Annotated in this window: 88 protein-coding genes and 1 tRNA gene (1 of these 89 only partly in view); 51 read left to right on the top strand and 38 right to left on the bottom strand. The window is 69.1% G+C overall.

Annotated features, from left to right (window positions below; translation table 11 throughout):
- Positions 1-457 precede the first annotated feature (457 nt).
- From M3667_RS03585 to M3667_RS03570, 4 genes are read right to left on the bottom strand one after another with little or no spacing between them, the layout of a single operon-like run.
- A complete protein-coding gene (locus M3667_RS03585; RefSeq protein WP_251505004.1) occupies positions 458-1,246 on the bottom strand; it encodes an ABC transporter ATP-binding protein in 789 nt (262 codons plus the stop codon).
- The gene (locus M3667_RS03580; protein WP_144829463.1) at positions 1,246-2,178 is read right to left on the bottom strand and encodes an ABC transporter ATP-binding protein; all 933 of its coding nucleotides are present in this window, start codon (positions 2,176-2,178) and stop codon (positions 1,246-1,248) included. Before M3667_RS03580 ends, M3667_RS03585 begins: the two co-directional genes overlap by 1 nt.
- Positions 2,171-3,151, bottom strand: a complete 981-nt coding sequence (locus M3667_RS03575) for a branched-chain amino acid ABC transporter permease (protein WP_251505002.1) — start codon at positions 3,149-3,151, stop codon at positions 2,171-2,173. Before M3667_RS03575 ends, M3667_RS03580 begins: the two co-directional genes overlap by 8 nt.
- Positions 3,152-3,162: 11 nt before the next feature.
- Entirely contained in the window at positions 3,163-4,461 is a 1,299-nt protein-coding gene (locus M3667_RS03570; RefSeq protein ID WP_251504999.1) for a branched-chain amino acid ABC transporter permease, read from the bottom strand.
- Between the two features lie 302 nt (positions 4,462-4,763).
- Here M3667_RS03570 and guaB point away from each other — a divergent pair, with 302 nt between their 5' ends.
- The 7 genes from guaB to M3667_RS03535 all read left to right on the top strand — a co-directional run bounded on the left by guaB (position 4,764) and on the right by M3667_RS03535 (position 13,557).
- Positions 4,764-6,266 (top strand): IMP dehydrogenase, encoded by a 1,503-nt coding sequence (gene guaB / locus M3667_RS03565; protein ID WP_144829455.1) that lies wholly within the window; start codon positions 4,764-4,766, stop codon positions 6,264-6,266.
- Positions 6,267-6,343: 77 nt separating this feature from the next.
- Entirely contained in the window at positions 6,344-7,030 is a 687-nt protein-coding gene (locus M3667_RS03560) for a TMEM175 family protein (protein ID WP_251504997.1), read from the top strand.
- A gap of 15 nt (positions 7,031-7,045) precedes the next feature.
- On the top strand, positions 7,046-8,161 hold the full coding sequence (locus M3667_RS03555) for a GuaB3 family IMP dehydrogenase-related protein (protein ID WP_154096307.1): 1,116 nt from the start codon (positions 7,046-7,048) through the stop codon (positions 8,159-8,161).
- Positions 8,162-8,175: 14 nt separating this feature from the next.
- The gene (locus tag M3667_RS03550; RefSeq protein WP_251504994.1) at positions 8,176-9,069 is read left to right on the top strand and encodes an SURF1 family protein; all 894 of its coding nucleotides are present in this window, start codon (positions 8,176-8,178) and stop codon (positions 9,067-9,069) included.
- Positions 9,070-9,079: 10 nt separating this feature from the next.
- The gene (locus M3667_RS03545; protein ID WP_251504992.1) at positions 9,080-9,601 is read left to right on the top strand and encodes a DUF3817 domain-containing protein; all 522 of its coding nucleotides are present in this window, start codon (positions 9,080-9,082) and stop codon (positions 9,599-9,601) included.
- Positions 9,598-11,178, top strand: a complete 1,581-nt coding sequence (gene guaA, locus M3667_RS03540) for a glutamine-hydrolyzing GMP synthase (protein WP_144829443.1) — start codon at positions 9,598-9,600, stop codon at positions 11,176-11,178. The genes M3667_RS03545 and guaA overlap by 4 nt, the downstream gene beginning before the upstream one ends.
- A gap of 1,011 nt (positions 11,179-12,189) precedes the next feature.
- The gene (locus M3667_RS03535) at positions 12,190-13,557 is read left to right on the top strand and encodes a glycosyltransferase (RefSeq protein ID WP_251504989.1); all 1,368 of its coding nucleotides are present in this window, start codon (positions 12,190-12,192) and stop codon (positions 13,555-13,557) included.
- A 214-nt stretch (positions 13,558-13,771) separates the two neighbouring features.
- Here M3667_RS03535 and M3667_RS03530 read toward each other — a convergent pair whose 3' ends face one another.
- Positions 13,772-14,485, bottom strand: a complete 714-nt coding sequence (locus M3667_RS03530) for an MBL fold metallo-hydrolase (RefSeq protein WP_251504985.1) — start codon at positions 14,483-14,485, stop codon at positions 13,772-13,774.
- Between the two features lie 69 nt (positions 14,486-14,554).
- Here M3667_RS03530 and M3667_RS16955 point away from each other — a divergent pair, with 69 nt between their 5' ends.
- Entirely contained in the window at positions 14,555-15,112 is a 558-nt protein-coding gene (locus tag M3667_RS16955; RefSeq protein WP_251504982.1) for a TetR/AcrR family transcriptional regulator, read from the top strand.
- Here M3667_RS16955 and ligD (M3667_RS03520) read toward each other — a convergent pair.
- The gene (ligD, locus tag M3667_RS03520) at positions 15,079-16,308 is read right to left on the bottom strand and encodes a non-homologous end-joining DNA ligase (RefSeq protein ID WP_251504979.1); all 1,230 of its coding nucleotides are present in this window, start codon (positions 16,306-16,308) and stop codon (positions 15,079-15,081) included. The two genes, M3667_RS16955 and ligD (M3667_RS03520), sit on opposite strands and share 34 nt — an antisense overlap.
- Before the next feature lie 250 nt (positions 16,309-16,558).
- Positions 16,559-17,428, bottom strand: coding sequence for a Bax inhibitor-1/YccA family protein (locus M3667_RS03515; RefSeq protein WP_251504976.1), 870 nt, complete (start codon positions 17,426-17,428; stop codon positions 16,559-16,561).
- A gap of 142 nt (positions 17,429-17,570) precedes the next feature.
- On the opposite strand from M3667_RS03515, the gene M3667_RS03510 reads away from it, so the two are divergent.
- From M3667_RS03510 to M3667_RS03495, 4 genes are all read left to right on the top strand, one after another.
- Positions 17,571-18,566 (top strand): glycerophosphodiester phosphodiesterase family protein, encoded by a 996-nt coding sequence (locus tag M3667_RS03510; protein WP_251504971.1) that lies wholly within the window; start codon positions 17,571-17,573, stop codon positions 18,564-18,566.
- 53 nt (positions 18,567-18,619) lie between these two features.
- Positions 18,620-19,546, top strand: coding sequence for an NAD(P)/FAD-dependent oxidoreductase (locus M3667_RS03505; protein ID WP_251504968.1), 927 nt, complete (start codon positions 18,620-18,622; stop codon positions 19,544-19,546).
- A 157-nt stretch (positions 19,547-19,703) separates the two neighbouring features.
- On the top strand, positions 19,704-20,765 hold the full coding sequence (locus M3667_RS03500; RefSeq protein ID WP_251504965.1) for an ABC transporter ATP-binding protein: 1,062 nt from the start codon (positions 19,704-19,706) through the stop codon (positions 20,763-20,765).
- Positions 20,762-21,853 (top strand): ABC transporter permease, encoded by a 1,092-nt coding sequence (locus M3667_RS03495; protein ID WP_251504962.1) that lies wholly within the window; start codon positions 20,762-20,764, stop codon positions 21,851-21,853. The genes M3667_RS03500 and M3667_RS03495 overlap by 4 nt, the downstream gene beginning before the upstream one ends.
- 86 nt (positions 21,854-21,939) lie before the next feature.
- On the opposite strand, the gene M3667_RS03490 is transcribed toward M3667_RS03495, so the two are convergent.
- Positions 21,940-22,149 carry a hypothetical protein gene (locus M3667_RS03490; RefSeq protein WP_251504960.1) on the bottom strand — a complete coding sequence of 70 codons (210 nt, stop codon included), beginning with the start codon at positions 22,147-22,149 and terminating at the stop codon, positions 21,940-21,942.
- A gap of 291 nt (positions 22,150-22,440) precedes the next feature.
- Here M3667_RS03490 and M3667_RS03485 point away from each other — a divergent pair, with 291 nt between their 5' ends.
- The 8 genes from M3667_RS03485 to M3667_RS03450 all read left to right on the top strand — a co-directional run bounded on the left by M3667_RS03485 (position 22,441) and on the right by M3667_RS03450 (position 29,314).
- Complete coding sequence (locus tag M3667_RS03485) at positions 22,441-23,340, top strand: ABC transporter permease (protein WP_251504954.1); 900 nt, start codon at positions 22,441-22,443, stop codon at positions 23,338-23,340.
- Complete coding sequence (locus M3667_RS03480) at positions 23,340-24,131, top strand: ABC transporter permease (protein ID WP_251504952.1); 792 nt, start codon at positions 23,340-23,342, stop codon at positions 24,129-24,131. Before M3667_RS03485 ends, M3667_RS03480 begins: the two co-directional genes overlap by 1 nt.
- 73 nt (positions 24,132-24,204) lie before the next feature.
- The gene (locus tag M3667_RS03475) at positions 24,205-25,278 is read left to right on the top strand and encodes a PotD/PotF family extracellular solute-binding protein (RefSeq protein ID WP_251504951.1); all 1,074 of its coding nucleotides are present in this window, start codon (positions 24,205-24,207) and stop codon (positions 25,276-25,278) included.
- A gap of 21 nt (positions 25,279-25,299) precedes the next feature.
- On the top strand, positions 25,300-26,439 hold the full coding sequence (locus tag M3667_RS03470) for an ABC transporter ATP-binding protein (protein WP_251504948.1): 1,140 nt from the start codon (positions 25,300-25,302) through the stop codon (positions 26,437-26,439).
- Entirely contained in the window at positions 26,436-27,251 is an 816-nt protein-coding gene (locus tag M3667_RS03465) for a carbon-nitrogen hydrolase family protein (RefSeq protein ID WP_251504942.1), read from the top strand. The genes M3667_RS03470 and M3667_RS03465 overlap by 4 nt, the downstream gene beginning before the upstream one ends.
- Before the next feature lie 3 nt (positions 27,252-27,254).
- Entirely contained in the window at positions 27,255-27,926 is a 672-nt protein-coding gene (locus M3667_RS03460; RefSeq protein WP_251504939.1) for an RraA family protein, read from the top strand.
- Positions 27,927-27,953: 27 nt separating this feature from the next.
- The gene (locus M3667_RS03455; RefSeq protein WP_251504936.1) at positions 27,954-28,682 is read left to right on the top strand and encodes a 3-keto-5-aminohexanoate cleavage protein; all 729 of its coding nucleotides are present in this window, start codon (positions 27,954-27,956) and stop codon (positions 28,680-28,682) included.
- A 35-nt stretch (positions 28,683-28,717) separates the two neighbouring features.
- On the top strand, positions 28,718-29,314 hold the full coding sequence (locus M3667_RS03450; protein WP_251504933.1) for an Lrp/AsnC family transcriptional regulator: 597 nt from the start codon (positions 28,718-28,720) through the stop codon (positions 29,312-29,314).
- On the opposite strand, the gene M3667_RS03445 is transcribed toward M3667_RS03450, so the two are convergent.
- Positions 29,220-29,738, bottom strand: coding sequence for an Lrp/AsnC family transcriptional regulator (locus M3667_RS03445; protein ID WP_230704209.1), 519 nt, complete (start codon positions 29,736-29,738; stop codon positions 29,220-29,222). The genes M3667_RS03450 and M3667_RS03445 overlap by 95 nt on opposite strands.
- 37 nt (positions 29,739-29,775) lie before the next feature.
- Positions 29,776-30,771, bottom strand: coding sequence for a GTP-binding protein (locus M3667_RS03440; RefSeq protein ID WP_251504930.1), 996 nt, complete (start codon positions 30,769-30,771; stop codon positions 29,776-29,778).
- An 80-nt stretch (positions 30,772-30,851) separates the two neighbouring features.
- Here M3667_RS03440 and ykgO point away from each other — a divergent pair, with 80 nt between their 5' ends.
- From ykgO to M3667_RS03425, 3 genes are all read left to right on the top strand, one after another.
- The gene (gene ykgO, locus M3667_RS03435; protein ID WP_251504927.1) at positions 30,852-30,974 is read left to right on the top strand and encodes a type B 50S ribosomal protein L36; all 123 of its coding nucleotides are present in this window, start codon (positions 30,852-30,854) and stop codon (positions 30,972-30,974) included.
- A gap of 81 nt (positions 30,975-31,055) precedes the next feature.
- On the top strand, positions 31,056-31,364 hold the full coding sequence (locus tag M3667_RS03430; RefSeq protein WP_251505075.1) for a metalloregulator ArsR/SmtB family transcription factor: 309 nt from the start codon (positions 31,056-31,058) through the stop codon (positions 31,362-31,364).
- Positions 31,361-31,657, top strand: a complete 297-nt coding sequence (locus M3667_RS03425; RefSeq protein ID WP_251504925.1) for a hypothetical protein — start codon at positions 31,361-31,363, stop codon at positions 31,655-31,657. The genes M3667_RS03430 and M3667_RS03425 overlap by 4 nt, the downstream gene beginning before the upstream one ends.
- Positions 31,658-31,740: 83 nt before the next feature.
- Here M3667_RS03425 and M3667_RS03420 read toward each other — a convergent pair whose 3' ends face one another.
- From M3667_RS03420 to M3667_RS03395, 6 genes are all read right to left on the bottom strand, one after another.
- Positions 31,741-31,965, bottom strand: a complete 225-nt coding sequence (locus M3667_RS03420) for an RNA-binding S4 domain-containing protein (RefSeq protein WP_144829382.1) — start codon at positions 31,963-31,965, stop codon at positions 31,741-31,743.
- Between the two features lie 75 nt (positions 31,966-32,040).
- The gene (locus M3667_RS03415) at positions 32,041-32,940 is read right to left on the bottom strand and encodes an HNH endonuclease (RefSeq protein ID WP_251504923.1); all 900 of its coding nucleotides are present in this window, start codon (positions 32,938-32,940) and stop codon (positions 32,041-32,043) included.
- 69 nt (positions 32,941-33,009) lie between these two features.
- Positions 33,010-33,085: transfer RNA gene (locus tag M3667_RS03410), tRNA-Met, on the bottom strand.
- A gap of 70 nt (positions 33,086-33,155) precedes the next feature.
- Positions 33,156-33,896, bottom strand: coding sequence for a GntR family transcriptional regulator (locus M3667_RS03405; protein ID WP_251504921.1), 741 nt, complete (start codon positions 33,894-33,896; stop codon positions 33,156-33,158).
- Complete coding sequence (locus tag M3667_RS03400; protein ID WP_251504919.1) at positions 33,877-34,797, bottom strand: DMT family transporter; 921 nt, start codon at positions 34,795-34,797, stop codon at positions 33,877-33,879. The genes M3667_RS03405 and M3667_RS03400 overlap by 20 nt, the downstream gene beginning before the upstream one ends.
- A gap of 141 nt (positions 34,798-34,938) precedes the next feature.
- Positions 34,939-35,376 (bottom strand): MarR family winged helix-turn-helix transcriptional regulator, encoded by a 438-nt coding sequence (locus M3667_RS03395; protein ID WP_251504917.1) that lies wholly within the window; start codon positions 35,374-35,376, stop codon positions 34,939-34,941.
- 55 nt (positions 35,377-35,431) lie between these two features.
- Between M3667_RS03395 and M3667_RS03390 the strand changes: the two genes are divergently transcribed.
- Together M3667_RS03390 and M3667_RS03385 are read left to right on the top strand one after the other, a co-directional pair.
- Positions 35,432-35,800, top strand: a complete 369-nt coding sequence (locus tag M3667_RS03390) for a VOC family protein (protein WP_251504915.1) — start codon at positions 35,432-35,434, stop codon at positions 35,798-35,800.
- Between the two features lie 222 nt (positions 35,801-36,022).
- Entirely contained in the window at positions 36,023-36,964 is a 942-nt protein-coding gene (locus M3667_RS03385; protein WP_251504913.1) for a hypothetical protein, read from the top strand.
- Between the two features lie 3 nt (positions 36,965-36,967).
- Here M3667_RS03385 and M3667_RS03380 read toward each other — a convergent pair whose 3' ends face one another.
- Entirely contained in the window at positions 36,968-37,378 is a 411-nt protein-coding gene (locus M3667_RS03380; protein ID WP_251504912.1) for a YccF domain-containing protein, read from the bottom strand.
- 139 nt (positions 37,379-37,517) lie between these two features.
- On the opposite strand from M3667_RS03380, the gene M3667_RS03375 reads away from it, so the two are divergent.
- The 3 genes from M3667_RS03375 to M3667_RS03365 all read left to right on the top strand — a co-directional run bounded on the left by M3667_RS03375 (position 37,518) and on the right by M3667_RS03365 (position 42,444).
- A complete protein-coding gene (locus tag M3667_RS03375) occupies positions 37,518-37,994 on the top strand; it encodes a general stress protein (RefSeq protein ID WP_144829359.1) in 477 nt (158 codons plus the stop codon).
- 529 nt (positions 37,995-38,523) lie between these two features.
- Positions 38,524-40,959, top strand: a complete 2,436-nt coding sequence (locus M3667_RS03370) for an ATP-dependent helicase (protein WP_251504909.1) — start codon at positions 38,524-38,526, stop codon at positions 40,957-40,959.
- A 375-nt stretch (positions 40,960-41,334) separates the two neighbouring features.
- Positions 41,335-42,444, top strand: coding sequence for an SseB family protein (locus M3667_RS03365; protein WP_251504893.1), 1,110 nt, complete (start codon positions 41,335-41,337; stop codon positions 42,442-42,444).
- Between the two features lie 217 nt (positions 42,445-42,661).
- Here the strand turns inward: M3667_RS03365 and M3667_RS03360 are convergent, their stop codons facing one another.
- A complete protein-coding gene (locus M3667_RS03360; RefSeq protein WP_144829350.1) occupies positions 42,662-43,288 on the bottom strand; it encodes a DUF1684 domain-containing protein in 627 nt (208 codons plus the stop codon).
- 896 nt (positions 43,289-44,184) lie between these two features.
- Between M3667_RS03360 and ligD (M3667_RS03355) the strand changes: the two genes are divergently transcribed.
- Positions 44,185-45,210, top strand: a complete 1,026-nt coding sequence (gene ligD, locus M3667_RS03355) for a non-homologous end-joining DNA ligase (RefSeq protein WP_251504890.1) — start codon at positions 44,185-44,187, stop codon at positions 45,208-45,210.
- On the opposite strand, the gene M3667_RS03350 is transcribed toward ligD (M3667_RS03355), so the two are convergent.
- The gene (locus M3667_RS03350) at positions 45,207-46,157 is read right to left on the bottom strand and encodes a DUF5937 family protein (protein WP_251504887.1); all 951 of its coding nucleotides are present in this window, start codon (positions 46,155-46,157) and stop codon (positions 45,207-45,209) included. The genes ligD (M3667_RS03355) and M3667_RS03350 overlap by 4 nt on opposite strands.
- A gap of 55 nt (positions 46,158-46,212) precedes the next feature.
- On the opposite strand from M3667_RS03350, the gene M3667_RS03345 reads away from it, so the two are divergent.
- Positions 46,213-47,490 (top strand): MFS transporter, encoded by a 1,278-nt coding sequence (locus M3667_RS03345; protein ID WP_251504885.1) that lies wholly within the window; start codon positions 46,213-46,215, stop codon positions 47,488-47,490.
- Positions 47,491-47,722: 232 nt separating this feature from the next.
- On the opposite strand, the gene M3667_RS03340 is transcribed toward M3667_RS03345, so the two are convergent.
- From M3667_RS03340 to M3667_RS03325, 4 genes are all read right to left on the bottom strand, one after another.
- Positions 47,723-48,766: an ATP-dependent DNA ligase gene (locus M3667_RS03340; RefSeq protein ID WP_251504882.1), complete on the bottom strand. Its 1,044-nt coding sequence runs from the start codon at positions 48,764-48,766 to the stop codon at positions 47,723-47,725.
- Positions 48,767-48,771: 5 nt separating this feature from the next.
- On the bottom strand, positions 48,772-49,944 hold the full coding sequence (locus M3667_RS03335) for an AI-2E family transporter (RefSeq protein ID WP_251504879.1): 1,173 nt from the start codon (positions 49,942-49,944) through the stop codon (positions 48,772-48,774).
- A gap of 311 nt (positions 49,945-50,255) precedes the next feature.
- Positions 50,256-51,497: an acyl-CoA dehydrogenase family protein gene (locus tag M3667_RS03330; RefSeq protein WP_251504875.1), complete on the bottom strand. Its 1,242-nt coding sequence runs from the start codon at positions 51,495-51,497 to the stop codon at positions 50,256-50,258.
- Positions 51,498-51,750: 253 nt separating this feature from the next.
- Entirely contained in the window at positions 51,751-52,419 is a 669-nt protein-coding gene (locus M3667_RS03325; RefSeq protein ID WP_251504873.1) for a TetR/AcrR family transcriptional regulator, read from the bottom strand.
- A 201-nt stretch (positions 52,420-52,620) separates the two neighbouring features.
- Here M3667_RS03325 and M3667_RS03320 point away from each other — a divergent pair, with 201 nt between their 5' ends.
- Positions 52,621-54,102 carry an FAD-dependent oxidoreductase gene (locus tag M3667_RS03320; RefSeq protein WP_251504870.1) on the top strand — a complete coding sequence of 494 codons (1,482 nt, stop codon included), beginning with the start codon at positions 52,621-52,623 and terminating at the stop codon, positions 54,100-54,102.
- 252 nt (positions 54,103-54,354) lie between these two features.
- Here the strand turns inward: M3667_RS03320 and M3667_RS03315 are convergent, their stop codons facing one another.
- Positions 54,355-54,987, bottom strand: a complete 633-nt coding sequence (locus tag M3667_RS03315) for a LysE family translocator (RefSeq protein WP_251504867.1) — start codon at positions 54,985-54,987, stop codon at positions 54,355-54,357.
- A gap of 73 nt (positions 54,988-55,060) precedes the next feature.
- Here M3667_RS03315 and M3667_RS03310 point away from each other — a divergent pair, with 73 nt between their 5' ends.
- The gene (locus tag M3667_RS03310; RefSeq protein WP_251504864.1) at positions 55,061-56,476 is read left to right on the top strand and encodes a carboxylesterase/lipase family protein; all 1,416 of its coding nucleotides are present in this window, start codon (positions 55,061-55,063) and stop codon (positions 56,474-56,476) included.
- 569 nt (positions 56,477-57,045) lie between these two features.
- On the opposite strand, the gene M3667_RS03305 is transcribed toward M3667_RS03310, so the two are convergent.
- Genes M3667_RS03305 through M3667_RS03290 form a run of 4 tightly spaced genes read right to left on the bottom strand, consistent with a single transcriptional unit; the run spans position 57,046 to position 61,771 of the window.
- Positions 57,046-57,960 (bottom strand): hypothetical protein, encoded by a 915-nt coding sequence (locus M3667_RS03305; protein ID WP_251504861.1) that lies wholly within the window; start codon positions 57,958-57,960, stop codon positions 57,046-57,048.
- Positions 57,953-59,788: a hypothetical protein gene (locus tag M3667_RS03300; protein ID WP_251504858.1), complete on the bottom strand. Its 1,836-nt coding sequence runs from the start codon at positions 59,786-59,788 to the stop codon at positions 57,953-57,955. The genes M3667_RS03305 and M3667_RS03300 overlap by 8 nt, the downstream gene beginning before the upstream one ends.
- Positions 59,785-60,948 (bottom strand): metallophosphoesterase, encoded by a 1,164-nt coding sequence (locus M3667_RS03295; protein WP_251504855.1) that lies wholly within the window; start codon positions 60,946-60,948, stop codon positions 59,785-59,787. The genes M3667_RS03300 and M3667_RS03295 overlap by 4 nt, the downstream gene beginning before the upstream one ends.
- Positions 60,949-60,958: 10 nt before the next feature.
- Entirely contained in the window at positions 60,959-61,771 is an 813-nt protein-coding gene (locus M3667_RS03290; protein WP_251504852.1) for a Dam family site-specific DNA-(adenine-N6)-methyltransferase, read from the bottom strand.
- A 520-nt stretch (positions 61,772-62,291) separates the two neighbouring features.
- Here M3667_RS03290 and M3667_RS03285 point away from each other — a divergent pair.
- Entirely contained in the window at positions 62,292-62,549 is a 258-nt protein-coding gene (locus tag M3667_RS03285) for a nuclease (RefSeq protein WP_251504849.1), read from the top strand.
- Between the two features lie 47 nt (positions 62,550-62,596).
- Here the strand turns inward: M3667_RS03285 and M3667_RS03280 are convergent, their stop codons facing one another.
- Positions 62,597-62,998, bottom strand: coding sequence for an aldehyde dehydrogenase (locus M3667_RS03280; RefSeq protein ID WP_251504846.1), 402 nt, complete (start codon positions 62,996-62,998; stop codon positions 62,597-62,599).
- Between the two features lie 203 nt (positions 62,999-63,201).
- On the opposite strand from M3667_RS03280, the gene M3667_RS03275 reads away from it, so the two are divergent.
- The gene (locus M3667_RS03275) at positions 63,202-63,813 is read left to right on the top strand and encodes a LysE family translocator (protein ID WP_251504843.1); all 612 of its coding nucleotides are present in this window, start codon (positions 63,202-63,204) and stop codon (positions 63,811-63,813) included.
- 61 nt (positions 63,814-63,874) lie between these two features.
- Here M3667_RS03275 and M3667_RS03270 read toward each other — a convergent pair whose 3' ends face one another.
- The 5 genes from M3667_RS03270 to M3667_RS03250 form a co-directional block, all read right to left on the bottom strand.
- A complete protein-coding gene (locus M3667_RS03270) occupies positions 63,875-64,477 on the bottom strand; it encodes a hypothetical protein (RefSeq protein ID WP_251504838.1) in 603 nt (200 codons plus the stop codon).
- Between the two features lie 59 nt (positions 64,478-64,536).
- A complete protein-coding gene (locus M3667_RS03265) occupies positions 64,537-64,800 on the bottom strand; it encodes a DUF1653 domain-containing protein (RefSeq protein ID WP_251504835.1) in 264 nt (87 codons plus the stop codon).
- Complete coding sequence (locus M3667_RS03260; RefSeq protein WP_251504832.1) at positions 64,797-65,156, bottom strand: hypothetical protein; 360 nt, start codon at positions 65,154-65,156, stop codon at positions 64,797-64,799. Before M3667_RS03260 ends, M3667_RS03265 begins: the two co-directional genes overlap by 4 nt.
- A gap of 55 nt (positions 65,157-65,211) precedes the next feature.
- Complete coding sequence (locus M3667_RS03255) at positions 65,212-65,715, bottom strand: hypothetical protein (RefSeq protein ID WP_251504830.1); 504 nt, start codon at positions 65,713-65,715, stop codon at positions 65,212-65,214.
- Positions 65,716-65,785: 70 nt separating this feature from the next.
- On the bottom strand, positions 65,786-66,880 hold the full coding sequence (locus tag M3667_RS03250) for a type I restriction enzyme HsdR N-terminal domain-containing protein (protein ID WP_251505071.1): 1,095 nt from the start codon (positions 66,878-66,880) through the stop codon (positions 65,786-65,788).
- A gap of 259 nt (positions 66,881-67,139) precedes the next feature.
- Here M3667_RS03250 and M3667_RS03245 point away from each other — a divergent pair, with 259 nt between their 5' ends.
- The 5 genes from M3667_RS03245 (at position 67,140) to M3667_RS03225 (ending at position 69,299) form a co-directional block, all read left to right on the top strand.
- Complete coding sequence (locus M3667_RS03245; RefSeq protein WP_251504827.1) at positions 67,140-67,412, top strand: hypothetical protein; 273 nt, start codon at positions 67,140-67,142, stop codon at positions 67,410-67,412.
- A gap of 130 nt (positions 67,413-67,542) precedes the next feature.
- Complete coding sequence (locus M3667_RS03240; RefSeq protein WP_251504823.1) at positions 67,543-67,851, top strand: putative quinol monooxygenase; 309 nt, start codon at positions 67,543-67,545, stop codon at positions 67,849-67,851.
- A 138-nt stretch (positions 67,852-67,989) separates the two neighbouring features.
- On the top strand, positions 67,990-68,409 hold the full coding sequence (locus M3667_RS03235) for a hypothetical protein (protein WP_251504820.1): 420 nt from the start codon (positions 67,990-67,992) through the stop codon (positions 68,407-68,409).
- A 180-nt stretch (positions 68,410-68,589) separates the two neighbouring features.
- Positions 68,590-68,820 (top strand): hypothetical protein, encoded by a 231-nt coding sequence (locus M3667_RS03230; protein ID WP_251504817.1) that lies wholly within the window; start codon positions 68,590-68,592, stop codon positions 68,818-68,820.
- Positions 68,817-69,299: a nucleoside deaminase gene (locus tag M3667_RS03225; protein ID WP_251504813.1), complete on the top strand. Its 483-nt coding sequence runs from the start codon at positions 68,817-68,819 to the stop codon at positions 69,297-69,299. The genes M3667_RS03230 and M3667_RS03225 overlap by 4 nt, the downstream gene beginning before the upstream one ends.
- Positions 69,300-69,323: 24 nt before the next feature.
- On the opposite strand, the gene M3667_RS03220 is transcribed toward M3667_RS03225, so the two are convergent.
- On the bottom strand, positions 69,324-69,689 hold the full coding sequence (locus M3667_RS03220; protein WP_251504811.1) for a hypothetical protein: 366 nt from the start codon (positions 69,687-69,689) through the stop codon (positions 69,324-69,326).
- A 100-nt stretch (positions 69,690-69,789) separates the two neighbouring features.
- On the opposite strand from M3667_RS03220, the gene M3667_RS03215 reads away from it, so the two are divergent.
- Positions 69,790-70,365 (top strand): hypothetical protein, encoded by a 576-nt coding sequence (locus M3667_RS03215; protein ID WP_251504808.1) that lies wholly within the window; start codon positions 69,790-69,792, stop codon positions 70,363-70,365.
- 9 nt (positions 70,366-70,374) lie between these two features.
- On the top strand, positions 70,375-70,935 hold the full coding sequence (locus M3667_RS03210) for a hypothetical protein (RefSeq protein WP_251504806.1): 561 nt from the start codon (positions 70,375-70,377) through the stop codon (positions 70,933-70,935).
- Positions 70,936-70,978: 43 nt separating this feature from the next.
- On the opposite strand, the gene M3667_RS03205 is transcribed toward M3667_RS03210, so the two are convergent.
- Positions 70,979-71,479: a small multidrug efflux protein gene (locus tag M3667_RS03205; protein ID WP_251504804.1), complete on the bottom strand. Its 501-nt coding sequence runs from the start codon at positions 71,477-71,479 to the stop codon at positions 70,979-70,981.
- Between the two features lie 152 nt (positions 71,480-71,631).
- Between M3667_RS03205 and M3667_RS16950 the strand changes: the two genes are divergently transcribed.
- From M3667_RS16950 to M3667_RS03190, 3 genes are read left to right on the top strand one after another with little or no spacing between them, the layout of a single operon-like run.
- A complete protein-coding gene (locus M3667_RS16950) occupies positions 71,632-72,795 on the top strand; it encodes a histidine kinase (RefSeq protein ID WP_251504801.1) in 1,164 nt (387 codons plus the stop codon).
- A complete protein-coding gene (locus tag M3667_RS03195; RefSeq protein ID WP_154096107.1) occupies positions 72,792-73,394 on the top strand; it encodes a DNA-binding response regulator in 603 nt (200 codons plus the stop codon). The genes M3667_RS16950 and M3667_RS03195 overlap by 4 nt, the downstream gene beginning before the upstream one ends.
- Positions 73,394-73,801 (top strand): ASCH domain-containing protein, encoded by a 408-nt coding sequence (locus tag M3667_RS03190; protein WP_251504799.1) that lies wholly within the window; start codon positions 73,394-73,396, stop codon positions 73,799-73,801. Before M3667_RS03195 ends, M3667_RS03190 begins: the two co-directional genes overlap by 1 nt.
- 9 nt (positions 73,802-73,810) lie before the next feature.
- On the opposite strand, the gene M3667_RS03185 is transcribed toward M3667_RS03190, so the two are convergent.
- A complete protein-coding gene (locus M3667_RS03185) occupies positions 73,811-74,218 on the bottom strand; it encodes a RidA family protein (RefSeq protein ID WP_251504797.1) in 408 nt (135 codons plus the stop codon).
- Positions 74,219-74,271: 53 nt separating this feature from the next.
- On the opposite strand from M3667_RS03185, the gene M3667_RS03180 reads away from it, so the two are divergent.
- The 4 genes from M3667_RS03180 to sucD all read left to right on the top strand — a co-directional run bounded on the left by M3667_RS03180 (position 74,272) and on the right by sucD (position 77,216).
- On the top strand, positions 74,272-74,664 hold the full coding sequence (locus tag M3667_RS03180; protein WP_251504795.1) for a VOC family protein: 393 nt from the start codon (positions 74,272-74,274) through the stop codon (positions 74,662-74,664).
- A gap of 54 nt (positions 74,665-74,718) precedes the next feature.
- Positions 74,719-74,913 carry a hypothetical protein gene (locus M3667_RS03175; protein WP_251504793.1) on the top strand — a complete coding sequence of 65 codons (195 nt, stop codon included), beginning with the start codon at positions 74,719-74,721 and terminating at the stop codon, positions 74,911-74,913.
- Positions 74,914-75,114: 201 nt separating this feature from the next.
- A complete protein-coding gene (gene sucC / locus M3667_RS03170) occupies positions 75,115-76,278 on the top strand; it encodes an ADP-forming succinate--CoA ligase subunit beta (RefSeq protein WP_251504791.1) in 1,164 nt (387 codons plus the stop codon).
- 35 nt (positions 76,279-76,313) lie between these two features.
- Positions 76,314-77,216, top strand: a complete 903-nt coding sequence (gene sucD / locus M3667_RS03165) for a succinate--CoA ligase subunit alpha (RefSeq protein WP_251504789.1) — start codon at positions 76,314-76,316, stop codon at positions 77,214-77,216.
- A gap of 278 nt (positions 77,217-77,494) precedes the next feature.
- On the opposite strand, the gene M3667_RS03160 is transcribed toward sucD, so the two are convergent.
- On the bottom strand, positions 77,495-78,946 hold the full coding sequence (locus M3667_RS03160; RefSeq protein ID WP_251504787.1) for an NCS2 family permease: 1,452 nt from the start codon (positions 78,944-78,946) through the stop codon (positions 77,495-77,497).
- 67 nt (positions 78,947-79,013) lie between these two features.
- Here M3667_RS03160 and M3667_RS03155 point away from each other — a divergent pair, with 67 nt between their 5' ends.
- The 3 genes from M3667_RS03155 to purN all read left to right on the top strand — a co-directional run.
- Entirely contained in the window at positions 79,014-79,451 is a 438-nt protein-coding gene (locus M3667_RS03155) for a nitroreductase family deazaflavin-dependent oxidoreductase (RefSeq protein ID WP_251504785.1), read from the top strand.
- Positions 79,452-79,577: 126 nt separating this feature from the next.
- Positions 79,578-81,086: a DUF6350 family protein gene (locus M3667_RS03150; RefSeq protein WP_251504783.1), complete on the top strand. Its 1,509-nt coding sequence runs from the start codon at positions 79,578-79,580 to the stop codon at positions 81,084-81,086.
- 42 nt (positions 81,087-81,128) lie between these two features.
- A protein-coding gene (purN, locus tag M3667_RS03145) for a phosphoribosylglycinamide formyltransferase (RefSeq protein WP_251504781.1) crosses the window boundary here: on the top strand, positions 81,129-81,603 show its 5' portion. The gene runs 125 nt beyond the window's last position; 475 of the gene's 600 nt are visible here — the first part of the coding sequence; it begins with the start codon at positions 81,129-81,131; the stop codon falls past the right edge of the window.

Below are 81,603 nucleotides of genomic sequence, written 5' to 3'. Positions count from 1 at the left end.
ACACTGCCTCCATCGACTGACCCCCAGCCACCGCCCGCAGAACCGCAGCCCGCTCCTCCCACGCCAACTTCTTCGGCATCCGCAACCTCCCCACGCGAGGGTGTTGCGCTAAGAACTGGAGACCACCCCCTGTGCGTCCGGGTGTTTCGGACACTCAACCGCGTCGAGGGTTGGGCGGGGGCTCGGGGGCGCGCAGCGCGCAGGTCGGGAACGCGTGCGGCGGACCTACCGGGATGCCCGTCGCGGCTCTGTGCGCCTCACAGGCGGAACGGTCTGGTCCTCGGGTGACTGGGAGCGCTCATGCCATCCCCACAGCCACAGAGCGCGTGCCGGCGCACAGCCCACCGGGGTCGTATGTGGACCGATCCGGCCCTCGTCACGATCCACGCGCGCGCCGGAGCCCGCGTAAACCACGAGTGCCCCGCGGCCGGAGCCGCGGGGCACTGCTGAGCCGGAGTTACTCGGCGTGGGGGTTCTTGCCGCCGTCGCGCTTCGCGTCCTCGTCGGCCGCCAGGGTGCCGAGGTACAGCTCGATGACGCGGGGGTCGTTGAGCAGCTCGCGGCCACCGCCCGTGTACGCGTCCTTGCCCTGGTCGAGCACGTACGCCCGGTGGCAGATCTGCAGGCAGCGGCGGGCGTTCTGCTCGACCATGATGATCGTCACACCGGCGCGGTTGATCTCGGCGACGCGCAGGAACGTCTCGTCCTGACGCACGGGGGAGAGGCCGGCGGACGGCTCGTCGAGCAGCAGCACCGAGGGGTCCATCATGAGCGCGCGGCCCATGGCGACCATCTGCCGCTCACCGCCCGAGAGCGAGCCCGCGCGCTGACGGCGGCGCTTGGCCAGCTCGGGGAACAGGCCGGTGACGAACTCGAAGCGCTCCGTGAACACCTTGGGACGCTGGAAGAGCCCCATCTGCAGGTTCTCCTCGATCGAGAGGCTCGGGAACACGTTGTTGTTCTGCGGCACCATGCCGACGCCCTTGCCGACGAGCTTGTCGGCCTTGAGCGCGGTGATGTCGTCACCGTTGAGCAGGACGGAGCCCGAACGGATCTTGACCTGGCCGAAGATGGCCTTCAGCAGCGTCGACTTGCCGGCGCCGTTGGGGCCGATGATGCCGATCAGATCGCCCTGGTAGGCGTCGACGGTGCACCCGTTGAGGATGTTGACGCCCGGGAGGTATCCGGCGACCAGGTCGTCGGTGCGCAGCACGGGCGTGCGCGTGTCGGTGGCGGTCTGAGACATCAGAGCTTCCCGTCCTTCTCGTCGGCAGTGAGCTCCGCCTCCGCCTCGGCGGCGGCTTCGGCCTGAATGGTCTCGAGCTGCGAGGTGGTCATGTCACCGAGGTCGGTGTCGTGGTGGGCGCCCAGGTAGGCGTCGATCACGGCCTGATCGCTCATCACGGTCTCGGGCGGTCCCTCGGCGACGACGCGGCCCTCGGCCATGACGATGACCCAGTCGGAGATGTGGCGCACCATGTGCATGTCGTGCTCGACGAAGAGCACGCTCATGCCCTCCTTCTTCAGGTCGAGGATGTGACCCAGCAGGCTCTGAGTGAGAGCCGGGTTGACGCCGGCCATCGGCTCGTCGAGCATGACGAGCTTCGGGTCGCTCATGAGCGCCCGCGCCATCTCGAGGAGCTTGCGCTGGCCACCCGAGAGCGACGCGGCGAAGTCCTCACGCTTGGCGTCGAGCTTGAAGCGGCGCAGCAGATCGTCGGCGCGCTCGGTGTTCTCGGTCTCCTGCGACTTCCAGATGCCGGGGATCAGGGCGCGGAAGATGTTCTCGCCCTTCTGCCCGCGGGCTCCGAGAAGCATGTTCTGCAGCACCGACAGGCGACCCAGCGACTTGGTGAGCTGGAAGGTGCGCACCATTCCCTTGCGCGACACCTTGAATGCAGCGACGCCGGCGAGGTTCGACCCCTCGAAGCTCCAGCGTCCGGTGTTGGGCTTGTCGAAACCGGTCAGCAGGTTGAACAGCGTGGTCTTGCCGGCACCGTTGGGACCGATGAGGGCCGTGATCTGACCGCGCGGGATTTCGAGGTGATCGACGTCGACGGCCTTGAGGCCGCCGAACTGGCGGGTGACGCTGTCGGCGACGACGATCGGGTCGACCTTCGCGCAGCCGGGGCCGACCTCGCCCTTGACGAGCGGGTGGGTGACGGTCGTGTCAGACATTGAACGACAGCTCCTTCTTGTTGCCGAAGATGCCCTGCGGCCGGAAGATCACGAGCAGCATCAAACCGATGCCGACGAGGATGAAGCGCACCTGACCCGTCTGGGTGGAGGACATGAAGCCCAGGATGCCGACGTCGCGCAGGCCCACGATGATTCCGTTCGACAGCGAGAGCAGCACCCAGAAGAGCATCGCTCCGACGATGGGTCCGAGCAAGGTCGCGGCCCCACCCAGCAGGAGGGCGGTCCAGATGAAGAACGTCAGCGCCGTTCCGTAGTTACCGGGCTGCACGGCGCGGGGGAGGATGAACACCACTCCCGCCAGGCCGCCCATCACGCCGCCGAGCACGAGCGCCTGCATCTTGTAGGAGTAGACGTTCTTGCCGAGGCTGCGCACGGCGTCTTCGTCTTCGCGGATGCCCTTGACCACGCGGCCCCAGGGGCTGCGCATGAGCACGTACACGAGGATCGTCGCGAGGATGACGAGCAGCCAGCCGAACAGGCGCACCCACCAGTCGTTCGCCGAGTAGGTCCACGGCCCGATGCCGTAGGTGCCCGCCGGGAGCGGGTTCATCGCCTGGAATTCGCGGTTGTAGCCGTTCAGGCCCTGCGAGCCGCCGGTGACGTTCGTCAGGCCGACGGTCGAGACCACGTACCGCACGATCTCCGCCGCGGCGATGGTCACGATGGCGAGGTAGTCGGCTCGCAGACGCAGCGTCGGGATGCCGAGGATGAAGGCGAACACCACCGAGGCGACGATGGCGAGGAGGATCGCGAGCCACACGGGGGCCGAGAACGACAGGGTCGCGATGGCGAAGGCGTACGCGCCGACCGCCATGAAGCCGGCCTGTCCGAAGTTGAGCAGGCCCGCGTAGCCGAAGTGGACGCTCAGGCCGATGGCGGCGAGGGCGTAGGCCGCGGTGGTCGGGCTGATGAGCTCGCCCGCGGCGTTGTTGATGATCGAAAGCCAGTCCATGTCGTCGTTCCTCAGCCGATCCGCTCTTTACGACCGAGCACACCTTGCGGCCGGAACAGCAGCACGCCGATGAGCACGATCAGGGCCACCGCATACCGAAGGTCGGGAGGGATGACGATGGTGGAAAGTTCCGTGATGATGCCGATGATGAGCGAGCCCACGAGAGCGCCGAACGCGCTGCCGAGGCCACCCAGGGTGACGGCGGCGAACAGCAGGAGCAGGATCGCGAAACCCATGTCCCAGGTGACGCCGCGGTAGAGGCCGTACAGCACGCCGGAGAGACCGGTCAGCGCTCCCGCGAGCACCCACACGATGCGGATCACACGGTCGACATTGATGCCGGATGCCGCGGCGAGCGATGCGTTGTCGCTCACGGCGCGCGTGGCCTTGCCGATGCGGGTGCGGGTGAGGAAGTAGGCGACGAAGGCGAGCATCACGATGCTGACGCCCATGCTGATGATCGAGGTCAGCGTCACCGTGACGGGACCGATGGTCACGTTGTCGGTGATGCCGGTGTCGATGTTGCGCGTGCCGCCGTCGAAGAAGTAGAGGTACAGGTAGCGCAGCACGATCGACAGACCGATCGTGACGATGAGCACCTGCACCAACCCCACCCCGCGCTTTCGCAGGGGTTTGAAGAGCACGGCATCCTGTGTCCACCCGAGAGCCGCCGAGAGGGCGACGGTGAGCAGGATCGCCAGGATGATGTTCCAGCCCATGGCCGTGAACACGTAGAAGATGATCGCGCCGAAGGTGAGCATCTCGCCGTGGGCGAAGTTGTTGACGCCGGTGGTGCCGAAGATGAGCGAGATGCCGATCGCGGCGAGTGCCAGCAGCAGGCCGAAGTTCAGGCCGTAGAAGAACCGCGAGAAGAGCGTGTCCCAGATCGTGGCCGTCGCGGCCGTGCCCTCACCCGTGGGGAACAGCACGTTGACCGTGTTGGTCGTGCCGATCGTGACGTCGCGGGTGATGTTGTCGGGGTCGCGCGGGGCGACGCCGTCGGGAAGGGTGTCGACCTGCAGCTGCGCGGTGTATGCGCCCGGCCCGGGGACCGAGACCGCCCAGCGCCCGTCGGCGCCCGTGGTGCCGACCTCGCTGAAGCCGGAGCCCTCGACGGTGACCTGAACCCCCTCGAGTGGCTCGTCGCCGGAGCGGATGATGCCGCCCACCGAGTACTGAGTGGACACATCGCCGGCGCCGGCCGACGCGGCCGGAGTCGGGGCGGGCGTCGTCTGCGCGCTCGCCGGTGAGGCGAGGAGCAGGCTCAGAACGGCGATCGCACTCGCGAGGAGCGAGACGATCACAGCCATGCGGGATAGGGATCGCGATCGTATCGCGGTGGGGGAGGAATGACCCACGGAGTCTCCAGTTCGGCAGCGCTGACGAAGTCGTCCCGTCAGCTTCGACGGTCGACGCTACGAGCGTAATGTGTCGCGCGTGTTTCCAGTGACGAGTCGTTAGCGAACCGTGTCGTCACGGCTGCGCACGGCGGACAGACGTCCGGGAATGTCGCGGCCCCCTTCGACGCTTACACTTTGAGGCGGAGCGCTTCGCACGCGTTCCGGCCGACGTCGTCCCGAACAGAGCAGGCGCCGCGCGCGCAGGAGGATCCATGGAGCAGCACGACCCCTTCGGTTTCATCGGACTGACCTATGACGATGTGTTGCTCCTGCCGGGGCACACCGATGTCATCCCGAGCGAGGCCGATACGTCGTCGCGGCTGTCGCGCCGCATCACGGTGGCGACGCCCCTGCTCTCGAGCGCGATGGACACCGTCACCGAAGCGCGCATGGCGATCGCGATCGCACGCCAGGGCGGCATCGGCATCGTGCACCGCAACCTCTCGATCGAGGATCAGGCCGGCATCGTCGACCAGGTCAAGCGCAGCGAGTCGGGCATGGTATCGAACCCCATCACCACGAACCCGGATGCCACGGTCGCCGAGGTCGACGCGATGTGCGCGCAGTACCGCATCTCGGGCCTGCCGGTGGTCGACCCCGACGGCGTGCTGGTCGGCATCATCACCAATCGCGACATGCGCTTCGTCTCGGGCTTCGAGCGCCAGACCACCAAGGTCAAGGACGTGATGACCAAGGACGGTCTGATCACCGGGCACGTCGGCATCCACGCCAATGACGTCATCGCGACCTTCGCCAAGCACCGCGTCGAGAAGCTCCCGCTCGTCGACGACGAGGGCAAGCTGGCCGGTCTCATCACCATCAAGGACTTCGACAAGAGCGAGAAGTACCCCCTCGCCACCAAGGACGAGCAGGGACGCCTGCGGGTCGGCGCGGCGATCGGCTTCTTCGGCGATGCCTGGCAGCGTGCCGAGGCGCTCCGCGACGCGGGCGTCGACGTGCTGGTGGTCGACACCGCCAACGGCCAGTCGGCGGGCGTTATCGACATCGTGCGGCGCGTCAAGGCCGATCCCACGTTCGACCACATCGACGTCATCGGCGGCAACGTCGCCACGCGCGAGGGCGCCCAGGCGCTCATCGACGCGGGCGTCGACGCCGTGAAGGTGGGCGTCGGTCCGGGATCCATCTGCACCACCCGCGTCGTCGCGGGCGTCGGCGTCCCCCAGGTCACCGCGATCTACGAAGCGGCGAAGGCGGCGATTCCCGCGGGCGTGCCCGTGATCGCCGATGGTGGGCTGCAGTATTCGGGTGACATCGCGAAGGCCCTCGTGGCCGGCGCCGACACCGTGATGCTCGGCTCGCTCCTCGCCGGAACCGACGAGTCCCCGGGCGAGATCGTCTTCCAGGGCGGCAAGCAGTTCAAGCAGTACCGCGGCATGGGCTCGCTCGGTGCCCTGCAGACGCGCGGCAAGAAGACCTCGTACTCGAAGGACCGCTACTTCCAGGCGGACGTGCCGAGCGACGACAAGCTGATCCCCGAGGGCATCGAGGGTCAGGTGCCCTACCGCGGACCCGTCGCGGCCGTGGCCTACCAGCTGATCGGCGGACTGCGTCAGTCGATGTTCTACGTCGGCGCGCGCACCGTCGAAGAGCTCAAGACCAAGGGCAAGTTCGTCCGCATCACCTCGGCGGGACTCAAGGAGTCGCACCCGCACGACGTGCAGATCGTCGTCGAGGCGCCGAACTACAAGAAGTAATCGCGTCGCACGAAGGGCCGGGCCGGGTGCCTGGCCCTTCGTGGTCCCGGGGGGACGTGTGCGGCTACGCTGTGCGCATGATCCGACGGCGCAGCCACCCGGCGGCGTCGATGTCGGCGCGACGGACCGAGGCGTTCACCGACGGCGTCTTCGCGATCGCGGCCACGCTGCTCGTGCTGGGGCTGACCGATCAGTCGCTGGGATCGCCCACGACGGACGATGAACTTGCCCGCGGGCTCCTCGACCTCGCGCACCCGGTCTTCTCGTTCGTCATCAGCTTCCTCATCCTCTGCGTGATGTGGATGACCCACGTGCGGCAGTTCGAGTGGATCGTGCGCATCGACGACACGGGGATGTGGATCAACAACATCCGGCTGCTGCTGGTCGTGCTCGTGCCCTTCACCTCGTCGCTGGACACCACACACTCCGACCTGCTGCTGGGGCGCGTGCTGCTCCCCGTCAACTTCTTCCTTGCCATCGTCATGGGGTGGCTGCAGTGGGCCTGGGCCGTGCGCTCGGGGGCGATCGCCGATCTGACGCCCGCCGACGCGCGTCGACTGGGGCGCGCCGGCCTCAGTGCGGTCATCCTGAGCGCCGCGGCGATGCTTCTTAGCCCGCTGCTCGGTTCAATTGGGTTCGTGCTGTTCGCCTTCGACGGCCTCCTGACGCGTCTGCTGCGGGGATCCGATGATCCGCTGTCCCCGCCCTCTGCGTCTGCTGCGCACTCCGACGCGGCCGACGGCGATGTCGGAGGGCGCGGGTAGGCTGGACGGGTGACCATGGAGATCGATCTCGGCCGCGCCAAGCGCGCCCGCCGCGCGTACACCTTCGACGACATCGCCGTCGTGCCGTCGCGGCGCACGCGCAACCCCGAAGACGTCTCGACCGCGTGGACCATCGACGCGTTCCCGTTCGAGATCCCGGTGTTGGGTGCGCCGATGGACTCCGTGGTCAGCCCGCGCACCGCGATCGAGCTCGGGCGCCTCGGTGGCCTGGGCGTCCTCGACCTCGAGGGCCTCTGGACGCGGTACGACGACCCCGAGCCGCTCCTGGCCGAGATCGCGACGCTGCCCGAGGCCGACGCCACGCGTCGCATGCAGCAGCTGTACTCCGAGCCCATCAAGCCCGAGCTCGTGCGCGACCGCCTCGCGGAGGTGCGCGCCGCGGGCGTGACCGTCGCGGGTGCCCTCACTCCGCAGCGGACGAACGACCTCTACGAGACCGTCGTCGCCGCGGGCGTCGACCTGTTCGTCATCCGGGGTACGACGGTGTCGGCCGAGCACGTCTCGAGTGTGGACGAGCCGCTCAACCTGAAGAAGTTCATCTACGACCTCGACGTGCCCGTGATCGTCGGCGGGGCCGCGACCTACACCGCCGCGCTGCACCTCATGCGCACGGGGGCCGCGGGCGTGCTGGTCGGCTTCGGCGGCGGTGCGGCCTCGACGACGCGCGCCACGCTGGGCCTGCACGCCCCTATGGCCACCGCGGTCGCCGACGTCGCCGGCGCGCGTCGCGACTACCTCGACGAGTCGGGCGGACGCTACGTGCACGTCATCGCCGACGGCGGGGTCGGCACCTCCGGTGACATCGTGAAGGCCCTCGCCATGGGCGCGGATGCCGTCATGCTCGGTGTCGCGCTCGCGCGAGCGACCGATGCTCCCGGCCGCGGTTTCCACTGGGGTCCCGAGGCGCACCACGCCAAGCTGCCGCGCGGACGCCGCGTCGCCGTGGATCGCGTTGGTCCGCTCGAGCAGGTCCTCTACGGCCCCGCACCCGTCGCCGACGGCACCGCCAACCTCATCGGCGCCCTCAAGAAGTCGATGGCCACCACCGGGTACTCCGACCTCAAGGAGTTCCAGCGCGTCGAGGTCGTCGTCGCGCCCTACGGGCACTGACCCCCGAAAGCCCCATGACCTCCACCCCCGTGACCGAGCCGGCGCCGCCGCAGATCTTTCCGCCGACGCTGCGCGAGGTCATGCTGCGCCCGCGCTGGATCGCACTGTTGGCGTTCTCGCTCGTGGTGGCCGGGGTGCTCGCGTGGCTCGGCCAGTGGCAGCTGGGTCGTGCCGTCGACACGTCTCCGCCCGAGCCGGGACTGACCGAGGTCGTGCAGCCGCTCGCCGACGTGGTGAAGCCGGGCGACTACCTGCCCGAACCCCTCGTGGGGCAGCGGGTCGAGGTGAGCGGCACGTGGGTGGCATCCGACTTCATCGTCGTCTCGTCGCGCTACAACAACGACGTCGAGGGGTACTGGGTGACCGGCCAGCTCCGCGTCGCGGGCGCGGCCACGCCGACCTCGATCGCCGTCGCGACCGGGTGGACGAGCAGCCTCGACCAGGCGAACGCCGCGGCCGCCCAGCTCGAGGCCGACGCCGAGGCGAATCCCGCCGCCGTCGTCGACGCGACCGGGCGTTTGATCTCCGACGAAGGCCCCTCGGTTCCGCCCGCCGGTGCCGATCCGCAGACGCTGGTCAAGATGTCTCCGGCCATGCTGCTCGGCCGCTGGCACGACACCGCCGACCTCGACGTCTACCGGCAGTACGTCGCCTCGCAGACGGCGATCGGCCCCCTCGACGACATCGCCTCGCCCGCGCCCGACGAGCGTTCGCGGGTCAACTGGCTCAACATCTTCTATGCGGCGGAATGGGCGATCTTCGCCGGCTTCGCGTTGTACCTCTGGTATCGCCTGGCGCGCGACGCGTGGGAGAAAGAAGTCGAAGACCTCGAAGACGAACAGGCCGAGGCTCTCGCGGAAAGCTCCGCGTCGAGCAGTCCGGCAGGAGCCGCGGAAAGCCGCGACTAGACTGGCATCCATGCCCCGCGCCCCCAAGCTCGCCTCGTTCCCGGCGATCCGCGGAGCCCTGAAGTTCTACCAGATCTGCTCCGTCATCACCGGTATCGGCCTGCTGCTGCTGGTCACCGAGATGATCCTGAAGTACACGCCCATTCACGTGGAGCTGTTCCTCGGCGGATCCGGCGGCTTCCTGTGGTTCGCGGATGCCGTGCCCGGTCCCGACTGCCAGTGGTTCTCGCTCTTCATGCCCGGCGGTAACGGCTGCAGCATCCTCTCGACCGGCGACGGAGTGAACGTCTCGCTGGCGATCCTCGTGGCCCACGGCTGGTTCTACGTCGTCTACCTCTTCTCGTGCTTCCGTGTGTGGAGCCTCATGCGGTGGCCCTTCAGCCGGTTCGTGTTCCTCGCCCTCGGTGGCGTCGTGCCGTTCCTCTCCTTCATCCTCGAAGTGCGCACCGCCCGCCGCGTGCGCGCCTACCTCGCCGAGCGCGAAGCCGCCCTGGCCGCCGCTCCCGTACCCGCCCCGGAAGGCAACCGGTGACCGAACAGACCGAAACGTCCCAGCGCCCCGTCCTCGTCGTCGACTTCGGCGCCCAGTACGCGCAGCTGATCGCCCGCCGCGTCCGCGAAGCGGGCGTGTACAGCGAGATCGTGCCGCACACCGCCACGGCGGACGAGATCGCGGCCAAGAACCCCGTCGGCCTCATCCTCTCGGGCGGCCCCTCGTCGGTGTACGAAGAAGGAGCCCCGAGCCTCGACTCCGGCGTCTTCGACCTCGACGTGCCCACGCTCGGCATCTGCTACGGCTTCCAGGTCATGGCCAAGGCGCTCGGCGGAGAGGTCGCCAACACCGGCCTGCGCGAATACGGGGCGACGGATGCCACTGTCGTCACCGAGGGCACTCTGCTCGAGGGTCAGCCCGCCGAGCAGAACGTGTGGATGAGCCACGGCGACCAGGTCTCGCGCGCCCCCGAGGGCTTCGAGGTGCTCGCCCGCACCGCGCACACCCCCGTCGCGGCGTTCGCGAACGACGCCCGCCGCATGTACGGCGTGCAGTGGCACCCCGAGGTCAAGCACTCCGACCACGGCCAGCAGGTGCTCGAGAACTTCCTCCACAAGGCCGCCGGGCTCCCCGCCGACTGGAACAGCGGAAACGTCATCGCCGAGCAGGTCGAGCGCATCCGTCAGCAGGTCGGCACCAGCCGCGTGATCTCGGCCCTCTCGGGTGGCGTCGACTCCGCCGTCTCGACGGCCCTCGTGCACGAGGCCGTCGGCGACCAGCTCATCGCCGTGTTCGTCGACCACGGACTGCTCCGCAAGGGCGAGCGCGAGCAGGTCGAGAACGACTACGTCGCCTCGACCGGCGTGAAGCTCATCACGGTCGACGCGCGCGAGACCTTCCTCGACGCGCTCGCCGGAGTCAGCGACCCCGAGCAGAAGCGCAAGATCATCGGCCGCGAGTTCATCCGCGCGTTCGAGAAGGTGCAGGCCGACCTCGTCGCCGAAGCCAAGGCCGAGGGTGAGCAGGTGCGCTTCCTCGTGCAGGGCACCCTGTACCCCGACGTCGTCGAGTCCGGTGGCGGCGCCGGCACCGCGAACATCAAGAGCCACCACAACGTCGGCGGCCTGCCCGAAGACCTGCAGTTCGAGCTCGTCGAGCCGCTGCGCACCCTCTTCAAAGACGAGGTGCGCGCGATCGGCCGCGAACTCGGCCTTCCCGAGGCCATCGTCGGACGCCAGCCCTTTCCGGGGCCCGGTCTTGGCATCCGCATCGTGGGCGAGGTCACCGCTGACCGTCTCGAGATCCTGCGTGAGGCCGACGCCATCGCCCGCGCCGAGCTGACCAAGGCGGGCCTCGACAACGAGATCTGGCAATGCCCCGTCGTGCTGCTCGCAGACGTGCGCTCGGTCGGCGTGCAGGGCGACGGCCGCACCTACGGCCACCCCATCGTGCTGCGCCCCGTCTCGAGCGAAGACGCGATGACCGCCGACTGGACACGCCTGCCCTACGACGTGCTGTCGAAGATCTCGAACCGCATCACCAACGAAGTGCGCGACGTCAACCGCGTGGTTCTCGACGTGACGTCGAAGCCGCCGGGGACGATCGAGTGGGAGTGAGCGTCTAGCCTGCTCCCGCGCCGACGTCGTCGGCCGGCTCCGGGGCACCGCCTCCGGGTCGAGAGCGGGGCCCCTACCCCGATCGACCCGAAGACGGTGCCCCTTCGCCGTCCGGCGCCGGCGTCGCTCTGTCTCGACGGGGAGTATGGGGAGCGGGGCCCCTGCCTCGATCGACTCAGGAGGGCGTGTCACTTCGCCTTGCGTGCGCGGCGGCGCTCGCGCTCCGCCCGCCCGGGTTGGGGTATGTATGAGGCCCCTGCCCCGATCGACCCGGAGGCGGTGCCCCTTCGCCGTCCGGCGCCGGCGTCGCTCTGTCTCGACGGGGAGTATGGGGAGCGGGGCCCTTGCCCTGACCGACTCAGGAGGGCTTGTCACTTCGCCTTGCGTGCGCGGCGGCGCTCGCGCTCCGCCCGCCCGGGTTGGGGTATGTATGAGGCCCCTGCCCCGATCGACCCGGAGGCGGTGCCCCTTCGCCGTCCGGCGCCGGCGTCGCTCTGTCTCGACGGGGAGTATGGGGAGCGGGGCCCCCTGCCCCGATCGACTCAGGAGGGCGTGTCACTTCGCCTTGCGTGCGCGGCGGCGCTTGCGCTCCGCCCGCCCGGGGAGTCGGTTTTGGGGCGGCATTTTTTGTTTGGGGCGGGAAAAATACGCCCTGAGTGACGGAATTCGCCCCACACCGTGTCACGACGTGGCCCCGGGGCCACGTCTGGCGCCCCGGGGCCATGTTCGGCGCCCCGGCGACGTCGGGGGCTGCGCGGGCGGTGCCCCGGGGCCACCGCCCGCGACCCGATGGGCATGCCGGGGTGAGCGCCGCTCCGGCGCGCCGCGGACCGCGCCCGCCGGACCCGATGGGCAGGCCGGGGCTACCGAGGACCCCGCGCGCGCAGACTGCGCTCGCCACCGCCCGCCGGACCCGACGGGCCGGCCGGGGCACCACGGCCCCGGCCCGCGCCGCGGACCGCGCGGCGGACCGCGCGGCGGACCGCGCGGCGGGTGGGGGAGGATGGGGGCGTGACTTCCGGCGACTTCCCCGACGCGTGGTACCTCATCCTGTCGAGCCGGTTGATCCCCGACCTCGACGGCGGATACACGATCGCCACCCTCTCCCGAGCGCGACAGATGGCGGATGCCGGCGCGGACACCCTTCTGCTGACCGTCGACCCCGGTGACGCCGACGCCCACTCCGCGCAGCGGGCGACCTTCGTCGAGCGGGGGGCGGCTGCGGCATCCGGGATCTTCCGGAACCTCTTCGACGAGGCCGTCGACGCGCAGGGCGGGGCGGCAGAGTGGGTGCGCGAAGCGGCGCACCCCGGTGACGCCGATCCGACCTTGGCGTACCGCGTCGTGGCCGGGGGCGCGGTCGAGCTGCCCGTGGTGATCGACCCCGACTGGCACCTCACGACGGCGCCGATCGTGATCCGGGATGCCGCGGGCGGGACCGACGGCGTGATCGACGGTTTCGGGGCGCTGTACCGCGCGTGGCTGACCCACCTGGTCGACCGGCTCCGCGCCGAGAACGATCGGCCCATCGTCGTGATCTGCGAGTCGCGGCAGCTCGGCGAGCTCATCGCTGGCTGGGGTGACGACGATGTGCGGATCGTGCACACGGTGCACACGATCCACCTCGAGCCGCCGTTCCAGGCCGACTCCGACCTCAACGCGCTCTGGACGCGGTGGTTCGAGATCGCTCCGCGCTTCGACGCCGTACTGTGGCCGACCGCGTACCAGCGCGACGACGTGCGCGCCCGGTTCGGCACCGCCGCGAACGACGTGGTCGCGCCGCACGGGGTGGAGGCTCCGGATGCCGTCGTGCCGGCGTCGCAGCGGGAGCGCGGCCTCGTCGTGGTGCTGGGGCGGCTCGCCCCGGGCAAGCGCCTGGATCGCGCGATCGAGGCCTTCGCGCGCGTGCTCGATGATGTGAAGGGCGCCCGGCTCGAGCTCTGGGGCGAGGGTGCTCAGCGGGGTGCGCTCGAAGCGCTCGTCGCCGAACGCGGACTGGAGCACGCCGTCTCGCTACCGGGACTCACGACCGAGCCGGGGGCGGTGCTCGATCGCGCCGCGGTGTACCTGACGACCTCCGGCTTCGAGGGGCAGGGGCTCGCCCTCGCCGAAGCCCTCGCGCACGGTACTCCCGTGGTGGCGTGGGACATCCGCTACGGCCCGCGCGACATGCTCGCGTCGGGCGGCGGCGTCCTGGTTCCAGATGGCGACGACGATGCCCTGGTCGACGCGCTACGGCGGGTGCTCACCGACGACGGGCTGCGCGAGCGCTTGACGGCCGAGGCGCGGCAGGCGGCGGATGCCGTGAGCCCGGCGCGCGCGATGCACACGCTCGCGGCCGTCGCAAGCGAGGTGCTGGGCCGGCCGCGCAGGCGCTGACGCCGGGCACCCGCGACAGCCGCGCGCGACCCTGTGAACTGCGTTCCCCGCATCGGCCGGAGAACCGCGGAACGCCGGGCCGCGGCCGGGCGGAACGCCGTCGACATTCACGCCTCTGATTCGAACGAGTGCGGCGAGCGCCTCGGCCGGGTCGTTGGTGAAGGGCGGAGCGTCCGCTCAGGCCGACACGGTCCGAGCCGCGTCGGCGTCCGCGTCAGCCCCGCGTGACCTTTCGCACCGCGTCGGCCGCCTTGGCCGGAGAGCCGCGGAACGCCGGGCCGTGGCCGGGCAGCACCCAGTCGGCATCCAGTCCCGCGATGCGATCGAGCGAGGCGAGCGCCTCGGCCGGGTCGTCGGTGAACGGCGCGGGTCCGGGGCCGGTGCGACCGGTCAGGACGTGTCGCGTCGTGAGGGCGTCGCCGACGAACACGGCACGAACCGTGGGGGAGAAGACCGCGACGCTGCCCGGGGAGTGACCGGGCATGCCGACGATGCGGGGGCTTCCGGGGAGGTCGAGGGTCTCGCCGTCGGCGACCTCGCGGACCTCGGTCAGCCACTGCGGGCGCATGCCCTTGCGGAGGCCGAAGGCGGCGAAGCCCAGCAGCGGGCCGAGGCGGAAGGGACCCATCGCGCTCTTGGGCTTGTCGCCGCCGCGCGCCCGGTCGGCGTCGGCTGCGTGGACGAAGACGGGCACGCCGTGCTCGCGGCGGAGGCGTTCCGCGAATCCGACGTGGTCGCTGTCGCCGTGGGTGAGGATGACGCCGCGGATGTCGTCGGGCGTCCGGCCGATGCTCTGCAGCTCACGGAGCAGGTCGGCGTACATTCCAGGGAGCCCAGCGTCCACGAGGGTGATGCCCTCGGGGGCGACGACGAGGTACGAGGCGACGATGTCGTTGCCGATGCGGTGGAGCGATGGCGCGAGTCTCATGGGGTGCCTTTCTGAATGGCTACGAGTGTTAGCCATGATAGCTTATAAGCGTAGCCATGAGGAGGGGTCGTGCCCACACCGGAACGAACGTCGCTCGACGAGATCATCGACGCGGCCGCGGGTTTGCTCGAGAAGGGCGGGCCCAGCGCCGTCACCATGCAGGCCGTGGCCCAGGCGGTCGGGGTCAAGGCTCCCTCGCTGTACAAGAGGGTGCGCGACCGCGAAGCCCTGCTCGGACTCGTCGGGGCGGCCGCGGCCGATGACCTGACGGCGCGGCTCGAGACGGCATCCGGAGGCCTCGACGACCTGTTGGTCGCCTTCCGCGCGTTCGGGCACGACCGGCCCGAAGCATTCCGTCTGCTGTTCACGACGGTGGTGGATGCCGACCGACTCGCTGCCACGAGCGCTCCGGTGCTGCGCGCGACCACCGTCGCCGTGGGTGAGGCTCATGCGCTCGAAGCGGCGAGGCTGCTCACCGCGTGGGCGACCGGGTTCGTGACGATGGAGCTCGCCGGGGCCTTCCGTCTCGGCGGCGACCTCGACGACGCGTACCGCTACGGGCGGCGCCACCTGGTCGCCTCGCTCACGCAGGATCAGGTGGCCGCGCGGCCGGCCCAGGGGTCGTAGTCGGCGATCAGATCCTCTTGCGCCGGGCGCTCGGCATCCGGAACGTGCTGGAGGTTCACGCGGACGCGGTACCAGAGCGAGCTCGACCCGCGCATGCCGTCGACCAGGACGTCGGCGGGGTGGAGTTGCGACGTCGCTTCCGGATGCCGCTGCTTCCACGTCTCGAGGGCGTCGAGTGCCTCGGGCTTGGTCTTGGTGCGCGCGACCTCGATGAGCGGCATGGTCGAGGCGCGGCGGCCTGAACCGTCGGACCCCCGCGGGGGCTTCTCGGCGGGACCGAGCTCTGTCGCCAGGGCGAGGAGGGCGTCGAGCGAGCCCGCGGCGTCGTCGATGCCCGCGTGCGGATCGCCGACGCTGCGGAAGCGCTCGGGCACCGTGAGCACGGTGAATTCCTCGGGGCGGCGATCGCGCACCTCGTCCCATGTCAGGGGAGTCGAGACCCGAGCGTCAGGGAGCGCGCGGATCGAGTAGGCCGACGCGACGGTGCGGTCCTTGGCGTTCTGGTTGAAGTCGACGAAGACGCTCTCGCCGCGCTCCTCCTTCCACCAGCGGGCGGTCGCAAGTCCCGGGGCACGGTTCTCGACCTCGCGGGCGAGGGTCTCGGCGGCCAGACGCACGTCGGCGTAGTCCCACTCGGGGCGGATGCGCACGAGGATGTGGAGCCCGCGCGAGCCCGAAGTCTTGGGCCAGCCGACGAGACCGTGGTCTTCGAGCACGTCCCGCGCGATGAACGCGACGTCGACGATCTGCGACCAGTCCACGCCGGGCATCGGGTCGAGGTCGACGCGCAGCTCGTCGGGGTGATCGAGGTCCTCGGCGCGGACGGGGTGCGGGTTCAGGTCGAGGCAGCCGAGGTTGACGACCCAGGCCAGCCCCGCGGCATCCCGAACCACCGTCTCTTCGGCGGAGGTGCCCGAGGCGTAGCGCAGGGTCGCGGTGTCGATGAAGTCGGGGTGGTTCTCGGGGACGCGCTTCTGGAAGAAGGGCTCCTGATCGAGACCCTTCGAGAAGCGCTTGAGCACCATCGGTCGCCCGCCCGCTCCGCGAAGGGCTCCTTCGGCGACGGAGAGGTAGTACCGCACGAGATCGAGCTTGGTCAGACCCGGCTCGGCGAACACGACGCGGTCGGGGCTCGTGATGCGCACCTCGTGGCCGTCGACGTCGAGGATCTCGGGCGGCGTCTTCGCGGGACTCATGGCGCGAGGCTAGCGTCGCGGCATCCGGGCTCCGAGCCCCTTGCGGGCGGGGCGCGGGGCCGTCGCGCGGTGTCGAGTGTCCAAGAAACCCGGACGGGATCGCGCTGGTGTCCGGGTGTTCTAGACGCTCAGCAGAGGGGGGCGACGCGCGTGGGGCTTACCCGCAGGACTGGCACGCGAGGTGACGCGCGCGGGCCGCACGATGAAGGGCCGCCCCGAAACGGGACGGCCCTTCATACGAGACGTTGCGTCAGTTGTTGCCGCGCAGGATCGCGATCATGCGGAGGATCTCGACGTACAGCCACACGACGGTGACCATGATGCCGAAGGCGCCGACCCAGCCGTAGACCCGGGCAGCGCCGTTGCGGACGCCGCGCTGGATCTGGTCGAAGTCGAGCACCAGCGAGTACGCGGCCATGATGACCACGAGAACGCCGATGATGAGGCCGAGCGGGATGCCCGCGACCTTCATGCTGTAGAGGCCGAAGGCGCCACCGGCGATCGGGGCGTTGAAGAGCATCAGGCCGAGGTTCACCAGGGCGAACACGAGGTAGCCGACCATCGCGATCATGAAGATCTTGGTGGCGCGGGCCGAGGCGCGGATCTTGCCGCTCGCGAAGAGGGCGAGGGTCACGCCGACCACGGAGAGGGTCGCCAGCGTCGCCTGCAGGACGATGCCGGGGAACATGAACTCGAAGAACGCCGAGATGCCACCGACGAACAGGCCCTCGAAGGCCGCGTACGCGATGATGACGGGAACCGACGGCTTCTTCTTGAACGTCGCGACCATCGCCAACACGAAGCCGACGAGGCCACCGACGATCATCGGGGCGGCGGACGGGTTGGGGTTGGCGACGCTGACGCCGGCCATCGACCAGATCCAGCCGACGACGGCGGTCACGACGAGGATGCCGAACAGGGCCAGCGTCTTCATGACGGTGTCTTCGACCGTCATGCGGCCGGTCTCGACGGCGCTCGCGGACGGGGCGGCGTAGGCGCCTTCGATCGTTGCGGCGGCGGCGGGATCGACGGCCGGGGGCGGGCTGTAGCGCGTGTTAGCGCCACCGGCTCGAGGGTCCTGGAACGCCGGGGTATTGAATGCCGGGTTATTGAGGGCCACGGGAACTCACACTCCAAAGATGGTGATCACAGCACCGTGCTGTAGATCAACACTAGCCGAGCCCGCCAGCAGAATCCTTGTGCTGACTGGGATTTCGCTTTGAGCGATGCTGCCGTTCACCCCGGCTGACTAGCGTGTGCACGTGCCTCTCGTGATCGGTCATCGCGGTGCCCCCGGCTATCTGCCCGAGCATTCGCGCAGCTCCTATCTGCGTGCGATCGAGGCGGGGGTGGATGCCGTCGAGCCCGATGTCGTGCCCTCGAAGGACGGCGTGCTCGTCGTACGCCACGAGAACGAGATTTCGGGCACGACCGACGTCTCGACGCGCGCGGAGTTCGCCGACCGCCGAACGAGCAAGACCGTCGACGGCGAGCTGCTGACCGGATGGTTCGTGGAGGACTTCACCTGGGAGGAGCTGCGCACGCTGCGATGCCGCGAACGCATCCCCGCTCTCCGGCCCGAGAGCGCCGCGCACGACGACGAGGACGGCGTGCTCTGCCTGCGCGACCTCCTCGACCTCGCTCGCGCGGGCGGAGTGGGGGTCGTGCTCGAGATCAAGCACGCTGCCACGTTCGCGCGGCTGGGCTTCGACATGGCCGCGCTTGTGGACGAGGAGATCCGCGCTGCGGGGTGGGCGGAAGCCGTGGACGAGATGGTCATCGAGTCGTTCGAGCCGCTCGTGCTCGCGCGGCTGCGGCAACGCGGCATTCGGATCCCCCTCGTGCAGCTGATGGAGGCCGACGGGGTGCCCTGGGATCTGCGCGAACGAGACGGAGCGGATGCGGTGCCTTATCGATCCATGCTGACGGCGGCCGGCCTCGACGCCCTCGCCGCCGAGGTGCAGGGGATCAGCCCCGATAAGAGGGTCATCCTGGCTCCCGACCGGTTGGGGAGGGCTCGCGGACCGGCGCGCGTGGTCGGCGAGGCACAGGACCGAGGGCTGCGCGTCTTCACGTGGACATGCCGACCGGAGAATACGTTCCTTCTCGCGGCATACCGACGGCCCGGCGGAAAGGCCGCGTTCGGCGACTATCGGCGCGAATGGGTGGTTCTTCGAGACGCGGGCCTCGACGGCGTCTTCGTCGACCACGCCGATCTGGGCGTGGAGTTCTTCGGCGCGGCATCCGGAACCGTCTGACACCCGCGCGCAAGCCCGACCCGGCCCGACGGGTCTCCGGCCAGGATGGCGGCATGACGGTGGACGTGACGGTGGTCGGCGGCGGGATTTCGGGCCTCGCCTGCGCGCGAGCGGTGCAGGACGCGGGGGGCACGGCACGTGTGATCGATCGGGGTCGCCGCGTCGGCGGCCGCCTGTCGAGCCGCAGGATCGACGATCGCCCGGTGGACCTGGGCGCGTCGTACTTCGTGGTCGGCGAGGCGGAGGGCTTCTCGCACGTCGTCGCCGACTGGGAGGAGCGCGGGATCGCTCGGCCCTGGACGGATACCTTCCAGGTGATCGACCCCTCCGGTGAGCGACGGCCCAAGCCCGGGCCCATGCGCTGGGCCGCACCGTTAGGACTGCGGTCTCTCGCGCTCGATCTCGCCGACGGTGTGGACATCGAGTCGGGCCGGGTGGTCGAGCGGGTCGAGCCCTATCGCGTCGATGGCGTCGAGGCGGGCGAGGTCGTGCTCGCGATGCCCGCGCCCCAGGCTGCGCGTCTGACCGGCGAGGTGCCCGGGGGTCCGCAGGACTGGGAGCCGGTGATCGCCGTGGTGCTGCGCTGGGACAAACGGCAGTGGGATGCCGATCTGCACGGGGCGTTCGCCGAAGCGGATGCCGATGTGTCGTTCATCGCCGACGACGGCGACCGTCGCGGAGACGCGGCACCCGTGCTCGTCGTGCACACGACGGCGGAACGCGCGCGCCGGCACCTCGACGACCCCGACGCGGCGATCGGTCCCGTGCTGGCGGCCACCCGTCGTCTGCTGCGGATCGACGCCGAGCCCGCCTCCACCCACGCGCACCGGTGGACGTTCGCGCGCCCGGCCGAGACGACGGGCGAGCCGTTCTTCCACTCGCCCGGGTTGTCCGCCTGCGGCGACGCCTGGGGGGAGTCGGCGGCCGTCCGCACGGCGTGGACGTCGGGCGATGCATTGGGTCGGGCGCTCCTCTCCTGACCGGGGACACGCCGGGCGGGCGCGACCTTTGATCGCGTAATCCGGCCTGCGGGTCCCGCGGGCGCGCGTGACGGCGACTGCGTCGGGTGCGTGTTTCGTCCCTACGCGACAGGAAATCGCCCGGGCGTCCCGCGAGGCCGCCCCTAGGGTGGGGGCCATGGATGTGGGGATCGACGTCGCGGGGGTCAGACGGTCGTTCGGTGCGGTGCACGCGGTGCAAGAGGTCACCTTCCGTGCGGCGACAGGGCGGGTGACCGGTTTGGTCGGGCCGAACGGCTCGGGCAAGACGACGCTCATGCTCATGCTCGCGTCGTTGCTGCGACCCGACGCGGGGCGGATGAGCATCGGCGGTGTCGATCCGGTCGCCGACCCCGCCGGCGCGCGCCGTCTTCTCGGGTGGATGCCGGACTCGCTCGGCGCTTGGCCGAGCCTGACGGCCCGCGAGGTGCTCGTGGCCACCGGCCAGCTCTACGACCTCGCGCGCGACGACGCCCGCGCGCGTGCCGACCAACTGCTCGGGCTCGTCGACCTCGCCGCTCTCGCGGGTGCTCCGGCGCGGGTGCTCTCTCGCGGGCAGAAGCAGCGCCTCGCGCTCGCCCGTGCGCTCGTGCACGATCCGCAGGTGCTGCTGCTCGACGAACCCGCATCGGGTCTCGACCCCCAGTCGCGCATCGCGCTGCGCGAGCTGCTGCGGCGGTTGGCGGCCGAGGGGCGCACGGTGCTCATCTCGAGCCACGTGCTGTCGGAGCTCGAAGAGGTCGTCGACGACGCCGTCTTCCTCGTCGACGGTCGCACGGTGGCCGGCGAGCGCATCGCGGCCGCCGCCACCCGGACGCGCGTGTGGCGACTGCGGGCCGTTGCCGACGCCTCTCGCTCGCTCGAGGCGGATCGTGCGCAGGTGGCGGCCGCCCTCGGCCGCGCGTTCGACGACGTCGCCGCCGACCGACGCGACCTCCTCGTGCCCTTCACCGACGAGGCCGCGGCCGTCGCGGGCCTTCGGGCGCTGATCGCGGCCGGACTGCCGATCGTGGAGTTCGCTCCGGCCGTCGGAGACCTCGAGCACGCGTTCCTCGATCTGCGGGCGTCGGGGCACGCCGGCCCCACGGGCGCCCCGAGCGGGCCCGTCGACCCGCCACCGGCCGACCCGCACGCCGGGTGGGCTCCGCCGACGACACCGGCCGCCCCCGATACCCGCCCCGACGACGGGAGCCCGGCATGAGCCTCCACCGCCTCGGAACCATCATCGGCATCGAGCTGCGTCAACGCGTGCGCTCGGTCGCCTGGTACGTCCTGCTGGCCGTGTTCGCGGTCATCCTGATCGGCATGCTCGCGCTGTCGTTCGCGGCGTTCTCGCTGTTGAGCGGCGGCAACGACTGGTTCTTCTCGCTCATCATCATGCTCGTGCTGTTGCTGACGCTGCTGGTGTCGCCCACGCTCAGCGGCAGTGCGGTCAACGGCGACCGTGACGCGGCGACCCTCGCCCCCGTGCAGGTGACACTGGCGACGACAGGCGAGATCGTGGTCGGCAAGTTCCTCGCGGCGTGGATCTCGGGGCTCGCGTTCCTGGTCGTGGCACTGCCGTTCCTCGCCGTGGCCACTCTCGCCGGCCGTCTGAATCCGGCGGTCATCGTCACCTCGCTCGGCATCCTGATCATCGAGGTCGGGATCGTCGCGGCGATCGGCGTGGGGCTCAGCGCCATCGTCGCGCGGCCCCTGTTCTCGGTCGCGAGCACTTATCTGATCATCGCGGCGCTGACCGTCGGCACCCTCCTCGCCTTCGGGCTCGGCGGATCCGCTCTGCGGACGACGCAGACGACGGTCACGCGCGACATCGACTACAGCTCGCTTCCGCCGACCTGCGATCCGTGGGCTGACGTGCGGGCCGAGGGGTGTCCGTCGTACGACGAGCTCGAGTGCACCGAGACGACGACCGACTCCTATGAGGTGCCGCGGTTCGACCGCGTCTGGTGGCTGCTCGCGGCGAATCCCTTCGTGATCCTCGCGGATGCCACGCCCGCGACCTACAACCAGGGCTACCCCAGCGACTTGTTCTCGCAGATCTCCACGGGCGTGCGCCTCGCGCAGATCGCCCCGGAACCGCGGACCTCGTACGACGGGTGCGACCCGCGCGGGTGGGACGCCTCGACCCCCTACCCGACCACGGAGGAGCAGGTACAAGGCACCGCGCCCAGCTGGTTCGTGGGTCTGCTGGTACAACTGCTCATCGCGGTCGGGCTCATGGCGTGGGGCGTCGCGCGCACGCGCACACCGGCGAAGCGCCTGCCGCCCGGCACGCGCATCGCGTAGCCGGCCGACAGGCGCCAAAGGGCGAACCGGGCCCCAGGTGAGGGTCGCGCGCGCCGTGAGGGTCGCGCTCGCCGAGAGCGGTGCCGTCAGGCGTGGCCTTCAGCGGCGGGGAAGCCGGGGTCGTCGGCCGGAGCCGCGTCGCCCTCGAGAGTCTCGCCGGTGTGGTCGTCGAGGTTCACGTTCTCCTCGGCCTGGGCGGCGTCTTCGCGTACCTCGTCGGTGACCGCGTCGGTGGGGGCGGCCGCGTCGGCGCGGGCGTCGTCGGAGTGGCGGGTGGGGATGTCAGGAGTGCTCATCGCTCCACGGTGCTCCTGGAGAGCCGTCGGTCGGACCGGGTTGACAGCGCCGCGTCGACCGCCGGAGCCCTCTCCGAGCCATAGATCGTCTCTGCGAATCGCGATGCCGCCTCGACGCCCGTCGGCCCGCGGTGGGCCCGCCCCGAGAGCCCTGCGCGGTCATCGCCGCGGGCGGGGTGCTGCGAAACGCGTCAACGAGTAACCTCCGGGCCGCGCGATTCGAGGAAGGTGGCCGGTCGGATGGACGGCCGCCCGTTCCAGGATGGACGACACCTGAACACGAGGAACGCCATGACCACCTTCACGCAGACACGCCGTCCGCAGACCGACCCGACCCGGGCGCGACGCCCCCGCTCGGTCGCGGGTTACCTCCTGCTGCTGCCCGCGACCATCGTGATCGTCCTGCTGGTGATCGTGCCGACCCTTGTCATCCTGCGCGACAGCTTCGCCATCAGCGACCCGCTCGGCGGCACGCTCGGCGGCTTCACGCTCGACAACTACGCGAAACTGCTCGACCCCGTGTACGCGAAGACGTTGGGGTACAGCCTCGGCATGGCCGCACTCAATGCGGTCGTATGCGTGGTCGTGGGCTACATCGTCGCCTACTTCATTGCCACGCGATCGGCCCGCACGCAGCCCGTACTGCTCGTTCTCGTGATCATCCCCTTCCTCACCGACTTCCTCGTCCGCACCTTCGCCTGGATCACGTTGCTCGGATCGGGGGGCCCCCTCATTCCGCTGCTTCGCGCGGTGGGTATCGACGCGACCTCGCTCGTCCCCTCGCAGCTGGCCGTGACGCTGTCGCTGCTGTACGCATTCCTCCCCGTGGCGGTCTTCCCGATCTACGCCTCGCTGCGGGCGGTCGATCCGGCCCTGCGTGAGGCGGCATCCGATCTCGGCGCCACGGCGGCCCAGACGCACCTGCGGGTGTTCATCCCCCTGGCCACTCCGGGAATCGTCTCGGCCGTGGTGCTGACCTTCGTGCCCACCCTGGGGGTCTTCGTCATCCCCGTCCTCCTCGGCGGCGGCAAGGACCCGCTCGTGGGGAACCTGATCGTGACGCTGTTCACCGAGTTCCGAAACGAACCCCTCGGAGCGGCTCTGTCGATGGTGGTGCTCGCCCTCATGCTGCTGACGATCGTCGTCGCTGCTCTTCTCGCCCGCCTGCGCACCTCTCGGAAGGCCTCGTGATGGACCGCATCATCTCCTGGATCGCCGGCGCGGTCTTCGTCTTCCTCTACATCCCGATCGCCGCCGTCATCGTCTACTCGTTCAACGCCTCGGAGGTCGGGTACCGCTTCGACGGCCTCACTCTGCGGTGGTACGCCGAGCTCTTCGGCGATCGGATGCTGGGCGATGCTCTGCGTACGAGCCTCGTCGTCGGTCTCTCCGCCGCCGTGCTCTCGACCATCATCGGTCTGCTCTCCGCATACGGACTGGTGCGGTTCCGCGTCCGTGGTCGCGCCGTGTTCCTGGGCGCGATCCTCATCCCGCTGATCGTCCCCGAGATCGTGCTGGGCGTCTCGCTGTTGACCATCTTCTCGAGCGCCGGCATTCCGACCGGCTACGCGACGCTCATCCTCGGCCACGTCGTGATCACGCTGCCGCTGTCGACCCTCGTCCTGGTCGGCGCCATGAGCACTCTCGATCCGAGCCTGGGCGAAGCGGCGGCCGACCTCGGCGCGAGCCCCTGGCAGACCTTCGCCCGCGTCATCCTGCCGCTGCTGCGTCCCTCGCTCATGGCGGCCTTCCTGCTGAGCTTCGCGACGTCGTTCTCGAATATCGTCGTGTCGACCTTCACCTCGGGTGTCGGCACGACGACGCTCCCGCTGCGCATCTACAGCACGCTCCGCACGGGGCTCACCCCCGAGTTGAACGCGCTCGGGACGCTCCTCGTGCTCGCCACTCTCGGCCTCATCCTCGTGGTCGGCGTCTCGCAGATGCGCCGCATCCTCGCCGGCCCTCCCACTCCCGCCGCCTGAGCGGGCCGACGACGACGTCGGACTCAGGCATCACCCGAAACATGCGCTCCACCCACCACGAAAGCAGGCACCCATGAACACGCGTCACCGGGCCGTCGGTGCGGTCCTCGCCGTCGGCGTCCTCTCCGCACTCACCGCTTGCGCCTCCGGCGCCGGCACGGACTCCGCGGGCGGCGGTTCGTCGTCGCTCAGCATCTACGCCTGGGCGGGCGAGATCCCCGACTCCGTCATCTCGGGCTTCGAGGAGGAGACCGGCATCACGGTCACCGTCGACACCTTCGACAGCAACGAGACGATGATCTCCAAGCTCGCCGCCGGGAACTCGGGCTACGACATCGTCGAGCCCAGCCAGTACGCCGTCCAGCTGCTCGTCGACCGCAACCTCGTCGCGCAGATCGACAAGAGCAAGCTCGAGGGCTTCGACAACCTGGCCGAGAAGTTCGTCGACCCCTCGTTCGACCCCGACAACGCGCACGCCATTCCGTGGGCCTGGGGAACCACCGGCATCCTGTACAACCAGGCCTGCACCGGCAAGGAGATCACCGGCTGGGCCGACATGTGGGACCCCGCTTACAGCGGCAAGATCTACATGCTCGACAACATGCTCTCGGCCTACATCGCCGGACTCCAGGTCGAGGGACTCAGCGCCACCACCACGAGCCAGGACGACATCGAGAAGGCCACGCAGAAGCTCACCGAGCAGAAGCCGCTCCTTGCCGGGTACAACAGCCAGAACTACGCCGACCTCGTCGGTTCGGGCGACGCGTGCATCGCCGAGGCGTACAGCGGCACGACCGCGGCCAAGGCCGTCATGGCCAACCCCGATGTGCACTACATCATCCCCGAAGAGGGCGGCACGCTCTGGACCGACAGCTTCTCGGTCGTCGAGGGCACGAGCAACACGGATGCCGCGTACAAGTGGCTCAACTACACCCTTCGCCCCGAGGTGGCAGCCCTCCTCACCGATGACGCGTCGTTGGCCTCCACCAACGCCGGGGCGCTCGAGCTCGTCAAGGACCAGAGCCTCGTGAGCAACCCGGCGATCTACGCCCCGGCCGACTCCCTCGGGAAGTCGGAATTCATCGTCGACCCGGGTGCGGCGCTGTCGTACTTCCAGGACGGCTGGACCCGCCTCCGCGCCTCGTGATCTGAGACCGAAATGAGCCCCATGACGATCGACAGCCCCGTGGCCGGCACTGCGCCGGCCACGGGCCCCGCCCCGGCCGTGCGCCTGCGGGGCCTCACCAAGTCGTTCGGCGCCAACCGCGTCGTCGACCCTCTCGACCTCGACATCGCACAGAACGAGTTCTTCAGCATCCTGGGCCCGTCCGGCTGCGGCAAGACGACGCTCATGCGCATGATCACCGGGTTCGAGACGCCGACCGCCGGCTCGATCGAGCTCGACGGTCGCAACGTCGACGGTGTCGCCACCCGTCAGCGCGACCTCAACATGCTGTTCCAGAGCTACGCGCTATTCCCGCACCTCAGCGTCTACGAGAACGTCGCCTTCGAGCTGCGCGTGCGCCGCACCCCGAAGCGCGAGATCGACGACCGGGTCCGCGCGGCGCTCGAGCTCGTCCGGCTGAGCGCGTTCGCCGACCGCAAGCCTGCGGCGCTGAGCGGCGGTCAGCGTCAGCGCGTCGCCCTCGCCCGCGCCGTGGTGGGGCGCCCCGCCGTCGTGCTCCTCGACGAGCCGCTCGGTGCGCTCGATCAGAAGCTGCGCAAAGAGATGCAGTTCGAACTCAAGCGCATGCAGCGAGAGGTCGGCATCACGTTCATCTACGTGACCCACGACCAGGAGGAGGCGCTGACGATGTCGGACCGTATCGCGGTCATGTCGGAGGGGCGCATCCAGCAGATCGGAACGCCGACCGAGATCTACGACACCCCTGCGTCGCGGTTCGTGGCGGGGTTCATCGGCAGCTGCAATCTCATCGACGGTGTCGCGGATGCCACGACTCGACGCTTCACGATCCCCGGCGTGGGAGAGGTGCCGGTGGACGAGATCCCGGATGCCGCGGCGGGGACGCCGCTGACCCTCGCGGTGCGTCCCGAGCGGGTGCGCGTGCTCCCCGACGGTGCTCGTACCGAGGGCGGCGTTCACCTGCCGGCGACCCTCACACAACGCGTCTTCCTCGGCGACGAGTGGATCTCGCACCTCGCGCTCGATTCGGGCATCGTCCTGTCGGCCTCGGTGCCGAGCGGTGACGCCGCCCGGGCCCTCGCGGCGACGGCCGATGGTGCGCGCGTGACCGTGTCATGGCATCCGTCCGACAGTCGTGTCATCCCGGCGGGAGAGCTCGCATGAACCCGGTCCTGCTGGCCGCGGTGGGGCAGATGGCTCCCACCACCGACGCCGCGCACAACCGCGGCGAGGTCACGGCGCTCGCCGCCGACGCGTCGGCCGAGGGAGTGCGTCTCCTCGTGCTGCCCGAGGAGGCGATGCTCGTCGCCGGCGACATCGACGCGTCGGAGCGTGCAGACGTCGTCGCTCGGGAGTGGCCCGCATTCCTCGCGCATCTGTCGGAGCTCGCCATGCGGCACGACCTGTGGATCATCGCCGGGGGCTACGAGCCCAGTGGCTCCGAGCGACCCTTCAACACCCTCGTCGTCGTCAATCCGCGCGGCGAGTTGGTCGACGTCTACCGCAAGCTGCATCTCTACGACGCCTTCACGTATCGCGAGTCCGACTATGTCACCGCGGGGCAGGAGCTGCCGCCGCTCGTGCTGATCGACGGCGTGGCCGTCGGACTGGTCAACTGCTACGACCTGCGTTTCCCCGAGCTGGCGCGCGACCTCGTCTCGCGCGGCGCCGACGTGCTCAGCGTGTCGGCGGCCTGGGTCGCCGGTCACCGCAAGGTCGAGCACTGGACCACTCTGCTCACCGCGCGCGCGATCGAGAACACGTGCTGGGTGCTGGCATCCGGGTCGTCCTCGCCCGACTGCATCGGCACGAGCCTCGTCATCGATCCCCTCGGGGTCGAGCAGGCGCACCTGCCCGCCACCGGTCGCGCGATCGGCATCGTGCCCGTCTCACTCGATCGCATCGCCGAAGTGCGCGACGCGCTGCCCGCGCTGTCGAATCGCCGCCTCTCCGCCCACCTCTCCCTCTTGGACTGATCCATGCCCTACACCTCCGGCCCGACGCCACCTGCCCTCGATCCCGAACTCGTCGCGAAGCTCGAACGCGTGTCGTTCCCGACCCTCGGTCACTACCTCGAGGAAGGCTTCGTCGACCCCGCGATCCGTCGACAGACCGGCGATCGTCGGGTCGTCGGGCGTGCCGTCACGGTGCGCCTCACCGCGCAGGACTCCACGGCGCTCCATCACGCCGCGGGCTGGTGCGAGCCGGGTGACGTGTTCGTCATCGACACCGGGGGAGACGTGCGGCACGCGCCCGTGGGCGAGGTTCTCGCGGCGGCTCTCAGCATCCGCGGGGCGGCCGGCATCGTCGTCGACGGTGTCGTCACCGACCTCGACGAAGTGGAGGCGTTCGGCATCCCCGTCTACGCGCGGGGCACGAGCGTGCTGACCACGAAGCTGCTGGGGGTGGATGCCGGCGGCCACAACATCGCGGTCACGTGCGGCGGTGTGCCGGTGCAGCCCGGCGACGTCGTGCTGGCCGATCGCAACGGGGTGTTCATCGCCCCGGTGGCGACGGTCGCCGCCTTGATCGACACCGCGCTCGATGACGACGCCGAAGAGCCCGAGCTCGTCGCACAGCTGCGCGCGGGCGGTCGCCTGGGTGAGCTGACGGGCGCGACGGCCATGCTCGACGCCCTCACCGGCCACTGACGACGACAGCGAAAGCGCAGGAGAACCATGCTCATCAAGGCCGCCATCAACGGAGGTCGCTCGCGCGACGAACACTCCGCCATCCCCCTCACCGTCGAGCAGATCGCGGATGCCGCGGTCGAGGCCGTGCGTGCCGGAGCCGACGTCGTGCACGCCCATGCCCGCACCGACGACGGCGCCCAGACGATCGCGCCGCAGGAGATCGCCCGCATGGTGCGCGGCATCCGGGAACGCGATTCCGGCATCGTCGTCGGAACCACCACGGGCCTGTGGACGTGTTCGGGACACGAGGAGCGGATGCGCCTGGTCGCGGAGTGGCCCGAGGAGTGGCTCCCCGATTTCGCCTCCGTCGCATTCTCGGAAGAGGGGGCGGCCGAGGCGGCCGTGCTCGTGCGCGAGCGCGGGATGGTGCTCGAGAGCGCGGTGTGGCACATCGACGAGGTGCCCGCGCTGCTGGCGTCGCCCACTCTGCACGACAACGTGCGCATCCTCATCGAGCCCGAAGACGAGCAGATCCAGGATGCCGTGGACCACTCACGGCGCATCGCCGCTGCTCTGCGTGAGGCGGGGGTGACGGTACCGCTGCTCTACCACGGGTACGACCAGACCGCCTGGCCCGTCGTGCGCGCGGCGATCGAGGACGGGTGCGAGGTGCGCGTCGGTTTCGAGGACATGCTGACCCTGCCCGACGGGTCGATCGCCCCCGACAACACCGAGATGGTGCGGACCGCGCGACGGTGGTCCGCCGGCGACTGAGCCGCGGGTGAGCGCCGACGCGCGACAATGAGAGCATGAGCGCCGACGATCTGGACCGTCGCCTCGTCGAACTCCTCGTCGAGGACGGCCGCCGTGCCTACACGGAGATGGCGGCGATCGTCGGAGTGTCCGAGGCGACGGTGCGCACGCGCGTCAGCCGATTGACCTCATCCGGGATCCTGCGGATCGTCGCGCTGTGCAACCCGCTGACGCTCGGGCATCAGTCGGTGCGCCTCATGCTGTCGGTGCAGGGGCTGCGCCCCCGGCAGGTGGCCCGTTCGCTCGCGTCGAACCCGATGATCGGGCACGTCTCGCTCACCTCCGGTGCGCACGACATCTACCTCGAAGCGACGGCTCGCGACCTGACCCAGCTCGTCGAGCTGCTCGATGAGCTACGCCGCACGCCGGGCGTGACGACCATCGACCAGTACGTGCTGACGCGGTTGTACAAGGACTACTCGTGGAATGGGCTGCGAGACCAGTCGGGTCAGCGCGCCGTCGGCGGATCCGCCGGCGCCGCGGGGACCACCGGGGCGGTCACGACCCAGACGGGCGCGATCCGGCAGACGGATGCGGCCGGGTCAAGCGGCCGACCGGGTCACGGAAGCCCGACCACAGATACTCGTCTTTGATCACCTCGAGGATGTTCGTCGTGTCGACGACGGCGATGCCGGGGATCGTGTGCAGGGTGTCGGTGAGGAACGCGGTGAGCTCGGTCTGCGTCTCGCAGCGCACGTCGACGATCAGGTCGTAGGCTCCGATGCACGCGCCGACGTACTTGACGGGCGCGAGAGCCGAGAGCGCGTGCGCCACGGCGTCGACCGTGGTTCCGCGCACGCGGATCGACAGGCGCACTTCGAGCAACCCGAGCTTGGGGCTGTTCGGCATGCCGATGACCTGCACCACGCCCAGGTCGAGAAGGCGCTTGTATCGCTGGCGCACGCTCGCCTCGGACAACCCGACGTAGCGGGCGATCTGGCCGAAGGAACGACGGCCGTCGAGGCGCAGCTGATCGATGATCTTGCGATCGATCACGTCGATGGCTTCGAGCTGCACGCCTTGATCCAACCACACGGGCAGTGCGCGCGGCGCGTCAGTCGTCGGCATCCGGAATCGACGAGTTCACCACGGGCCACGCGGGCAGCGGGTCGTCGTACTGCGCCCACGCGGACGGGCCGGCGGCCAGCTCGTCGTCGGTGAGAGCGGCAGCGTCGAGCAGATGGGCGAGACGCGGGGCCGACAGGTCGAGACCGGTGAACACGATCTCCTGCCCGAGCCCCATGCGGCCGTCGTCGGCGCCCAGGGGCTCGAGCCACATCGCGGAGCCGACGTGCTCCCACCGCGCGAGGATGCCGGGCCGCGATGCCAGCCGGCAGAAACCCGCGGAGCGTACGAGGCGTCCGGCCGCACCCTCGTCGAGCCGGTCGAGCGCGGTCGACAGACGGGCGGGGTGGAACGGCCGCACCTGCTCGTAGCGCAGCGTGAAGACGCGGTTGTCGTGCATGTAGGGGTCGTGCTCGTCGTTCAAGGCGCGCACCCACCCGGCGCGTTCCAGCATCTCGCCCTCGTGCGAGGCCTCGGACTGCAGATCGCTCAGCGGGTCGCGCGAGAGCCGCACGATGGCGGCCGGGTTCAGGTGCGAGGCGAGGGCCATCTGTACCGCGAGAGCGTGGGTGGGCACGCGCTCCCAGTTGACCCAGACGATGCGCGTCGCCAGCTCCAGTGCCAGCGCCGCCTGTCGAGCGCGAGCTCCGACGTCGCCGCGGGTGTCACCGGGCTTTGCGGATGCCGTGAGGGCGGCGTCGTCGAGGAGGTCGCCGATCATGTGGCGGGCGTCGACGACGCACACTGCCTCAACCTCCGCTCCTCCGCGCGCCGTGAGGGCGTGGATGAGGTCGACGTCGGCGCCCAGATCGACGACCGCGGACGGGTCGTCGGCGCGCGGGCGGGGAAGCGGAAGGGCATGCGAGACGCGCAGGTCGGCGTAGCGCAGCAGGTGCAGGGGGCGCGCGAGCGCGACGGCGGTGCGCTCGGCGTAGGCACGGCGTTCGGGCGCGCACACGCCCATGATGGCGATCGTGCGGGGCATGGCATCCGCCTCTCGTTCGTCGGTGGGGCTCGGATCACTCTATCGTGTACATGAGAATCGTTATCAACAAGGAGGATCCCATGAAGGTTCGCGCCTCACTGAAGTCGCTCAAGAAGCAGCCCGGGGCCCAGGTCGTTCGGCGCCGCGGCAAGGTGTTCGTCATCAACAAGCTCAACCCCCGCTTCAAGGGTCGACAGGGCTAGGCGCCGATAACGCGAACGAGAACCGTTCCCGACAACACAAACACATTGCAATTCGTTTATGCGTGTGGTGTTGTGGACCGTGTGGACAAGATCGCGGGGCTCGAAGACGCTGCCGAGCTGTTCAAGGCCCTCGGCAGCGAGTCGCGTCTGGCGCTCGTCTGGCTGCTGAGCAGAGAACCGCTCACGGTCGGAGTGCTCGCTGAGCAGTCCGCCCTGTCGCAGCCGCTGGTGTCGCAACACCTGCGAACGCTGCGGCAGGCGGGACTGGTGAGCTCGGAGCGCGAGGGCAAAGAGATCCGCTACGCCCTTGCCGACCAGCACGTCGCTCACGTCGTGCTCGACGCGATCGCCCACGTCCAAGAACCGAGTGACCAGGGAGAAGAATCATGAGCACTGCCGAAACCCACGCCGAGCACAGCGTCGACCAGCACGCCCACGGCGACGACTGCGGCCACCAGAAGATCGAGCACGGCGACCACGTCGACTACGTGCACGGCACGCACCACCACGCCCTGCACGGCGACCACTACGACGAGCACGAGTCGAAGGCCGAGCACGGCGTCGACGAGCACCGTCACGGGGACGACTGCGGCCACGAGAAGGTGGAGCACGACGACCACGCCGACTACGTACACGACGGCCACCGCCACGCGCTGCACAGCGACCACTACGACGAGCACTGAGCTCGAGCGGCATCCCGTCGCGCGCGGGGTGCTTTTCAGGCCCGCTTCCCCGTCGGGGTGGCGGGCCTTTCGCGTGCCCCGGATCAGGCCTGCACGCGGAAGGAGCGCCCCTCGAAAGTCACGACGTCGCCCACCTGCAGCTGGCGCCCGCGCCGGCGGTCGACCTCGCCGTTGACCTCGACGTAGCCGTCGATGATGGCCTCTTTGACGTCTCCGCCGGAGTCGAGGATGCTGGCGAACTTCATGAACTGGCCGAGGCGGATGCCCTCGCTGCCGACGGGGACGTCTTCGGGGGCGGGGGAGGTCATGCGTCCAGTCTGGCAGGCTCCGGCCCGCGCAGGCTTCTTGTGATTACCGAGTGCTCTGAAGATATATAGGTGAACTCAACCGACGAAGCGATTGCTCTTCCCGAGATTGCAGTCCTGGCACAGGGTCTGCAGATTCTCGGGGATCGAGCGGCCGTTTCGACTGATAGGGATGATGTGGTCGACATGCAACGTGATGCCATGGTCGGCGGCTCTTCCGCACATTCGGCAGCGATATCCGTCGCGGCGGAGAATGTCCGCGCGCAGACGAGAGGTGAGCAGGCTGCGTTCTTTGCTGCGGAGATATGAAACGGTGCCTCGCTCGGCCCGGATCGCCTGCGCGGTCGAAAGGTTTCGAGCGAGTTCGTCGAAGTCCCACACCGTGGAGCGTGCATAGCTATTGCGGCCCTGAGGGCTCGTGTACGTCGCAGAGATTTCGACCTTCGCGAGCGGTGTCGGACGGGCCAAAATCCGCTTGTTGAAGAGACTCTTTTCGATCTTCAGGTAGGTGTCGCTCCGCAAGCGGTCGTCGGAACTGTGACCGATGTGCTGCCCGCCAAGAGTGACGACGTCATCCGAATACATCGAGTATGTGCGGAGAACAGTCCTGCGTACCGCGATCGCCTTTTCGAGTGCAGTCTCCTGCTCGAGAACGTTCGACCGCCCGAAGCCGTCGAGATCGAACTGATCGAACTTGGCTTTTGTGGGAGCACGGAATCCGAAGTCGAGACGAATGACGGACAACGGGGTCACTGCCTCCGCGTAGCGAATGTTGAGCGTCGTGAGCTCTGAAAGAGCCGTGCTGGTATCCGCGACAATCCGACGGCGCCGTGCGCGGATGACCAAGACGGCCGCGACCACGGCGGCGGCCAGCGCCAGGACGACGAAGACGACAATGACGACGGTCGTCGAAGCGGCGGACGCCGTCGGCGTGACCTGCGATAGACGCGAGAAAGATGCGGGTGAGAGCGTGTACATCGAAATCTCACCGTAGCCGAATGAATGGCTGCATTTTCGCCCGCGAATGCAGGCAATCTCGACCAGAAGTGGACGCGACGGCGGGAGTCGAACCCGCCACGCCTTCGGTTATGAGCCGAGGCCCGGGACCGCCCGGATCGCCGCGATGTGACCCCACGCTAACGCGGGCCATGAACCGCGCGAGTGGGCGTTGCGAAGCGTGACGCGATGTGTCGTCACATGCGGGGCGAACGCGCGCTGCGGCCGTCGAGGATCGCCCGCGTCGAGTGGTCGAGGTGCGCGCGCACCGCACGTGCGGGGTCGCGCAGGGCGTCGGCCACGTAGGCCCGGTGCTCGGTGGTCAGCGCGCCCGGGGCGTAGGCCGGTCGCACGTGGGTCAGCAGCAGGTGCATCTCGGAGTCGAGGCGGCGGTACTCCTCCGCGATGCGGGGACTGTTCGCGGCGTCGACCAGCGCGAGATGCACACGCGCGTGGGCGGCGAGCGTGGCGGGCCAATCGTCCGCTGCCTCCGCCGTCGCGAGCTCGTCGAGAGCCGCGTCGACGTCGGGTGGGCGGATGCCGCGGTCACGGACGATCCGCAACGCCTCGGTCTCGAGGGCGCAGCGCAGCTGCTGCAGAGCGATGAGGGCGTCGTCGTCGAGCAGCGAGACGCGCACGCCGCGGTAGGGCTCGGCCACCGCGAGGCGCTCGCTCGTGAGCGTCGCGAGCGCGGTGCGGGCGGTGTGGCGCGAGACGCCGTGCGTCGCGCTCAGCTCTTCTTCGCGCAGGGGAGTGCCGGGGGCGAGCTCTCCCGCGAGGATGGCGGCGCGCACCGTGTCGGCGAGCAGGTCCGCCGCGCGCGGGCCCGGGGTGCCGGGTCGATGCGGGGGCCTTGTTCCCCCGTCAGCGGGGGAGTGTTCGGCCGCGCTCGACCCTGCGTCGGCGGCGTGGTGGGCGTCAGGCTGGGGACGCGGCATCCGGAACCCCCTCACGCCGACGCGAGGGGGCCGACACCACGGCGAGGCCCACGGCGATGAGGGTCAGGCCGACCGCGCTCACGGGGGTCAGCTGCTCGTGCAGCACGAAGAGTCCGAGCAGCGTCGCGGCCAACGGTTCGGCCAGAGTGAGCGTCGACACGGTCACCGCGCTCAGGCGGGCGAGGCCCCATCCGAACAGCACGTACGCGACCGTCGTCGTCACGACGCCCAGCCACAGCGCGAGCGCGAGGCCGTTCGGGGTCAGCAGCCACGCGCTGCCGGCGAGCAGCAGCACGGGTGCGCTCGCGAGGGCGGCCACGCCGAAGACGGTGCCCATGACGCGCGTGGAATCCCACCCCCTCTCGATCAGCGCCTTGCCGCACACCGTATAGAGGGCGTACGACATTCCCGCGCCGGCCGACGCGAGCAGGCCGCCGGGGGTCAGCGCGACCGCTCCGCCGGTGACGCCCGACACGAGGATCACTCCGGCCAGGGCGATGGCGGTGGCGAGCATCCAGCGGCTCGAGGGAGCGCGGCGGAGGCGCACGGCATCCGCGATCCCCGTCGCGATGGGCGCCGAACCGAGCGCGACGACGGTGCCGATCGCGACACCGTTGTCGCGCGTGCCGAGGAAGAAGAGCGGTTGGTACGCGAGCACCCCGACCGCGCCGAGGGCGATGAGGCCTGCCACCGAGCCGCGAGATGTCACGTCGCGCGATGCTGCGTGCGCGGACGCCGGGCGCCGGCGGAGCAGGGCGAGCAGTCCCAGGATGCCGCCGCCCACGACGATGCGCGCGGCTCCGACCGCGAGGGGAGAGGCGTCGACCCCCGCGAGAGCCTGGGCGGTGCCGGTGGTCGAGAAGCACAGCGCCGCGGCGAGGATCGCGAGAGCGGGAAGCATGGATGGATTGTTACACAATCTGCGCTGGCGTGCAGTCACCGGCTGTGCGCAACGGCGGACCTTTCGCACGACGAGCCGTACGGGGGCGTTGGCGGCGGCGTGTCGACGGGGATCCCCGCCGTTGTGCTCGCGGCGACGAATTCACCCCCGCAGCGAGGTCACCATCGAGCGCAGGGCCACCAGGGCCGCCTTCTGCTCGGCATCCGTCATGCCGCTCAGCATCTTCTTCTCCACGCCGCGGACGGCGGCGCTCGCCTCCTCGAGGGCGGCGCGACCCTTCGCCGTGAGGCGCGTGGGGAGTGCCTTGCCGACCGGCGCGGCATCCGCGCGCTCGACGATGCCCTCGCGCTCGAGGGTCTGCAGCAGCACGTTCATCGACTGGCGGGTGACGAAGGCGCCACGGGCGAGGTCGGAGTTCGACAGGCCGGGTCGCTGCTTGAGCAACTCGAGGCACGAGTAGTGCGTGACCGTCATTCCGAGGGGGCGCAGCACGTCTTCCATCGCCGCGCGCAGTGCGCTCGCCGCGTCTTTGAGGAGGTAGCCCAGGGAGGTGTTCAGGTTGATCGCCTCTTGCGTCATGTCAGTATTCTGACATACAGTTGATGTCAGATAACTGACACGCGAGGAGAACCTCATGCCCGTCACCGGACCCGACTTCCTTTCCCTCCAGGTGCGCGACCTCGCCGCCGCACATGCCTTCTACGAGAAGTACCTCGGCCTGCGGCGCTCGCCCGCCGGCCCGCCCCACGCCGTCGTCTTCGACACGGCGCCGATCGCCTTCGCCTTGCGCGACCTCGCCCCCGGCACCGATCTGACCGGCGTCGCCCAGCCGGGAATCGGCGTCGCCGTGTGGCTCCACGCCACCGGCGTGCGGGAGATCCACGATGAACTCGCCGCGGACGGCCACCGCATCGTGATGGACCCGATCGACGGCCCCTTCGGCCGGACGTTCACCTTCGCCGACCCCGACGGCTACCACGTCACCCTTCACGACCGCGGCTGAGGTCTCGATCGGGTCGGGCGGGTTCGCGGCATCCGGGGCCTTTCATCTCTGATCCGCCGCGGGTCGCCGGGCCGCGACCGTCGCGCGGATCAGAGGGTCGACACGCCGTTTCCGGATGCCGTGGAGTCGGTGTGTCGGCGATGGCGTCCGCACGACGGGAGGGGTGGGGCCTGGCGCGGCCCCGCGTCCGGGAGCGGTGCCACCGGCGGGTAACGTAGGTGCATGGCGACGACGGCGGGGCGAGGCATGATGGCCCTGACCTACGCCGGAGTCCTGCTCGTGCTCGGCGTGATCCTCGCCGCGATCGTCGATCCGTTCGCCCGGCAGCCCGCCGAAGTCGACGCCACGACCGAGTGGCTCGCTCGCTTCCTCTTCGCACTCGGTGCGGCGTGGCTGGTGATCGGCATGGTCGCGGCCCGCACGAGTCTGGTGCGCCGCCCCGGTGCTGCCGCGGCCCGCGCATCGTGGATCGCCTCGACCCGCCCCTGGCGGGCGCGCGAATCGACCCTCGGCGTGCTGCCGCTCGATCGCTGGCTCATGATCATCGTGCCCGGCGGTCTGCTCGTGGCCACCCGCGTCGTGCAGGCGCCGCGCGACGGCCTGTGGAGCGTGCTCGTCGCGATCGGCGGCTGGCTGCTCTTCGCCGCCGTGGTGCGACTGCTGCTCGGCCGCCGTTCGCCCTGGCCGATCATCGCGGCCGTCGGTGGCGCCCTCGTGCTGCGCTGCGTCTTCGCCTTGATCGCGATTGCCCTGTCGGGGCCCGAGGGGATCTGGCCGGCGCTGTGGTCGTCGCCGATCGTGCGCATCGCGTACCTCGCGATCGCGTTCGCCCTGATCGCCTGGGTGTTCGTCGCCGCGGGCTGGTCGCTGTCTGCCCAGCTCGGCCGTCGCCGCGCCGTGGGCGTCGCGCTCGCCGGCGTGGGCGTGGGCTACGCGCTGCCGGCGACCACCATCGCCCTGCTCGGTGTCGGCGACGCGCTGCGTTCCTGGAACGAGCAGATCGGCGTGCTGCCCTGGGACCTGGCGCGCATGACGGCCGTACGAGAGGGCGCTCTGCCGGTCGAGGTCGTCACGGTCGCCGCCGTCGTCGGCGCCGTCATCACCGTGGTGGGCGTCGTGCTCGCCCTGCCGCAGCGCGTCTACGACCGCAGCCGTCGAGGCTGAGCGTCAGCGACGACCGAGGGTCGCATCGAACGGTCCGCCGCGACGGATCTCGCGCACCTCTTTGCCCAGGGGCATGAGCGAGACCGGCACGAGCTTGAAGTTCGCGATGCCGAGCGGGATGCCGATGATCGTCACGCACAGCAGCAGGCCGGTGAAGATGTGGCCGAGGGCGAGCCACCAGCCGGCCAGGATCACCCACACGACGTTGCCGAGGAATGACGCGACGCCCGCGCGGGGCTTGGCGACGATCTCGCGCCCGAAAGGCCACAGCGAGTACAGGCCGATGCGGAACGACGCGATGCCCCACGGAATCGTGACGATCAGCACGCACAGCACGATCCCGGCAGCGAGATAGCCGAGGAAGAGCCAGAAGCCCGAGAGCACGAGCCAGAGGACGTTGAGGATCACGTGCATGCCTCCATTGTCGCGGGCGCAGCGGCGCGGCATCCGGGGTTTGACTCTCGGCGACTAATCGCTGCTCGCGCGCCGCGCAAGCGCCCCATCGTGCTCGGTCGGCGGGGTTAGCGTGAGGCCACCGAGGGAAGGAACCGTCATGTCCGATATCACCCGCGCCACCCCCGAGCGCCGCGTCCTGTCGAGCTTCAGCGACTACACCGGCGCGCAGGCCGCCGTGGACCGGCTGTCGGATGCCGGATTCCCGGTCGAGCACACCGCGATCGTCGGTCACGACGTGCGCATCGTCGAGCAGATCACCGGCCGGCTCACCCGCGGGCGCGCGGCGTTGCTGGGCGCGGCGTCGGGCGCGTGGTTCGGCCTCATGATTGGCGTGCTCGTGGGTCTGCTGACCCCGACCGGATTCCTCGGGCTGCTGCTGTTGGGCCTCGTGCTCGGAGCGGTGTGGGGCGCGGTCTTCGGCTTCGTCGGCCACGCGATGACCGGCGGTCGCCGCGATTTCTCGTCGGTGCAGGGCTTCGAGGCCGAGCGATGGGACGTGACGGTGGATGCCGAGCACCTGGCCCGCGCGCAGTCGCTGCTGTCGGCCGGCGCGGCGGGCGAAGAGCGGGTCTGAGCCGGCCGGGCCGGTGACGCGGCGGCGCGTGCCGCGCGGTTTCGGGGCGCCGGGCGTGGCCCCGGGGTGCTGCGGGTGATCTGCCGCGCGGTTGTGGGGCGTCGGGCGTGGCCCCGGGGCGTTGTGCGTGGTCTGCTGCGCGGTTGTGGGGCGCCGGGCGTGGCCCCGGGGCGTTGCGCGTGGTCTGCTGCGCGGTTGTGGGGCGTCGGGCGTGGCCCCGGGGTGTTGCGCGTGGCGTGCTGCGCGGTTGTGGGGCGTCGGGCGTGGCCCCGGGGTGTTGCGCGTGGCGTGCTGCGCGGTTGTGGGGCGTCGGGCGTGGCCCCGGGGCGTTGCGCGTGGCGTGCTGCGCGGTTGTGGGGCGTCGGGCGTGGCCCCTGGGCGTTGCGCGTGGCCTGCCGCGCGGTTGTGGGGCGTCGGGCGTGGCCCCGGGGCACTGAACGTGGCCCCGGGGCCACCCCGCGCGCACCGAACCGCGAGAGGGAGCCCGCCGGGGGCCGATGTCGGAGGCCCCGCCTAGACTTGATCCGCCATGACCGATGCTTCCACGCCACTCATCTTCGACGGCCCCGCGCCGTCGTCGGCCCGCCCCGACGCCGACCTGCTCGAGGGCCTGAACGGCCCCCAGCGCGAGGCCGTCACCTACCGCGGGCAGGCGCTGCTGATCGTCGCGGGCGCAGGTTCGGGCAAGACCAGCGTGCTCACGCGCCGCATCGCGTCGCTGCTGCGCACGCGCGAGGCGTACCCGAGCCAGATCCTCGCGATCACCTTCACCAACAAGGCCGCCGGCGAGATGCGCGAGCGCGTGCACCAGCTCATCGGGCAGAAGGCCGACGGCATGTGGATCTCGACGTTCCACTCGGCATGCGTGCGCATCCTGCGGCGAGAGGCCGAGCAGTTCGGCTTCACGAAGTCGTTCACGATCTACGACTCCGGTGACTCGCGTGCGCTCATCAAGCGCCTCGTCAAAGAGCACGAGGGCGACTCGTTCGGCCTCACCCCGGCGGGCACGCAGAGCCGCATCTCGAAGCTGAAAAACGAGTTGGCGGATGCCGAGTCATACGCGCGATCCGCGAACATGAGCGACCCCGCCGAGCGCGTGTTCGTCGAGATCTTCGGCTCGTACCAGCGCGAGTTGCAGCGGGCCAACGCGTTCGACTTCGACGACCTCATCGCGCAGACGGTCTACCTCTTCCGCGCGTTTCCGCAGGTCGCCGACCGCTATCGGAAGCGGTTCCGGCACATCCTGGTCGACGAATACCAGGACACCAATCACGCGCAGTACGCGCTCATCCACGAGCTCACCCGGGCACCGGGGGCGGATGCCGAGCCGTTCTCGTCGGGCGGCATGATGATCTTCGACGCGGAGCCCGCGGGTGAAGACGCCGCTTCGTTGACCGTCGTCGGTGACTCCGACCAGTCGATCTACGCGTTCCGCGGCGCCGACATCCGCAACATCAGCGAGTTCGAGCGCGACTATCCGGGCGCCAAGGTCGTGCTGCTCGAGCAGAACTATCGGTCGACGCAGAACATCCTCTCGGCTGCCAACGCGGTCATCGCGAACAACTTCGACCGCAAAGACAAGAAGCTGTGGACCGATGTCGGCGCGGGCGACCCCATCATCGGCTTCACCGGCTACTCGCAGCACGACGAGGCGCAGTTCGTCGCCGACGAGATCGAGGCCCTGCACAAGAAGGGGCTTCCCTACTCCGGCGTCGCGGTGTTCTACCGCACCAACTCGCAGTCCCGTGCGCTGGAAGAGATCTTCATCCGCTCCGCGGTTCCCTACAAGATCATGGGCGGCACCAAGTTCTACGAGCGCGCCGAGATCAAAGACGCGCTCGCGTACCTCATCGCCGTCGCGAACCCCGCTGACTCGATGGCGTTGCGCCGCATCCTCAACCGTCCGCGCCGTGGCATCGGCGACGTCACCGAGACGGCGATCGCCCGCTACGCCGCCGAGCACGGCATCACCTTCCGCGACGCCCTCGCCAACTCGGCCCAGATCGGCGTCGGGCCGAAGCTGCAGAAGGCCATCGACCAGCTCGACGCGGTGCTGACCGAGGCCACGGCGGTCATGCTCCCGGCATCCGGAGAGCTCGCCCCCTCCACCTCGGTCACCGAGGGCCTCACGCTGCTGCTGAACAAGAGCGGCTACTTCGATGCCCTCCGTGCCAGCAAAGACCCGCAAGACGAGGCGCGCCTCGAGAACCTCGACGAACTCGTCGCCGTGACCCGCGAGTTCGCGCGCAACAACCCCGAGGGCACGATCATCGACTTCTTGACCGAGGTCACCCTCGTGGCAGACGCCGACGACCTCGACGACGCGTCCGGATCCGTGTCGCTCATGACGCTGCACACCGCGAAGGGCCTCGAGTACGACGCGGTCTTCCTCACCGGTGTCGAAGAAGACCTGTTGCCGCACCGCATCTCGGCGAACGAGCCGGGCGGTCCGCAGGAGGAGCGACGGTTGTTCTACGTCGGCATCACCCGCGCCCGCAAGCGCCTGCACGTCTCGCTCGCGATGACCCGCGCGCAGTTCGGCGAGGTGACGGTCGCGATGCCCAGCCGATTCCTGCAGGAGATCCCGGCCGACCTCATCGACTGGAGGCAGTCGCCCGGCGACGTGAATGGTCGCGGAGGCTCGCAGTCGCGCGCGCTCAACGCCCGCGGTCGGCGTCCCGGCCAGCCGGGGGCCGGGGGCAACCGTTACGGCGACGACCTCGTGCCGCTGCCCAAGCGCGCGCCGGCGGACCCGAGCAAGTTCCCCAACCGCATCCCGGCGAAGGTGCGCGACAACGGCGACATGGAGCTCGCCTCCGGCGACCGCATCCGCCACGACGACTTCGGCGAGGGTCGTGTCGACGCCGTGACCGGCGAAGGGGCGAAGCGCGTGGCCCACGTGCGGTTCGACTCGGTCGGGCCGAAGAAGCTGCTCATCAAGATCGCGCCGATCACCAAACTCTGACGGCCCGGCTTCCCCGTTTGGGGCGGATTCCTGCGTTTGGGGCGTGAAATATCCGCCCCGAACTGCGGAATCCGCCCCGAACAGCGCTGGCGCGCCCCGCGGGGGGATCGCGGTGGCGGTCGGAGCGCGCCGGGCCTCAGGCCTCCGGGTTTGGGGCGCGTTCTTGCGTTCGGGGCGGAGAATTCTCGCCCCGAACTGCGGATCCCGCCCCAAACCCGCACCCCAACCCCACACCCCAACCCCGCCGACCCCGCCACGACGCCGCACGCCAATCCGCACCCGAACCCCGCCGACCCCGCACAGGGGCCGCGGCGCCGACCACACGGCGCGCGCCCCGCGGACCGCCCAAGGGAACGCCCCGGCTAGGCTGAAACAATGGCTCTCTTCTCGCGCCGCAAGAAGTCCGACTCCGACGACGCATCGGCCGCCCGTCCCGACTCCGCGATCGAGCCGGGCGAACAGCCCGTCGATCCTGCCGGTCCCAGCGACGCCGCTCCCGCAGCGGATTCCGCGGACGCGGCCCCTGCTCCGGCGACTCCGACCGTCGGCATCTCGATGTCGTCGTTCCGCGGCGTCGGCGCCGCCCCCGAGGCAGCACCCCAGCTGACCAACGCCCCGCCGGTGGCCGACCGCCCCTCGGCGCGTCAGCCCGGAGCGATGGAGGCGCCGGAGGCTCCCGAGACGGTTCCGGGTCTGCGCGACAACGTGCTGTTGGGCAACGCCCTCGCCGAGATCAACGGTCAGCCCGAGCCCAACCAGTTGCTCAACGTCGCTCGTCAGCTGCTGCAGGGGCACGTCTTCCTGCGGGTGAAGGGCGACGCGCGCGCCCTCGTGGCTGAGGGCAAGGACCTGCCGCTGGCCGTCGCGAACCGCGGTGACGAGCAGCTCGTGCTCGCGTACACGGGCGGACTCGCGCTGCGTGCGAGCGTCGACGCCGACGGAGATCGCGACACTTCGGCGATGGGCCAGCCCATCATGGCGCTCCTGCGGCACGTGCTCGCCGGACCCTACGCGGGCATCATCCTCGACCCCGCGTCAGAGGAGCACCGCGCCGTGCTCCCCTCGGCCCTGCTCGAGCGCATGGTCACCGAGGCCGACCCCGAACTGCGCATCAAGACTCTGCTCTGCGAGACCCGCGGCGACGAGACGCCCGGCGCCATCGTCGACGCGATCATCGCCGACGCGCCGCTGTGGATCGCCGTCAACCGCGCGGGCGAAGACGGCCCCATCGGTGTCGCCGAGTCGCGGTCGGCTGCGGGCGAGCGCTTCCTCGAGGTCTTCACGCACCCGCTCGAGCTGCTGGCCCTCGGTCGCGGCGACCAGCCGCTGCCGATCAAGCGTGCCCAGCTGTCGAAGGCGCTGGCCACCGACGGCGGGCTCACCGGCATCCTGATCGACGCCGCCGGCCCGTGGATCCGCATGACGCGCGACGAGCTCGCGCCGCTCATCGCCCTGGCCGAGGTCGACGAAACGCCCGCTTCGTAGTTTCCGGATGCCGTGGGGCCGGCGCAGCCGTCGGCCTCACGGCACTCTCCAGGCCGAAGCCGTCGGCCTGCGACCGTGCGGCCGCTACGGTGCCCGCGGGTGCGCGCGGCGTGACTGCGCTTGCGCCCGTGCGCAACTCCGGAGATTCGCCGGGCGGTGCCGTCCCCGCCGCGGTGCTCCGGCCCGAGTGGGGCCGTTTCTCCGGAGTTGTGACCGCTCAGACGCCGTACAGCTCGCCCACGGGCACGGTGACCGGAAGCACGTTGCCCGCGGGCGCGAGCGGGCAGGCCCACATCGGGTCGTACGCGCACGACGGGTTGTAGGCGAAGTTGAAGTCGATCACGAGGGTGTCCGGCGCGGAACCCGTGCCCAGGTCGGCGCCCTTGATCGTGTCGAGCAGGTAGCGTCCGCCGCCGTAGGTTCCGCCCGGGCGTCCGGCCGACGCGTCGCGCACCGGCACGAACAGGCCACCGCCGTACGAGGTGAGGCGCCATACGTCGAGGGAGCCGGTGTCGGGGAGCTCGACACGGCCGATCCGCTCGAAGCCGACCTCGCCGTCGGTGCCCGTCGTCGCGACGAACGACGCCTCGTCGGCGTCGAGCAGTGGCACCTCGAACCGCCACGCGGCATCGTAGGGAGCCAGGGGCAGGCCGACGAATCCGTCCCGCTGCTCCGGAAGCAGGGGAGTGGCGGGATGGTCGGCGAACAGCGCATCGCGCTCGATCCGCCAGAGCTCGTGCGCGTCTTCGGGGTCGTCGGCCTCGCGCACCGCGTCGTACAGCGCGAAAACGCGGCGGCGCCAGTCGACGATGTCTAGGGCGGTGCGGCCAGCAGCGGTGGTCATGCCCTCGAGCGTAGGACGGTGCCGGATGCCAGGGCTCGGGCTGGACATGGGTGCCGCCGGGCGTCCGGGTGTTGCGTGGAGGTGGCCCCGGGGCCATTTCTGTCGCCCCGGGGCCACGGACGGCGCCCCGATCCGCGCCGGATGCAGTGTGCTCGAGGGGTCGGATGCGGTGCCCGGGCCGCGCGAGGGCGCCAGGGAGTGTCCGGATGCCGTGCGCAGGTGGCCCCGGGGCCATTTCTGTCGCCCCGGGGCCACGGACGGCGCCCCGATCCGCGCCGGATGCGGTGGGCCCGGGCCGGGCACGCGCGCCGCTTGGCGCCCGGGTGTTGCGTGGAGGTGGCCCCGGGGCCACTTTTGCCGCCCCGGGGCCACGGATGGCGACCCGATCCGCGCCGGATGCGGTGTGGCCCAGGCCGGATGCGGTGCCCGGGCCGCGCGAGGGCGCCAGGGAGTGCCGGATGCCGTGCGCAGGTGGCCCCGGGGCCACTTTCGCCGCCCCGGGGCCACGGATGGCGCCCCGATCCGCGGCGGATGCGGTGGGCCCGGGCCGGACACGCGCCGCTTGGCGCCCGGGTGTTGCGTGGAGGTGGCCCCGGGGCCACTTCTGTCGCCCCGGGGCCACGGATGGCGCCCCGATCCGCGCCGGATGCAGTGTGCCCGAGGGGGCGGATGCGGTGCCCGGGCCGCGCGAGGGCGCCAGGGAGTGTCCGGATGCCGTGCGCAGGTGGCCCCGGGGCCACTTTTGACGCCCCGGGGCCACGGAGCGCGCCCCGGAACGGCAGCGACGCCTCGCAGGAGCGGCGCCCAACTGCAGCGGCGTCCCGCAGAAGCGCCACCCCGCCCGAACCCCCGCAACGGGGCAGACACGGCCCCGGCCCGCGCACTAGCGTCGGGGCATGGCATCCCCCCGCATCACGCTGACCGTTCCGGGACCCGAGGGTGAGCGCGAGGTCGGCATCTCCAACCCCGATCGCGTGCTGTGGCCCGAGGTGGGAATCACCAAGCGCGAGCTCGCCGAGTACCTGATCGCCGTCGCCGACCCTTTCATCGCGGCGAACGGGCACCGGCCGGTGTCGCTCGAGCGCTTCCCCGAGGGCGTCGGGGGTGAAGCCTTCTTCTCGAAGAACCCGCCGAAGGGCGCGCCCGACTTCGTCGAGGCCGTGACCGTGACGTACAACAGCGGGCGCCGGCATCCGCAGCTCTTCCTCGGCGAGATCGCGTCGGCGGTGTGGGCGGCGCAGATGAACACGATCGTGTTCCACCCCTGGGCCTCGCTCGCGACCGACCCCGACCACCCGATCGAGTTGCGCATCGACCTCGACCCGCAGCCGGGCACGGGCATCGCCGAGGCCGTCACCGCCGCCCACGAGCTGCGCGCGGTGCTGCGCGAGGCCGGGCTCGAGCCCTGGATCAAGACGAGCGGCAACCGCGGCCTGCACGTGTTCTGCCCGATCGAGCCGACCCACGAGTTCCTCGACGTGCGGCACGCGGTCATCGCGGCGGCGCGCGAGTTGGAGCGACGGATGCCGGATGCCGTGACCACCAACTGGTGGAAGGAGGAGCGCGGCGAGCGGATCTTCGTCGACTTCAACCAGGCGAACCGCGACCGCACCATGGCCGGGGCGTATTCACCGCGGGCGCTGCCGACCGCGACGGTGTCGACGCCGGTGGCCTGGGACGAGCTCGACGACCTCGACCCGCTCGCGTTCACCGTGCGCTCGATCCCCGAGCGATTGGCATCCGTCGGGGATCCCTGGAAGGGCTTCGCCGACCAGCCCGGACGCATCGACACCCTGCTGGAGTGGTGGCAGCGCGACCTCGACAACGGTCTGGGGGAGCTGCCGTTCCCGCCCGAGTTCCCGAAGATGCCGGGGGAGCCGCCGCGCGTGCAGCCGTCTCGGGCGAAGAACCCGGAGGCCTAGGGCGTCAACGCATCGCCCGCGGCGCTGCGGTAGTACAGCACCGCGCGGCCGTAGCGCGCTCGGTTCAGCAGCCCCGCGCGTTCCATCACGCGCAGATGCTGGTTGATCGCCGACGTGGACACCCCGAGCTGGAGGGCGAGATCGGTGGACGAGGCCGGTTCACCGAGCGCCGCGAGGAGGGTCGCGCGGGTGCGGCCGAGCAGATCGGACACGGCGTCGGGTGCGGGCTGCCCGCTCGTCGACCACATCGCCCCCTGGCCGCGCGCCGGGTACATCACCGTCGGCGGCAGGTCGTCGTCGATGGGGGTCGATACGCGGACCGTGAAGATGGAGGGGACGAGAGTGAGCCCGTCGCCGCGCACCGGGCGACGGCGGATCTCGGGGTTCCACAGCCGCACGTCGAGGTGGCGGCCGTCGTAGCGGGCGGCATCCGAGAGGCCGTTGAGGACGGCGCCCATCCCGGCCTGGGCGGCGATGCGGCCGCGGTACGCGATGTCGGCGCGCAGCACCGTGCTCATGCGCGCCCAGTGCGGGGCGAAGCACAGGTCCCACGCGGTGGCGAGGGCGCGTTGCAGGCGGGCGATGACCACGTCGTGCCGGCCACGGAACACCGCGGGCACCTCTCCGTGCACGCGCTCGAGGTCGGTGGTGAAGTGGGCGCGCGTGATGCGTCCGAGCGCGGACAGTTCGTCGTCGAGGGAGGTGAGCGGAGAAGCCGGCCGAGGGTTCACGAAGTCGGCGGTCCACTTGCGATCGTTAACGAGCGCGAGCAGCACCTCGAGATCGAGCAGCGGACGCACCGATGCGATCCGCTCGAGCCACGGACGCTGCAGGGGGTAGCCCTCGGGCTGCGAGAAAGCGCGCAGACCGAGCCCGAGCTCCGACAACGGCGAGATGCCGAAGCGGATCGCCGAGATGTCGGCCGCGTCCAACTCGTATCGGATCATGAAGCCCCACGCTACATCGATTGAACGACCCCGTCGTACCTGGATCAATGGAGATGTGACCAGCACGATCCCCACCGTCCCCCTGAGAACCCTCGTGCAGACGGACCGGACGCTCCGCCGTCTGCTCACGATCACCCTGGTCGACACCCTCGGCCGCGGCGCGTTCTTCACCCTCACCACGCTCTACCTCACGCTCATCGTGGGTCTCGAGCCGGTCACCGTCGGCATCGGGCTCACGATCGCCGGCGCGGTCGGTGTCGCGAGCTCGCTCGTGTTCGGGCACCTGTCCGACCGCTTCAGCGCGCGGACGATGCTCGTCGTGCTGCACGTCGTGCAGGGGACCGCCCTCATCGGCTACCTGTTCGTGCGCGATCTGCCCACGCTCGTGGTCGTCGCCTCGCTGGTGCTGCTCGCCCAGCAGGGCGGCGGGAGCGTGCGCTCCTCCGTCGTCGGACGGGCGTTCCGCGGCGAGGACCGCGTGCGCATCCGTGCGACGATGCGAACCGTCACGAACATCGGCATTGGCGTCGGCACGGCCGTCGCGGCCATCCCCCTCGCGCTCGGCACGCCGTTCGCCTTCCACGTGACGATGACTCTCGCCGGGTCGCTGTTTCTGGCCTCCGCAGTGCTCGTCGCCGGTCTGGACCCGGCTCGCGTCGACGTCGTGGTCACGGCACCCGACTCGTCGGCCCCCGCCTTGGGAGGCCGGAGTCCCTACCGCGACCCGCGTTTCCTGTGGCTGACCGCGTTGATGGGGGTCTTCGGCATCCAGTTCGGGGTCTTCGAAATCGGGGTGCCGCTGTGGGTCGTCTCGCACACGATCGCCGCCGACGTGGTCGTGAGCCCGCTCCTGTTGGTCAACACGGTCGTCGTGGTGCTGCTGCAGGTGCGGATGAGCCGCGGGACCGGCACCTTCGCCGGCGCGGGCCGCGCGATGACGCGCGCCGGGTGGCTCATGGTCGCGGCGTGCGCGCTGTGGGCCGGTGCCGGATGGGTCGGGGGAGAGGGCTGGGGGCCCGCGGCACTGGTGATCGTCGTGCTCCTCGCGGCCGCGGTCGTGCACTCCCTCGCCGAGATCATGTCGAGCGCCGCGGGCTGGAGCCTGAGCTTCGACCTCGCCCCGCAGGAGCGCATGGGCAGCTACCAGGGCGTCTACGGCACCGGCTACGCGGTCGGCGCGATGATCGCGCCCGCGGTCGTCACGCTGACGGCGATCGATCTGGGGACCGGCGGGTGGGCGATCCTCGCCGCGATGTTCGCCGGGGCGTCGGCGGGCGTGGTCGTGATCGCCCGGCGGGCGGCACGGGAGGCGGATACCGCGTCAGTCCGGTGAGCCGGGCGGCTGGCCCGGGGCGCCGCTCGGCCTCACCAGGCTGACGCGGGGTGCTGCTCGGCGTCACCAGAACAGGCAACTGCGTCGAGAGCAGGACGATTGCGCCGGTTTCGGCCTGTTCTCGTGGCATCGCCTGTTCTCGTGACATCCCCGGCGCGAGGCCGCACGGCACCGGAGAGCGGCGGCGGATGCCACGCCCCGGGCGCACCGCCAGCTCGACGAGTCGCCGGCCTCAGTCGAGTACGTCGCCCAGGTCGTACGAGGTGACGGTCTCGAGCTGCGAGAAGGTGCAGGAGTGGGCGTCGCGGTCGGGGCGCCAGCGGTCGAACTGCACCGTGTGGCGGAAGCGCATGCCCTCGAGCTGGTCGTAGCGCACCTCGAGCACGAGCTCGGGGCGCAGCCGCACGAACGACACGTCTTTCGACGCCGAGAAGCGCGACCGGTCGGTCTCGCCGACCACGGCCCCGCCGTCGGCGTCGCGCTCCACGAGGGGAGCGAGCTCGTCGATCAGCTCTTTGCGGCGCTTGTCGGTCCATGCCGAGACGCCGCCGACGCCGTGCAGACGGCCGTCGTCGTCGTAGAGGCCGACGAGCAGCGAACCCACGCCCTCGCCCGACTTGTGGATGCGGTACCCGAGGGCGACCACGTCGGCGGTGCGGGCGTGCTTGATTTTGAACATCGTGCGCTTGTTCGGCGCGTAGGGCTGGGCGAGGGGCTTGGCGATCACGCCGTCGAGGCCCGCGCCCTCGAACTCCGCGAGCCAGCGACGGGCGAGGTCGGGGTCATCGGTGGTTCGCGTCACGTGCACGGGGTGCGGCACGGCGCCGAGCAGGTCTTCGAGCTGGGCGCGCCGCTCGGAGAACGGCTCGTTCTGCAGGTCGCGGTCGCCGCGGGCGAGCAGGTCGAACGCGATGAACATGGCCGGGGTTTCTTCAGCGAGCATGTTCACGCGTGAGGCCGCGGGGTGGATGCGCTGCGACAGGGCCTCCCAGTCGAGACGCTGGCCCCCCTCGGCGTCACGAGCGACGACCACCTCGCCGTCGATCAGGCACGGCTCGGGCAGCAGCTCGGCGAACGCCGCCACGAGCTCGGGGAAGTACCGGGTCAGCGGCTTGGCGCCGCGGCTGCCGATCTCGACGTCGGTGCCGTCCCACGAGATGAGGGCGCGGAAGCCGTCCCACTTGGGCTCGTAGCTGAAGCCGCCGTCGACCTTCGCGTGCTCGGGCACCTCGGGAACGGACTTCGCCAGCATCGGCGCCGGGATGTCGTACGGCATCGCCGTCAGCTCTCGTCGCCCGCCAGCGGCACGGGGTTCTTGCGCTTCTTGCGGCGCGCCCACTCGGCCGGCTTGTCGGGGCCGTTCCAGACGGTGATGATGCCCCACACCACGGCGGTCAGCGGCACGGCCAGCAGGGTGCCGAGGATGCCGCCGATCGCGGTACCGCCGGCCAGCACGACGAGCACGACGAACGAGTGCAGCTTCATCGAGCGACCCATCAGCACCGGCTGGAGGAAGTTGCCCTCGAGCTGGTTCACGAGCACGACGATTCCGACGACGATCAGGGCCACGATCGGGCCGTTGGTGACGAGCGCGACCAGTGCGGCCAGGATGCCGGCGGTGACCGCACCCACGATCGGGATGAACGCGAGCAGGAAGACGAGCACGGCCAGCGGCAGGGCGAGAGGCACCTGCAGGATCGCGAGTCCGATGCCGATGCCGATCGCGTCGACGGCGGCGACCGACGCCGTGCCGCGCACGTACGAGCCGAGGACCGTCACGGTCTTGTCACCGATGCGGCGCGCCCGCTCGTAGTCGCTGCCGTGGAACGGACGCAGCACGAACTCCCACATGCGGGGGCCGTCTTTGAGGAAGAAGAAGAGGATGACGACCATCAGCACGAAGCCCGTCACGAACGAGGCGATCGCGCTCACGCCGGCCAGCGCACCGGTGCCGAAGGACGAGCTCGTGACGAAGCCCTGAATGCCCTGGATCGCCTGGTTGACCTGGTCTTGAGAGATCGCGAAGGGCAGCGTGTGGTACCAGTCCTGCGCCTGCTGGAAGCCCTGCACCGCCTGCGAGCTGAGGTAGTCCCACTGATTGATGACGGCGTTCGCCACGAGCCAGCCGAGGCCGGCGAGCACGACGACGACGGCAAGGAGGGTCAGCAGCGTCGCGATGACCGAGGGCACGCCCTTGCGGCGCATCCACATCGTGACCGGGCCGAAGGCCGAGGCGAAGATGAGCGCGAGCACCAGCGGGATGATGACGAGCGTCACCTGCTGGATGCCCCAGATGATCCCCGCGACGAGCACCACGACGACGATGATCTGCACGGCCCGCACCGCGAGCCGGCCGAACCCGTCGGCCCAGAGGCTCTTCGGCGGAGTCTGGACGGCCTGCGCGACGGAGGTGACGGCGTCGCGAGGCGCGGGATGACGAGAGAACAGGCCCATGCTCACACGGTAGCGGGGGCCTCCGACATGGGTGCGGAGGTTGCGCGCCATCCCGGGGGCGGATAGGGCGACGGATGCCGGGATCCCCGGCGTTCCGCGGGCTGCAGGCCCGCGCGGGCCCGCTCCGCCCGTCCGCGCCCCGGGCGCCGAGCCCGCGCCCGGACCGGACAGGATCGGGCGCCGGGTCCCGGCATCCGGGATCGGAGGAGCACGGCTCCGTGGCTCACGTCGGGCGCCAAGGCCACGGCATCCGGGCCCGAACGCGCGCGCTCCGTGGGCTGAGGCCGGGCGCCGGGTCCCGGCATCCGGGATCAGACGAACGCGCTCATGTCGGTGATGTCGCGGCCGAGCAAGAGCGCCTGAACGCTCTCGGTGCCCTCGTAGGTGTGGATCGCTTCGATGTCGGCCATGTGCTGCATGACGCCGTTCTCGAGCAGGATGCCGTTGCCGCCCAGCAGGTCGCGCGCGATCGCGGCGACCCGGCGCGCGGCGCGGGTGTTGTGGTACTTCGCCAGCGATGCCTGTGTGGGGCGCAGGCCGCCGGAGGACTCGAGGTCGGCGAGACGGCGGCAGTACAGCTGCATCGCGGTGAGTTCGTCGAGCATCTGCGCGAGGCGTTCCTGCACCATCTGGAACTTGGCGAGGGGCTTTCCGAACTGCATGCGCTCGGTGGCATATGTCCGCGCGATCTCATAGCAGGCGGTCGCGTGGCCGAGCGCCGACCAGGCGACGCCCGAGCGCGTGGCGAAGAGGACGACCGATGCGTCCTTGAAGGTGTGGGTGCCGGGCAGCACGGCATCCGCGGGAAGACGCACATCGTCCATCGCGATGTGAGCCTGGTGGATGCCGCGGAGCGACACCTTTCCGGTGATGACGGTGCCCGTGTAGCCGGGGGTGTCCTGCTCGACGAGGAAGCAGCGCACGTTGCCGTGGTCGTCGCCGCCCTCATTCTCGACACGAGCCCACACGAAGGTGATGCCGCCGGAGGCGCCGTTGCCGATCCACTTCTTCGTGCCGCTGAGCGACCAGCCGTCGGCGGTTCGGGTCGCGGTCGTCTCGAGCGAGACGGAGTCGGAGCCGTGGTCGGGCTCGGTCAGCGCGAAGGCGCCGAGCACGGTTCCATCGGCGAGGGGCTTCAGCCAGCGCTGCTGCTGCTCGGGCGAGCCGTAGAACGCGAGCGTCCGCAGCGCGAGCCCGCCCTGCACGGCGAGGGCGGTGGCGAGGGAGCCGTCGTGACGCGAGATCTCCATGTTGACCAGCCCCGCGGCCAGGGGCGAGGTGTAGGGCAGCTCGTCGTGCTCGATGCCGTCGGTGAACAGCTCGAGCTCGCCCATGCGTTTCACCAGGTCGATCGGATAGCTCGCGGCATCCCATTCACCCTGCATGCGCGTGCCGACCTCGTCGGCGAAGGCCTTCGCGGTGTCCCACACGGCGCGGTCGGCGTCGGGGATGTCGGCGAACACCGCGTAGTAGTCGGTGTCGCGGCGACCGAGCAGGTCGTAGTGGGCGACGCGCTCTCCGGGGAGCGTGCGGGCATCGGCGTCGATGGTCATGGTTCCCAGTATCGCGCATGTTGGGACTCAGTGCCACGCTGTGCGGGACTCGGGGCGAACGCTCGGGCGGAGCATTCCGGGTGGCCGGGACGCCGTGTGTGCCCAGGGTGCGCGAGACTGCATTCGGCTGACAAATCGGTGTCAGGCTGCAACGCAGTTGTCAGCGAGATGCAGTCTCGCGAGCCCAAAGCGCCGGGCGCCGGGCGCTGGGCACCGGTACCGGGCGCTGGGCACCGAGCACCGGCCCCGCGCCTCAGTCGCCGAGCGTCGCGCGCAGGCGCCGCGTGACCTCGGCGGCGGGCATGCGGCGGGGGAACGCAGCGACGATGAGGTCGTCGCCGGCGGAGTCGTCGCCGTCGGGGTGCACGCCATAGCGGCGGAGCACGTCGTCGAGGGCGCGACGCAGAACGGATGCCGGCACCCGAGCCCCACGCATGAGACGGCGCAGCACGTGGTTGTGCACGGCGGTCACGAGGGCCGAGAAACCGACCGCGTCGAGCGGATCGAGACCGGGCAGCGCTTCGCGCAGATACTCGTCGAACAGGCGCTCGTAGCGGAAGACCGTGATGATCTCGCGGTCGCGCAGCCCCGGAACCTGCCGCACGATCGCGTACCGCCGCCGCGCGACCTCGGGGTCGGCCGCGAAGTGACGGAACACCCGCACCGAGGCCTCGCACACCGCGGCCCACGGGTCGTCGTGCGGCTGCGCGAGGTAGGCGCGAGTCTCGGCGATGAGCACTTCGTGGTCGGCGAACACGACGTCTTCTTTGCCGCCGAACTGCCGGAAGAAGGTCGAGCGCGACACCCCCGCAGCCTGCGCGATCTGCTCGACCGAGGTCTGGTCGTAGCCGTGCTCCGCGAAGAGGTCGATGGCCGCGGCCACCACGGCCGTTCGACTCGTGGGAGCGGCGTTGTCGGTCACGCGTCGAGCCTATCCGCGGGCCCGCGTCGCGGCCCGCGCCGCCGTGCGCGAGGGGTCGAGATGTGTCGCCGATAACGCTCGGAGGCGACACGGATCGACCCCTCACGCGGGGAGTCCGCCGGGTGTGTAGGACGGGTAGACGATCGCGGTCGTCGAGGCAAGCGGATGCCGTGGCGCCGGCATCCGGAGTGGGATGGAACGATGACGTCCTCCCTGTGGCACACCGATTCCGCGTCCGTCGAGACGACACCCCTGAAGGACGGTGGGCGGCACGACGTCGTCATCGTCGGGGCCGGGATCACGGGCTTGTCGACCGCCGTCATGCTCGGCGAGGCGGGAGTCGACGTCGCGTTGGTCGACGCGGGCGAGGTGGGCCGGGGCGCGACCGGGGCGTCGGTGGGCATGGTATCCGTGCTGCAGGGTTCGACCCTCGCGGCCCTGCGCGCGCATCACCCCGCCACCCTCGTGCGGGCCTACGTCGAGGCGAACCGGGCGGGGCAGGAGTGGCTCGCCGAGAAGGCGGGGGCGGATGCCGATCGCCGCACCTCGTTCACCTTCGGTCGGGGCCTCGCGACCGACGTCGCCCTCGACGCGGTGCGCGACGCCGCGCGAGAGGCCGGTCTCGCGATTCGAGAGGACGCCCCGAGCGACTTCGGCGGACGCACTGCGGTGCGGGCCATCGCGCTCGACGATCAGCTGGCGCTCGACCCGGTGCGACTCGCCCGTACGCTCGCCCGCGCGGCCGTCGACGCCGGAGTGACCCTGCACACCGGCGTCCGCGTCAGCGACGTGAGCGTGCTCCCCGAGGGGCGCGTCGACACCGACCACGGCACGCTCTTCGGCGAGACCGTCGTGCTGGCGACCGGCACGCCCATTACCCGACGTGGGCTCTACGACCTGAAGACGCGGGCGCTGCGGTCGTGGGCGATCGCGTTCGAGATGGACGCGGATGCCGCGGCCCCCGGCGGAATGTGGAGCGAGGTCGGCGCCGAGGGACGCAGCGTCGTGGCCGTGCCGTCGTCGTTCGGACGTGCCGCTCTCGTCGTGACCGGGGCACGGCATCCGGTGGGGTCCGCCTCGTCGGAGGTCGCCCTCGCCGAAGCGCTCGCCGCGTGGGCGCGACGCACGCTCCCGGTCGGGGCGGAGCTCGCGCGCTGGTCGGGGCAGGACTACCAGTCGCACAACCTGATTCCCTTCGTCGGCGGGATGCCGCGGGGCCTCGGCCGCTTGCGTTTCGCCACCGGATACGCGGGGTGGGGCCTGACGAATGCCCCGGCGGCGGCGATGCGGTTGAGCGACGAGATCCGCGGGGTGTCGTGGCGCGACCGCCCGCGCTGGATGCGCACGATGGGCACGCGCATGACCGTGCCCGCCGACCTGGGCCGGGGGATCGGCGAGGCCGGGCGCCGCGCCTCGGTCGTGGCGGGAGCCTTCACCGCGGCCACCCCCGCGCCGGTCAAGCGACCGGCGGAAGGCGCGGGAGTCGTGTCGCGCCAGGGTCTGCGCACGGCCGCAGTCTCGACGGTCGACGGGCAGACGCGCGCGATCGTCGCCCCGGCCCCGCTGACCTGGAACGACGCGGAACGCTCGTGGGACAGCCCCGTCGACGGCTCGCGCTACGCCCCCGACGGCACGCGGCTCGAGGGCGCGGCATCCGCCGATCTGGGCGTGCGGGGGCGCTGAGGTTGCGTCGGGCCGGGCGCGCGTGCTGCGGGGCCCCGGCGGCGCGGCGCCGCGCCGGCTGGCCGCCGTGCCGGCGGGGCGCCGAGACTGCATCTCGGTGACAAGTCCGTTGCAGGCTGACGTGCAGTTGTCAGCGAGTTGCAGTCTCGCGAGACTCGCGCTCGGCGGGAGGCCCCGCGCCCGGTGAGCGACCCGCGGCCGGTGAGCGACCCGCGGCCGGTGAGCGACCCGCGCCCGGTGGGGCGCCCCGCGTCAGCTCTTCGCGCCGCTGAGTGCGAGCGCGCCGCCGAGGCCGATCATCATGACCCCGCCGGTGCCCGAGAGGGTCGAGATGCGCTTCGGCGAGCGGGCGAACCAATTGCGGGCGGTTCCCGCGGCGAGGGCCCAGGCGCTGTCGCAGGCGAGGGCCATGATCTGGAACGTCAGTCCGAGCAACAGCAGTTGCAGCCACGCGGAGCCCGCGCGCGGGTCGACGAACTGCGGCAGCACGGCGACGAAGAACGCGATGGTCTTGGGGTTGGTGAGACCGACGATGAAGCCCTGGCGCAGGAGTGTCCACGACGAGGTCGGGCCGCTGACGGCCCCGGCGACGTGGGCGTGGCGGTGGCGGATCGCCTGGATCCCGAGCCACACCAAATAGATCGCCCCGACGATCTTGATCACCGTGAACGCGACGATCGACGAGGCGACGATCGCCCCGACCCCGAACGCCACGGCGATCACCGCGGGAACAGTTCCGAGGGCGTTGCCGACGACGCTCAGCACGCCCGCGCGACGGCCGAGCGCGATGGATCGCCCGATCACGAACAGCACGCTCGGACCGGGAATGACGATGATGACGACCGACGCGGCGATGAAGGCCACGAGGTTCTCGATCGGAGGCATGCGTGAACTGTACTGCCGTCGCGTTTCGGGGATCGCACGGGGGCGCGCCCGTAGACTCCGGCGAGGAGGTCGCATGTCTCGTCCTGTCATCGCCACCGAAGCGGGTTCGGTCGCCGGGTCGCGCGAGGGAAGCGTCGAGCGCTTCCTCGGCATCCCGTATGCCGCGCCGCCCGTCGGAGCTCGACGCTTCGCCCATCCCGCTCCGGTCGAGCCGTGGAGCGAGGTCCGTGAGGCTACGCGGTTCGGGCCGACCTCGCCGCAGTCGCCGTATCCCGGCGCGACCGGCGAGCTGTTGGCATCCGTCATCCTCCCCGGTGACGACATCCTCACCGTCAACGTCTGGAGACCGGCGGAGGCCAAGGGCGCCGCGGTCATGCTGTGGTTCCACGGCGGGGCGTTCGAGCGTGGCACCGCGGCGCTCAGCACCTACGACGGCACGCCTTTCGCCCGCGACGGCGTGGTCTTCGTGTCGGCCAACTACCGTCTCGGGGCAGAGGGCTTCTCGGCGTTGCCGGACGCCCCGGCCAACCTCGGTCTCGCCGACGCCGCGGAAGCATTGCGGTGGACCCATCGCAACATCGCCCGCTTCGGCGGCGACCCCACTCGCATCACGATCTTCGGCGAATCGGCCGGGGGAGCCGTCGTGGCGGCGCTGCTGAGCCGCCCGGACCTACGGCCCCTCGTCGCTGGAGCGATCATCCAGTCGGGTCCGCTCGATGCCGAGACCCCGCGCCGTTCGGCCCGCACGATCCGCAATATCGCGCGGGAGGCGAAGGTGGATGCCACGGCGAAAGCCCTGCGCGACGTCGCCCCCGAGCGGCTCGTCGCGGCCCGCGATCGGCTCGCGGCACGCTCCACGCCTTTGCGCGGCACCCCCGGCTTCACCGCCCGCCTCGACGCGGTCACCCTTCCCGAGTCTCCGCGCCGAGCCCTGGTCGGCGTCGGAATGCCCATCTTGATCGGGACGAACACCGACGAGTACCGCCTCTGGTACCCGCCGCAGGCTCTCGCGAAGCTGACGCGGCGAACGTACGCATTGGTCGCGCTCGCCAAGCGACTCCCACGAGGAGTGTGGGCGGCCTACCGGCGTGCTCTTCCCGACGCCTCGGCCGGCGAGATCATCGGCCAGGTGATCACCGACCTCATCCTTCGCGCTCCTGCCATCGAGGTCGCGCGGGCGCGCACGGCGCCCACCTTCGTCTACGAGTTCGCCTGGCAGAGTCCCGTGCGCGAACTCGGCGCGGCCCACGCCCTCGAGATCGGCTTCGCGTTCGACGCGCTGGACGACCCGGCGGGGCAGCGGATGACCGGCCTCGAGGCGCCCGCGGAACTCGCTCGACAGATGCACGGCGACTGGGTGCGTTTCGCGCAGACCGGCGACCCGGGGTGGGAGCCGTTCGGCGAGAGCGGGCGCGTGCGGCGCTACGACACGGTCTCGCGCGAGGTCGACCTTCCGCGGGCGCAGGTACTGGAGGCGCTGTCGCGCTGAGAGCGGAGGGGCGTGGGCGGTGGTGGCGCAGTCGCAGGCGTCGAGCGGGCTGCGCACGCTGTTCGCGAGCCGGGTGTTTGCGACTGCGGGGCCGAGTTTGATGCTCGGGATGAGTGGGAGGCCGGTCGAGACGATCGTCCGGTTGCGGCCGCCGAAGCCGAGGAACCCGGCGAAGAGCGACCACCGCAGGTTGTGGGCGGCGATGGCCTTGCGCTCGGGGTTCTCCTGTGTGGTGTGTTCGGGGTTCTCGTTGTCAATCCAGCGGCCGGGGCGGTGCTTTAGAGTGCTGTCCGCTGCGGGCGCGTGGGCGGTTTCGGGACGCGGATCGGTGTCGGTCGCGGAGTCCTCCGGCGATGCGGGGAGGTGCAGCGCCCTGCATGGGCGGGGCGTGCCGCCAGCGTAGGGAGGAGGGGTTACCCGGGACGGCGCGGTTGGGGGCGGGGAGGTAACGTTTGGCTCACGCTGGCCGGGGTTTGGAGAGATTGCCTGGTTGAGAAGTCGCGATCACCGCAAAACATGATTGCGGCACATCTCATCTGCGTCGCACGCGGACGTCGCAGCTTCGTTGTCTAGGCGATCTTAACCCTGAGGCTGACTATCCGACCGCTGGGTCGCCGCTGAACGGGAGTGGAATTAGCCGACGCTGAGAATCGCCACACGGTGGCGCGATTCTCAGCGATCAGGCTGACAAGCAGAGAGCACAAGGCGAAAATTTTCGGGCCGAGTGGCACGAGCGCTATGCGCACTCGGGGCGAGAGGCCATACACAAGACCCTCCAACCGCGTGAAGAGGTCGAACGGCTCCTGAATGGAGTACGAGATCTTCTTGCTCATGTATTCAGCGAGGAAGAAGTCATGGTTAGCCTTCTCGTTCATAGCATCGAAGCCTACGTCGCCATTCGTAGGAACGAAAGCGTACGCATTGGATACGTCCAGGAACTCAGCCGCCCCCAGGGCCATGCTTTCCTCGACACCCACCCCGATAATTGCGCTTAGTGGAAGTCCCGCGTCATCCGCCCAGGCGGAGAACGACGGGTGAACAGGTTCCGCTACCCGAATGGGGCCATCGTCGACTTCCCAAGCATCGCTCCTCGCGGGTGCGTACAGAAAATCCACACTCACTTCCTTTGAGCAGCTGTAGACTAGGGCATCTATGATCTCAGCGAGATGAACCCGCGTCAGGCTCGATATGTCAATACCGATGCGTGGCCTTGAGGAATCGAGTCCTTCGATCGCATCGACGAGGGCCGCCCCGAAATCGTCGCTCAGCGGCAAGATCTCGTACGATAGGCGTTCCAAGGCCAAACGATTTTCTTCGTAGCTGAGAGTGCTGACAGTGGGAAATGCAAATGCCAACCGAGTGTCGGAGTCTGGGCCATTCTCCGCAACGAAGCGTCCGCGTTCTTCGAACCCAAGAGCAACCACAAGGAGATCAACGTGCTTCTCGGCGATCGCGCTGGAGACAGTTATACTCCGGTTACTCATGTGAAAACAGCTCCAATTGCTCCGGGCGTGACGGCGAGAGCACAGCGCTAAGAGCGGCCGCACGCTCGAGCCTGAGCGGAAGTTGGTATCCCGTCGCAAGCAGATAGCTTAGGCGGAACCGCTTGCCTCGCATTGAGGTAAGGACTCCCGCGCTGTTTGAATCGGGTACGTAGACGATGGCACCCGTGTTCACTGCCATGCCTAATGCTTCAATGAGAGGTTCAGAAGCTGTCGAATCGACAATGAAAGTGCCGACTGGATCGGAAGTAAAGTCGTTAGCAATTATCTCTCGGCTGAAGGCGCGCCCGACTGTGTCCAGCAGTGGCAAGAGCCCCCTCTTCGCCTCCGTTGCAACCGGTGCCGGGATTGTGGAAAGTAGCGCCCTGAACCTATTTCGCGCGCGAGCGAGTTCGGCGGTCTGAAGCGAGGCTGGTATACGGCCCGGGCCGTTGTCCAGCAAAGCGTTCATCAGTCCGATAATCCAGCGCGGATTACCCTCTAGGACAGTCGCCACCGCGGTACCGCCGGCGTAAATATGTGGGTTCTTCCTAGTTCTGTACCGCTGCTGTCTTCCGCTCCCGGTTCTATCCGGCGCACGGAAGGTAAGTCGCGCGATAACCAGCGGAATGATTTTACGAAGATACTGTGCTCTGGCTTGACCCGTAGTGGCGAGTAGCTCATCGATACCGCCAGTCGCACGATCTACGAAACGCTTGAAGCTGAGATCTGACTCGTACAACTCGCGAACGAAAAAAGCTTGAACCTCTGTTATATCGTCCTTTGAGCGGGTTTCGTAGGAAACCTCGTCGTCATCATCAGGCAGGACTGCGTCGCCGAGCAAGGAGGTCAAGCTAGCTTCTTGATCGAAGCGCTCCCTCACAACTTCTTCCATGAGCGCATAGCTGAATCGGAGCGCCTCGGACTTGTGGCCATAACTGAGCCAGATCGGATCGTGGTCGTGTCCGGGCATGGCGGCTACCGCGGACATCATGTCGTCCAAGTCTGCGCTGTATGGAGCGAGAGCGAGCTTAAAAATGAGGCGGTCGTCAACCGATCGCATCGATGACACCAGGGACCGGCGTAGCTCCTCCGGGGCAAGTTCAAGTTCGTCGAACAATAGGCACCACCGCTGCCCGATAAACGCTGGGGCGATTGCTTCGATAGTGTCAAGCGTGGTCGTCAGCAGGGCTACCAGATCTGAGGAATCAGTAAGGGCCGGATCGTCCTCTCCGCCCTTTCCTCTGCGAAGCTCGTTTGCGAGACGTCCGAGGTCGACGATTCTCTGAGCGGCAGCGGCCCGAACACCCAGAAGGCTGGTCACCCTCAACTTCAGGTGCCAGATTTCAGCGATCGCCACTGCGATATCTGCTTCTTGATGTGCGTCGATGGAAATATCCGGCGCGTTCAGCCATGTCGCCGGGATACTGCGCGACAACCGATCGTGTAGAGCTACACAGAAGGCGCGCAAGACGGAAACTGCGAACGTTGACTCAAACAACCTAGCAACGACGTCCGAATCGAGTCCCCACTTCTCATACGCTTCGATTTGGCGACTCCAAGCGCTGCTGGAGGGGATGAAGACGCCAGTGAACTGAAGGCCGCCACCCAGTCGGAAACGTTTCACGCGAGACGACTCGTCGAGAGCCTCGGGCGTGAGCATTTTCAGCAGTGTGGTCTTGCCGCTGCCACGGGGACCAACCATCACTGTATGAGAGGGCTTGATAAGGAGTTTGAACGCATCAGGCGGTACGAAGGTTCGCGCGACAACGGTAGGGGTGCGGAATCGGGCATTCTCGGCAGCGGGAACTAGAGCCTGTGGGTCTATCATGCGCTGGTTCTTCCTACCTGGGCCGGTTGCCCTTGGATGCTCAGAACGTCAAGGTCATGGACTTGCTTGAGGTTCTTGATGAACGCTTTGAAGTCGGACGGCAAGGTGTAGGCGAGGTCGTCTATCTCCGACTCGAGTACTGTCCAAGAAAGGAACGGCTGAGCTTCCCGATCGAAAATTTCCCGAACCTTTTGAGCGAGTTGCGCACCTGTCGAATAGCCCCCAAACCCGCCTCTATGGGAAAGACCAGATCCTTCTTGGGCGGGCTCGAACCCGCGGGCGGGCACCCAGTCCCACGCGGTATATTTGCCGCGGATGGGATTCCCGGGCGCGGTGTCCTCGATTTCGAGAATGTAAAACTGATTGCGAGCGCTGTTTTGAATTTCATCCCACAGAACCGCTGAGAAGCTACCTGCCGAGAACACCACTGGTGAGCCGCGGCCCCCGCTCGCATAACTGATGTTTGGCCAGTGACGGTGGCCGTGAACGAGAAGCCAGTGACCATAGTCGCCGCATCCCAACAAATCGAGAAGAGCGGGTGCCTCAGCCATGTGGCTCTTGTCGCCCAGGTCGTAATTTCCGATCTGATAGAGCTGGTGATGCGTAACGAGAAGATTGATTCCGGGGTCGGAGGTGGCATCTAGTCTGCGCTTCAGGTACTCGCGAGTTCGCGCTGAAGCTCGACCGTGGCGCCACTCCTCGTCGTTACCATGATAGGCGCTACTGTTGAGGAGAACTGACCTAACGCCAGCCGATTCTTGAACCACCACATTGTTGGCCCAGTACTCATTGTTCAACGCCGCATCGTCGAAGGGGTAGTTGGGCAGGTTCTGAAGCATGCCCCGCGGGTCGTGTCCATTCCTGTGTCGGGAGTCCATATCGTGGTTTCCTGTTGCGGCCAGGAGATTTGGAGCTTTCAGCGATTGCTGGACCTGTTTTATGCGTCCCCAGGTGTACTGAATAGCCGCAGGAGTGGCCTTGTCGCCCATATCGCCGCCCGATATAAGCAGGTCGACCGATAGGCTCTCGCGTGCGATCAATTCACTGAGGGCGGTGAAGGGATTCTCCGCGGCGTTTTCGGCACTGGATATCTCCATATATGACGGTCGGTTCTCGGTCTCCTTCAGTCGCGCCGTTTCGTATGCGTGGACATCACTCAAAACCGCTATTCTAAGCATACTGGCTGCTAAAATTGTCCGCCAATATTTCCCCCAGCAGAACTGTTCTGCCCGCCACGGACCCAGAAACAGATCGGCGTCGGCTCACGTTAGTCACTTGCCACCTCGTCAACTCGGCCTCGAGTTCGGGCTCCTCGTTGAACGACAGCAATACTTGCGCTCCGATGCCGCTCAATCTCCGCAATTCCCTGGCCAATCTTGCGACGTCATCCGAACTACCAAATGACCCGTAACCGTATTCCCCATGAGTGGCGCGACCGTCGTTCCGATACGGTGGGTCTAGATAAACCAAGTCGCCCTCGGCCACGCTTCGTAGGCATTCGAGGTAGTCGCAGTTGAATATTTGCGTTCCCTGGAGGGCCAAACTGCAATCGTATAGCTGTTGCGGGGTTGGGAAGGCGCCAACGCGCGACCCTCTTGGGACGTTGAACTCTCCCTGGCGGTTTGTTCTGTACAAGCCGTTGAATGAGAAGCGGTTCAGATAGAGGAAGCGCGCAGCCCTGGAGGGTGCATCCAGCGACTCTTTTTTTAAGGATCGCACATCAAGGTAATCGCCGCCTTCGACATCGAATTTCTTGAGTTCCGATATCATCTGCGCCGGCGAATCGCGCAACTCGACGTAAAACTGGATCAGTTCAGGGTTGAAGTCTGAGAGGATCGCGGAAGAAGGCTCGACCTCGAAGAAGACGCAACCTGATCCAACGAATGGTTCGATGTATCGATTAAAGGAAGTCGGGAACCGACTCACTATGTCGGGGAGCAAGCTTCGTTTGCTCCCCACCCAACGTAACGGCGACTTTGCCATCGACTCCCACCCTGTTCGGCTACGCCTGAAGCGCTTCTGACGAGTCTGTCCGTAGCTAGCGGGTAGTGCAAATCTGGGACGCCTCATGATCGTGGGTTGTGCGATTTTACCGTTGTGGGGACGCTCTGTCTCCCGCCATGAGGAATGTTCTCCATCTGTGACAGCCCGGGGGCGATCGTGGCGTTCGTTGGCGTGAGACTTCGGATTCCGGCCATGTTGCCGTTGCGCGAAACATCGGTCTTCGTCTGTCCCCGGTTGACGCCTATCGGGTTCAATCGGAGAGAGCCATGTGCGGCTCAGCTCGGGCGGCCATCGAACGCAATCGCGTTGCCCAGAGGGAGTACGTATGGGCCGCGAATGGCTGAGTGAGCGAATGTCCGCTTTGGGGGAGCAGGGACTCTTGCGTGGCCTTCCTGCTGGGAGCGCTTTGCGTTATTACGCCCCACTACGCCCCAGATCGCCCACCTCCGCGGCATCCCGTAGCTTCATCACACCAACCACTCCGAAGGCAGGTGAAGCCATGTCCCGCACGATCTCGTCGACAGTCCACCCGATCCAGCGCTGCATGGCAGCCTCGAACCCGTCTGCGTGGTGGGACGGCCTCGTCATCGACGCCAACGGCTCGACCGCGACGGTCGCCCTGCTGAACGGCACGACGGTGCAGCTGCGGATCGTCGGCCCGGCCGTCGACATCGCGGTGGGGGAGCCGGTGGCGTACCACCCGGTCGCCGAACTGCTCAGCGCATCCGCGATCATCACGACCGCGCGCGCCGCATAGCCGAGCGGCCGCCGACGAAACGTCAGCGGCCGCGCGAAGAAGAGAACTCAGGCGGTCATCGAGGCCATCATGGCCTCGCACTTCATGACCATGTCGTCGCAAGCCATGGCGCAGTAGCGGCACATCTCGTCCATATCGCCGTGCGCGCGGCACTCGGCGGCGCACGCCTTGCCCATGGTCATGCAGGCGGTCATCATTGCGCTCATCACGTCCATGTTCATGCCGACCGGACGCATCATCATGTGCATCGTCGCCTGCGCCATCTCGACCATGTTCGAGCACATGGCGCAGCACGTGGCCATCTCGGCGCCGTGCATCATGTCGCTGCCGGCGCACATGGCCGCGGCCATCGCGCACGCGTTGAGGGACTGCATGCATTCCTGCATGGCATCCATGTCCATGGTCATCTCGCCCATGTCCATCGACTTCATCATCGCCATCGTGTCCATCTGGATCTCCCGTGTTCTCGTCGGTTCGGAGGGACCGGATGCCGCGGAGGGACTCCGGCGTATCGGCGATGCTACGCCGCGGGTGCCCATACCCGACAGGTCTCCGGCTGACTCTTAACCCCGTCTCGACTCGAGCAGCTCGTCCTCACCGCACCCCGCAGAAGCCGTACTGTGCGGGAGCAACGACTCTCGGAGGAGCAACGATGAGCATTGCCTTTCTGCTGACAACGCTGGTGGTGGTGGCTACGCCTGGCACCGGCGCCGTGTATTCGATCGCTGCGGGACTCTCGCGCGGAACGAAGGCCGGGATCATCGCCGCGTTCGGCTGCACGCTCGGTGTCGTCCCCCACATGATTGCGGCCATCACCGGTCTGGCGGCAATCCTGAACGCCTCCGCCATCGCCTTTCAGACGATCAAGTGGTTGGGCGTCGCCTACCTGCTCTATCTCGCCTGCCAGACCTTCCGCGACAAGTCATTGATCGATGTCGACGCGAGCGCGGAGCCCGTTTCGTTCTGGCGCGTGATTCGAACCGCCATCTTGATCAACCTGCTCAACCCGAAACTCACGATCTTCTTCTTCGCTTTCCTCCCGCAGTTCGTTCCCGCGGGCGAAGCCAACGGCACCTGGCACATGGTGTGGCTCAGCCTCATCTTCATGGCGCTGACGTTCGTCGTGTTCGCGCTCTACGGCGTCTTCGCCGCGACCATGCGCAATCAGGTCATTACGCGCCCGAAGGTCATGGCGTGGCTGCGCCGCACCTTCGCCGCCACATACGTCTTGCTCGCCGGTCGCCTCGCGCTCGAGAGTCGCTGAGGCCAAGGGAACGTCAATGACCCTCGACCGATCAGTCACCGGCCCTGGCTGCGGACCCCGCTTATCGGGGCCGGACGCCGACCGACCTCAGCTCGAGTCCCGCAAGGCGATTCATCACCTCGGCGTCTCCCCGTCGCCACGCTGTGACCGCGTCGGGGGCGACCTTCGTGATGGCTCCGACCTTTTGATTGGTGAGGGCGCGCAGTGCCAGCAGATCGGTGGTGACGCCGGCGCGGATGAGGTCGCGGGTGCGCGTGGCGCGCATGGCGAAGCGGAGTCGCGGGAGGAGCCAGATCAGAAGGATGAGCAGGATCGGGAGGGCCGCGACGCCGACACCGAGCGCGATCGCCGCCTGGCGAACGAGGTCTTGCTGGGTTTGACCGACGGCCGCGAGCGTGTCGCCCGCCGAGCTCGCCGTGGCGAACGGGGCGCTGATCCCCTCGCCGATGAGGGGTACACCGCCCAGGCGGGTGCCGACGTCGGTCATCGATGCCCGGAAATCGAGGCCGGTGCTCTGGATCTGGCGGCCCAGCTGCGAGAACTGGTCGACGGTGGCAAAGACGGCGACTCCCGCCGAGACGCTGAGCGCGATGAGCGCGAGGGCGACCACGTCGGCGGTCATCTGACGGGCACGCTGCGCGGCGAAGTCGGAATACAGTTTCACGTCGTCACTCTGGCACGCGAGGTGCGGGGGAGCAGGGAACCCGCGACCGGAGTCCGTGCTCAGTCGCCCGGCTCAGCGGCATCCGGGCTCTCTGCGATGCGGCGGAAACGCGGACCGGAATATCCGTCGCGTTCGACGTGCTCGGTGAACATCGCGATCGGGCGCACCCAGAACGAGTGGTCGCCGTAGAGCGTGCGGTACGACACGAAAACCTCTTCGGTCTCGGAGTGCCTCGCCGTGCCGAACACCTCGTAGCGCATGCCCTTGAAGTGCTCGTAGACGCCGGGTTCGATCTCGACCGGCGCCGCGTCGTCGGGCGTCACCGCAGCGCGGCCTCGGTCGCGGAGTCGGGGGCTCCGTCGGTGCGTGCCTGCAGGTATTCGCAGAGTTTGCCCGTCGTGTACAGCTCCTCGCCGAGGGCGATGAGGTTGCCGCCCGAGAGGGGGAACTCGCCGGAGCGCTCCGAGAGCGCCGCCGTCCATGTGCGCTCGCAGTCGACGTTCAACGAGATCGACGCGGGACCGTGATTGAGGTGGATCGCGACCATGCCCGAGTTGAGGTGCTCGGGGTCTTCCTGACGGAGCACGTGCACGGTTGCGTGGGCGACGCTGTCGTGCTTCTCGTAGTCGGTGACCCACTCGAAGATCTCGTCGTACGTGGGGCGAGCGGCGCAGGTCATATGTCGAGCCTAGACGGCGGGCCTTCCGCGCGGTTGCCGGGCGTCGATCCGCCGCTCAGACGCCGCGCGTCTCGCCGTTGACCGCGTCGGCGATGGCCGGGGCGATCTCCGCGGAGTTCCCGACCCCCTCGCTCGAGTTGAGGGAAAGCGCCGCGGTTCCTGAAGATACGAAGATGCCGCCGTAGGCGTCGCTCAACTTTCCCCAAGCCGCGAGTGTGTCGGCGTCGGGGAAGACGTTGATACCGGCTTCGTAGCCGTTGATGGTGATGTCGAACCGCGCCTTTGCGCCTGAGGCGCCCACCTCGGCGCGCACTGGCTCGGAGTGCTCGATGCCCAGCCGATCGAGTGCACCGACGAAGGTGTCCACGGCGACTTGGATGTCCGACACGGGCGCTTCGCTAGGCGCTTCCGGGGTCGGGGTGGGCGTGACCGTCGGAGTGACCGTGACGGTCACCGCCGGGGCGGCCTCCGCTTGCTCCGGCTGGGAGGACGAGCACCCTGCAGCGGCGAGAGCCGCACCAATGGTTGCTGCGGCGAGGAAAAGGCGGGCGCGTGACATCGAGGCTCTTTCGGTGCAAGCGGAGCTGGTCATGAACGGACGATCTTCACGCCGCGCGAAGCGTGTGACGTCACCGGTAGCGGACGACGGCCTCGCGGATGGCGTCGGCGTGCTCGTAGATCTCGTCGAGCTCGTCGATGGCGTGCCGGGTTTCGACCTTCTGCTCATCCAGGAGACCGAGATACTTCTGCCGTCCGTTGAAATGCAGACGCGCGATCGGCTTGCGGTTGTTGTCGTCGAGGAGCACGGCGAAGTAGCTCTTCGCGTCGCGGTGGGTCACACGGTGCGGCTTGGTCTCTCCGCATGCGATGGCCTTGACGATCTGGTAGCCCTCGAGCTCCTCGAGCGTCGTCTCGATCTCGGTGTCGCGTTCCAGGTCCGCCTGCGTGGCGGGCTCGCTCGAAACCGTCGCGGTGGTTTCCGCTGCCACCGGGATTGCGACGCCGGCACCGGCTCCGAGTGCCGTCTTCAGACGGTCGTTGACGCTCTCGGTGAGGAACTGACGCGATGCCTTGGTCACGAGTGAGGTGAACTGCTCGCGAACCTTTGCGGTGTACGAGCCGTCGTAGACCCGCTGCGTGAAGAACTTGATCCATTCATCGCTCGGCTCGCGGAACTGCCCTGCAATCTCGCGCTTGAGAGCGCCGACGTACTTGAGTTCCTCAGCTGCGCTGATGATCGAATCCAGATCGAAGCTATCTTTACTGAGCTTCTGGACCTCGGGGATCAGCGTGTCGTCGATGTCGAGCAGGTCCAGAACAAGGAACGGCTTGGCATCCATCTTGTTCGGGGCGTCGAGGTCGGTGAAGAATTGCCAGATCACTCCGTTTGTCAGAGCGGCGATACGGGCATTCGTCGTAGCGAAATACCGGAAGAGCTGCGAGGCGTGTTCGATCTTGGGAGCGCCGGTCGAAGCCTTGCACTCGATGAGGATCTGAACCTCGGCGTCACGCATGATCGCGTAATCGACCTTCTCGCCCTTTTTGATTCCCACGTCGGCGGTGAACTCGGGGACGACCTCGAGCGGATCGAACACGTCGTATCCCAGAATGCTCGAGATGAAGGGCATGACGAAAGCGTTCTTCGTCGCCTCCTCAGTGCCGATTGCGGACGCCTGATTGCTCACCTTGGTTGCGAGCGCGGCGAGGCGGTCTTGAAACTCCATCGGTCCCCCATGCTGAAGAAATGCTTGACCGATCGTCACACGCGGGCACTTCTCATTGCGTGGAGGAGTGGGCGTAGTTTTCGCAATCCGGCCCGACAGTTCCATTCCGGTAGAGAACGTTGGCATCCGGTTATCGACCGCGCCGGGGCGAGCGTCTCGGAGCTTGGGACGAGCAGCGCCCCTGCCGTCTCTTTCTCGCAGGAACGGGAGCGGGTATCGTCGGCGGTCCCACGCACCGCGGCGACACGGGAGGCCACGCATGGGCGCATTCGGATGGATCGAGTACGTGTTCTGGGCCGCCATCGCGGTCGGCATCGTCGTGCGACTCACGATCGCGCTGGTTCGCCGGCGGCGAGGGCGCGAGGCAATGCGTTCCGCGCTGCGTCCGCTGATGGACGCTGGAGCGGCGGAGTCCGCGGCCTACGGATGGACGCCGTCCACCTCGACGGACCTTCCCGCCGTCTACGGATCCGTTCTGACGGGGGAGGGCGACGACGGCCGCCCGCGCGACCTGCCGGATCGCCGGGCATGACCCTGCCGCGCGAGGGTCACCGCGTGAGCTGATCGCGGGAGGCCACGGCATCCGCCCCCTGTCGTTCATGCGGCGGAATGTGGCATGCATCGTGCGGCGGCGGCGTCGCGGGGTTTGTAGCGTCGGGTGGATGATCGTGCGCGTTTCCGAAGCCCACTTGCGGGACGGCGTCGAGGACGAGTTCGTCGAGCGGCTGGTCGAGCTCGTGTCGTCATTTCCGTCGCGGTATCCGGGAATGTTGCGGCACGAGGTGCTGGTCGACGACGGGGACGCGCGACGCGTTCAATACGTCAGCGTCTGGGCCGACGAGGTCGCGCTCGAAGGCTACGCGGGGCCGGAATGGCGCAGGAGCCCGGTGACGTTCCCCGACGAGGAGCGGTTCTTGTCGCGCCCGCTCGAGTTGCGGCACTTCGTGTCCGTCGGCATCGAACGCGTATGAGGCCATGCGCTTTCCGCCGGGCTCTGTTCTGAATGCGGGCGCGGTCGCGAGGAGTGCTGCTTGCTCATTATGTGAGGGGTCGGAATTCACCCGCGCCCCTGGGTGGCGGTAGGAAGTCGGGGCCCTACTCTGCACCCCATGTCGCTCCGATCAGACCGTCCGCGCCGCCCCCGAAACGACATCGTCTCGGCGCAGGTGTGGACGGCCGTCTATCGGTACTCAGCACTTCATTCGATGATCGGCGTCTGCGCAGGAGGGTGGCTGCTTCTGCGTTTCATCTCGATCTCCGCGGTTGACGGCTGGGGCTTCGGGCCCGATATACCGCTCGCGGCCGTTCTCGTGTGCCTGTGGGCCGCCGGCGTTTTCGTGCTCTTGAACCCGCCCACGTCTGTCGTTGCCGACGTGGGCGTTGGGCGGCGACCGGTGGGCGTTCTTTCGACCCTCGGACGTCGCTTTCGCTTCTGGAATGTCATCTCAGCGCCGATCAGCGGTCTTCTCCTCGTGTTCCTCGCGTGGCCGCTGATAGAGGTGCTTACCGAACCGGAACCGGCACCCTGAATGCCATCGCTCATCGCTCCGTACTCCGTTGGGTTCGTCGTTGTCGCGACCCTCGCCGCCCGCATCGGGCGGTGGGGAGCGGAGCTCACACCCGACGTCCTGATCACTCACGGGTTCTTTCTTGATCGCCGTTACGCGAGAGATGACGTCAGGGCCGTAACGAGCGCTCGAGTCACGGGGGTGCATGAATGGCTGCTCGGAATGCTGATGAACCGTCCCGCGGCGGAATTCTTCGCGCTTCGAGTGCACCTGCAATCAGGAAAGACGAAAGTCCTCTTCGCCTCGCACTCAACGGAGTACGACATTCAGAAGGCGGCGCGCATCGTCAACGCCTGGTTAGCGCCAGTGGTCGAGATCTCGCCGGATCCGTCCACCGCCCGAAACATCGATCCACCATCATCGACTGCATGACCGACTCAATCGACGCGACCGACCTCGCCCACCTCCGCCGCGCCATCGACCTGTCGGTCGCGGCGCGCGAGCACGGCAATCACCCGTTCGGTGCGCTGCTCGTCACGGGCGAGGGTCGCGTGATCGAGGCCGAGAACACCGTGCTCACCGACCGCGACGTCACGGGTCACGCGGAGACGAACCTCGTTCGACGGGTGTGGAAGGAGGTGGATGCCGCTGAGCTGTCGGCATCCACTCTGTTCACGTCGTGCGAACCCTGCGCGATGTGCTGCGGGGCGATCTTCTGGGCGGGCATCGGCCGCGTCGTGTACGCCCTGTCGGGTACCGGACTCATCGACATCGCCGGGGGAGAAGACGACGGCGCCGCCCTGGACCTCCCCTCGCGAGACGTCTTCGCGCACGGCGGGCGGGCGATCGCGGTATCGGGGCCGCACCTCGAGGACGAGGCGGCGGAAACGCACCGCGGGTTCTGGGGCTGAGCAGGGCGGGAACCTTCGCGGGCGTCAGTCGGGGTCTGGTTGGGCCGAGTAGCGAGACATCAGTTCTCGCTCCATCTCGATGATCATGCGCCGGTAGAGGACCACGTACCAGGCGACAGACGCGAGCATGCTGATCGACATAGCCACCACTCCCCAGAGAAATGGGTAACGCGTGGCCAGCAGTACGAAGGGGAGTCCGGAGATCACTGCGTAACAGGTGAGGACCACGGTCCAGGCGACGATCTCACCGCGCGGCGAGAACAGGACGCGCTCGCGGAGCAGCGTGGGAGTGGCGAGCTTCCGGCGCGTCACGATCGGATACGCGACGGCGATGCTCGAACTGAGGACGAGCAGCAGCACCTCTGTGGCGCCCCACTGGTCTTCATTCACCCGCGACAACCTAGTGCCTGCGGCGACCCCGACGAAGGTCCGCCCCTCACTTCTGTGCGGGCTGAGACCATCGCTTATGCGCAGACTGCGGACGTTGCCCTTGTGGGTTCTCGCCCCGATTTACTTCGTCGTCCTCGGCGGTGTCTATTTCGCGAGCGGGCAGGTGGCCACCCCGGATCGGCCTTATGCGGTGGGCCTTATCGGAGCGGTCATCTTCGGCGCAGGGATGACGGTGGCGTTCATCTTCTTCACCAGACGTGCGCGACGCGACGCCGGCGGGGCCGGTGAATTGGAGCGCATCAGGCAGGCGCTGAAAGCGGAACGGCTTCCTGACCACATCGATGTGGTCGCATGGCGGTCCATCATCGAACGGCATCATCAGCAGCTTCAGCGCGCACTATGGCTGAATCCGGTCGTCTTCGGATTGTTCACCCTTGTCGCGCTCTCACTCACGTTTACTCGAAGTCCGTACTGGAGCCTGGCTGCGGCATTCTTCATCCTGATGCTCGTCGTTTCCGTCGTCACCACCCCGCGCAGCCTGCGCAAGAACGCGGTCATCCGCGAGGAGCTCGCGAGACGCGAAGAGATCGCCGAGGGGACCGACTTGCGGCCAGGCGAGGCTCGCGCTGTCGCGCACGTCGACGACGACCCCGCCCCCGCGCCGTCCTCGCCCTAGGCTCGCGGAATGGGGGATGACGACGACCGTCGACGGCGGCGCGACACCGCTGCACCGATGACCGCCCACTGGCCCGACATCATCCGCGGCGCCGGCCACGCGTGGCTGGTGTTCATGGTCGTGCTCCTCGCCGCCGTCGCCGTGACCGCGGGGCTCGAATTCAGCGGCGATGCGGCGGGCAGCCCATTCACCCCCGCGTCGGTACTGGGCGCCTCGCTGTTGTGGACGGCTCTGATCGGCGGGGGCGTCTCGCTGCTCGTCACAGCCGTCGGGATGCCGCTCGCCTGGCTGTGCGCGCGGGCGCTGCGGCGCCGGCGATCGATGGCTTTCCACGCGGCGGCGTGGGCCGTGTTCGGTCTGCTCGTGGGGCCCGCGACGATCGCGGTGTTCTGCGCCGCATCGGGTGACGCGTACCTGCTGACGACGCCGTTCGCGCCGGCGAGTGCGGCAGCGACCGGCATCAGCGTGCTCTACGGGTGGTGGCGCGCCTCGCGGCGGGTGCGGCGGGCGATCGCTTCGAGCGATCCGCGGGCGCCGATCGGTCTCGACCGCGCGTTCGCCGACGACTGACTCAGGCTCCGCGATCTCCCCGCGCGGGGCCCCGGCGCAGGCCTCACGCCACGGCGCGGATGACGCCCGTGATGATCAGCGTGATCACCGTCGTCCACAGCACGATCGCCGCAGCCTGCCAGGCGATCACGCGCAGCGGGGGCACGCCGGTCGAGGTGAGGGCGGCGGCCGTGAACTGCGTCGGAAGCAGCAGGGGACCGAGCAGGCTCACGCCGGGGGTTCCGTAGCGGTGGTAGGCCTTCTCGAACTTCTCGCGGCGCGCGGTCGGGGGCTTCGCGGCGGCTCCGCGGCGGGTGGTGACGGCGGTGCGCACGCGCGAGGTGGCGAGCACGACGACGGCGACGCAGATGAGGTTGCCCACGGCGCCGGCGATCGCGGCGACGACGGGGTGGATACCGCCGATGATGCCGATCGCGGCGGCTCCCTCGCCCTCGATGAAGGGCACGGCGCCGGCCAGGGCGACGATGAGCGGCTGGACGAACTCGGGCACATCGGAGACGAGGCCCTGGAAACCGAGGATGAGATCGCTGACGGGGTTCGACATGAGTTCTCCTGGGGGATGAGTCCGCGGCGTGTTCCGCGGTGATTCCATCCCATCGATCCGCGCCGTTCTGCGGCAGTGTCGCGGTGTCATGACTGCGCGGGAGGATGCGACGGGCCACCCGTGACGAATGTCACGGCCGTACAGTGGCCGGGGTGAGCACCTCCACCGCCACCTACGCCCGCGACGTGCGCGTCACCTGGTGGTACACGGCGTCGTCGATCCTGTTCCTCCATCTGTTCGCGGCTCTCATCTGGTCGCTCGCCGTCTTCGTCGACGGCACCGTGCCGGCATTCGTGCTCAACCTCATCGGGGTGGCCGGGTCATTGGCATCCGGTGTTCTGTTGCTCATCCGCTACCGCCGTGAGCCGCTCGACGATGGCGACGACGCGATCCGCCGTCGTGCGTGGCCGTTCGTCGCTCTCGGCATCGTCTCGGCGGTGCTCATGGGCGTCAGTGCCGGATCGCTGTTGCTCGGCGTCGGCTTCACCGCCCAGGCGATGTGTCTCGTGCGCTGGAGGCACGGCATCCGGCTGCGTCTGGTCGTGCTGCTGCTCGCCGTGATCGCGGCGGCCTGGTTCGTGGATGCCACGCGCATCCACCCCGCGGGATACGAGGTCAGCGGCTTCGCCCTGCCGCTGTTCGTCGCGATGCTCGCGCCCCTGACCGCGACCTCGCTCTGGTGGTGGGACATCGTGCGCGAACTCGACCGCGCTCGCCGCGCCGAGGGACGTCTCGCCGCCGCGCAAGAGCGCCTGCGCCTCGCCGGCGACCTGCACGACCTGCAGGGCCACCACCTGCAGGTGATCGCGCTGCAGCTCGAGCTCGCCGAGAAGATGATGGGGAGGGATCCGGATGCCGCCGTCGAACAGGTTCGCGCGGCTCGCGCGAGCGTCGACGAAGCCCGTCGCGGCACGCGCGATCTGGCCGCGCGCTTCCGCGGAGTGCCCCTTCCCGACGAACTCGCCAACGCCGCCGACCTGTTGCGAGCGGCGGGGCTGACCGTCGATCTGCTGGTGGACACCGAGGCCGATCGGGCGCCGGCCGATGTGCTCGGACCGGTCGTCCGAGAGTCCACGACGAATGTGCTCAAGCACGGCGGCGGGGTCTCGGCCTCGCTCTCGCTCGCCCGACACGAGGGCGCCTGGGTGCTGGTCGTCGAGAACGACTCGCGCGGTGCCGCCTCACCCGTCGGCGATGGGGCGGGGCTGTCGGGCATCGCCGAACGCGTGGGATCGGTGGGAGGGACGGTGGATGCCACACGGCTCGGCGACCGCTTCCGCGTGACGGTTCGCGTGCCCGAGGAGGTTCCCGCATGATCCGCGTGCTCATCGCCGACGACGAAGACATGATCCGCACCGCGCTCGCCGCGTTGCTGCGCCTGGAGGACGACCTCGAGGTCGTGGCCGAGTGCCGCGACGGCGAGAGCGCCGTGACCGAGGCGCAGCGGCTGAAGCCCGACGTGTGCCTGCTCGATCTCGAGATGCCCGGGCTCGACGGGGTCGACACGGCCGCCAAGATCCTGCGAAGCGTGGCCTCGCGCTGCGTGATCGTCACGCGCCACGCGCGACCCGGAGTGCTGCGGCGCGCGCTCGGTGCGGGAGTCGACGGGTTCCTGCCCAAATCGAGGCCCGCGGATGACGTGGCGGCGGTGATCCGCGAGGTCGCGGCCGGGCGGCGCTACGTCGACCCCGAGATCGCCGCCGACGCGCTGAGCGACGAGCGCAGCCCCCTCACCGACCGCGAGCTCGACGTGCTGCGCGCGGGAGCCCGGGGGGAGACGGTCGCCGAGATCGCGGCATCCCTTCACCTGTCGGCGGGGACGGTGCGGAACCACGTGTCGTCGGTGCTCGGCAAGCTCGGGCTCGCGAGCAGGCAGCAGGCCACGATCCACGCGCGCGAGCGGGGATGGATCTGATGGACGACGAGCTGGCGCCGATCGAGTTCATGTTCCCCGGGCCCGGTCGCGACCGCATCGTCGCGGTGATCCGCGCGGGAGAGAAGACGGCGACGAGCTCGCTGGAGCGGGAGTACGCCGACGCCGGTGACCCGCTGCCCGCCGTCGGCGAGCGTGGCGTGGTGATCGGCTCCCTCGGTGAGCCGGTGTGCGTCATCGAGACGACCGCGGTCGAGGTCGTGGCCCTGCGGGACGTTCCCCTCGCCCACGCCCTGGCCGAGGGGGAGGGGTACGCGTCGGTCGCGCAGTGGCGCGAGGGTCACGTGCGGTTCTGGACGTCGGATGGCATGCGCGACGAGCTGGGAGCGGACTTCGCCATCGACGACGACACCCGGGTGGTGCTGGAGCGGTTCGTGGTCGTGGGCTGACGCCCGCGGTCAGTCGACGACCGCGGCGACCGCCTCGATCTCGACCAGCTGGTCGTCGTAGCCGAGGACGGTGACGCCCATCAGCGTGCTCGGCACGTCGTGGTCGCCGAACGCGTCGCGCACGACCTCCCAGGCCGTGACGAGATCGGCTTGGCGAGCGGATGCCACGAGCACGCGCGTGCTGATCACGTCGGTGATCGTCGCCCCGGCCTCGCACAGGGCGATCGTCATGTTCTCGATGCAGCTCGCGGCCTGCGCGGCGTAGTCACCGACGCCGGCGGTCGAGCCGTCGGCGTTCATTGGGCACGAGCCGGCAAGGAAGATGAGGCGGGCGTTCGCCGGAGCGGTGGCGGCGTAGGCGTACTCGGCGGCATCCGACAGCGATGCGGAACGGATGAGGGTCACGGCGGAGGGCATGGTTCGAGGCTCCCGGGGGTGGCGATGTCGGAGGTCCTCGCCAGACTAGGCGCATGCCCCTCTTCGACCACGTGAGTGTCAGCGTCTCCGACGTCGATCGCGCGATCGCGCAGTTCGATCCGATCCTCACCGCTCTCGGGCTCGAGCGCACCGATGGCGGCAACGGGGCCTCGTGGTACACCGAGGGCGAGACCGAGTTCATCGTGCTGCCGGCCCGAGACACGGCATCCGGCCCCCACGAACACGGGCGGGTCGGGTGGCAGCACCTCGCGTTCGCCGTCGCCTCGCGCGCCGAGGTCGACCGCATGCACGCCCTGGCGCTGGATGCCGGGTGGACGGCCGTGCGCGAACCCAAGGAGTACCCCCGGTTCACGCCGACGTACTACGCGTCGTTCGTCGAAGACGCCGACGGCATCCGCATCGAATTCATGCACAACCCCGGGTGAGCGGCATCCGTCAAGCTCTGCCTCCCGCCCGCCGGCGTCGCTACGGTCGGAGGTATGGCGGACAACGCAGCGGGGGACGCGGGGCTGGCGCGGTACGTGATCATCGGGGTGGTTGTCGGCATCATCGCCGGGCCGCTGATCGGACTGCTCGTGCCCTCGATCGGGGTCGGGTTCGGCGTCTCGATCGGACTGTTCCTCGGGATCATCGGCGCGGTCATCGCGTGGTTCGTGATGCGTCCGAAGAAGTGAGTCGGCGCCCCGGGTGCCGTCGCTGTCACCGTGAGTTCTGCGTTCTGCCGGCCACGGCGGCATCCGGCAACTCCCTCCCATCGAAGGGGCAAGCGTCGGGGGTCTCCAGCCCCGTCTAGTAGGGTTGTCGACTGGCGAAGATCTCTTGATATCGAGAGAGTTCGCCTCCTCCCACCACCGATCGCCAGCGAAGGATTGTCCGTGGATCTCTACGAGTACCAGGCGCGAGACCTGTTCGAAAAGTACGAGGTGCCGGTGCTCGCCGGCATCATCGCCGACACCCCTGAGGAGGCGAAGGCGGCCGCGGAGAAGCTCGGCGGTGTCGTCGTCGTCAAGGCTCAGGTCAAGACCGGAGGCCGCGGCAAGGCCGGCGGCGTGAAGGTCGCGAAGAACCCCGACGAGGCGTTCGAGGCGGCCCAGGCCATCCTCGGCCTCGACATCAAGGGTCACGTCGTCAAGCGCGTCATGGTCGCCGCCGGCGCCCGCATCGCCAAGGAGTTCTACTTCTCGGTGCTGCTCGACCGCGCCAACCGCTCCTACCTCTCGCTCTCGAGCGTCGAGGGCGGCATGGAGATCGAAGAGCTCGCCGTCGAGCGTCCCGAGGCGCTCGCGCGCATCGAGGTCGACCCGATCGAGGGCATCACGCCCGAGAAGGCCCTCGAGATCGCCAAGGCCGCGAAGTTCGACGACGAGCTGGCCCCCAAGGTGGCCGACGTGTTCGTCAAGCTCTTCAACGTCTACAAGGGCGAGGACGCCACGCTCGTCGAGGTGAACCCCCTCATCCAGAGCGAAGACGGCGACATCATCGCCCTCGACGGCAAGGTCTCGCTCGACGAGAACGCCGGCTTCCGGCACCCCGACCACGAGGCGCTCGAAGACAAGGACGCCGCCGACCCGCTCGAGGCCAAGGCCAAGCAGCACGACCTCAACTACGTCAAGCTCGACGGTCAGGTCGGCATCATCGGCAACGGCGCGGGCCTGGTCATGTCGACCCTCGACGTCGTCGCGTACGCCGGTGAGAAGCACAACGGCGTCAAGCCCGCCAACTTCCTCGACATCGGCGGCGGCGCCTCGGCGACCGTGATGGCCGCCGGCCTCGACGTCATCCTCGGCGACGAGCAGGTCAAGAGCGTCTTCGTCAACGTCTTCGGTGGCATCACCTCGTGCGTCGCCGTGGCCGAGGGCATCGTCAAGGCCCTCGAGATCCTCGGTGACACCGCCACCAAGCCTCTCGTCGTGCGCCTCGACGGCAACCAGGTCGAAGAGGGTCGCCAGATCCTCGCCGCCGCCAACCACCCGCTCGTCACCCTCGCCGCCGGTATGGACGAGGGCGCCGACAAGGCCGCCGAACTGGCCAACGCCTAACCCTTCGACAAGCTCAGGGACCGGATAAAGAGAACATGTCTATCTACCTCAATAAGGACTCCAAGGTCATCGTCCAGGGCATCACCGGCGGTGAGGGCACCAAGCACACCGCCCTCATGCTCAAGGCCGGCACCCAGGTCGTCGGTGGCGTGAACGCCCGCAAGGCCGGCACCACGGTCTCGCACAAGGACGCGTCGGGCAACGACGTCGAGCTGCCCGTCTTCGCGTCGGTCGAAGAGGCCATCCGCGAGACCGGCGCCGACGTGTCGATCGCGTTCGTGCCCCCGGCCTTCACGAAGGACGCGATGGTCGAGGCCATCGATGCCGAGATCCCCCTGCTCGTCGTGATCACCGAGGGCGTTCCCGTCGGCGACACCGCCGAGGCATGGGCGTACTCGAAGGCCAAGGGCGAGAAGACCCGCATCATCGGCCCGAACTGCCCCGGCATCATCACGCCCGGCGAGGCGCTCGTGGGCATCACGCCCGCGAATATCACCGGCAAGGGACCCATCGGCCTCGTGTCGAAGTCGGGCACCCTGACCTACCAGATGATGTTCGAGCTGCGCGACCTCGGTTTCTCGACCGCCATCGGCATCGGCGGCGACCCGGTCATCGGCACCACGCACATCGACGCCCTTGCGGCGTTCGAGGCCGACCCCGAGACCAAGGCCATCGTCATGATCGGTGAGATCGGTGGAGACGCCGAAGAGCGCGCCGCCGACTTCATCAAGGCCCACGTGACCAAGCCGGTCGTCGGCTACGTCGCCGGCTTCACCGCTCCCGAGGGTAAGACCATGGGCCACGCCGGCGCCATCGTCTCCGGCTCGGCCGGTACCGCCCAGGCGAAGAAGGAGGCCCTCGAGGCCGCCGGCGTCAAGGTCGGCAAGACGCCGTCCGAGGCTGCCGCCCTGATGCGCGAGATCATCGAGAGCCTGTAAGCAGCACTCTCTTCGGGGCCCGGATGCCATGGCATCCGGGCCCTTTCGCGTGTTCGGCGTATGCGGGCCGGGCGGTTGCGCGTCGGGCGGCGGCGCGGACCGCGTGAGGACGCACTCGGTCGCCGAGGACGTATCGGATGGGCGGCAAACGGGTGCGGTCTGAGCACACGGGTGCGGCTTCGGTGCGGCGGGGCGGTTGCCGCGCGCCCCGCCCTGCGACAGCGACGGAAAAGGGCCCGGATGCCGTGGCATCCGGACCCCTTCGAGAGAAGCGGACGTCAGCCGAGCAGAGCCTCGACCGGGCCACGGGCGAAGAAGACCACGAAGCCGGCGGCGACGATCCACAGCAGAGGGCTGATCCGACGCGCGCGACCCGACAGAGCCTGGATCAGCACCCAGCTGACGAAGCCCGCACCGATGCCGTTGGCGATCGAGTAGGTCAGCGGCATGACCGTGACCGTGAGGAACACCGGGATCAGCACCGACAGGTCGGAGAGGTCGACGTGGCGGATCTGCGCCATCATCAGCGCACCGACGATGACCAGGGCCGCGGCGGCGATCTCGCTCGGCACGATGCTGGTCAGGGGTGTGAAGAACATCGCCAGCAGGAACAGCGCGCCGGTCACGACGTTGGCGAGGCCCGTGCGGGCGCCCTCGCCGATGCCGGAGCCGGACTCGATGAACACCGTGTTCGACGACGACGAGGTCGCGCCTCCGGCGACAGCGCCGATGCCCTCGATCACCAGCGCCGAGCGCAAGCGGGGGAAGGTGCCGTCGGGGGCCGCGAGTCCCGCCTCGCGCGACAGGCCGGTCATGGTGCCCATCGCGTCGAAGAAGTTCGTGAACACGAGCGTGAACACCAGCATGAGGGCGGCGAGGATGCCGATGCGGCCGAACGATCCGGCCAGGTCGACCTGGCCGACGAGAGAGAGGTCGGGAAGGCTCACCCACTGCGCGGGGAGGGTCGGCACGGTCAGACCCCAGCCGCCGGCGTTGCCGTCGGCCTTCGCGCCGAGACCCGCGACCGCCTCGACGATCACGGCGATGACGGTGCCCGAGAGCAGACCGATCAACAGCGCGGCCTTGACCTTGCGCACGAGCAGCACGGCGGTGATGACGAGGGTCAGCACGAACAGGGCGGTCGGGATCGTGGCGATCGAGCCGCCGACGCCGAGGCCCACCGGGGGAGAGCTCAGGCCGGTGGAGGTGACGAGGCCGCTGTCGACGAAGCCGATGAAGGCGATGAACAGGCCGATGCCGACCGTGATCGCCGTCTTCAAGGCGAGGGGCACCGCCTCGAAGATCATGCGGCGCAGGCCCGTGACGGCGAGCAGCACGATGATCAGGCCGTTGACGACGACGAGTCCCATGGCCTCGGGCCAGGTGACCTCGCCCACGATGCCGACCGCGAGGAACGAGTTGATGCCCAGACCCGCGGCGAAGGCGAACGGCAGCCGGGTCACGAGGCCGAAGAGCATCGTCATGACGCCCGCGGTGAGCGCGGTGACCGCGGCGACCTGCGTGAAGCCGAGGGCGTTGCCGGCGACGTCGGGCGTGCCCGACAGGATGATCGGGTTGAGGATGACGATGTAGGCCATCGTCACGAAGGTGACCACGCCGCCGCGCACCTCGGCGCCGACGGTCGAGCCGCGCGCGGTGATCTCGAAGAACTTGTCGAGACGGTTCTTCGGGGCGGGAACGGTCGTGGTCTCGGGAGCAGAAGCGCTCATGAAGGCTCCAGGAAAAAGGGGGGAGGGGCTAGACCGGAGGGGAAGACGCCGACGTATCGTGTGAGCTATGTCACTCTCAGGAGAGTATCTACCCAGCACCAGCGAATGGGCCCGTCAGCAGGCGGAAACGTTCGAAGCCACGGGGGGCAAGGAGTCCGCCGACATGCGGGGCGTACCCATCATCGTCCTCACCACCGTCGGCGCCAAAACGGGCGGCCTGCGCAAGACCGCGCTGATGCGCGTCGAACACGACGGGAAGTACGCGGTCGTGGCCTCGAAGGGCGGCGCCCCGGAGCACCCCGCGTGGTTCTACAACCTCGTGAAGAACCCTCGCGTCGCCCTGCAGGACGGCGACGTGAAGAAGGAGTACGACGCGCACCAGGCCGAGGGTGCCGAGCGCGAGGAGTGGTGGGGCTACGCGACCGAGGTCTGGCCCGACTACGACGAGTACCAGAAGAAAACCGACCGCCGCATCGAGCTGTTCGTGCTGGAGCCGGTCGACTGAGACGCGCGTGGGGGGTCATCTTCTGTCGCGTGGCGCTCGATACGGCGACAGTTTCGGACCCCCCACGCGACTCCCGCCGCGCCTGAGCGGCGGTCGAAGGACGCGCGGGTAGGGTTCCTCTCGCCCATGCATCGCCTTCTTGTCGCCCTTCTGGCCGCTCTCGACGCCGTCCTGGCCGCCGCGGGCGGTATCGCCGTGGTGCTCGCACCTCTCACCCTGCTGTGGGTGTTCGGCATCGGAAATCCCGATTGGTCGGCCCTGTGGCCGGCGTCGGCCGCGGTGTGGCACCTCGGCCACCTCGTGCCGGTCACGCTCACCCTGCCCGACACGTATCTCGCGGCGACTGGCATAGACCCGTCGTTCGCGACCTTCACGCTGTCGCTCGCCCCTCTCGCCTTCGCCGCCTTCACCGCGCTGTTCGCTGCGCGCTCGGGCGTCCGCGCCGGGGAAGCGGGAGCAGCGCTCACCGGCTGGCTGTCGGGATCGGTGGTCTTCACCGCCCTGACCACGGTCGTCGCCCTGACCTCGAACGCCGCGCTCGTGGCATCCGACACCTGGCTCTCGATCCTCCTGCCGTCGCTGTTCTTCGTCGTCCCCGCGTGCATCGGCGCGGTGCTCGGGGCCTGGCGCGTCGGTGACGACGGCCCCGTCGACGCCGTGCGGGGATGGATCGCGCGGATGCCGCGGGACTGGGCCCGCGTGCCCGTCCTGATCCTGCGGGGCTTCGCCGTCACCGCGCTCGGACTCGTGGCCATCGCCTCGGTGATCGTCGTCGTGGGCCTCGTCGCGCGCTCGACGCAGGTGATCGGGCTGTTCCAAGCGAGCAACGCCGACGCCCTCGGCGCGACCGTCATCGCCCTCGGGCAGCTCATGTACCTGCCGACGCTCGTGCTGTGGGCGCTGTCGTTCACGGCCGGCCCGGGCTTCGCGCTCGGCACCGACACCGCCGTGACGCCGGCGGCAACGCAGGTCGGCGCGCTCCCCGGCATCCCGGTGCTCGGCGCGGTCCCTGACACCACCTCGTCGTGGCTGCTGCTGCTCGTGCTGCTGCCCGTCGCGGTCGGCGCGCTGACCGGATGGATCCTGCGATCCCGGATGCCGCTGCACGACGACCACGAACCCGTCGCGCCCCGGCTGGTCGTCGCCCTCAGCGTCGCGGTGCTCACCGGCGGGGCCGGTGCGCTGGCCGCGGTGCTCTCGAGCGGGGCCATTGGGCCCGGACGACTCGTCGAGACCGGCCCCCAGCCCGGCCCCCTCGCGCTCGCGCTCGGCCTCGAAGTGCTCGTCGGCCTCGCGATCATGCTGCTCGGTCCCCGCGTCGGCGGAGACGCCCCGGTCGAGGCCGTCGAACACCGCGACGAGACTCCCGCGTTCGTCCCGGCCCCCCGCGCGCGCACCGCGTTCGACCACGACGAGCACGCGACCGGCCCCGCTCCCGTGCTCGCGGCGCCAGGAACCGGCATCGCCTCCGACGTGTGGCCCCGAACCTTCGCCGAACCGGATGCCGCCCGCCCGAGCACCTCGTCCGCCGCGGCGCCCGAGCGCACCGATGTCGGCCTCACCGACGAGGAGCGTGCCCGCATCCGCGCGGCGTGGGGCTCGGCCGACCGGGACGACCACCGCGACGACCGCTGACCCGCTTCGGCGTGCTCCGACCCACCTGCGTAGACTGAGCGCGTGCTCACGGTCGCCGTCCTCATCTCCGGCACCGGCTCCAACCTCCGCGCCCTGCTCGAGGCGGCATCCGCCCCCGACTTTCCGGCGCGCGTGGTGGTGGTCGGTGCCGATCGCGAAGCCGACGGCTTCGCCCACGCCGAGCACTTCGGCATCCCGAGCTTCCTTGTCGCGTACGACTCGTTCGAGAGCCGCGGAGAGTGGGGCGCCGAACTGGGTGCGCAGCTGGCCGTGTGGAATCCCGACCTCGTCGTGCTGAGCGGACTGATGCGCCTGCTGCCGGCCGACCTCGTCGCCGCGTGGGAACCCCGCATCATCAACACCCACCCCGCGTACCTGCCCGAGTTCCCCGGAGCCCACGGCGTGCGCGACGCCCTCGCCGCCGGCGTCGAGCAGACCGGAGCGAGCGTCATCGTTGTCGACTCCGGCGTCGACACCGGGCCGATCCTCGCGCAGGAGCGCATCCCGGTGCTGCCCG

It is taken from the genome of Microbacterium sp. P26 (assembly GCF_023712585.1).
Classification (GTDB): domain Bacteria; phylum Actinomycetota; class Actinomycetes; order Actinomycetales; family Microbacteriaceae; genus Microbacterium; species Microbacterium algihabitans_A.
The sequence above is the reverse complement of the archived record's forward strand: the minus strand, read 5'-3'. Positions and strand labels throughout refer to the sequence as shown.

Excerpts from the sequence above, each read along its gene's own strand:
- M3667_RS03310 (WP_251504864.1), top strand. The coding sequence starts at position 55,061 with ATGTCTCGTCCTGTCATCGCCACCGAAGCGGGTTCGGTCGCCGGGTCG.
- M3667_RS03330 (WP_251504875.1), bottom strand. The coding sequence starts at position 51,497 with ATGACCATCGACGCCGATGCCCGCACGCTCCCCGGAGAGCGCGTCGCC.
- M3667_RS03450 (WP_251504933.1), top strand. The coding sequence starts at position 28,718 with ATGAGCGCCGACGATCTGGACCGTCGCCTCGTCGAACTCCTCGTCGAG.
- M3667_RS03275 (WP_251504843.1), top strand. The coding sequence starts at position 63,202 with ATGAGCATTGCCTTTCTGCTGACAACGCTGGTGGTGGTGGCTACGCCT.
- M3667_RS03155 (WP_251504785.1), top strand. The coding sequence starts at position 79,014 with ATGTCACTCTCAGGAGAGTATCTACCCAGCACCAGCGAATGGGCCCGT.
- M3667_RS03335 (WP_251504879.1), bottom strand. The coding sequence starts at position 49,944 with ATGGGCCTGTTCTCTCGTCATCCCGCGCCTCGCGACGCCGTCACCTCC.
- M3667_RS03255 (WP_251504830.1), bottom strand. The coding sequence starts at position 65,715 with ATGTCACGCGCCCGCCTTTTCCTCGCCGCAGCAACCATTGGTGCGGCT.
- M3667_RS03240 (WP_251504823.1), top strand. The coding sequence starts at position 67,543 with ATGATCGTGCGCGTTTCCGAAGCCCACTTGCGGGACGGCGTCGAGGAC.
- M3667_RS03475 (WP_251504951.1), top strand. The coding sequence starts at position 24,205 with ATGAACACGCGTCACCGGGCCGTCGGTGCGGTCCTCGCCGTCGGCGTC.
- M3667_RS03575 (WP_251505002.1), bottom strand. The coding sequence starts at position 3,151 with ATGGACTGGCTTTCGATCATCAACAACGCCGCGGGCGAGCTCATCAGC.
- M3667_RS03580 (WP_144829463.1), bottom strand. The coding sequence starts at position 2,178 with ATGTCTGACACGACCGTCACCCACCCGCTCGTCAAGGGCGAGGTCGGC.
- M3667_RS03290 (WP_251504852.1), bottom strand. The coding sequence starts at position 61,771 with ATGGCAAAGTCGCCGTTACGTTGGGTGGGGAGCAAACGAAGCTTGCTC.
- M3667_RS03260 (WP_251504832.1), bottom strand. The coding sequence starts at position 65,156 with ATGACCTGCGCCGCTCGCCCCACGTACGACGAGATCTTCGAGTGGGTC.
- M3667_RS03375 (WP_144829359.1), top strand. The coding sequence starts at position 37,518 with ATGTCCGATATCACCCGCGCCACCCCCGAGCGCCGCGTCCTGTCGAGC.
- M3667_RS03470 (WP_251504948.1), top strand. The coding sequence starts at position 25,300 with ATGACGATCGACAGCCCCGTGGCCGGCACTGCGCCGGCCACGGGCCCC.
- M3667_RS03485 (WP_251504954.1), top strand. The coding sequence starts at position 22,441 with ATGACCACCTTCACGCAGACACGCCGTCCGCAGACCGACCCGACCCGG.
- M3667_RS03390 (WP_251504915.1), top strand. The coding sequence starts at position 35,432 with ATGCCCGTCACCGGACCCGACTTCCTTTCCCTCCAGGTGCGCGACCTC.
- M3667_RS03505 (WP_251504968.1), top strand. The coding sequence starts at position 18,620 with ATGACGGTGGACGTGACGGTGGTCGGCGGCGGGATTTCGGGCCTCGCC.
- M3667_RS03305 (WP_251504861.1), bottom strand. The coding sequence starts at position 57,960 with ATGAGTAACCGGAGTATAACTGTCTCCAGCGCGATCGCCGAGAAGCAC.
- M3667_RS03495 (WP_251504962.1), top strand. The coding sequence starts at position 20,762 with ATGAGCCTCCACCGCCTCGGAACCATCATCGGCATCGAGCTGCGTCAA.
- M3667_RS03350 (WP_251504887.1), bottom strand. The coding sequence starts at position 46,157 with ATGATCCGATACGAGTTGGACGCGGCCGACATCTCGGCGATCCGCTTC.
- M3667_RS03530 (WP_251504985.1), bottom strand. The coding sequence starts at position 14,485 with ATGAGACTCGCGCCATCGCTCCACCGCATCGGCAACGACATCGTCGCC.
- M3667_RS03315 (WP_251504867.1), bottom strand. The coding sequence starts at position 54,987 with ATGCCTCCGATCGAGAACCTCGTGGCCTTCATCGCCGCGTCGGTCGTC.
- M3667_RS03420 (WP_144829382.1), bottom strand. The coding sequence starts at position 31,965 with ATGACCTCCCCCGCCCCCGAAGACGTCCCCGTCGGCAGCGAGGGCATC.
- M3667_RS03480 (WP_251504952.1), top strand. The coding sequence starts at position 23,340 with ATGGACCGCATCATCTCCTGGATCGCCGGCGCGGTCTTCGTCTTCCTC.
- M3667_RS03360 (WP_144829350.1), bottom strand. The coding sequence starts at position 43,288 with ATGACCACCGCTGCTGGCCGCACCGCCCTAGACATCGTCGACTGGCGC.
- M3667_RS03560 (WP_251504997.1), top strand. The coding sequence starts at position 6,344 with ATGATCCGACGGCGCAGCCACCCGGCGGCGTCGATGTCGGCGCGACGG.
- ligD (WP_251504890.1), top strand. The coding sequence starts at position 44,185 with ATGGCATCCCCCCGCATCACGCTGACCGTTCCGGGACCCGAGGGTGAG.
- M3667_RS03550 (WP_251504994.1), top strand. The coding sequence starts at position 8,176 with ATGACCTCCACCCCCGTGACCGAGCCGGCGCCGCCGCAGATCTTTCCG.
- M3667_RS03425 (WP_251504925.1), top strand. The coding sequence starts at position 31,361 with ATGAGCACTGCCGAAACCCACGCCGAGCACAGCGTCGACCAGCACGCC.
- M3667_RS03570 (WP_251504999.1), bottom strand. The coding sequence starts at position 4,461 with ATGGCTGTGATCGTCTCGCTCCTCGCGAGTGCGATCGCCGTTCTGAGC.
- M3667_RS03190 (WP_251504799.1), top strand. The coding sequence starts at position 73,394 with ATGGACGACGAGCTGGCGCCGATCGAGTTCATGTTCCCCGGGCCCGGT.
- M3667_RS03225 (WP_251504813.1), top strand. The coding sequence starts at position 68,817 with ATGACCGACTCAATCGACGCGACCGACCTCGCCCACCTCCGCCGCGCC.
- M3667_RS03245 (WP_251504827.1), top strand. The coding sequence starts at position 67,140 with ATGGGCGCATTCGGATGGATCGAGTACGTGTTCTGGGCCGCCATCGCG.
- M3667_RS03210 (WP_251504806.1), top strand. The coding sequence starts at position 70,375 with ATGGGGGATGACGACGACCGTCGACGGCGGCGCGACACCGCTGCACCG.
- M3667_RS03385 (WP_251504913.1), top strand. The coding sequence starts at position 36,023 with ATGGCGACGACGGCGGGGCGAGGCATGATGGCCCTGACCTACGCCGGA.
- ykgO (WP_251504927.1), top strand. The coding sequence starts at position 30,852 with ATGAAGGTTCGCGCCTCACTGAAGTCGCTCAAGAAGCAGCCCGGGGCC.
- M3667_RS03545 (WP_251504992.1), top strand. The coding sequence starts at position 9,080 with ATGCCCCGCGCCCCCAAGCTCGCCTCGTTCCCGGCGATCCGCGGAGCC.
- M3667_RS03460 (WP_251504939.1), top strand. The coding sequence starts at position 27,255 with ATGCCCTACACCTCCGGCCCGACGCCACCTGCCCTCGATCCCGAACTC.
- M3667_RS03400 (WP_251504919.1), bottom strand. The coding sequence starts at position 34,797 with ATGCTTCCCGCTCTCGCGATCCTCGCCGCGGCGCTGTGCTTCTCGACC.
- M3667_RS03250 (WP_251505071.1), bottom strand. The coding sequence starts at position 66,880 with ATGGAGTTTCAAGACCGCCTCGCCGCGCTCGCAACCAAGGTGAGCAAT.
- M3667_RS03320 (WP_251504870.1), top strand. The coding sequence starts at position 52,621 with ATGACGTCCTCCCTGTGGCACACCGATTCCGCGTCCGTCGAGACGACA.
- guaB (WP_144829455.1), top strand. The coding sequence starts at position 4,764 with ATGGAGCAGCACGACCCCTTCGGTTTCATCGGACTGACCTATGACGAT.
- M3667_RS03585 (WP_251505004.1), bottom strand. The coding sequence starts at position 1,246 with ATGTCTCAGACCGCCACCGACACGCGCACGCCCGTGCTGCGCACCGAC.
- M3667_RS03555 (WP_154096307.1), top strand. The coding sequence starts at position 7,046 with ATGGAGATCGATCTCGGCCGCGCCAAGCGCGCCCGCCGCGCGTACACC.
- M3667_RS03150 (WP_251504783.1), top strand. The coding sequence starts at position 79,578 with ATGCATCGCCTTCTTGTCGCCCTTCTGGCCGCTCTCGACGCCGTCCTG.
- M3667_RS03455 (WP_251504936.1), top strand. The coding sequence starts at position 27,954 with ATGCTCATCAAGGCCGCCATCAACGGAGGTCGCTCGCGCGACGAACAC.
- M3667_RS03380 (WP_251504912.1), bottom strand. The coding sequence starts at position 37,378 with ATGCACGTGATCCTCAACGTCCTCTGGCTCGTGCTCTCGGGCTTCTGG.
- M3667_RS03465 (WP_251504942.1), top strand. The coding sequence starts at position 26,436 with ATGAACCCGGTCCTGCTGGCCGCGGTGGGGCAGATGGCTCCCACCACC.
- M3667_RS03365 (WP_251504893.1), top strand. The coding sequence starts at position 41,335 with ATGGCTCTCTTCTCGCGCCGCAAGAAGTCCGACTCCGACGACGCATCG.
- M3667_RS03285 (WP_251504849.1), top strand. The coding sequence starts at position 62,292 with ATGTCCCGCACGATCTCGTCGACAGTCCACCCGATCCAGCGCTGCATG.
- M3667_RS03160 (WP_251504787.1), bottom strand. The coding sequence starts at position 78,946 with ATGAGCGCTTCTGCTCCCGAGACCACGACCGTTCCCGCCCCGAAGAAC.
- M3667_RS03185 (WP_251504797.1), bottom strand. The coding sequence starts at position 74,218 with ATGCCCTCCGCCGTGACCCTCATCCGTTCCGCATCGCTGTCGGATGCC.
- sucD (WP_251504789.1), top strand. The coding sequence starts at position 76,314 with ATGTCTATCTACCTCAATAAGGACTCCAAGGTCATCGTCCAGGGCATC.
- ligD (WP_251504979.1), bottom strand. The coding sequence starts at position 16,308 with ATGAGTCCCGCGAAGACGCCGCCCGAGATCCTCGACGTCGACGGCCAC.
- M3667_RS03205 (WP_251504804.1), bottom strand. The coding sequence starts at position 71,479 with ATGTCGAACCCCGTCAGCGATCTCATCCTCGGTTTCCAGGGCCTCGTC.
- M3667_RS03490 (WP_251504960.1), bottom strand. The coding sequence starts at position 22,149 with ATGAGCACTCCTGACATCCCCACCCGCCACTCCGACGACGCCCGCGCC.
- M3667_RS03415 (WP_251504923.1), bottom strand. The coding sequence starts at position 32,940 with ATGTACACGCTCTCACCCGCATCTTTCTCGCGTCTATCGCAGGTCACG.
- M3667_RS03370 (WP_251504909.1), top strand. The coding sequence starts at position 38,524 with ATGACCGATGCTTCCACGCCACTCATCTTCGACGGCCCCGCGCCGTCG.
- M3667_RS03500 (WP_251504965.1), top strand. The coding sequence starts at position 19,704 with ATGGATGTGGGGATCGACGTCGCGGGGGTCAGACGGTCGTTCGGTGCG.
- M3667_RS03405 (WP_251504921.1), bottom strand. The coding sequence starts at position 33,896 with ATGCCGCGTCCCCAGCCTGACGCCCACCACGCCGCCGACGCAGGGTCG.
- M3667_RS03180 (WP_251504795.1), top strand. The coding sequence starts at position 74,272 with ATGCCCCTCTTCGACCACGTGAGTGTCAGCGTCTCCGACGTCGATCGC.
- M3667_RS03300 (WP_251504858.1), bottom strand. The coding sequence starts at position 59,788 with ATGATAGACCCACAGGCTCTAGTTCCCGCTGCCGAGAATGCCCGATTC.
- M3667_RS03175 (WP_251504793.1), top strand. The coding sequence starts at position 74,719 with ATGGCGGACAACGCAGCGGGGGACGCGGGGCTGGCGCGGTACGTGATC.
- M3667_RS03340 (WP_251504882.1), bottom strand. The coding sequence starts at position 48,766 with ATGCCGTACGACATCCCGGCGCCGATGCTGGCGAAGTCCGTTCCCGAG.
- M3667_RS03280 (WP_251504846.1), bottom strand. The coding sequence starts at position 62,998 with ATGGACACGATGGCGATGATGAAGTCGATGGACATGGGCGAGATGACC.
- M3667_RS03395 (WP_251504917.1), bottom strand. The coding sequence starts at position 35,376 with ATGACGCAAGAGGCGATCAACCTGAACACCTCCCTGGGCTACCTCCTC.
- M3667_RS03440 (WP_251504930.1), bottom strand. The coding sequence starts at position 30,771 with ATGCCCCGCACGATCGCCATCATGGGCGTGTGCGCGCCCGAACGCCGT.
- M3667_RS03195 (WP_154096107.1), top strand. The coding sequence starts at position 72,792 with ATGATCCGCGTGCTCATCGCCGACGACGAAGACATGATCCGCACCGCG.
- M3667_RS03235 (WP_251504820.1), top strand. The coding sequence starts at position 67,990 with ATGTCGCTCCGATCAGACCGTCCGCGCCGCCCCCGAAACGACATCGTC.